We start from the raw sequence: 115078 nt of genomic DNA on the forward strand, positions 1-115078 counted from the left end.
GTCCGGCCCGCCGGCGGTCCTCCGGCCAGGCCGGCTCCGGCATCTCGGACGTGGCCGTCCAGCCCGAGCCCAGGAAGCCCGCGCGGGTGACGGTCTCGGCCTCGCCGGTCCCGGCCGTGAGGGTCACGGTCTCCGCCGACTCCTCGGGCCGGAGACGCCGGCCGACCGGCGTGTCGGGACTGCGGGTCTCCTCGGGGAGCTCCGGGTCACGTTCCCGCTGTACACGGCGGGCGTTTTCCCTATGTCCACCATGGCGGCCCATGTCGCCCCTTCCACCAGGAATTCCGACAGCACATCTTCATACCAGTTCAGTAACCCTTGGGGGCAAATTTCACTGGGGTCACATCGGTGGCACGCGTCACTCGCGGAAGTGGTCCCAGCCGCCGTGCTCCACCGAGCGTCCCTCGACCCGCACTCCCCCGCCCTCGATGATCCGGCCGACCATGGTCCACTCCGAGGGCAACGCTACGCCGTCCGGGAAGGTCGCGGCGAGCGCGTGGTCGTCTCCGCCGGAAAGGACCCATTCCAGCGGGTCGGCGCCGAGCAGGTCCGCGGCCTCGCGCAGCGCGCCGGGCACGGGAAGGCGTCCGGGGTCGAGCACGACGCCGACGCCACTGGCCCGCGCCACGTGGCCGAGGTCCTGCAGCAGGCCGTCGCTGACGTCGAGCATCGCCGTGGCGCCGAGCCCGGCCGCCTCCGGACCGCGGGCGTACGGCGGGAGAGGACGGCGGTGCGCCTCGACGAGCCCGGCCTGCTCCGCGGGGACGGTGAGGCCCGCGCGGAGCAGCGCGAGGCCGGCGGCGGCGTGCCCGAGCCGCCCCGTCACCGCGACCACGTCTCCGGGGCGCGCCCCCGAGCGGGTGACCGGCGCGCGCCCGCCCAGGTCGCCCAGGGCGGTGACCCCGATCACCACCGCGTCGCAGCGGGTGACGTCGCCGCCGACCACGCTGGCGCCGACCAGGTCGCACTCGTCGCGCAGGCCGTCGGTGAGGTCGTCCAGCCAGCCGGTGGACGCGTCGGAGGGCAGACCGAGGCCGACCACGATGCCGGTGGGGCGGGCGCCCATCGCCGCGACGTCGGAGAGGTTCTGCGCGGCGGCCTTGCGGCCGATGTCGTAGCCGCTGGACCAATCGCGGCGGAAGTGCCTACCCTCGATCAGGAGGTCCGTCGTCACGACGACCCGCCCGTCGGGGGCCCGCAACAGCGCCGCGTCGTCGCCGGGACCGAGTAATACCGCCCCTCCCTGTGGCAGGCGTCCGGAAATACGTGAGACAATCCCGAATTCGCCGAGATCTCCGACTGTGATGGCGCACCTCCTGTTCATCACAGGGTACGGTGGCCCTTCGGCACTGATCCAATCGCCCCGGAGGACGTTATGGTGCAGGCCTACATCCTTATCCAGACCGAGGTCGGCAAGGCCGCGAGCGTGGCCGGGCAGATCGCGGGAATCCCCGGTGTCACGCAGGCGGAGGACGTCACCGGGCCCTACGATGTGATCGTCCGCGCCGAGGCGCGGAACGTCGACGAGCTGGGCAAGCTCGTCGTGGCCAGGATCCAGGGAGTCGAGGGGATCACGCGCACGCTCACGTGCCCCATCGTCCACATCTGAGCGTCGCGGAAAGCCGAGCGTCACGGAAAGCCCTAACATCACCGAAGGTCCGAGCGTCGTGGGAGACCCGAACACCACGGGGAGTCCGAGAGTCACGGAAGGTCCGAGCGCCGCGGGGAGGCGCCGGACGCCGTCCCGGCCCGCCCGCTGGGCCGCCTGTGCCTGCGCCCTGCTGGCCCTGGCCGGGTGCGGCGGCCCGGTCCGGGTGGAGCCGCCCGCTCCGCAGGGGCAGGCCGCCGCCGGATGCCGGGCGCTCGGCGGGCGGCTTCCGGCCGAGCTCGACGGCGCGGAGCGGACGGAGTCGGAGCCCGCGTCGCCGTACGTCGCGGTCTGGGGCGGCGGCGAGATCGCGCTGCGCTGCGGGGTGCCCAGGCCGCCGTCCATGTCGGCCACCGCCGAGGTGCCGGAGATCGACGGGGTGGCGTGGTTCTCCGACCCGGCCCGGCCCCTGCTGTTCACCGCGATCGGCCGGGAGGCGTACGTCGAGGTGACGGTCTCCCGCAAGCACGTGTCGGAGAGCGTCCTCATCGACCTCGCGGCCCCGATCAAGGCGGCGCTGCCCCAGACGGGGTGACCCGTACCGGGACGGCGCGGGGAGGGATTCCCGCCCACGTCGGGACGCCTCCGCGGGCTGCTTAAGCCCAACCACAACGGGCATCCAGGACGAATGTGGAGAAAAGCAGTATTTGAAGGGTTGATAGCGGGGGCGGCCGGCGCGCTCGCCATGACGCTGACGGAGAAGGTGGAGCAGCGCCTGACCGGGCGGCCCGACTCCCACGTGCCGGCCCGGGTGCTGGAGCGGCTGACCGGGCTGCCCGAGATGCCGGCCGGGCAGCCCGTACCGCTCGACCTGGCGATGCATCTCGGACAGGGATGCCTGTTCGGCGTGCTGCGCGGCATGATGGCGACCGCCGGGCTGCGCGGCCCGTGGTCCTCGGCGATGTTCTGGGTGGTGCGGCTCACCAACGACCAGACGCTGGAGAACGCGACCGGCGTGGGCGCCCCGCCGTGGACCTGGCCCCGGCGCGAGCTCGTGGTGGACCTGCTGCACAAGGGCGTCTACGCCTTCACCACGGGGGTCGTCGCCGACCGGCTCGCCGAACGGCACGGCCTCGGCCCCGGGCAGGTGCACGCCAACATTGCGCCGGGCCGTGCCGCGGACGTGGGCCCGCCGCCCCGGGGACGCCGTACCCTCGCGCGGAGGTGACGGGACCGGTGCGGACGCCGTCACCCGCGCGGCACGGCCCGTAGTACGGCGCCGCCGGCCCGCACGGCGTGAGGTGAGCCGGGCACGGGCCGGGGAGCGACGCCGGGCGAGCCGGGTCAGCGCAGGCCGGTGGCGCGGTGCAGGGCGAGCTGGATCAGCCGGTCGACCAGCTCGGGGTAGGGAAGCCCGCTGGCCGCCCACAGCCGCGGCGCGACCGACGTCGCGGTGAAGCCGGGCATCGTGTTGATCTCGTTGACGATCAGCCGGCCGTCCGGGGTGTAGAAGAAGTCGACCCTGGCCAGGCCCTCGCAGTCCAGTGCCTCGAAGGCGCGCACGGCCATCGCCCGAAGGCTCTCGGCGACGTCGTCGGGGATGTCGGCGGGCACCGCCACGGAGGTGGCGTCGCTGATGTACTTCGCCTCGAAGTCGTAGAAGTCCTGGCCGCCGGCGACCACGACCTCGCCCGCCAGGCTGGCCCGCGGCGCCTCGTCCCCGGGGGACTCCAGCACCGCGCACTCGATCTCGCGCCCGTCGATCGCCGCCTCCACCAGCACCTTGGGGTCGTGCTCGCGGGCGAACTCGACGGCCCGCTCCAGCTCGCCCAGGTCGGCGGCCTTGGAGATGCCCTGGCTGGAGCCGGCGCGGGCGGGCTTGACGAAGACCGGCCAGCCGAGCTCCTCGACCTCCTTCAGGATCCGCTGGCGGTCGGTCCGCCAGTCGCGGTCGCGGATCACGACGTATGGGCCGACGGGCAGCCCGGCGGCGGCCAGCACCAGCTTCATGTAGCCCTTGTCCATGCCGACCGCGCTGGCCAGCACCCCGGAGCCGACGTAGCGGACCCCGGCCATCTCCAGCAGCCCCTGGAGGGTGCCGTCCTCGGCGAAGGGCCCGTGCATCACCGGGAAGACGACGTCCACCCGGCCGAGCTCCTCCGGGACCCGGCTCGGCTCGTAGGCGACCAGCGTGCCGCTGCCGGAGGGCAGCGCCAGAGCCGTGCCCTCCGCGTCGACGGACGGCAGCTCCCGGCCCTCGATCGCGTACCGCTGCCGGTCGGAGACGAGCACCCAGCGCCCGTCCTGGGCGATCCCCACGGGGATCACCTCGTACTTGGACCGGTCGATGACGTCGAGCACGCTCCCGGCTCCGAGGAGGGAGACGGAGTGCTCGGAGTTACGGCCGCCGAAGACGACCGCGACCCGGGGCCGGGTTTCGTGCTGCTCGCTCATGATGACCGAATGTACCGTCTCCAGCGGGTCGTCCCGGTTATCTGACGCGCTGACAGGCAGGCCGCAGGCCACCCGGGCCCGGCGGGCGGCCGTACGGGCACGGGACGCGCGCACCCGGGGCGGGCGCGGAACGCGCGGACGCCCGGCCTCAGACGCCGTACCGCTCCGGCTTGGGGGTCCGGGACATCAGCAGGACCGCCGCCTCGTCCGGCGGCATGCCGTCGTGGACGATCGCCACGACCACCTCGGTGATCGGCATCTCCACGTCGTGTTTCCTGGCCAGCGCCAGGACCGACTCGCACGACTTGACGCCCTCGGCGGTCTGCTTCGTCGCGGCGATGACCTCGGCCATCTTCATGCCCCGGCCGAGGTTCTCACCGAAGGTGCGGTTGCGGGAGAGCGGGGAGGTGCAGGTGGCCACCAGGTCGCCCATTCCGGCGAGTCCGGCGAAGGTGTGCGGGTCCGCGCCGAGCGCCGCGCCCAGGCGGGAGATCTCCGCCAGCCCGCGCGTCATCAGCATCGCGCCGACGTTGGCGCCGAGGCCCATGCCGGCCGCGACGCCGACCCCGAGGGCGATGACGTTCTTCACCGCCCCGCCGAGCTCGACGCCCACCACGTCGGGGTTGGTGTAGGGGCGGAACCACGGCAGGTGGCACGCCTCCTGGAGGCGCTCCATGGCGCGCTCGTCGGTGCAGGCCACGACGGTCGCCGCGGGCTGGCCCCGGACGATCTCACCGACCAGGTTGGGGCCGGACACCACCGCGACCCGCTCCTCGGGCACCCCGGCGACCTCGCGGATCACCTCGCTCATCCGCTTGGTGGTGCCGAGCTCGACGCCCTTCATCAGGCTCACCAGCACCGCCTCCGGCGGCAGGTGCGGCGTCCAGCGGCTGAGGTTCTCGCGCAGCGTCTGGGAGGGCACCGCGAGGACCACGAAGTCGGCGCCGTCGAGGGCCTCGGCCGGGTCGGTCGTGGCGCGCAGCGACTCCGGAAGCGTCACCCCCGGGAGGTAGTCGGGGTTCTCGTGGCGGCGATCGATCGCCTCGACGATCTCGGGCCTGCGGCCCCAGAGCGTCGTCCGGGTGCCCGCCCTCGCCATGATCATCGCGAAGGTGGTTCCCCATGAGCCCGTACCGAATACAGCCGCCTTGGTCATTTCATCACCGTACGTCGAAGTCAGTGGTGCACAGGTTTCTTGAACGGCGTCTTGGGCGGCTCCTCCTCGCGCAGTTCGGCGAGGAGTGCCGTGATAGCCGCCATGATGTCGGCGGTCACCTCTCGAAGGACGTCGGCGTGCGGTGGCCGCCCCTCGTACTTCGACAGGTCCACCGGCGGCCCGGTCAACGTGCGGAACGTCTTGCGCGGCAGCAGCCTGGGCTTCTTGGAACCGTAGGGAAGGATCTCCTGGGCACCCCAGTGTGCCACCGGGATGACCGGCACGCCGGTGGCCAGGGCCAGCCGGGCCGCGCCCGTCTTGCCCTCCATCGGCCACAGGTCCGGGTCGCGGGTGCAGGTGCCCTCGGGGTAGAACAGCACGCACGCCCCCTCGGCGAGCCTGCGCTCGGCCTCGGCGAGCGAGAGGGCGGCCTCGGCGCTGCCCCGGTGCACCGGGACGGCCATCAGCGACCGCACCGCGTGCCCGAGCAGCGGAACCGAGAAGAGGCCCGACTTGGCCAGGATCGTCGGCCAGCGGCCGTTGTTGACGAGGAAGTGCGAGATCAGGACGGGGTCCACCCACGACAGGTGGTTGGCGACCAGGATGATCCCGCCGGTCCTGGGCAACCGGTCGGCCCGGCGCCAGTCCTTCCTGACCAGGAGCCATGAGATGGGCTTGACGATCGTGACCGCCACGGCGACCCAGAACCGGGAAGGCCATCCAGGGCGTCTCATGAGCTCCTCCATATAGGTGCGGTGCAGCCCCAAGTGTCCCGGTTGGCCGTGGGAGGTGTCGAGGCGGGATGCTAAGGCTATGCCTCCTGCGGAGAATCCCGGCTGGACCCTGGTCGTGCCGGTCAAGACGCTCGTCGCGGCCAAGACCCGGCTGTCGGAGGCGGCCGGTCCGCACCGGGCGGCGCTGGCCGTGGCGATCGCCTGCGACACGGTCGAGGCCGCCCTGCGCTGCGCGGCCGTGGCCCGGGTGGTGGTGGTGACGGGTGACCCGGTGGCGGCCCCGGCGCTGGCGGAGGTGGGCGCCCACGTCACCGGCGATCCGGAGGCCGGGCTGAACGCGGCGCTGCGGCACGGCGGCCTGGAGGCGGTACGGCTGGCGCCCGGCGGTCCCGTCGGCGCGCTCCAGGCGGACCTGCCGGCGCTCCGCCCGGCGGAGCTGGCGCTCGTGCTGGCCGCCGCCGGGGAGTTCGACCAGTCCTTCCTCCCCGACGCCGCCGAGGTCGGCACGACCTTCTACGGCGTACGGCCCGGCGTGCCGTTCACCCCGGGGTTCGGCGGCCCGTCACGGGACCGGCACCTGCGGCGCGGCGCGAAGGAGCTGTGCCTGCACGGGGTCGACTCGGTCCGCCGGGACGTGGACACCCCCGACGACCTGCGGACGGCCCTGTCCCTGGGCGTCGGCCCCCGTACGGCGGAGGTCGCCGGGAGGCTGGCGGGGACGGGGAGGCCGGAGGACGCCGGGAGACCCGGAGGGGAGTCCCCGCCGGGGGACCCCCCTCGCTGAGATCCCGTCCGGGCCGGGCTCAGTGCCCGACCGGCTCCGCCTCCTCGCGGGCCCGCTTCGGCAGCAGGAAGGAGGTGACGAGGGTCGCCACGAGCATGGCCGCGACCACCCACAGCACGGTCCGCATCGCGGAGCCCATGTCGGTGCCCGAGGTCAGCAGGTCGAAGAAGACCGTGCCGAGCAGCGCGACGCCGAAGGAGCCGCCGAGCTGCTGGACGGCCGTCAGCGTGCCGGAGGCCGAACCGGTCTCGTGCTGCTCGACCCCGGCCAGCACGATGTCGAAGAACGGCGCCATCAGCAGGCCCATGCCGAACCCGGTGACCACCAGGGCGGGGACGAACTGCCAGGCGGTGACGGTCTCGCCCGCCAGCGCGATGGTGAGCAGCACGCCCAGCGTGCCGAGCGCCATGATCACGACTCCGCCCTGCAACGTCCGCCGCCCGAACCGCTGCACCGCCTGGGCGACGCCGAAGCCCGCGATCATGCCCAGCGACCACGGGATCATGACCAGGCCGGCCTTGAGCGTCGAGTAGCCGAGCCCGATCTGGGTGTAGAGGTTGAACACCAGCGTGAAGCCCGTCATGGACGAGAAGAAGACCATGCCGGTCAGCAGGCCGCCGGTGAAGGCCCGCTTGCGGAAGAGGCTGGGCACGACCAGCGGGTCGCCGCCGGCGCGGCTCCTGCGGGACTCGAACCAGCCGAAGGCGGCGAAGACGGCGAGCGAGACGGCCATCATGACGAAGGCCCAGGCGGGCCAGCCGCTCTCCCGGCCCTGGACCAGCGGGTAGACCAGCAGCAGGCTCGCGACGGAGACCAGCAGCACGCCGGGCACGTCGAGCCGGAGCGGGTGCGGCGAGCGCGACTCGGGCAGGAAACGCAGGCCGGCGAGCACGGCGGCCAGGCCGAGCGGCAGGTTGATCAGGAAGATCATGCGCCAGCCCGTCCCGAAGAAGTCGGCCTCGATCAGCCATCCCGCCAGGGTGGGGCCGCCCACCGAGGACAGGCCCATGATGGGCCCGAAGAGACCGAACGCGGTGGCCATCTCCTTCGGCGGGAACATCTCCTTGATCATGCCGAGCCCCTGCGGGAGCATGACCGCGCCGAACAGGCCCTGCACGACCCGCGCGGCGATGAGCAGCTCAGGGGACTGGGCGACGGCGCACAGCAGCGAGCCGACGGTGAACCCGGCCGCGCCGATCAGGAACATACGCCTGCGGCCGAAGATGTCGCCCAGCCGTCCCCCGGTGATCAGGCCGACGGCCATGGAGAGCGTGTAGGCGGCGCCGAGCCACTGGATCGTGGCGGCGGTGCCGCCGATCTCGGCGCGGATGGTGGGCGCGGCGATGTTGGTGACCATCGCGTCCAGAAGGTCCATCACCTCGGCGGCGAGGATCACGAACAGGGCGGCCCAGCGCCAGCGGTAGGCGGGCGCCTCCGCCTCGGGTGGAGCGGGGGTGGTCAGTTCCGCGGCCATGGGGGACTCCTCGGGGATCTGCGGGAATGGCGTCCATCATCGGTGAACAGCGTTCAGTTTATCTGATCGATGTTCTCTTGCTGAACATCGTTCAGAAGACGATACACTGTTCTTAAGATATGTCGCATCATGTCGAAGGACAAGATATGACTCGAAAGAGAGCGCCGTTCGTTACGGTGATCAGTGTTCACCCCGGCATACACTGAGGTCATGAGCGACGAGCTGCCCACCCTGCCCTGGGAACGCCCGCGCGGCCGGACGCGCCCGCCCCGGATCCCCCTCACCAGGGACCGGATCGTCGAGGCCGCGTACGTCGTCCTGGACCGGGAGGGCTACGACCGGCTGAGCATGCGCATGGTCGCGGCCGAGCTCGGCGTCGCGGTCTCGGCCCTCTACGCCCACGTGAGCAGCAAGGACGAGCTGCTGGAGCTGATGTACTCCCGCTTCTTCGCCGACATGGACCTGCCCGATCCCGACCCGGAGCGCTGGCGGGAGCAGCTCAGGGACTACGCCCGCGCCGCGCTGGCCAAGCTCCGCTCGCACCGCGATCTGGCCAGGATCTCGATGGGCTCCGTCCCGTTCAAGCCGGAGATGCTCCCCCACATGGACGCGATCCTCGGGGTGTTCCGCGCCGCCGGCCTGCCCGACCGCGTCGCCGGGGCCGCCGGCGACGTGCTCTCCACCTTCGTGGACGGCTTCGCCCTGGAGGAGAGCATGTGGCAGGACAGGTACCGCGCCACCGACGAGCCGACGTGGCAGGGGATGCGCGAGGCGCTGGAGCGCTACTTCGCCGAACTGCCGCCTGAGCGCTTCCCGCACCTGACGGCGCTGTCGCACTCCATGCTCGGCCGGTCCAACGACGAGCGCTTCGACCTCGGCGTCGAGATCATCATCCGGGGCCTGGCGTCGTTCGCCGCCGAGGCCGCGGCGACCGGCGAGACGGGGGGCGACAGGACGGGGACCGGCGAGGCGGACGCCACGGAGCGGCCGGCGGGGTGACCCCGCGTACGACCGGCGCGGACCGACGTCCGCACGGACAGGCGGAGCCGTCCCGCGTACGGCCCGGCGGGCGCCGAGTCCGTACGGCCCGGTGCGGGCGGTCGCGGGCTACGCTGGTCGGGTGCAGGCGACGGTGCGGATCTTCGACGCGGCGACCCGGTCGGGGTCGGTGTTCCTCGACGACGGGACCGAGCTCCGGTTCGGCGCGGAGGCGTTCGACGCGGGGCCGCTGCGGCTGCTCCGGCCCGGCCAGCGGGTGAACATCCTCCTCGACGAGGGCCGGGTCACCTACGTCACGCTCTCCACCTTCCCGCTGCCCGGCCGGGCCTGACGGGCGTGGCGATCCGTCCGCCGCCCGTCCGAACCCGGACGCGGCCCGCCGGACGGCCGAGCGCCCCGGCCGGCCCCCGGGCCAGGACAGCCGGACGCCCGGACCCCTCAGGGGCCCGGGCGTCCGGACGAAGGCCCTACTTTTTCTTCGCGGCCTTCTTTCCCTCCGTGTTGACGAGCTCCTTGAAGTCGGAGCCGGGACGGAACTTCGGCCCCCAGCTCTCGGCGACCTTGATCTCGGCGCCCGTGGAAGGGTTGCGGGCCGTGCGGGCGGGCTTGTTGACCATCTCGAACGCGCCGAACCCCGTGATGGAGACCTTGTCCCCACGGGCGACGGTCTTCTGGATGGTGTCGATCACCGCGTTCACGGCCTCGGTCGCCGTCTTCTTGTCACCGACCCGATCAGCGACCGCGTCGACGAGTTCCTTCTTGTTCATAGGTTTGCTCCCCCTGCTTACCGATGTCTGGGAGTGGGCCATGAGGCAGATCGCCCCGTCATCACCCGATTTGTCACGGCATGAGGTCTCAACAGAGCGAGAAACCCCTTGCCCGCTTGAAATTAGGGGACGGAGCCGTATGACTCAATCACCTTCCGCAATGTTTCCAGGACTCGGCGTGCCTGAAACCAGAACATCTAGGTCTAGAAGGAATAAATCCAGGCGTCGGGCGGCATGACCCACGTTGCGCTTGGCCATGTCGTTGATCGAAATCAGCCGCCGGGCCAGGCGCTCCCGCCGGTCGGCGGGCAGGCTGAGCCCGCGGACGCGGCGGTGCGCCTCGCGCAGCCGCCGCGCCAGCTCCTCTTCGGGGTCCGTCAGACGGTCGTCGGCAACCATGGCTGCCGACCATTCTCGTACTCGGTCACCTCGTCGGCGTGGCGGAGGGTCAGCCCGATGTCGTCCAGCCCCTCCATCAGCCGCCAGCGGGTGTAGTCGTCGATCTCGAAGGCGGCGGTCTCGCCGGCCCAGCGCACCTGGCGTTCCGCCAGGTCGACGGTGACCTCCAAGGAGGGGTCGGCCTCCGTCGCCGCCTGGATCGCCTCGACCGTGGCGGCCGGCAGGACGACCGGGAGCAGCCCCATCTTGGTGGAGTTGTTGCGGAAGATGTCGCCGAAGCGGGCGGCGATCACGACGCGGAAGCCGTACTGCTGCAGGGCCCACACGGCGTGCTCGCGCGAGGAGCCGGTGCCGAAGTCGGGGCCGGCCACCAGGATCGACGCGCCCTGACGGGCGGGGTCGTTCAGGACGAAGCCGGGGTCCTCGCGCCAGGCCGAGAACAGTCCCCTGTCGAACCCGGTACGGCTGACCTGCTTGAGCCAGACGGCCGGGATGATCTGGTCGGTGTCGACGTTGCTGCGGCGCAGCGGCACGGCCCGGCCGGTGTGGGTGGTGAAGGCTTCCATGGTGATCAGACCTCCTGGTCCAGGTCGGTGGGGGCGGTCAGCCTGCCGGTGACGGCGGTCGCCGCGGCGACCTGGGGCGAGACGAGGTGGGTGCGGCCGCCCCGGCCCTGGCGTCCCTCGAAGTTGCGGTTGGAGGTGGAGGCGCTGCGCTCACCGGGGGCCAGGGTGTCGGGGTTCATGCCCAGGCACATCGAGCACCCGGCCTCCCGCCACTCGGCTCCGGCGGCCCTGAACACCTCGTGCAGCCCCTCCTGCTCGGCCTGGAGCTTGACCAGCATCGAGCCGGGGACGACCAGCGTGCGGGTGACCACCCTGCGGCCGCGCAGCACCTCGGCCGCGGCCCGCAGGTCCTCCAGGCGGCCGTTGGTGCACGAGCCCATGAAGACCGTGTCCACCTCGATCTCGCGGAGCGGGGTGCCCGCGGTCAGGCCCATGTACTCCAGGGCGCGCCGGGCGGCGGCGGGATCGGAGGTGGCCTCCGGGTCCGGCACCGACTCCCCGAGCGGGGCCCCCTGGCCCGGGTTGGTGCCCCAGGTGACGAACGGGGTCAGCGTCGAGGCGTCGATCTCCACGACCGTGTCGAAGACGGCGTCCTCGTCGGTCGTCAGGGAGCGCCAGTGCTCGACGGCGGCGTCCCAGGCGGCGCCGGTGGGCGCGTGGGGGCGGCCCTTGAGATAGGCGAACGTGGTCTCGTCCGGGGCGATCAGGCCCGCACGGGCGCCGGCCTCGATGGACATGTTGCAGACCGTCATCCGGCCCTCCATCGACAGCCCGCGGATCGCCTCGCCGCGGTACTCGATGATGTGCCCCTGGCCGCCGCCGGTGCCGATCTTGGCGATGATGGCCAGGATGAGGTCCTTGGCGGTCACGCCGGGCGGCAGCTCGCCGGACACCTCGACGGCCATCGTCCTCGGCCGGTAGGCCGGCAGGGTCTGGGTGGCCAGGACGTGCTCCACCTCCGAGGTGCCGATGCCGAAGGCGATGGCCCCGAAGGCGCCGTGGGTCGAGGTGTGAGAATCGCCACAGACGATGGTCATGCCCGGCTGGGTCAGCCCGAACTGCGGGCCGATGATGTGCACGACGCCCTGGCCGGCGTCGCCCATCGGGTGCAGCCGGATGCCGAACTCGGCGCAGTTCTTGCGCAGCGTCTCGACCTGCGTGCGCGAGACGGGGTCCTCGATCGGGCCGAGGACGGTCGGGACGTTGTGGTCCTCGGTCGCGATGGTCAACTCGGGCCGCCGGACCGGACGGCCCGCCATGCGCAGACCGTCGAAGGCCTGCGGGCTGGTCACCTCGTGGATGAGGTGAAGGTCGATGTAGAGCAGATCGGGCTCCCCTTCGGCACGTCGTACGACGTGCTGCTCCCAGACCTTCTCCGCCAGCGTGCGGCCCATGTCGCCTCCTTGCGATCAGCCATTCCGCACCCGACTTGCTTTCTCATATGTCGAGACGGCAGTATCGGTGTATGGACAACTCTAGCGGAGTCGGCGTACTGGACAAGGCCGTGCTCGTGCTCAACGCCCTCGAAGCCGGTCCCGCCTCCCTCGCCCAGCTCGTCCAGGCCACCGGCCTGGCGCGTCCCACGGCCCACCGGCTCGCCGTCGCACTCGAGCACCACCGCATCGTCTCCCGTGACACGCAGGGCCGCTTCGTGCTCGGCCCGCGCCTCTCCGAGCTGTCCACGGCCGCGGGCGAGGACCGGCTCCTGGCCGTGGCCTCGCCGATCCTCGCCCAGCTGCGCGATCTGACCGGTGAGAGCGCCCAGCTCTACCGCCGCCAGGGCGACGAGCGCGTGTGCGTGGCCGCCGCCGAGCGCTCCAGCGGGCTGCGCGACACCGTGCCGGTCGGCTCGGCGCTGCCGATGATCGCCGGATCCGCCGCGCAGATCCTCCTGGCGTGGGAGGAGCCCGACCGGCTGCACCGGGGGCTGCGCGGCGCGAAGTTCACCGCGGCGACGCTGGCGAGCGTGCGGCGCAGGGGCTGGTCCCACAGCGTCGGTGAGCGCGAGCAGGGCGTGGCCAGCGTGTCGGCGCCGATCCGCGGCACGGCCGGAAAGGTGATCGCCGCCATCTCGGTCTCCGGGCCGATCGAGCGCCTCACCCGCACTCCGGGCCGCCTGCACGCGGCGCCGGTGGTGAGCGCCGCCGAGCGGATCACCGAGGCGATGCGACGGGCCAACTGAGGGACCGGCGGAGGGGTCGGCTGAGGGAGGCCGCCGGGGTGGGCGGGCCGGGGACGCGGCACGCCGCCGCCCCGGGCCGGCCCGCGGTACGGCGGGCCGGCCGGAGCCGCCGATCGAAGGGGCGACGGGCCGGATGACGGGTGCGATATGAGGAGGCGAGCACCCTTGCGGACCCCTAGTCTGGGTGCGTGACAGATCGCATCGAGGCGGCCGCGGCGGAACTGCGTCCCCTGCTCCAGGACTTCATCCTCTGGGTGCGCGAGAACGCGCCCGGCACCGATTCCAACCTGGTCGGTCCCGTCGCCCTGTGGCACCGGCTGACCGCCTCCGACGACGTCAGCCGATGGAAGCGTGCCGATCTGCGCAAGGTGCTCCTCGAACGGATGCCCCAGGTCGTGGAGGACCCCGACGCCGCGGCGGACGGCATGGTGCCCGCGCTGCGGGCCTACCTGACGTTCCTGTCGGAGACCGGCCGGCTGGCCAAGGGCTCCTCCTCGCTCCGCGACCTGCTGTCCGAGCTCGACCGGCTGGAGGACGACTTCGTCGACGCGATGGAGGACCTCGTCGCCGAGCAGGACGACGAGGACTACGACGAGGAGGACGAGGAGGAGATCGAGGGGCTGGGCGACTTCGAGCCGTTCGCCGACGAGCTCGCCGAGCTGCCGACGATCCGCCTGCGGCCCGACGCGGAGCTGGCCGAGGCCGTACGGAAGGCGCCGCTGATCGGCAAGGCGCGCGACCTCGCGCTCTGGGTCGGCTCCGAGCGGCGGGTGGGCGAGACGAGCCTGCTCACCGACGCCGAGATCGCCGAGGCCATGGCCGCCCTGGGCCTGCCCCTCCCCCAGGATGACGGCCGCCCGCTGTCGGACCGCGTGCCCGCGCTCTGGAACATCTGGAACCTCGCCATCGACCTGGACTTCCTCCAGCCGGAGGGCGAGGACACCGTCGGCGCCGACCCCGACGCCGCCGACTGGCCGTTCGAGGACGACGACGACGCCCTGGACGTCTGGATGGCCGGCCTGCACTCGGTCGACTACGGCGACCCCGAGCTGGACGACGAGGACGCCACGATCGCCCTTTCCGGGCTGACCCGGGCGCTGCTGGTCCGGGTGCTCCTGGCGAGCGGTTCCAGGCCGCTCCCCGAGCTGCGCGCCGAGCTGACCGAGGCCGCCGCCGAGTACGACGAGCGCGGCGCCGAGGCGTGGGCCGCGGCCACCGCCAAGTACGGCGACCCGCTCAACCCCGTCCTCGACTGGCTCGCCGGGTACGGCATGACCGAGGTCGAGCACGACCAGGTACGGCTGACCCCGCTCGGCATGGAGGGTGTGGTCCACCTGGCCGACGACGCCGACATCGAGCTGGACGCCCGGCCCGCCATCGACGCGATGACCGCCTTCGACCTGCTGTCCTTCAGCGCGGAGCTGCCCGAGGAGGAGGCGGACGCCGAGTTCGCCGCCTGGATGGAGCTGCGCGAGCCCGCCAAGGCCGCCGGTGAGCTGCTGGAGGCAGCGGCCGAGGACGACGCCGACGCCCTGATCCGGGTGCAGGCGGCCAGCATGGTCGGCTCGCTCGGCGAGGTGGCGGTGCCCGCCTGGAAGGACGCCCTGGGCGAGCCGTCCCTGCACCCCTACGCGGCCACCCACCTGGCCCAGCTCGGCGTGGACGACGCGCCCCCGCCCACCCAGGCCGACACCCACTGGCTGATCCTCGACATGCTGACCATCTCCGCCGGTCTCGGCCGGCCGGAGTTCGTCAGCAGCCTCGACGACATCGGCACGGCGTCGAGCCTGGTCGGTCTCCTGGACGTCATCTGGAAGGTGCCGCACCCGCACCTGGAGGAGCTGCTGGAGGCGATCGAGCAGGCCCACCCGGACAAGCAGGTCGGCAAGGCCGCCAAGCGGGCCCTGTTCAAGGCCCGCTCGGCGCACAACTGAGCGTCTGAGCGCCATGACCGGCCGCCGGGAGTCCCGGCGGCCGGTCGGCCGTGTCGTACGGCGATGCGGCGGGTGGTGCGGAGGGCGGCGTGACAGGCGGCGCGGAGGGCGGTGCGCCCCTCAGCCCGCGGCCGGCGACCCCGGTGGATCCGGCAGGGCCTGGACCAGCGCCTCGGCCCAGTGCCGGTAGCCGGTCGCCGACGGGTGGAAACCGTCGGAGGCGAAGAACCCGGCCGTCTCGATGGGCACCTCCGCGGTGGCGTGGACGACCCCCTCGGCACCGCGCGCCACGTCGCGCATGACGTGGTCCAGTGCCCGCGCCCGCAGGCCCAGTACGGCGCGCAGCGGCTGGGGCAGCGCGGGGAACCTCCCGACCGGCGGCATGCCGGCCACCACGATCGGCACCCCGGGCAGTCTCCGGCGCACCGCCGCCACCAGCTCCCGCAGCTCGCCCCGGAACCTGCGCGGCCGGTTGAGCTCCAGCAGCTCGTTCACCCCCAGGGCGACCACCACGACGTCGGCGGGTTCCAGCAGCGGGACCAGCTCGGCGGTGGTGGTGCGGGTGTTGACGCCGCTCCTGGCGGCCACCTGCCAGCGCACCGGGCGGCCGGTGCGCGCGGCCGTCCCCCGGGCCAGGAAGCCGGCCAGGCCCTCGTCGTGGGTGGCGACGCCCACGCCCGCCGCGGTGGACTCCCCCAGCACGGCCAGCCGGAACACCGGCCCCGCCGCCCCACCGGACGGGGCGTCCGCGGCTCCCTCGGCCCCCGGCGACTCGGAGACCCCCGCGGGCGGTACCACGCCCGCCCCGCCGGCCACGCCGGTGCGCGGCCCCGCGGCCTCGGGGAGCCGGGGTATCCCGCGCCGGATCCGCATCCCCTGCACGGCGAGCATCGGCGCCAGCGCGACGGTGGCCGGCGAGGCCAGCCATCCGACGCTCACGCGTCCTCCCCCTGCCAGTCGGGCAGCGGCCGGTAGATCGCGATGCCCCTGCTCTCCAGCTCCTCACGGAGCCGGAAGTACTCCTCTCCGAACGGGTCGACGCCGGCCAGCGGCATCAGGCCACGGCGGACGGCGAGGTCGTGAGGGGCCAGGGCGGCGGCCTCGTCGAGGTGGCGCCGGGCGGCCTCCGCGCGCCCGCGGCGCAGCAGCCACGCCGCCAGGCGCCCGTGCAGCCGGGCCAGGCGCTCCTCGTCGGTGGGGGGACGCAGCCTCCGGGTCGTCGCCCCGGCGTCGCCGTCCACCACCCAGCGGCGCAGGGCCGCGACGGCGCGCTCGGACGACAGCCCGTTCATCGACCGGAAGGTGTCGGTGGCGGTCATGGTGTCCTGCGGCCGGGCGATCCGGCCCTCCTCGTCGACCCAGACCACGGTCGGCACGTTGATCACGTTGTACAGCTCGGCGATCCGGCCGTCGGCGTCGACCACCGCCGGGTGCGCGACGTCGGCGAGCCATTCGGCGGCGTCGGCGGGATCGCGGTCGAGGGAGACGCTGAGCAGGCTGAAGCCGTACCCGCCCAGCTCGCGGTGGAGGGCGTCCCAGGCGGGCAGGTCGTAGCGGCAGCCGCACCAGGAGGCCCAGAAGACCAGCGCGACCTTGGTGCCGCGCAGCGCGGTCAGCTCCGGGAAGTCCGGCGCCCGGTCCGGGGCGGTCTCGGCGGCCTCGCCGATCGCGACCACGCCCTCCTCCTCGTCGGCGACCGCCCGGCGGCCGAGCAGCTCGGCGAACCTCACCAGGTCCACGCCGTCGCCGGTCTCGGCGGACGCGGCGCGGAAGGCGGGGATGCACGCCTCGCCCCTGCACCAGCCGTGCGGCTTGCGCTCCCAGCCGAGGATCGTCGTCCCGTGCGGCACGACGAGCCCGTCGGCCTTCTCCTCCCGGCCGTCCACCAGCAAGGTGATCATCTTCATCTCCAATTGGATAGTGGCACTCTCCAATTATTGGGGGGCCTCGGCCTCCGGGCAAGGACGCGATCGCGAGAGAGGGGGCCGGAACGCAGAAAACCCCCGGAAGCCATTGCTTCCGGGGGTTTCACCGATGTAGCCCCGACCGGATTCGAACCGGCGCTACCGCCTTGAGAGGGCGGCGTCCTAGGCCACTAGACGACGGAGCCTTGCAGGTTTGACAGTGTGGTAGTCCCGACCGGATTCGAACCGGCGTTACCGCCTTGAGAGGGCGGCGTCCTAGGCCACTAGACGACGGGACCGAGACACTGTCGTCGGATTCGGGGGGAACCAAATCCGCGGCGCCTTCGAGAGGAAGACGCAGCTGGGGTACCAGGACTCGAACCTAGAATAACTGAACCAGAATCAGTCGTGTTGCCAATTACACCATACCCCACCGCGGTTGAGCTCCTTGCGGTGCTCGCTTGCGACTCCGAAAGAATAGCCCAGGTTGGGCGCGGAGACCAAAACGATTGGCCCGTGCCTGATCGGGCGCCCGATCGTGTGACACCGGCATGGCCTCCACCGGTCGGGTGTGTAACGCTGCTGGGGCAGAACAGAACCCCACATGAGGAGCCCGCGCCGTGGCTGAGAACCCCTTCTTCGCCCCAAGCACCCTGCCCTACAAGCTCCCGCCGTTCGCCGAGATCAAGGAGGAGCACTACCTGCCCGCCTTCGAGCACGGCATGGCCGAGCAGCTCCGCGAGGTGGACGCGATCGTCGCCGACCCCGCCGCGCCGACCTTCGCCAACACCGTCGAGGCTCTGGAGCGCTCCGGCCAGGTCCTGAAGCGGACGGCGATCGTCTTCTTCAGCGTCGCCTCCTCGCACGCGACGGACGCCGTCCGGGAGATCGAGAAGGAGATCGCCCCCCGGCTGACCAAGCACGGCGACGCCATCCACCTCAACCGCGCCCTGTACGCCCGGCTCAAGCAGGTCGCCACTGACGACCCGGAGGAGGCGTGGCTGCTGGAGAAGTACCGCGTGGACTTCGTCCGGGCCGGCGCCGACCTGTCGGAGGCCGAGCAGGAGCGACTCAGCGAGCTGAACGAGGAGCTGTCCACGCTCGGCACCGCCTTCTCCCAGAACCTGCTGGCCGCCACCACCGCCTCGGCGCTGGTCGTCGAGGACGCCAAGGAGCTCGACGGCCTCTCCGAGACCGCGCTCAAGGCGATCGAGAAGGACGGGAAGTACGTCCTGCCGCTGCTCAACTTCACCAACCAGCCCGCGCTGGCCGAGCTGACCGACCGGGAGACCCGCCGCAGGCTGTACGAGCTGTCGACCGGCCGGGCCCCGGAGAACTTCGGGCTCGCGGCGAAGATGGCGGCGCTGCGCGCCGAGCGGGCCGCCCTGCTCGGCTACCCGAACCACGCCGCCTACAGCGTCGCCGACCAGACGGCCAAGACCACCGACGCCGTGGAGGAGATGCTCGGCAAGCTGGTCGGCCCGGCGGTGGCCAACGCCCGCCGCGAGGCCGAGGCGCTGAGCGAGCAGGCCGGCTTCCCGATCGAGCCGTGGGACTGGTCGTTCTACGCCGAGAAGGTGCGCAAGACCCGCTACGACTTCGACGGCTCCGAGCTGCGCCCCTACTTCGAGCTGGACCGGGTGCTGCGCGACGGCGTCTTCCACGCCGCGGGCGAGCTGTACGGCCTGCGCTTCGCCGAGCGGGACGACCTGCGGGGCTACCACCCCGACGTCCGGGTGTTCGAGGTGTCCGACGCCGACGGCTCGGAGCTGGGCCTGTTCGTGTTCGACCCCTACGCCCGGCCCACCAAGCGCGGCGGCGCCTGGATGAACAACCTCGTGGACCAGTCGCACCTGTTCGGCGAGCTGCCCGTGGTGATGAACAACCTCAACATCACCAAGCCGGCCGAGGGCCCGACGCTGCTGACCTTCGACGAGGTCGTCACCGCCTTCCACGAGTTCGGGCACGCTCTGCACGGCCTGTTCTCCGACGTGCGCTTCCCCCGCGTCTCCGGCACCGAGGTGCCGCGCGACTTCGTGGAGTACCCCTCGCAGGTGAACGAGATGTGGGCGACCTGGCCGTCGATCCTCGCCAACTTCGCCAGGCACCACGAGACCGGCGAGCCGGTGCCGGCGGAGCTGGTGGAGAAGATGCAGGCCGCGGAGAAGTTCAACCAGGGCTTCGCCACCGTCGAGTACCTCGCCGCGACCCTGCTCGACTGGGCCTGGCACAAGCTCGCCCCGGGCGAGACCGTCGAGGACGCCGAGGCGTTCGAGGCCGCGGCCCTGGAGCGCGCCGGCATCGCCTTCGGGCTGGTCCTGCCGCGCTACCGGACCAACTACTTCGCGCACATCTTCTCCAGCGGCGTGGGCGGCTACAGCGCCGGCTACTACTCCTACATCTGGAGCGAGGTGCTGGACGCCGACAGCGTCGAGTGGTTCAAGGAGAACGGCGGCCTGGTGCGCGCCAACGGCGACCACTTCCGCTCCGCGCTGCTGTCGGTCGGCGGCGCCAAGGACGCGATGGAGGCCTTCCGCGCCTTCCGCGGCCGCGACCCGCGCATCGAGCCCCTGCTGGAGCGCCGCGGTCTGGCGTAGCGGCCCGTCCGCCCCGGTACGGCTCCGCAACGCCTCCAGCCGGGCGGGCCGTACCGGGGGGCTCCGGGGCACGCTTCACGCCCGCCCGGGTCACTCCGGGCGGGCCTCGGCGGGCGCGGACTCCAGCTCCGCGACGGCCTCCCGGAGCCATTCCCTCTCCGCCGCGCTCATCGCACGGGCGACCACGAGCATGCCCCTGTGGAACGGGTCGCCGACCTCCTCGGCCCGCAGCGGCCTGCCGTCCTCGTAGAAGAAGCTGGCGGGCGTCTCCAGGAAGGCTAGGCGGCGGCGCAGTACCAGGGCCTGCGCCTCGCGGTCGCGGAGCTGGGACAGGAAGGCGAGCAGGCCGAAGAACCGCGTCTGGTCGCTGATGTCGAGGTCGGCGGGCTCGCGGAGCCGCCGCAGGAGCTCGCGGCGGCCGGCCTCGGTCAGCGTGAGGACCTGGCGGCGGGCCGCGCCCGCCCCCTCCTCCTCGTGCCGCTCGACGAACCCCTTCTTCTCCAGGCGGGCGATCGCCGGGTACAGCGCGCCGTCGCTGACCGGGCGGAGGTGGCCGCTCAGCCCGTGGATGCGGGCCTTGAGCTCGTAGCCGTGCATCGATCCCCGCCCGAGCAGGCCGAGGATCGACAGGGTCAGATCACCGCTTGCCATGGGCGCATCGTAACGCTATACCTCTAAACGAGATAGCTCGAAAAGAGGTAAAGATGAAGCTGCTCCGCCTCGCCCTGCCCGTCTACGTGGAACTGCTGACCGCGGTGGTCGCGGTCGGCCTGATCGACCTGCTCTGGGTGTCCCCCCTGGGCGGTCCGGCCGTCGCGACGGTGACGATCGCGACGGCCGCCGAGAACCTCGCCCTCGGCGTCGTGCTCACCGTCTCCACCGGGACCACCGTCGCGGTCGGCAGGCGCGACGGCCGGGAGCCGCTCGGGCCGGTCGTCCGTACGGCCTGGCTGCTGGGCGGGGCGGTGAGCCTGGCGGTGGCGGTCCCCGGCGTGCTGCTGCGCGAGCCGCTGGCCCGGCTGTTCACCGAGGACCCCGGGACGGCCCGGCTGACCGCCGGCTTCTTCCTGATCTCCCTGGGCGGCCTGCCGGTCTTCTACGCCCAGACGCTCACCGACGGGATCTTCAAGGGCCTCGGTGACACCGCCACCCCTATGCGCACCGCGCTGCTGTGCAACGCACTGGTGATCGCGCTGGACCCGCTGTTCATCTACGGCCTCGGCATGGGCGTCCAGGGGGCCGCGGCGGCGACCGTCGCCGCCCGCGCCGTGGCCCTCGGCGTCGCGCTGACCCTCCTCTCCCGGCGTCTCTCCCGCCATGCGGCCTCCGGACCGCCGGCGCGGGCGCGCCGTCCGGACGACGTGGACACCGTGCGGGTCGTGAGGACGGGCGGGGCCGGGGACGCCGGGGACGTCGGGGAGATCGTGCGGGTCGTGAGGACGGGCGGGGCCGAAAACGCCGGGGAGATCGTCCGCACCGGCCTGCCCATGTCCGGGGACTTCCTGGCGCGGTCACTGGTCGGCATGCTCATGGTGGAGCTGGTCGGCGGGTTCGGGGTCACACCTCTGGCCGCGTACGGCACCGGCACCAAGATCATGCTGGCTGGGGTGATGGCCTTCTACGCGCTCCGGCAGGCCGCGATGATCCAGACGGCCCGGTCCGGACGGGCGGGTCCGGCGTCGTCCCTCGGCCTGGCCGCGGGCGGGGTCGTGGCGGCCGTGCTCAACGCCGTCGCCGTGCCCGCGGCAGGGCTGTTCACCTCGGACGCGGCGGTGGCCGCCGGGACCGTGGACTTCCTGCGGTGGATGACGCTCCACCTCGTCCCGTTCGGCGCGCTGATCGCCGCGGGCGGGACGCTGCAGGCGAGCGGTCGCGGGGGCCGGGTGCTGGCCGCCACCCTGGCGGGCTTCGCCGTACAGCTCGGCCTGGCCCACGCGCTGGGCGCGGCGCTCGGCGTCACCGGCGTCTGGCTGGCCATGGCGGCGGGAACCACCCTCGCCGCCGTCCTCGTCGTGGTGCTCGCCGCCGCCCGATTTCCCGCCGGAAAACCGGTTGCGGCCCTCCCTAACCTGGATTCATGAACCACGCACTGTGCTTCGCCCACCTCCGGGTGGGCCTGGTCAAGCGGCCTCGCGCCACCCGGGCCCTGGCCCGCTAGGACGCGCGCTCCGCATCTCACGACGACGCGCGTCCGCACGCGTGCGCCCAGGGCTTTCCGAGACCCGATCCATCTCTCGGACCCCGAAGGGGCGGAAACGCTGTGGCGCGTTCATTCGCACACGGAAACCATTCACACACCCAGAAGAAGGTCAGGGCCGACGGCGGCGGGAGAACCGGCCGCGACCAGGCCAGGCGCGTCCTCTCGCAGAACTTCATGACCGACCCGCGCGAGATCGACCGCGTCGTCGCCGCCGCCGCGCCGGAGCCCGGGGACCTCGTCCTCGAACCCGGCGCGGGAGAGGGCCCCCTCACCCGTGCCCTGGCCGACCGTTGCAGGAAGGTCATCGCCTACGAGATCGATCCGCTGCTGGCCGGGAGGCTGGCCGCACGCACCCGCGACGACGACCGCATCGAGGTCGTCCGAGGCGACTTCACCGCCGCCGGGGCGCCCGCCGAGCCGTTCGCCGTCGTGGGCAACATCCCCTACGCGGTGACCGCGCGCATCGTCGACTGGTGCCTGCGAGCCAGGAACCTCACCTCGGCCACGCTCGTCACCCAGCTGGAGTACGCCCGCAAACGCACCGGCGACTACGGCAGGTGGAGCATGCTCACCGTGGCGAGCTGGCCCCGCCACACCTGGCACCTGCACGGCGTGATCGACCGCGCCGCGTTCCGCCCGGTCCCCGGGGTCGACTCGGCGATCCTGCGCATCCGGCGCAGGCCCGCCGGCCTGCTGCCGCCGGAGGCCATGGCCGCCTACCGCGACCTGGTCGAGCTCGGCTTCAGCGGGCTCGGCGGCACCCTGCGCGCCTCGCTGCGCCGCCGCCATCCCGCCGCCGAGGTCGACGCCGCCTTCGCCGAGGCCGGCCTCGACCCGGACAGCGTCGTCGCCCACGTCCACCCGGACCAGTGGGTCACCCTGTTCACCCGTCTCCACTGACCCGCAGGCGGCGCCGGGCCCCGCGCCCGGCGCCGCCGGAGGGCGGAACGGACGTCCCCTCCGGCACCGGGCCCGCTCCGGAGCCGGAGATCAGGCAGGCTTGACCCTGACACCATGTGAGGCCCTGGAGTGGGAGGACCATGTTCACCATCGGAGCCTTCGCCAGACACGGCCGCGTCTCGGTCCGCATGCTGCGCCACTACGACGCCGTCGGGCTGCTGCGCCCTGCCCGCATCGACCCGTCCAGCGGCTACCGCTTCTACGAGGCCGGCCAGCTCGCCCGGCTCAACCGCGTCATCGCCCTGAAGGACCTCGGATTCACCCTCCAGCAGGTGCGGGCGATCGTGGACGAGCCGGTGAGCACCGAGGAGCTGCGCGGCATGTTGCGGTTGCGGCGGGCGGAGCTGGAGGCGGCCCTGGCGGCCACCGCGGCCCGGCTGGCCCAGATCGAGGCGAGGCTCCGGACGATCGAAAGCGAGGGACGCATGAACACCGACGACGTGGTGGTCAAGCGCATTCCGGCCGTACGGGTGGCCGAGCTGAGCGGCACCGCCGCGAGTTACCGGCCCGAGGACGTCGGCACGGTGGTCGGGCCGCTCTTCGACGAGCTGTGCCGCAGGCTGGAGCGGGCGGGCGTGACCCCGGCGGGGCCGGGCATCGCCTACTACGAGGACGTCCCGGACGGCGAGGCCGTCCTCGTCCACGCCGCCGTGCCGGTCGCGGCCGACCCCGCGGACGGCCACGGCCTGACGGTCGTGAACCTGCCCGCGATCGAGCGGGCCGCCACCATCGTGCACCGCGGCCCGATGGACGACATCATGCCCACGGCCCAGACGCTGACCCACTGGATCGAGACGAGCGGTCACCGCTCAGCCGGCTACGCCCGGGAGCTCTACCTCGAATGCCCCGATGATCCGCGGGGGTGGGTGACCGAACTCCAGGAGCCGATCGCCGCGGCGTGAGCCTCCCTCGCATACGGCGGGCGCCCGGACGCGGGGTCGCGTCCGGGCGCCGGCGTGCTTCCCGGGAGCCCGGGAGAGGTCCTTTCCGGAAAGGCCCGGAAGGCGGCCCTCCCCCCGGAGCCCGGGAGGGGTTCAGCCCTCCAGGCGGGTGAGGGCGGCGCGGAGGCGGGCGACGGAGCGCTCGCGGCCCAGCGCCTCGATCGACTCGAACAGCGGCAGGCCGACGGTCCGGCCGGTGATCGCCACGCGGACCGGGGCCTGCGCCTTGCCGAGCTTGAGGCCGTGCTCGGCGCCGACCTCCTCCAGCGCGGTCTTGAGCGACTCGGAGTCGAAGTCGGCCTTCTCCAGCCGGGCGAGATAACCGGTGAGGATCTCCCGGGCGGAGGTCTTCATCCCCTTGTCCCACGACGCCTGGTCGAAGACGGGCTCGTCCAGGAAGAGGAAGTCGACGTTCGCCGTGATCTCCGACAGCACCGCGAGGCGGGTCTGGGCGAGACCGGCGATCCCGGCGAAGACCTCACGGTCCCAGCCGGGCGCGAGCCACGGCTCGCAGCGGGCGATGAAGTCGTCGAGCGGCAGCGCCCGGATGTACTCGCCGTTGAAGGCGCGCAGCTTCTTCTCGTCGAAGAACGCCGAGGAGGGGTTGACGTCCTCCAGGCGGAACAGCGGCACCATCTCCGACCAGGGCATGATCTCCCGGTCGCCGCCGGGGCCCCAGCCGAGCAGCATGAGGTAGTTGACCATCGCCTCCGGCAGGTAGCCCTCGTCGCGGTAGGACTCCAGGGCGACCTTGTCGCGGCGCTTGGAGAGCTTCTGGCGCTTCTCGTTCACGATGACCGGCAGGTGCGCCCAGACGGGCGGGGTCACGCCGAGCGCCTCCCACAGCAGCTGCTGCTTGGGCGTGTTGGACAGGTGCTCCTCGGCGCGGACCACGTGGCTGATCCGCATCTCGATGTCGTCGACCACGTTGGCCAGCGCGAACAGCGGTGAGCCGTCGGCGCGGGCGACGACGAAGTCCTCCATCGCGTCGTTGGGGAACTCGACCCTGCCGCGCACGAGGTCGTCGACGACCGTCACGCCCTCGTCGGGGGTGCGGAAGCGGACCGCGCCCTCGGTGAGGCCCCGCTCGCGGCAGAAGCCGTCGTAGCCGCGGTGCTCGGAGCCGGTGCGGGCCTTGACGTCGTCGCGGGTGCAGGTGCAGCGGTAGGCGCGGCCGGCGGCGACGAGCTTGGCCACCGCCTCGCGGTGCTGCTCCTCGTAGGACGACTGGAAGTAGGGACCCTCGAAGAACGGGCTGTCTTCGTGGATGCCGATCCAGGCCAGCGCCGAGATGATGCCCTCGGTCCACTCCGGCCGGTTGCGCGCGGCGTCGGTGTCCTCGATGCGCAGGACGAACCTGCCGCCGGACTGCTCGGCCAGCGCCCAGTTGAACAGCGCCGAGCGGGCGCCGCCGACATGGAACATGCCGGTGGGCGAGGGAGCGAAACGAACCCTAATCACGGGAGACCACCCGGTTGGTGAGAGTGCCGATTCCTTCGATGCCGACGCTGACCTCGTCGCCTACGTCCAGCGGTCCCACACCCTCGGGGGTCCCGGTGAGGATGACGTCGCCGGGGATCAGGGTCATGACCGCGCTGACGTGAGCGATCAGCGCCGGGATGTCGTGCATGAGCTTGGAGGTGCGCGAGCTCTGCCGGAGCTCGCCGTTCACCGTCGTGGTGATGGCGAGGTCGTCCGGGTCGAGCACGGTCTCGATCCACGGGCCGAGCGGGCAGAACGTGTCGAAGCCCTTGGCCCGGGTGAACTGGACGTCCTTCTTCTGCAGATCGCGAGCGGTGACGTCGTTGGCGCAGGTGTAGCCGAAGACGACCTCGCGGGCCCGCTCGGCGGGCACGTCGCGGCAGAGCCTGCCGATGACCACGGCCAGCTCGCCCTCGTAGTCGACCCGCCGGGACAGTCCGACGGGGTAGGCGATGGCCTCCCCGTGGCCGATCACCGAGGTGGACGGCTTCAGGAAGATCAGCGGTTCCTCGGGGACCTCGCCGCCCATCTCGCGGGCGTGGTCGGCGTAGTTCTTGCCGATCGCCACGACCTTGCTGGGCAGCATCGGCGAGAGCAGCCGGACCTGCGAGAGCGGGTGGCGCTCGCCGGTGAACTGGATCGGGCCGAACGGGTGCCCGGAGATCGCGGAGACGAACTCCTCGCCGGGGCCGCCCTCGACCACCCCGAATCCGACACCTTCACCTGTGGAGAACCTCGCGATACGCACAGGACAAGGCTAGTCGCGCCCGCGAGCCGCCCGGGACCGCCACCGCTCCCCGCTCCCCGGCCCCCGGACGGCCCCGGACGGTCGCCGTCCGGCCGCCGGGACCTCGGCACGATCACCGGGAATCCCGCCCGGCATTTCCCCGGAAAGCCATGGCAATCAATGAATCACAAATTCCCATTATCCCCCCAAGAATCATTATCTCCGGATTTCTATTGTTATGAGGGGTACCACCCTTTATGGGCAATAGTCGGGGAAGCGGGCGGTCTTCCCCTAGGGGGAGGGAGTCGACGTGACCGAAGCGAGCACGCCGAACAGGCCGAGAGGCGAAGGCGCCCCGCCGTCGCGGACGCGGACCGACAACCCGGGATCCGGCGGAGACCTGATAACGCCCAAGGGGACCACGAGCATCGACAGCGGTGTCGTCGCGAAGATCGCCGGCATGGCGGCCCGCGAACTGGAGGGCGTCCACGCCATGGGCGCCGGCGGCGCGCGCGCCCTCGGCGCGGTCCGGGGCATGGTCGGCGGCGGCGACCGGAACGTCACCCAGGGCGTGGCCGTGGAGGTGGGCGAGCGGCAGGCCGCCGTCGACATCGACCTCGTGGTCGAGTACGGCGTGGCCATCCCAGACCTGGCCGGCTCGGTGCGCCGCAACGTGATCTCGGCGGTCGAGCGCATGACCGGCCTGGAGGTCACCGAGGTCAACATCCGGGTCGACGACGTCCACCTGCCCGAGCCGGAACGGCAGGAGAGCGGGCAGGAGAGCGGGCAGGAGGCGCGCGTCCAGTGAGCGAGCTGGCCCACGAGGTCGCCGACGCCGTACGGCACTGCCCCGGCGTCGCGGGGCTGTCCGGCGGCCCGTTCGGCGCGGTGGCGACCTACCTGCCGGGAGAGAAGGTGCCCGGCGTCGCCGTACGAGACGACCAGGTCGAGGTCTCCATCGTCGTCCAGCCGGGACGGCCGCTGCCGGAGATCGCCGAAGACGTGCGCGCCGCCCTCGCCCCGCTGGTGGGCGGCCGCCCGGTGAACGTCCACATCGGAGGTATACGTTGAACGGGTTTCCCATCTGGTCGTTCATCGGCCTGGTCGCCGGCGTGGCCCTGGGCTTCGCGGCGGCCTTCGGCGGACTGGGCGCGTTTCTGCTGGTGCTGGTCCTGGGCGCCGTCGGGGTGATCATCGGTCGCCTCGTCGACGGCGACGCGGTGGATCTGTCCAAGCTGTCCAAGAGGCACGGATGACCGCTCCGGCCGGGTCCGCGCCGCCCGCTCCGGCGGACATCCCCCCGGAGCCGGGCGGCGTCCCCGCCCGGGAGCCGGCCCGTGCCGGGCCCGCCCCGGCGGCCGTGCCGCCCGAGCGGCGGGGTAGAACCGACATCCCCGAGCGGGTGGTGGCACGCATCGCCGCCCAGGCCGCCGGGGAGGTGCCGCACGTGCACCGGGTCCGCGAGCGCGGCGCGCTGACCCCGGGCGGCACCCAGGCCGTCGTGCACGACGAGCTCGCCGTCCTGGAACTGGACGTGTCGGTGGACTACCCCGTCCCGCTACGGCACGTCGCCGAGGAGATCCGGCGGCACGTCGCCCGCCGTGTCCACGACCTCACCGGTCTCTCCGTCGGCCACATCGACATCGGCGTGACCGACCTCGTGCCTTCCCGGGGAGATGACACGTCATGACCGCCCCCTCCGTCCCGGGGCCGCCCGACCCGGTCCCCGGGGGCACGCCCTCCGTCCCACCGGAGCCCTCCGGGGGAACGCCCACCGGGTCCCCTCCCCCGGGCACGCCGCCCGCGCCCGGCGCGGGAACCCCGGAACGGGCACCGACGACCGCACCCGGCGCGGGAGTCCCGGAACAGGCACCGACCGCCGCACCCGGCGCGGGAACTCCGGAACAGGCACCGACGGCCGGCCCGTCCGCGGTCGGCCCGGTCCCGCGGAACCGGGCCGCCGACCGGGCGGCCGTCCGGGCCTTCCGCCCGCGCCGGGTGGTCCCCGCCGTCATAACGGCCGCCCTGATGCTCGTCGTCGGCGGCCTGGTCGCGACGGAGGTGATCTCCGCGCTGCTCGGCAGCCCGGTGCGCGTCGTGCCGTACGACCGGATGTTCGCCTGGGCCGCCTCGACGCCGTGGCGGTCCCCGCAGGCGCTGGGGGCCGCGACCCTGCTCACCGCGCTGGGCCTGCTGCTCGTCCTGTTCGCGCTCATCCCCGGCCGGACCAGGACGGTCCCGGTCAGGACCGGCGACCCGGATCTGATCGTCGGCATGCGACCTCGCGGGTTCACCGGCGCCCTGGCCCACGCGGCGAACCGGGTGCCGGGCGTCGAGCACGCCCGGGTGCGGCTGGTCGGCAGGACCGCCCGGGTGACCGCCCGCACCACGCTGCGCGACACGTCCGGGCTTCCCGAGGCCGTACGGCAGGCCGTACACGCGCGGATCGAGGAGCTCTCCCCCGTGCACGACCATCCGGTGAGCGTACGGCTACGAGGGAGGTGAGCCGGAGGTGGACAGGAAGACCGCGCGGGGCAACCGGCTGGGACTGCTGATCATCGGGCTGCTGCTGACCGCCGCCGGCGTCTACGCGCTCGTCCGCGGCACCCGGCTGCTCCCGCAGAGCTGGGCGTCCGCCACGGAACCGCTGATCAGCCCCGCGACGCGCGCCGGGTTCGCCCGCACCGCCCCGTGGAGCTGGGGGGCGCTCTCCCTGGCCGCGGTGGTACTCGCCCTGTACGGCCTGCGCTGGCTGATCGTCCAGGGGCGCAGCGGCAGGCTGCGCGGCATCCGCCTGGAACACGGCCCGGGCGGCGCCACCGACGTCCGCGCGGACACGGTGACCGAGGCGATGGCGGCCGAGGTCGGCGCGCACCCGGCCATCCACGACGTCACCGCCGCCATGACGGGCACGAGCGCCCACCCCGCCGTACGGCTCCGCCTGACGGCCGACGAGACCACCCCGATGAGCGCGATCTGCGAGCAGATCGGCGGGGTGGCCGTCCCGCGCATGCGCCAGGTGCTGGAGACCGAGCACGTCCCGGCCGTGGCCAAGGTGAGCCTGGCCGAGCCGCCACGCCCCCGCCGGACCGTCGCCTGAGGGACGCCGGTCGTAGAGTGGCCGGCACAGCCAACACCTCGAACACCAGGGAGAAGATGTGTCGGTCGTGAAGATAAACGTCCTGACGGTGCCGGCCGAGATGCGCCAGGAGCTGGAACGCCGGTTCTCCTCGCGCGCCGGGATGGTCGAGTCGGCCGACGGGTTCGAGTGGTTCGAGCTGCTCCGCCCGGTCGAGGGCACCGACCGCTACATGGTCTACACCCGCTGGCGCTCCGAGGACGACTTCAGGCGCTGGACCGAGAGCCGGGCGTTCCAGGGGGGCCACGGGGAGGGCGGCGGCGCCGGTCACGGCCATGGGCAGGAGGCCGGTCAGGGCCACGGGCACGGGGAGGGCGCCGGCCACGGGCACGGGCGGTCGCCGGCCGCCACCGCGGCGGAGCTGTGGTCGTTCGATGTCGTCCAGAGCGCCGGCCCGGGCGGCCAGGAGTCCTGAGCGTCCCGGCCCTTCCGGGCCGACGGCCAGGAGTCCTGAGCGTCCCGGCCCTTCCGGGCCGGCGGCCGGGCGTCGTCAGCGGTCCAGCGGGTTCGCCGCGATCCGCCCGGCGACGCCGTTGCGGACGAAGCCCGCGGCCAGGCTGTCCGGCTTACGGGCGGCCTGGCCCTTGATGCAGGCGGTGAACTCCTCGCCGATGCCCAGCCGGGGATGGCGGCCGAGCACCTCGGCGCGCAGCTCGGCGGGGAACGCCTCCGGCCGCCGTCCGGAGATGTCCAGGCCGGTCGACAGCTCCAGCAGGTGGCCCTCGGGATCGGCCTCGACGTCCACCTCGTCCCACATGTGGCGCACGATCACCTCGGCGGCGCGCCTCCGCCGCGCCACGGGCCACCCCGCCCCGGCGCCGAATACCCAGGCGACGTGGCCCCCGGCCTCCTCGAACGGCACGGTGTGGCTGTCGAACTCCTGGACCAGGCCGATGTCGTGCAGCATCGCCGAGACGTACAGCAGCTCGGCGTCGAAGGCGATGCCGTTCATCGCCCCGTAGGCCGCCGCCCACAGGTAGGCGCGGACGGAGTGGTTCAGCAGGGCGGGCGAGCAGTACTCGGTGGCGACCTCCAGCGCGGCGCGGGCGGCGGGGGTCTCGGGGGTCACGATGTCGGCGAGTCGCATGCGCCCAGCATGAACCAGGCGGCGACGCGGTCCGCGGGCGGGGCGGCCGGTGAGCACGACGAGGCCGGACGGGCGTGACGAGGTCGGCCGGAGAGGCGGCCGGTGAGGTCGGGGAGGCCGGTGGGCGGAGCGGGCGCGCCACCGTAACCGCCGTCAAACCCGCGGCGCGCATCTAGTTGCTAACGATCTCCTGAAAGCTCTCCTTCCAACTTGACCGGTTTGGTGGGATTCGGACAGCATGATCCGCCCTCGTCGTCAGCCCCGGAAGGAACAGGCGTGCGCCGCCGCACCAGAGCACTCATCCTCTCCGCCGTCCTCCTCCTGAGCTACGGCACGGCGACCGGCCCGGCGCGGGCCGCGGTGGAACGCACCTCCGAGTGCCAGGGCGACTGGCTCCCGGCCACCCCGACCGCGCCGGACATCATGAACGGCGAGGTCGAGTTCCTGGACCTGCCGCCGGTCAAGGTCGGCAAGGACGTCAACTGGCGCACCGACCCCTACCGCAACCGCTCCTGGAGCATGGTCTTCCACTCGCTGCGCTGGATGGGGCGGCTGGTGGCCGAGTACGAGACCAGCGGGAACAGGTCCTACCTGACCCGCGCCACCGAGATCGCCAAGGACTGGGTGACCGACAACCCGCGCCGCGGCGGCCCGAAGGCCAGCCCGTACGCCTGGCAGGAGCACCCCGTCGCGCTGCGCGCCCCCGCCCTGGTCTGCCTCAGCAAGCACGTCCAGGAGTCCTGGCTGTCGAAGAGCCTGGCCGAGCACGCCGCGGTGCTGTCCGACCCCCGCCTGTACGAGAAGGGCCACAACCACGGCATCGACCAGGACATCGCGCTGCTGGGCATCGGGTGCCGCTACAAGCGCTCCGAATGGTCCGGCCTCGCCCTGCGGCGCCTGATCGAGACGGTCAAGCTGGACGTCGACTCCCAGGGCGTGCTGCGCGAGCAGGCGCCGCGCTACGCGGTCTACGTCCACGAGCGACTCAGGGTCGCGATGGACAACATCAAGGCGTGCGGCCTCAAGGTCCCCGCCGAGATCGCCAAGCGGTGGGAGGGGCTGGAGACCTTCATCGCCCACTCCACCCAGCCGAACGGGTTCATGGTCCCGATCGGCGACGGCGGCGCGGACGTCCGGCCGGTCGGCTACGACCACCCCAAGGCGAAGGTCAAGGTGTTCGGCAACGGCTACGTCTACGGGCGCACCGACTGGGACAAGCCCGAGTCGGCGTTCTACTCCATCCGCTTCGGCCCCGGCCTGAAGTACCACGGGCACGAGGACCACCTGGGCGTGACCTACTACGCCCAGGGCCGCGACGTCCTGGTGGACGTGGGCTTCCACTCCTACGAGGAGAACACCTACCGCCGCTGGACGATGTCGCCGCAGGCGCACAACACCCCGGCCGTGGTGGGACGGCCGTTCCGCGGGAGGACGGCCACCGCCCTGAGCAGGTCGTCCATCGGCGAGGACCGGCAGAGCTACCGGCTGACCGACCGGGCCTACGGCGTGCCGAGGACCCGCTCGGTGCTGGTCAACCACGGACGCGACGTGATGGCCGTGCTGGACACGGCGCCCAAGGGCTCCAGGATCTCCACCACCTGGCATCTCGCCTCGGAGCTGTCCACCGTCTCCGCCTCCGGCGGCCGCGTCGTGGTCAAGGACAAGGCGGGCTGGAAGGCCACGCTGGCGCAGGTCTCGATGCCCTCGTGCAAGCCGGTGAGCGGGCTGAAGGTGATCCGCGGGCAGCGGAACCCCTACCAGGGCTGGGTCTCCACCGCCTACCTCAACAAGCAGCCCGCCCCGGCGGTCGTCTCCCCCGCGTCGGCGGACCCGGTGCTCACCGTCGTGGTGCCGGGCGCCGACAAGCCCTCGTTCTCCTGCTCCGGTTCCAAGGTGACCGTGGGGACCTCCGAGGGCGCGGTGAGCTTCAAGGTCTCCGGGTCCGACCTGCGCTGAGCCTCCGGCCGGGGTACGGTCCGCGGGACCGTACCCCGTCGACGGTCAGCCGGCGGCGTGGCCCGCCCGGAACAGCCCGTAGGTGACGGCCTGCTCCAGGGCCTGCCAGGAGGCCTCGATGATGTTCTCGTCGACGCCCACGGTGGACCACTCGCCATCCGCGTCGCTGGTGGTGATCAGCACGCGGGTGACCGCGCCGGTGCCGTACGTGCCCTCCAGGATGCGGACCTTGAAGTCGGTGAGCTCCAGCCGGGCCAGCTCGGGGTAGAGCCGCTCCAGCCCCAGCCGGACCGCCTTGTCCAGCGCGTTGACCGGGCCGTTGCCCTCGCCGGTGGAGACGATCCGCTCCCCCTTGGCGTGCAGCTTGACCGTGGCCTCGCTGACCAGCTCGGCCCCGCGGGTCCGCTCGACGATCACCCGCCAGGACTCGACCGTGAAGTGGCGCGTCCGGCGGCCCGCCACGGTGTCACGGAGCAACAGCTCGAAGGAGGCGTCGGCCGCCTCGAAGGTGTAGCCCTTCGACTCCAGGTCCTTGACGCGGTCCACCAGCTCGCGCGAGGTCTCCGCGGGCAGCTCGTAGCCCAGCTCGCGGCCCTTGAGCTCCACGGAGGCGCGGCCGGCCATGTCGGAGACGAGCATCCGCATGTCGTTGCCCACCTGGGCCGGGTCGATGTGCTGGTAGAGGTTGGGGTCCACCTTGATCGCGCTGGCGTGCAGCCCGGCCTTGTGCGCGAAGGCCGAGACGCCCACGTAGGGGGCGTGGGAGTTGGGGGTGACGTTGGTCACCTCGGTGATCGCGTGCGCGATCCTCGTCATCTCCGACAGCGACTCCGTCGGGACGAGGTCGAAGCCCCGCTTGAGCTGCAGGTTGGCCACGACGGTGAACAGGTTGGCGTTGCCGGAGCGCTCGCCGTACCCGTTGGCGCAGCCCTGCACGTGGGTGGCGCCCGCCTTGACCGCGGCGAGGGTGTTGGCCACCGCGCAGCCGGTGTCGTCGTGGCAGTGGATGCCGATCCGGGCGGAGGTCCCCACCGCCGCCTGCACGACCTCGGCCAGTTCGTCGGGCAGCATGCCCCCGTTGGTGTCGCACAGCGCGATCACCGAGGCGCCCGCCTCGGCCGCGGTGCGCACGACCTCCAGCGCGTAGGCCGGGTTGGACCGGTAGCCGTCGAAGAAGTGCTCGGCGTCGAGGAAGACCCTCTGGCCCTCCGCACGAAGGTGGGAGACCGTGTCGCGGATCATCGCGAGGTTCTCCTCAAGGGTCGTGCGGAGGGCCAGCTCCACGTGCCGGTCGTGACTCTTGGCGACAAGGGTCACGACCGGCGCGCCGGATTCGCGCAGCGCGGCCACCAACGGGTCGTCGGCCGCCTTCACGCCCGCCCGGCGGGTCGCGCCGAACGCGGCGAGCCGCGCGTGCTTCAGGTCCAGCTCTGTTCGAGCGCGCCTGAAGAATTCGGTGTCCTTGGGGTTGGCGCCGGGCCAGCCGCCCTCGATGAAACCGACGCCCAGGTCGTCCAGGTGACGAGCGATGGCCAGCTTGTCGGCCACCGTGAGGTTCAGGCCCTCCTGCTGGGCTCCGTCACGGAGCGTCGTGTCGTACACGTGGAACCGGTCGTCGGTCATTCGAGTCTCCTTGGGCGGGTTCGGGCGATCCGTCGCGTGCCGTCCGGCTCCCGAAGGTCCACGGAGCCCGGAAAACAAAAAGACCCCTCACGGACGTGAGAGGTCTGCGCGCCGGCGTTGTCCCTTTTCAGCCGGCGCGCCTGCCGATAATGAGCAGACCGTAGAACATGGTGCCTCGGAGTCTACCCGTACTCCACCACCATCTGACACATACATCTCACGATCCGGGACACGCGCCGCGCTGACATGGCGTTTTCCCGGTGTCGGAACGCGGCGAGCGGCAAGAATGGCCCCCATGAAGGCGACTTACATCGACCCGGCGATCGGGCAGTACCTGCTGGCGCACACCACGCTCCCCGACGACGTCCTGGACGCGCTGGCCATGGAGACCCGCGAGCTGACCGGCGAGGGCGCGAACATGCTCGTCTCCCCGGACCAGGGGCGCTTCCTGACGATGATCACTCAGGTCAGCCGCGCCGCGAACGTGGTGGAGGTGGGCACCTTCACCGGCTACTCCTCCATCTGCATCGCCTGCGGGCTCGCCCCCGGCGGCAGGCTGACCTGCTTCGACGCCAGCGAGGAGTGGACGGACGTCGCCCGGCGCTACTGGGACAAGGCGGGTGTCGCCGACCGGGTGGAGCTGCGACTCGGCCCGGCCGCCGAACGACTCGCGGAGCTGCCGCCGTGGCAGGGCGTGGACCTCGCGTTCATCGACGCCGACAAGGCGGGCTATCCGGTCTACTACCAGCTGCTGATGGAGCGGCTCGTCCCCGGCGGGCTGATCCTGGCCGACAACACGCTGTGGGGCGGGCGGGTCGCCGACCCCACCGCCGACGACGCGGAGACCCGGGCGATGCGCGAGTTCAACGACCTGGTCACGGCGGACGACCGGGTCACCTCGATCATGCTGCCCATGGCCGACGGCCTCACCGTGATCAGGAAGAACTGATTCGAGAACACTGACGAGAATCCCCCCGAATCCCGGGCGGGGGCGCGCCTTCAGGGCCCGCTTCCACGTCACGAACGTCCGGCGGTCCGGGCTCTTCACGGCTTTCCGAATCGGCCCTCCCGTACCGGGTCGACTCCGGGACACGGGGCGAGCGGCACGGGAGTCGCCGCGCCGCCCACCCCGGGACGCTTTCTCAGCAGATCTTGTGGACCCAGTGGTAGGGGTCGGGGCGGGTGCCGTACTGGATGCCGACCAGTTCCTCGCGGATGCGGGTGGTGACCGGGCCCTGGGTGCCGTCGCCGATCGTCCAGGCGCGGTCGGCGCCCTTGACCGCGCCGACCGGGGTCACGACCGCGGCGGTGCCGCAGGCGAAGACCTCGGTGAGCTCGCCGGACTCCGCGCCGGCCTGCCACTCCTCGATGGACAGGCGCCCCTCCTCGGCGGTCAGGCCGAGGTCGGAGGCCATGGTGAGGATCGAGTCGCGGGTGATGCCGGGCAGGAGGGTGCCGGTGAGGGCGGGGGTGAGGAGGCGGTCACCGTAGACGAAGAACAGGTTCATCCCGCCCATCTCCTCGACGTAGCGGTGCTCGTTCGCGTCGAGCCAGACCACCTGGTCACAGCCCTGCGCGACGGCCTGGCGCTGGGCCACGAAGGCGGCGGCGTAGTTGCCGCCGCACTTGGCGAACCCGGTGCCGCCGGGGGCGGCGCGGGTGTACTCGGTGGACAGCCAGACCGAGACGGGCCGGCTTCCGCCGAAGTAGGAGGCCGCCGGGGAGGCGATCACCATGTAGGAGTAGGTCGAGGACGGGTGGTTCACCCCGAGCGCCGGCTGCGTGGCGATCATGAAGGGGCGCAGGTAGAGGCTGTGGCCGGGGGTGGTGGGCACCCAGTCGCGGTCGGTCTGGACGAGCAGTTCCAGCGACTCGACGAACGTCTCCTCCGGCAGCTCGGGCATGGCCATCCGGCCCGCCGAGAGGTTGAACCGGGCGGCGTTGGCCTGCGGCCGGAACGACACGATCGACCCGCCCTCCTGGCGGTACGCCTTCAATCCCTCGAAGAACTCCTGGGCGTAGTGGAAGACCGCGGTCGCCGGGTCGAGGGTCAGCGGGCCGTACGGCATGAGCCGCGCGTCGTGCCAGCCCCGGCCCTCGGTGTAGTCGATCCGGATCATGTGGTCGGTGAAGACCTGGCCGAATCCGGGGTTCGCCAGTACCTGCTCGCGCTCGGCCGCGGTGCGGGCGTGGTCGGATAGCTGCACGTCGAAGCTGAGCTTCTGAGCAGTGGTCATGGCGGGGATCCTTCTCTTCGAGTCGAACTGCACCTCAGTCCATTCTGCGATGGACCGGATACCGGGAAACTACTGCATGTAGGACAAAGTCGGCAGTGGGCGTGCCACTGCGGGCAAAAAGCAGCGCCCGGAGGCTCGCGGAGCCGCCGGGCGCGTGGGTGAATCGGGTAGGCGGCCTCTCAGCCGGCTACTCGGGCGGCGATGTCGTCGCCGATCTCGTGGGTGGTCCGGGCCGTCCAGCCGGTCTGCCGCTCCAGGAGGTCGTCGGCCACGGCCTGCTCGACCCGGGCGGCCTCCTCGGTCAGGCCGAGGTGGTCGAGGAGCATGGCGACCGACAGGATCGTGGCCGTCGGGTCGGCCTTGCCCTGGCCCGCGATGTCGGGCGCGCTGCCGTGGACCGGCTCGAACATGCTCGGCGCGGTGCGGTCGGGGTTGACGTTGCCGCTGGCCGCCAGGCCGATGCCGCCGGCGACGGCGGCGCCGATGTCGGTGAGGATGTCGCCGAAGAGGTTGTCGGTGACGATCACGTCGAACCGCTCCGGCTGCGTGACGAAGAACATCGAGGCCGCGTCGACGTGGCAGTAGTCGGTCTGGACCTCGGGGTACTCCTGGCCGACCCGGTCGAACGTGCGGGACCAGAGGTCTCCGGCGTAGGTGAGCACGTTGGTCTTGTGGACCAGCGTGAGCTTCCTGCGGGGGCGGTTGCGCGCCTTGTCGAAGGCGTAGCGGACGACGCGCTCGACGCCGAACGCGGTGTTCAGCGACTCCTGCGTGGCGATCTCCTGCGGGGTGTCCCGGCGCATCACGCCCCCGGCCCCGGCGTACGGGCCCTCGGTGCCCTCGCGGACGACGATCATGTCGATGTCCTCGGGCCGGGCTCCGCCGAGCGGGGTCTCCACGCCGGGGAAGAGCTTGACCGGGCGGAGGTTGACGTAGTGGTCGAGCCGGAAACGGAGCTTGAGCAGCAGGTCACGCTCCAGGACGCCCGGGGGCACGCTGGGGTCGCCGACCGCGCCGAGCAGGATCGCGTCGTATCCGCGCAGCTCGTCCAGGACCACGTCGGTGAGGACCTCGCCGGTCGCGTGGTAACGCTTGGCGCCGAGGTCGTAGGTGGTGGTCTCGGCCTTGGCGCCGACCGCTTGGAGGACCTTCAGCCCCTCGGCGACGACTTCCACTCCGATCCCGTCACCAGGGATGACTGCCAGGCGAATGTTGCGCGAATCCATGCACGCACCCTACCGGTTCGTCTCGGCTGCCGAACACCCATCTCACGGTACGGACGCAACGGCGTGTCATGCGACGCTTGATCAATTTGTCCGATTTTGCGTGGTATTGACCGATTCATGAACTTTCGTTATCGTCCTCCCGTTCGTATCGACGCCTAATCCCCGTGGGCCACCCCCATGTCCGGCCCCGGGGAGCCGGGGACCCACCTTCCGGAAAACACCCGGGGCGCCGGAGACACGGCTCCGCTTCCAGTGAGCGTGCTTCCTGCTGCCCGCATACGGGGGTCTTCCTTGGGGCGAATCAGCGCGTCATCGCGCCGTAGGGCGGCCTCCACGCCCGAGTCCGACAGCTAACCCGGCAGGCCTTATGGAAGGAATCGCCCTGTCCGGCAAGCTTTTCCCCCGTGCCCTGTCCATCGTCGCCGTCGGCGCCGCCGCACTCGCGGCCCCCGCCGCCGCCATGGCCGCCACACCGACCCCCTCCCCGGTGGTCGCCCCCTCCCCCACGCTCGCCACGGCGCTCCCGGCCGCCATTCCCACGCCGGCCCCCGCCCCCTCGGCCACCGCCGAGCCCGAGTCCACCGCCAAGCCCGGGTCCACGTCCGAGCCGGCGCAGGCCACCCCTGCCAAGGCTCCCGAGCCCGCCTGGAAGAAGGCCGTGAAGTGGGCGATGTCCAAGCGCGGCACCCCCTACGTCTGGGGCGGCACCGGCCACGGCGGCTTCGACTGCTCCGGCCTGATGCAGCGCGCCTACGGCGCCGCCGGCATCAAGCTCCCCCGGGTCACCTACGACCAGTACGCGGCCTTCGACAAGAAGATCTCCTGGAACAACCTCAAGCCCGGTGACCTCGTCTTCTTCAGCGGCCTCGGCCACGTCGGCATGATCAGCCGACCCGGCTACATGGTCCATGCCCCGCGCACCGGCGACGTCGTCCGCGAGGAGAAGCTCAGCTCCTGGCGGCGCAGCGTCTTCGCCGGGGCCGTCCGCCCCGACCGCGAGGGCGTCAAGCTCGCGATCGAGAACGGCACCATGTCGACCGGCAAGGACGCCGCGAAGGACACGAAGAAGGACGGCGCGAAGAGCGCCTGACGCGGCGGGAGACCGCCGGCCCCGATCCCCGGCCGGCGGCTCCTCCGCCTATCCGGATCAGCGGATGGGGACTCCGCCGTTGTCACGCCGGTCCAGCGCGGTCTGCAGCGCGTCGGCGGCCTCGTCCTTGTTCTCTTCCGGGCGGTTCCAGGGATACATGTCGTACATGACAAGCCTCGTCTCGTTCACGGGCGAGCGGGAAATGTGGCTGGGAACTCCGGTCACGAGTCCGACCGGGCCTGGTGCCACGGATCCGGGTCGCGGATCCGCGACGCGAAGGTGAAGCCGGCGAACGCCACCGCACCGCGGCGAGGTGCCGGCCTGCCCGTCAGGCCCCGCCGCGGCAGGTAAGGATTACGAGAACCTGGCGCATTTCCTGTCACAGTACCCGCCCACCGGAACGCCGTCTCGCCCGTTGTCCATATTTCTCACATGGCGAGACAAAGAACGGCCGCGAAGAGGGCCGGAAGGCGTCCCTTCGCGGGCCCCCGCCGTGCCGGGGACCCGCGGCGCGGCGGCCTAGTCGGCCAGGTCGACCGAGCGGCCGCTGTCGGCGCCGATCTCGCCGGCGATCTGGTCCACCACGTCGGCCGGGATCGTGGTGTCGACGGTCAGCGCGATGAGCGCCTTGCCGCCCTTGACGTCGCGGGACACCTGCATCGAGGCGATGTTGATGCCGTGGTCGCCGAGGATGCGGCCGACGATGCCGACGACGCCGGGACGGTCGCTGTAGGCGAAGAACGACAGGTGGTCGGTCGGCTCGATCTCCATCTGGTAGCCGTTGACCTCGACGATCTTCGTGATCTGCCGCGGGCCGGACAGCGTGCCGGAGACCGAGACCGTACGGCCGTCGGCGAGGACGCCGCGCACGGTCACCACGTTGCGCCAGTCGGGGCTCTCCTGGCTGGTGACCAGTTCGACGGTCACCCCGCGGTCCTTGGCCAGCAGCGGGGCGTTGACGTAGGTGACGGAGTCCTCCACCACGTCGGCGAAGACGCCCTTGAGCGCGGCCAGCTCCAGCACCCGCACGTCGTGCGCGGCGATCTCGCCGCGGACCTCGACGTCCAGGCGGGTGGCGACCTCACCGGCCAGCGCGGTGAAGACCCGGCCGAGCTTCTCGGCCAGCGGCAGGCCGGGCTTGACGTCCTCGGCGACGGCGCCGCCCTGGACGTTGACGGCGTCCGGCACGAACTCCCCGGCCAGGGCCAGCTTCACGCTGCGCGCGACCTGGGTGCCCGCCTTCTCCTGGGCCTCGTGGGTGGAGGCGCCCAGGTGCGGGGTGACGACGACCTGGTCCAGCTCGAACAGCGGGCTGTCGGTGACCGGCTCCTTGGGGAAGACGTCGATGCCGGCGCCGGCGACCCGGCCCTCCTTGATCGCGGCGTACAGGGCGCCCTCGTCGATGATGCCGCCGCGGGCGACGTTGATCAGGCGCACCGTCGGCTTGACGGCCCGCAGCTCCTTGTCGCCGATGAGCCCGATGGTCTCCTTGGACTTGGGCAGGTGCACGGTGATGAAGTCGGCCTCGGCGAGGGCCTCCTCCAGCGACACCAGGCGGACGCCCATCTGCGCGGCGCGGGCCGGCTGCAGGTAGGGGTCGTAGGCGATCAGCTCGACCCCGAACGGCTGCAGGCGCTGGGCGACGAGCTGGCCGATCTTGCCGAGGCCGAGGATGGCGACGACCTTCTCGTCGAGCTCCACGCCGGTGTACTTGGAGCGCTTCCACTCGCCGCCCTTGAGCGCGGAGTGCGCCTGGGCGACGTTGCGCGCGGAGGCGAGGATCAGCGCGACGGTGTGCTCGGCGGCGCTGGTGATGTTGGAGGTCGGGGCGTTGACGACCATGACACCGGCCTTGGTGGCGGCCTCGACGTCGACGTTGTCCAGTCCGACGCCGGCGCGGGCGACGACCCGGAGCTTCGGCGCGGCGGCGATCGCTTCGGCGTCCACCTGGGTGGCGCTGCGCACGATGAGGGCGTCGACCCCGGCGAGGGCGGGCAGGAACTGCGCGCGGTCGGCGCCGTCGACGTGGCGGACGTCGAAGTCCGCGCCCAGGACCGCGAGACCGGCCTCGGAGAGTTCCTCTGCGACCAGTACGACGGGCTTGTTCACAGGCGGGATCCTTAAGACGAGAGGCTGCTGCACGACCTCTCGAGTCTATCGGCGCTTGTGAACGTGTTCACGAGTGTCCCGGCATACGAGACAGGGTCTTGACGCTACCCATCCGAGACGATCTCATACCTACAAAATTCAACTTGGTATTGCTCACCACAAAAGTTCACGATTACCCTCATAAGCCGTGGTCCCCTACCTATCGTTCCTCATATGAGCATCGGGAACCCCGCTCTCGGCGACGTGCTCGCACAGCACGGCGGCCCGCACCGGCTACTGGCGGCGCTCGCCGAATGGGGACTCCTGGTCGCCGTGCGGCCGGACCGCTCCGTCGTGCTCGGCACGACGCAGACCGGTGAACGCGTGCTCCTCGGGTACACCTCGGCGAGCACCTACGCGCGGCACCGTGGCAGCCACTCCCTGTCGGCCTGCGACGCCGGCACCATCCTCGACATCCAACGCGTCACCGGTGTGCGGGAGATCGTGATCGACGCGGCGGGACCGGCGGCCGCCGCCGTCCCCATCGAGGACCTCAGGCGATACCTCGACTCCACCCGCAGCGGTCCCACGCCCGCGCTGACGTCCACCTCCCCGACGGCGTACGCCACCGGGGCGATGGCCACGGTGTCGCGTCCCGCGCCGGTCCGCCCCCAGCAGCGGGCCGCCGTCCCCGCCGCACCCGCGCAGCCGTGGATCCCCGCCCCCCGGCCCCACCTGTCGGGGCCGATGCAGATGGTGGACCCGGGCTACAGCCGCTGCCGCCACCCCATCCTGCCCGCGCTGCGGGTCGCGATCGCGCAGGTCCTCGCCGACTACCCGCTCGTCCACCACGTGTGGATCTCCGAGGCCAAGACCTCCTCCGGCGCGCCCGGGATCATGCTGCACGTCAAGGTCCACATGACGGCGGCCGAGGACGTGGTCCGGGACATCCACCGCGGGGTGCGCGCCCGGCTGCCGCAGCTCGCCGCGAGCGAGGCGCCCATCCTGATGGCGCGGGTCGCCGACGCGCGCACCGAGCGGCGGATGATCGAGCTCTGCGCCCACGTGGTCTGCGCCGACGTGACCGACTGAGGCCGCCTTCCGCGCGGGCGGGACGCCCCGCCCGCGCCGGAGGGGCCCCGGACCGTCACCGTCCACGCGCCGCCGTGCGTCGTTCCCCGCGCCTTCACGATGCCGGGGTTGGGCGGTACACCGGCCTTGTCGAGCGCCGCGGCCAGGCTGCTGGCCAGGACGGTCCCGTAGACGGCGCCGAACAGCGCCCGCCGGGACGGTCGGCGCCACGGACGCCGCGGGAACGCCGCCGCGCCGGAACGACCGGTGCCGGTGGACCCGGTACGGCCGGCGCCGGCCGTACCGGGTCCACCGGCACCGGCGGCGCCGAACCGGCTCGCCACCCGGCGGGCCGTCCGGCGGGTCGCCGGGAACGCTGTCGGGCATCGTCTCGCTCGCCGTCTCGCTCGCCGCCGGGATCGGGTGATCGGAACGTCATCACCACACCTACCAGCCCGGACGCCCGGCGCGGCGTACCCTCGCCGCACCGGGCGGCGAAGCACCGGCATCCCGTCGCATCGGACGGCGGGACACCGGCGGTCCGCCGCCCCCGGCGACCGGGAAGGCCAGGCGGTCAGGCGACCCGGCGGGACACGGTCAGGTGACCCGGCGGGTCAGGGTGACCCGGGTCCGGGTGAACGCCCCCGCGACCAGCGCCGCCAGCAGCGGCAGGCCGACCACCAGCGCGGCGAGGAAGAGCCAGGGGAGCTCGACCGGCGGCAGCCGGTCGAGGAACGACGACGGGTCGGGCGCCCAGGCGCGGTAGCCGTACGGCATCGACGACCCGGCCACCACGATCCCGGCGGGGATCCCCGCGAGGGCGCCGGCCAGCGCGCCGAGCCCGGCGATGAACCCCGCCTGGCCGGCGACGACCAGCCGCCGGGTGCCGGGCCTCGCGCCGACGGCGGCCATGGTGGCGAGGTCGGGACGCAGGTCGGCCGCGGCGAGGCCGGTGGCGGCGAGCGTGCCGCCCAGCGCCAGGACCGCCGCCGCCAGGAACAGCAGCGGCTTGACGAAGCCGTACGAGTCGAGGTCACGCACGAAGGTCACGCCGACCGGACCGGCCATGATCGTCAGTTCCCGCCCCAGCCTGACCTCCTGCTCCTCGGTGAGCCGGACGGAGGAGGGGGCGGCGTACAGCACGCGCGCCTCGGGCTTCAGGCCGAGGGCGGGCAGGGCCGAGACGGGGAGCACCGCGACGGCGCGCCGGGGGTCGGCGGCCCGCGCCACGACCGCGGGAACGGTGAGATCCCTCGGAGCCTCGGATGAGTCGTGGCCGGCGAAGTGCACGGTGGACAACCGCAGCCGTCCGTCGCGCACCAGGCGCGGGTCGAACACCACGGCCCTGCCCGCGGCGAACGCCGCCGCCGCGACCGGGTCCCGCCGTCCCTGGACGAACTCCAGCAACCGCCCGTCCCCCACCGGCAGGCTCACGCCGAAGGGGTTGCCGAGGTACATGCCGTCCGCAGCGTCGAGGTGTCCGACCGAGAGCTCCACGGCGGCTCCCCGGGTGTCGCGGAGCGCGACGGCCTCGATCAGCGGCGCGCCGGGCAGGGCGCGCTCGACGATCGTCCTGGCCCTGGCCCATCGGGCGTCGTCGAGGCGCGAGCCGTCGATCTCCACGGTCCCGGCCGGAAGCGTCGGGTGGAAGGCGTCGCGCCGTTCGGCGAGGTTGCTGTCGAACGCGACGGCCGCCATCGTGAAGGCGGCGGCCGCCGTCAGGACCGCCGCGACGGCGGAAGCGGTGCGGCCCCGGTTGCGGGCCGCGTCGCGGGCGGCCAGCCGCAGCGGCAGCGGCAGCGCCCTGGCGGCCGCCGCCGCGAGCCGGACCATGGAAGGCGTCAGCGCGACCAGCCCCAGCAGGGCCAGGATCTCCGCGGCGAGGACCCAGACCCGGTCGGACCCGATGGCGCGCACGGCGGCCACGGCTCCCGCGACGACCAGGACCGCACCGATGATCGGACGGCCCGCGCGGTCACGCGCCGGACTCCTGCGCCCGGCGAGCACCGCCGCGACGTCCTGCCGGGCCGCCCGTACGGCGGGCAGCACCGCCGCCGCCACCCCGCTGGCCGCCCCCAGCGCGGCGACGGCCAGCACCGGCACCCAGGGGACGTCCAGCGGACCCACTCCGCCGATCAGCCGGCCCGCCTCCAGCACGGCCGACAGCGCCCCGAGGCCGACGCCCAGCACCAGCCCGAGCAGCGCCGCACCGCCGCCCAGCACCACCCCGTCGGCCAGCAGCACCATCCTCACCTGCCCCGGTGAGCCGCCCTGCGCCGCGACCAGCGCCAGCTCCCGCCGACGCCGCCGCACCCCCACCGCGAACGCCGGACCGGCCAGCAGCACCACCTCCAGCACACCCATCACCACGATCAGGCCGACGGCCACGATGTCCCGGGTGTCGCGATAGTCGCTCGTGTCCTTGACGGTGGCGGGGGCCTCGACGTTCAGGTTCGCCGCCTGGAGCCCGCGGATGTCCCGGAGGGTGACCGGTTTCGGGGTGTCGGCCAGCCAGCCGGTGCCGCGCCCGTCGGCCCTGTCGAACAGCAGGGTGCCCGGAAGGCCGATGATCTCCGCGCTCTTCGTCTGGTGCGGGTGCTCGACGACCCCGACCACCCGCATCGGGGTCAGCTTGAAGGTCACGGCCGGTGTCGTGCCGAACCGCATCCCCCGCTCCTCCGCGCCGGGGGTCACCACGATCTCGCCGGGCGCGGCCGGGAGGCGGCCCCGCAGCAGGCGGTACATCCCCTTCGTCAGGGGGTCTCGCAGGTCCAGCTCGCGCGCGGACGCGTTGTCGTAGCCGCGCTCACCCCGGAAGTCGGCGCTTCCCTCGTTCGCCGGGATGATCCGGGCCCCGGGCCCGAGCAGCCTCATGACCTCGGCCGGCGAGGTGGGCGTCGATGCGCGGCCGTCGGTATCGGGCCGCCCGAGTGTCACGATCCGCAGGTCGGCGCTGCCGATCCGCGCGGTGAGCCCCTCCCTCCGGGTGATATCCGCCGTCGCGGCGAAGATCAGGGCGAAGACGATGACCAGGACGGGCAGGCCGACCATCACCATGATCAGCGCGCTGCGGCCCCGGGCCCGCAGCGCGTCCCGCCGGGAGATCCGCAGCGCCGCCAGGAAGGCGGCCGGCCGGGAACGCGCGGCTCCCGTCGTCCCGGTGCGCGTCATGACGGGTGCCGGGGCGCTCATCGGGCGCTCTCCAGCGGCGCGGTGGCGGTGTCGGCGACCCGGCCGTCGCGCAGGAAGACCACCCGGTCGGCCCAGGCCGCGTAGCGGGGCTCGTGGGTGACGAGCAGGACCGCCGCCCCGGCGTCGCAGCGGGCGCGCAGGAGCTGGAGGATCTCGTCGCCGGTCGGGGTGTCGAGGGCGCCGGTCGGCTCGTCGGCCAGGATCAGCCGCCGCTCCCCGGCCAGGGCGCGGGCGATCGCCACCCGCTGGCGCTGGCCGCCGGAGATCTCGTCGGGGAAGCGGTCGGCGACCTCGGCGAGGCCGACCTCGGCGAGCACCTCCAGCGCCTGGCGGCGGGCGTCCCGGAAGCGGACCCCGTCCAGCTCGCGCGGCAGCGTCACGTTCTCCAGGGCGGTGAGCGAGGGGATCAGGTTGAGGTCCTGGAAGACGTAGCCGACGTGCCGGCGACGCAGCGCGGCGAGCTCCCCGGCCGGGAGGCGCGTCAGCGAGACGCCCTCCACGACCACGTCACCCGAGGTGGGCCGGTCGAGGCCGCCCGCGACGTTGAGCAGGGTGGACTTGCCGGACCCGGACGGGCCCATCACCGCCACCAGCTCCCCGGCCTCGACCGCGAGGCTCACCTCCGAGAGGGCCGTCACGGCTCCCGGGCCGTCTCCGTGCAGGCGGCCGACGTCCGTGAGCCGGACGACCGGATCGAAACTCATGCTTGTCTCTCCTGCGTCTGGGGGGAGGCCGCGAGCACGGCCTCGCAGTGGTCGAGCCAGCGCTGCTCGGCCTCGGCCTGGAAGATCATGGAGTCGAGCACCAGCCGCTGGGCCGGGTCCTCCGCGCTCGCCCGCCTGGCGCGGGTGAGCCGCTGGAGGGTGCCCATGGTCGCGGTGCGCTGGGCCTGGATGATCGGGCGCACGTCCGCCCCGGCGGTGACCGCCATCGCGAGCTTGATGACCAGCTCGTCCCGGGGCCGGTCGGCCTGGGCGACGGGGGTGCCGAACCATCGCGCCATCTCGGCCCGACCGGCCTCGGTGATCGTGTAGACGACCCGGCCCTGGTCGTCCTGCTCGCCGGGGGCCACCAGGCCGTCGCGTTCCAGGCGGGAGAGCGTCGTGTAGACCTGGCCGATGTTGAGTGGCCAGGTCGCCCCCGTCGACGCCTCGAACTCCGCCCGCAACTGGTAGCCGTAGCGGGGCCCCTGGCTGAGCAGGGCCAGCAGCCCCTGTCGGATCGCCATGGATACTGAGTATGCATACTCGGTATGGTCACGGCAAGAGATCCGCATATTCTGGACAGGTTCCGGCATCGGGGCGGATACTCGGGGGATGAGCTCGCCGCCTCCCCCGTCCCGCGCGTCCGATGGGGACCGCGACCGCGCCATCAACGAGCTCCGTGACCGCGCCGTCGAGGGCCACCTCTCGCACGAGACGTTCCTCGGCCGGGTCGACATGGCACTGCGCGCCCGCAGCCAGGGCGAGCTGGAGAACCTGGTCGCCGACCTGCCGCCGCGCGGCCGGCTGCGGCGGATGGTGACCGACGTCGTCGCCTCGGCGTCCGACTTCACCCGCCGGGTCGAGTCGGCCTGGCGACGCCCCCGGCTGCCCCGCCTCGCGCTGCCCGGCGACGACCGCGTCCGCTACGTGGTGGGCCGGGGCTCGGCCTGTGATCTGGTGCTGGCCGACCTGACCGTCTCACGGGTGCACGCCGAGCTGCGCCGCGCCGAGGACGGCTGGATCGTCGTCGATCTCGGCTCGCTCAACGGCACCCGGCTGAACGACTGGCGGCTGGTCGGGCCGGCCCCGGTACGGCCGGGCGACGTGCTGTCCTTCGGTGACTGCGGCTTCCTCGTGATCACGCCTCAACTGGCCTGAACCGGGTCACACCTCGGCCCGCCCGAACCGGGTCACGCCCCGGCCGGCTCCGGTTCGTCACCCGCGCGCGCCGTGACCCCGGGCTCCTCCCCCGCCCCGTCCCCGGCCTCGGAAGCCTCGGAGACTCCGGCGGCACCGGCGGCGTCGGCGACACCGGCGGCGTCCACCGCCCGCATCGTCTCGGCGGTGATGGGATAGCGCAGCGTGAGCAGCACGCTGACCCCGGCCGCGAGCGCGGGGATCAGCGCTCCGCCGTACAGGGCGGCGGCGATCGCCGAGTCCGGCTGGGCCACCGCCTCCGAGGCGGAGGACTCCACGAATCCCGTCGCGCCGAGCAGCCAGCCCAGCACCAGCGCGCCGAGCGCGAAGACCACGGTCTCGCAGGCCGTCCACAGACCGGTGAACACCCCGGCGCGGCGCCTGCCGGTGACCGCCGCGTCGTGGACGACCACGTCCGAGAGCATGGAGAACTGCAGGAGCTGGAACCCGGCGTAGCCGACGCCGACGACGAGCACGCAGGCGTGCGCGTAGCCCGTGCCGAACCGGTCGGAGAGCGCCATCGCGGCCGTGCCGGCGGTGAACAGCACCGCCGACAGCACCATCGCGCCGCGCTTGTCGTAACGCCGTGACAGCCACATCCACAGCGGCATGGTGACCAGCAGCGGTCCGACCACGCACAGGAAGAGCGTGGTGGTCGCCCCGGGCGCGTCGAGGACGTAGGTGGCGAAGTACGGCGCGCCCGCCAGCAGGGTGCCCGCGGCGAACATCTGCGCGCAGCTCAGGGCGAGCAGGACCAGGAACGGCCGGCTGGAGCGGGCCGCGGCGAACTGCGCCCGCAGCGACGGCTCGGCCTCGGCCCGGCCGGCCAGCGGGGCGCGGGCCGTACCGGTGACGGAGGCGAGCATGGACACCAGCAGCACCGCGCCGATGACCAGGCCCATGAGCCGGTAGCCGGTCACCTCGGTCCCGGCGAGGGCCGGCGCTCCGGCCCCGGACAGCAGGATCGCCAGGCCCAGGAAGACCATCTTCCACTGCAGCAGCGACGACCGTTCGTGGTAGTCGTCGGTCATCTCGGTGGCCATCGCCTTGTAGGGCACCTCGTAGAAGGCGTAGGCGGTGGCGGTGAGGAAGTAGCAGACGGTGACGTACAGCGCGGCGGGCAGGCCGGTAAGGGGCGGCCCGGCGAACGTCAGCGCGAAGGTCACCGGCAGGGTGACCGCGCCCAGCAGCATCCAGGGGCGGCGCGGGCCGAGCCGGGAGACCGTGCGGTCGGAGCGCTGGCCCACCCAGGGGTTGATGACCATGTCCCAGAGCTTGGGCAGGAAGGCCACCGCGCCGGCGATCCAGGCGGGCACGGCCAGCACGTTGGTCATGTAGAACAGCAGCAGCAGGCCCGGGACCGTGGAGAACGTCGCGGTGCAGACCGATCCGACCCCGTAGCCGACGCGCACCCCGCGCGACACGGTGACGGCGGCTCCGGCTGGGCGGGGGGTGGGAGCCGGTGTGACCATTGCCACATTCAACCCTACTCACCGGTCACTTGATAGGGGCGAAAGATACGAATATTTCCGTATTGTCGGCCAGGCCGCCGGTGCCGATGATCTCCGCAGACGCCTAGCACCTGGAGACACCGTGCGGCCCTCGCGACGTACCACCCTCTCTCTTTCCGCCATCCTGCTCACCGGCCTCACCTGGGCCACGACCGGCTCGGCCGCCCCGGCCGGCGCCCTCGGACCGGCCCCCGGCGTGGCGGACCTGGTCAAGGACATCGACCAGATCCTCGGCGACGCCCGGCTCACTCCGGCGCGGGCGGGGGTGGTGGTCCGCAGTGCCGCCTCCGGCGAGGAGCTCTACGCCCTGGACTCCGGCAAGATCCTCACCCCCGCCTCCAACACCAAGCTGCTGACCTCCGCCGCCGCCGTGGAGAACCTCGGCCTGGACTTCCGCTTCACCACGAGCGTGCTGTCCACCGGCCGCCGGGCGGGCTCGGCCCTGACCGGGGACCTCTACCTCAGGGGGACCGGCGACCCGACCATGCTCGCCGCCGACTACGACGCGCTGGCCGCCGAGGTCGCCGCCTCGGGCATCAAGGTGGTCACCGGCAGGCTCGTCGCCGACGACACCTGGTTCGACGACGTACGGCTCGGCACCGACTGGGCCTGGGACGACGAGCCCTACTACTACGCGGCGCAGATCTCGGCGCTGACCGCCTCCCCCAACACCGACTACGACGCCGGCACCGTCATCGTCTCGGTGGCCCCCGGGGACGCCGCGGGCAAGCGGCCCAAGGTCACCACCACGCCCGAGACGGACCACCTGAAGATCGAGAACCGCGCGGTGACCGGCGCCGAGACGGACGTCACCATCGAGCGCCGGCACGGCACGAACACCGTGGTGATCACCGGTACCGTCGCGGACGAGCAGCAGGAGTGGGTCACCGTCGACGACCCCACGGCCTACGCCACCTCGCTGTTCCGCGCGTCGCTGGCCCGGCACGGGGTGCGGGTGCTGGGCGGCGCGGCCCGCGCGGCGGTCCCGGAGGGCGCCGCCACCGTGGCCTCGCACGAGTCGATGCCGCTCCGCGAGCTGCTGGTGCCGTTCATGAAGCTCAGCAACAACATGCACGCCGAGATCCTCACCAAGGCGATCGGGCGCAAGGTCTCGGGCGCCGGGACGTGGAGCGCCGGGCTCGCCGCGATCACCTCCTTCGCCAAGGCGAACGGCATGACGACGCTGAACCTGCGGGACGGCTCCGGCCTGTCGCGGATGGACGGCCTGACCCCCGGCGGCCTGACGCGCTACCTCGCCGCACTGCGCGCCAAGCCGTGGTTCGACGCCTGGTACGGCGCGCTGCCGATCGCGGGTCAGGCCGACCGCATGGTCGGCGGGACGCTGCGCAGCCGGATGCGCGGCACGCCCGCCGCCGGGAACGTCCACGCCAAGACCGGCTCGCTGACCGGCGTCACCTCACTGTCGGGCTACGTGACCAGCGCCGACAACGAGCCGCTGGTCTTCTCCGTCATGCTCAACCAGTACCTGTCCGCCGCTCCCCGGGACATCGAGGACAAGATCGCCGTCCGTCTCGCGCAGTTCCGCCGTGACGCGCCGGTGGACACGGTCGTGCAGCTCAAGCAGGAGGCGCAGACCGAGAACGCCTCGGAGCTGGAATGCTCCTGGCTGAAGCCCGCCCAGTGCTGACCCCCGGGTCCTGCCCGGAATCGATCCTCGATCCCATCCGGAACCGGCCCCCGATCTCACCCGGTGTGAACTGAGGGACCACCCGGCGTGACCGATCGGCCCGCCCGGCGCCGATCGACCGGGCAAGATTTTTCCGTCAGCCGGGCCTCTGCCGCCGCCGTGTCCGCACGGCGGCGGCAGACCAGTTCAGGGGGCGATTTCCGGACAGGCGGGAACGGTCCCAGACGCACCAGCGATCACTTTGGTTTACCGACAACTCAAGATTTTGTCTGAAATTTCGTGACAGAGGCGTTGTGTCGCCGCCAGAATACGGATTCGATCCGGCCTCAACCCTCTGGAGGACTCGATATGCGCAGACCGCTGGGGGCACTCGTGTGCCTTGGAACTCTGGCGGCCCTGAGCGCTCCCGTCGCCGCGAACGCGGCGGCCTCGCCGTCCGCGTGCGACGTCCACGCGGACCGGCCCCTCGTCACCGCCACCGGGAAGATCCACGCGTCCGCCACGCGGCTCGGCTGCCGCGACACCGCCCTGGTGCGGATCCAGATCAAGCGGGCCGTCGCCGGTGCCGACCCGGTCGTCAAGAGCGGCGCCTACAAGGGCCGCAACGGGCGGGTCCTCATGACCCTGCGGTGCGCGCCCGGTGTCTACTACACCGTCATCCGCGACAGCCGCGGCCACACCGCCACTTCCAAGGCGGCCAGGCTCTCGTGCGACCTCTCCTCCACGCCGACCGCCACCCCCTCGCCCACGGGTACGGCCGCCCCCACGACGTCCCCCACCACGCCGGCCACGCCGCTGCCGACCCTGACCCCCACCGCCACCGCGAAGCCCACTCCCACCGCGACCGCGAAACCCAGCCCGACCTCCACCGCGAAGCCCAGCCCCACCTCCACCGCGGGCACGGTCGGCACGGCCGACGAGAACGAGGTGCTGCGCCTGGTCAACGTGGAGCGCGCGAAGGGCGGCTGCCAGCCGCTCAAGCACGACCCGCAGCTCCGCGCCGCCGCCTACGGCCACTCCGCCGACATGGCCGCCAAGGGCTACTTCAGCCACACCTCCCAGGACGGCCGCAGCTTCATGGACCGCATCCGCGCTGCGGGCTTCACCGGCGGAACCGGCTGGGCGGAGAACATCGCCATGGGCCAGTCGACCCCGGCCGCCGTGGTCACCTCCTGGATGAACAGCTCGGGTCACCGGGCCAACATCATGAACTGCAAGTACACCCTCATCGGCGTCGGCGCGGCCAAGAACTCCAAGGGCCAGATCTACTGGACCCAGGACTTCGCCGCCCGCTGAGACACCGCGGCACGCCGAAGGCGCCGCGAGGCGCCGACCGGCACTGAAAGGCCCTTAGAACCGAAAGACACCGAAAGACGCGTCCGGCCCGCTCCTGCTCACGGCGGGGGCCGGCCCGGACGACCCCGGTGACCACCGGGGCTGCCCCCGCCGGGCCGCCCCGGCGGCCCGATCCCCGCGGCCCAGACCGCGGGGATCCCTTCCCCCCTCTCCTCCCACCTGGGCCGGGCCGGTTTCCGTACCTCCCCGCGGACGGCCCGGAAAGCGGAGGAGACGGCGACGCCCCCGCGGAATCGTCCGCGGGGGCGTCGCCGTACCGGGCGCCCCTCCCGGACAGCGGGTCCGGGAGGGGTGTGCCGCTACTTCAGCCAGCTCATCATCGGGCGGAGCTTGGCGCCGGTGGCCTCGATCGGGTGCTGGGCCAGCTCCTCGCGGTAGGCGGTGAACTTCTTCTGGCCGCTGTCGAACTCGTCGACCAGCTCGCGGGCGAACTCGCCGGACCGGATCTCCGCGAGGATGCGCCCCATCTCCTTCTTGGTCTCCTCCGTCACGATGCGCGGGCCGCGGGAGTAGCCGCCGTACTCGGCGGTGTCGGAGACCGACCAGTACATCTTGTGGATGCCGCCCTCGTACATCAGGTCGACGATCAGCTTCATCTCGTGCAGGCACTCGAAGTAGGCGACCTCGGGCTGGTAGCCCGCCTCGATGAGGGTCTCGAACCCGGCCTTGATCAGCTCGGAGACGCCGCCGCAGAGGACCGCCTGCTCGCCGAAGAGGTCGGTCTCGGTCTCCTCGGTGAAGGTCGTCTTCAGCGCGCCGGCGCGGGTGCCGCCGATGGCCTTGGCGTAGGACAGCGCGAGGTCCCAGGCGTTGCCGCTGGCGTCCTTCTCCACCGCGACGAGACACGGCACGCCGCGGCCCGCGCTGTACTGGCGGCGGACGAGGTGGCCGGGGCCCTTGGGAGCGACCATCGCGACGTCCACGCCCTCGGGCGCCTCGATGAGGCCGTAGCGGATGTTGAAGCCGTGGCCGAAGAAGAGCGCGTCGCCCTCGACGAGGTTCGGGGCCACGTGCTCGGCGTACAGGTGGCGCTGGATGTGGTCCGGCGCCAGGATCATGATCAGATCGGCTTCCTCGACGGCCTCGGCGGGCGTGAGCACGCGCAGGCCGTCGGCCTCGGCCCGCTCCCGGCTCTTGGACCCCTCCGGCAGGCCGACGCGGACGTCGACGCCGGAGTCGCGCAGGGACAGCGCGTGCGCGTGGCCCTGGCTGCCGTACCCCAGGACGGCCACGTGCCGGCCCTGGATGATCGACAGGTCGGCCTGGTCGTCGTAGAAGATCTCAGTCACTTGCTTAACCTTTCGGGTTTCTCGTACGGCTTACGCGGTCCGGTCCAGGGCCCGCAGAGAGCGGTCGGTGATGGAGCGGGCACCGCGGCCGATGGCCACCATGCCCGACTGGACGAGCTCCTTGACGCCGAACGGCTCAAGGAGCCTGACGAACGCCTGCAGCTTGTCCGGGGTGCCGGTGACCTCGATGGTCACCGCGTCCGGGGCGACGTCCACGCAACGCGCCCGGAAGAGGTTGACCAGTTCCAGCACGCTGGAGCGGGTCTCGGCGTCGGCCCGCACCTTGATCAGCGTGAGTTCGCGCTGCACGGCCTGCGCCGGGTCGAGCTCCACGATCTTCAGCACGTTGACCAGCTTGTTGAGCTGCTTGGTCACCTGTTCCAGCGGCAGTTCCTCGACGTTGACCACGATGGTCATCCGGGAGATGTCCTCGTGCTCGGTCGGGCCGACCGCCAGCGAGTCGATGTTGAACCCGCGGCGGCTGAACAGCGCGGCGACACGCGCCAGAACGCCGGGCTTGTTCTCCACCAGCACCGAGAGCGTGTGCCTGCTCATGCCTTCCTCCTCGCCGGGCGTCTCGCCGAGCCGCCGTGTCCGTCCGTCAGTCCGCCGCTCACACCTGGTCCTCGCCGTCCCAGACGGGCGCCATGTCGCGGGCGAACCTGATGTCGTCGTTGCTGGTCCCGGCGGCGACCATGGGCCAGACCATGGCGTCCTGGTGGACCACGAAGTCGATCACGACCGGGACGTCGTTGATCTCCATCGCCTTCCCGATGACCTCGTCCACGTCCTCGGGACGCTCACACCGCAGGCCGACGCAGCCGTAGGCCTCGGCGAGCTTCACGAAGTCGGGGATCCGGCGGACCGTCTGCAGGTTGGTGTTGGAGTAGCGCTCGTTGTAGAAGAGCGTCTGCCACTGCCGGACCATGCCGAGGTTGCCGTTGTTGATGACCGCCACCTTGATCGGCACGCCCTCGATCGTGCAGGTCGCCAGCTCCTGGTTGGTCATCTGGAAGCAGCCGTCGCCGTCGATCGCCCAGACGACCGCGTCCGGGCGGCCCATCTTGGCGCCCATCGCCGCCGGGACCGAGAAGCCCATCGTGCCGGCGCCGCCGGAGTTGATGAAGGTGCCGGGGTTCTCGTAGCCGATGAACTGCGCCGCCCACATCTGGTGCTGGCCGACGCCCGCGGTGTAGATCGCATCCGGGCCGACGAGCGCGCCCAGCCGCTCCATGACGTACTGCGGGGCCAGGGAGCCGTCCTCGAACGTCTCGTAACCCAGCGGGTACGTCTCCCGGTAGGCGTCGAGCTGGGTCCACCACTCGGCGTAGTCGCCCGTGCGCTCCTCCTTGCGCACCGCGGCGATCAGCTCGGCGATGACCTCCTTGCAGTCGCCCACGATCGGGACGTCCGCGTGCCGGTTCTTGGAGATCTCCGCCGGGTCGATGTCGGCGTGGACGACCCTGGCATGCGGCGCGAAGGTGGACAGCTCGCCGGTGACGCGGTCGTCGAAGCGGACGCCCAGGCCGATGATCAGGTCGGAGCGCTGCAGCGCCCCGACGGCCGGCACCGAGCCGTGCATGCCCGGCATGCCCAGGTGCTGGCGGTGGCTGTCAGGGAAGGTGCCGCGCGCCATCAGCGTGGTGACCACCGGGATGCCGGTCATCTCGGCGAACTCCCGCAGCTCCGGCGCCGCGCCGGCCTTGTGGACGCCGCCGCCGACGTACAGCACCGGCCGCCTGGCCTCCACGATCAGCTTCGCCGCCTCGCGGATCTGCTTGGAGTGCGGCCGCGTCACCGGGCGGTAGCCGGGGAGCTGCATCACCGGCGGCCACTGGAACTCCGTCGTCGCCACGAGGGCGTCCTTGGAGATGTCCACCAGGACCGGCCCGGGGCGGCCGGTCGAGGCGATGTGGAACGCCTCGGCGATCGTCCGGGCGATGTCGGCCGGGTCGGTGACCAGGAAGTTGTGCTTCGTGATCGGCATGGTGATGCCGGAGATGTCGGCTTCCTGGAACGCGTCGGTGCCGATGGAGCCGCTGGCCACCTGGCCGGTGATCGCGACGATCGGGACCGAGTCCATGTAGGCGTCGGCGATCGGGGTGACCAGGTTGGTCGCGCCCGGACCGCTGGTGGCCATGCAGACCCCCACCTTGCCGGTGGCCTGCGCGTACCCCTGGGCGGCGTGCCCGGCGCCCTGCTCATGCCGTACGAGCACGTGACGGACCTTGGCGGAGTCGTATAGGGGATCGTAGGCGGGAAGGATCGCGCCGCCCGGGATCCCGAACACGGTGTCGACCCCGACGTGCTCCAGCGCCCTCACCAGCGCCTGGGCTCCTGTCATCTGCTCGGTCATCGGCTCGTTCCTCATGTGGCTGAGCGGGATGTATGGCATAAAAAAGGCCCCATCCCACCTTGCCAGGCGGGTCTGGGGCGGCGCGCAGGTCGAAGTGCTTCGCTTATCGGCCCGCGCGCCGGCGAAGTACTACGAGAATCCCACGGTGATGCATGGCTCCCACCATGGCCGACATTGCGGCCCCGCGTCAAATTGGTGGGACGGGTGTCTCACACTCCGAGATGAAATTCCGGGCAGGAGAGTCCCATGGGACGGCCGTGCCGTACGGGACGCCTCCCCGTACGGCGCGGTCGTCAGACGGCGCTGTGCAGGCCCGCGGGCATGAGGTCGTCGATCCCCCGGGCGTCCATCGGCCGCGCCACCAGGAAACCCTGCCCCCGGGTGCAGCCCATCTCGCGCAGCAGGTCGAGTTGCTCGGGCCGCTCGATGCCCTCCGCCACCACGATCAGCCCCAGGTCGTGGCCGAGCCGTACGATCGTGCGGGTCAGCAGGGTCAGCGTCTCGTCGGCGCCCAGCCCGGACACGAACGACGGATCGACCTTGATCATGTCCACCGGGAGCTGCCGCAGCAGCGCCAGCGAGGCGTAGCCCGTCCCGAAGTCGTCGATGGCCAGCCGCACCCCCAGTTCGCGCAGCTCCGACAGCCGGGTGAGGGTCTCCTCGGCGTCCTCGACCAGCATCTCCTCGATGACCTCCAGCGTCAGCGCGCTGGGCGGCAGGCCGCTCTCGGCGAGCGCCGACTCGACGGTCTCGACGAACCTCGGGGCCATGATCTGCCGGGCCGACAGGTTGAACGAGAGCCCGATGTCCCAGGAGGACGCCCGCCACGCCGCCACCTCCCGGCAGGCCCGGCGCAGGATCCACTCGCCCAGCGGGACGATCAGCCCGGTGTCCTCGGCCGGGCCGAGGAACCGCTCCGGCGGCACGAACGCGCCGTCCCGCCACCAGCGCACCAGCGCCTCCACCGCGGTGACGCGCGAGGTCGCCAGATCCATCATCGGCTGGTACTCGATCGCGAACTGGTCCTCCAGCAGCGCCCGCTGCAGGTCGGCCGCCAGCTCCAGGCGACGCACCACGTCGGCGTGCATGTGCGCGGCGAACACCTCCACCCGCGGCCCGCCGATGTCCTTGGCCCGCGCCATCGCCACGTCCGCGTTGCGGATCAGGTCGGCCGAGGACACCTCCTCGTCGGCGAAGGCCACCCCGACGCTCGCGGTCATCGCGATGTCGCGGTCGGCCACCCGGAACGGCTCGGCGGAGACCGCCCGGACCAGCCGCTCGGCGAGGTCCACCGCCGTCTGGGCGTCGCCCGCCACCTCCAGCAGCACCGCGAACTCGTCACCGCCCCAGCGCGCCAGGGTGTCGTCGGCCCGTACGGCCGCGCGCAGTCTGCGGGCCGCCTGCCCCAGGAGGTAGTCGCCGCTGGCGTGGCCCACCGAGTCGTTGACCGCGGTGAACCCGTCCAGGTCCAGGAACACCACGGCGACGCTGTTCACCCCGGGACGGGCCAGCACCTCCCGGGTGCGCTCCTCGAAGTAGGCACGGTTGGGCAGGCCGGTGACCCCGTCGTGGAACGTCAGGTGCGCCACCTGGTTGCGCAGCGCCTCCTGGCCGCTGACGTCGCGGGTCGTGACCAGCAGGAGGTTCTCACCCCGGGAGTGCCGGGTGGCCACCGACTCGGTGGGCCGCCAGGTGCCGTCGGCCGCCCGCACCCGGCATTCGATCATGCAGGTGCCGCCGCCCTCGGCGTGCTCGTCCTCGAGGCTCATCGCGCGCAGCGCCATCTGGATGCCCGGGACGTCCTCGGGGTGGATGTAGTCGAAGATCGAACCGCCGACCATGTCCTCGGGGCGGTAGCCGTAGGTGACCTCCACCCCCTCCCCGATCTCCCGCACCACGCCCGCGTGGTCGCACAGCAGGACCACGTCACCGGTGCTCTCCGCGAGGTCCTGCAACTGCCGCTCGCCGAGGTCCATCAGGCGCCGCATCCGGCCGGCGTCGGCCAGCATCACGAACAGCCGCACCACCAGGACCGCGACGACCGACGTCGCCACCAGCGCCGGTACGGCGGGCGGCCCCGCCACGCCCCCGCCCAGCAGCCGCAGGACCAGGGCCACGGTCGCCACGAGCACCAGGATCAGCGGCACCGCCGCGATCAGCGAGGAGGCGGCCTGCCCACCCGCGCCCGCGCCCGTGTCCGCACCCGAGTCCGCGTCCGCGTCGTCACCCGGGTCCGAGGCGTCGGGCGCGCGCGCCGTACGGCGGCACCAGGGGACGGCGGCGAACAGCAGGAAGGCCACCGGCGCGAGCCAGAGCCCGAACGGCGACGGATCGTCGCCCGTCATCCGGGTCAGCGCGCCCGCCGTCTCCGTGGCGGTGAGCGCGGCCAGCAGCCCCAGCGCCGCCAGGCCGACCGGCCCCGCCGATCTGCGGGCGGGCAGAACCGCGGGCCCCACCGCGCAGGTGAAGGCCAGGCAGAGCACCGGCGAGGCCAGGGTCACCGCGAAGACGGCCGGCCCCCCGGAGTCGTGGTAGGCCGGTCCGAGCAGGGTGACCCAGCCGACCAGGAATATCGAGGCGGCGCTCACGTAGGCGTCGGAGGCGTCACGCAGCGACGCCCGCCCGTACGCCGGCCGGACCGCGCACAGCCCCGTGCCGATGGCGAGCATCGCCGTACCGGCCAGGACCATCAGGTCGGCGAAGCTCACCGCGAACGGCGTGCCGTCCGCGATCGGCCGCACGCCCGCCCCGGCCAGCCAGGTGGCCGCGCCCCCCGCCAGCCAGCGCCAGGCCCGCGCCTCGCGCCGGTCGGCGATCCGGAGCACCGCCATGATCAGCGACACGACGGCGACCGCCGCCGCGGCGACACCCGCCACCGTCCCGGCGACCGCGGCCGAGGCGCCGTCGGCGAGCGCGGCGGCCAGTCCCGCCGCGCCGAACCCGGCGACCGCGGCCGGCGGCACCCGGGGGTCACGCCAGCGGATCAATGTCGTCTGCCCATCGGTGTCGTCTCGTCCTGCCTCCGCGGCGTTCCCTTGGCCGCCGCCCCAGCGTCGCCGCTGTCACCACGTCATCCTTCGTCCTCCGCCCGAACCGGGCGGCACACGACCAGTCTGTGCTTTCCGGTCGGCGCGGATGGTGACAACGCCGTAGTCGTCACCGATCTGATAACCATGTAACGATCGAGATCGCGCCATCCACGGTAGGCGGCGGAGGTCACGAGGCAGCCACGGCCGGATTCCTTTCCCGGTCAGTACGAGCCGGTGATCACGTTCTTCAGCGGCTCCCCCGCCAGATACCGCAGCAGCTGCGAGCGGAGCAGCCGCAGCGTGCGCCGCCCGGAGGCCGGGGTGCTGCCCGCGACGTGCGGGGTGACGAACGCCCCGGGAGCCGTCCACAGCGGGTGCCCCGGGGGCAGCGGCTCGGGGTCGGTGACGTCGAGCGCTGCCCGGATCCGGCCCCGGCGCAGCTCGGCGACGAGCGCGCCGGTGTCCACCACCCCGCCCCTGGCCGCGTTCACCAGCACGGCGCCGTCCTTCATCGCCGCCAGGAACGCCGCGTCCACCAGGCCCGCCGTCTCGGGCGTGGACGGCACCAGCAGCACCACCACGTCGGCCCGGGGCAGCAGCTCCGGCAGCTCGTCCTGGCCGTGCACGCCGTCCCGCGCGGTCCTCGCCACCCGGACCACGTCCACCTCGAACCCGTCGAGCCTGCGCTCCAGCGCCTCGCCGATCGATCCGTAGCCGACGATCAGCACCGTGGAGTCGGCGAGCACGCCCGTGTGACGGTAGGCCCACTCCCCCCGCCGCTGGGCGGCGGCGAACTCCGGGAAGTCCCGCAGCACCGCGATCATCGCGCCCACCGCCCACTCGGCCGTCCCGGCGTCGTGCACCCCCCGCGCGTTGCACAGCACCACGCCCTCGGGCAGGTGCGGCCGGTACCCCTCCACCCCGGCCGTGACGGTCTGCAGCAGGCGCAGCCCCGACATCCGGCCCAGCAGCCCGCCGACGTCCGGCACCGGCAGCAGCGGGGGGATCCAGACCTCCACCTCCTCCGCCCCGGCCGGGTGGGGACCGGTGCCGTCGTAGACGACGCACTCCACCTCGGGCAGATCACACAGGACATCGGCGGCGGCTCGGGAGGGGACCCAGATTTTCATGTCCCGCATTATCCAAGGGATCACCCCGGAACCTCTTCGGGTATGCAGCGGTATTGACGGAGGAGGTAAACATGATCCGCTTCGCACGCTCGGCCCTCGTCGTGGCCGTCACCTCGGGGGCCGCCCTGGCGGTCGGCTGCTCGGCGGCCCCGGCCGAACACTCCTCCGGCCCGTCCGCCCCGGGCTCGCAGAGCGCCTCGGGATCCCCGGCGCCGCCCGCCACCGGCGCCCCGGAGTCGCCCGCCACCGCTGCCCCGGTGGGTGAGCCGCGCACTCTCGCCGAGAACCTCGCCGTTCCCTGGGGCATCGCGTTCCTGCCCGGCGGCGACGCCCTGGTGACCGAGCGCGACACCGCCCGGCTGCTGCGCGTCACCCCCGCGGGCAGGGTCACCGAGGTCGGCCGGATCGACGGCGTCAGTCCCTCCGGCGAGGGCGGCCTGCTGGGCGTCGCGGTCTCCCCGACCTTCGCCGACGACCACCGGATCTTCGTCTACTTCTCCTCCGCCCGCGACAACCGGATCGTGCGTTACCGCTACGACCGCGAGCTGGCCGACCCCACGGTGATCCTCGACGGCATCCCCCGGGGCGCCATCCACAACGGCGGCCGCCTGGCCTTCGGCCCGGACGGGTACCTGTACGCCAGCACCGGCGAGACCGGGAACCAGTCGCTGGCGCAGGCCCTCGGCTCCCTGGGCGGCAAGATCCTGCGCATGACCGAGGACGGCAGGCCCGCGCCCGGCAACCCGTTCCAGAACGTGATCTGGAGCTACGGCCACCGCAACGTCGAGGGCCTGACGTGGGACCGGTCCGGGCGGATGTACGCCAGCGAGTTCGGGTCCAGCTCGTTCGACGAGATCAACCTCATCAGGAAGGGCGCCAACTACGGCTGGCCCGAGGTCGAGGGCACCGGCGGCGGCCCCCGGTTCACGGACCCGATCGTCACCTGGCCCACCTCCGAGGCGTCCCCCTCCGGCCTGGCCTACGCCGGCGGGTCCCTCTGGGTGGGAGCCCTGCGCGGCCAGCGGCTCTGGCGGGTCCCCCTGAAGCCGGACGGCACCGTCGGCAGGCCCGTCCCGCTCTTCGAGAACCGGTACGGCAGGCTCCGGGCGGTCGCCACGGCACGGAACGGGTCGCTGTGGTTCGGCACCAGCAACAGGGACGGCCGCGGCTCTCCCCGCCGAGGCGACGACCGCCTCCTGACCCTGAAACCGTAGGGCTTTTCCTGGGCGGGCCCCTTTTCTCAGGCCGGGGATTTCCCCCTTGGGGGTTTTCTCCTGGTCTGGGTGGGTCGGTGGGTGGTGCGTGCTGCGGTGGGTGGGAGCCGATCAGGCGCACTTCCCCTTGAGCCACTTGTGGTAGGCGTCGGTGAAGGTGGTGGCCACGCGCTGCGGCCCCTGGTCGAGGACGCTCTGCCACTTGGCGGTGTTCCCGGTCCAGGCGGGCGGCGGCTCCTCCCATTCGACGCTGTCCGTCCACACCGGCCTGTTACGGAGAACGTTCGAGAGGCCCTGGGCGTTGACGCGGCTCTGAAGCTCGGCCCAGATCGCGGAGTCGTGCGAGTAGATCATGATCTCCTGGGCCCGGTAGTTCTCCTTGATCGGGTCGAGGATCTCCGACCAGGCCCGGGACTTGATCGCCGCGTTCCCGTTGAACAGGGACTGCTTGGCCGCCGCCTTGATCTCGACGAGCGCGATCATGTTCTTGGACCGCATGGTGGTCAGCCACTCCCGGAACGTGTAGACGGTCTCCCCGACGTACACGCCCCGGTTGATGCGCCGCCCCTGGAGCTTGTCGTCGCCGGTGGCCCACCAGATCTGGTTGACGGGCCTCTTCACCCCGGTCAGGCCCCAGGTCGAGTCGTTGTGCCACATGACCGCCTTGGTGCCGTCCCTGGTGAGCTGCAGGTCGGCCTCCACCCCGGCGGCGCCCCAGTTCTTCTGCTGCTGGATGCCGGTCGGGTGGTTGGGCTGACGGACCTGGTCCCGGTTCCACGTGTCGGAGCCCTTCGCCCCGCTGGGATAGCCGCCGTGGCCGAAGATCAGGGGGCAGGAGGGCAGCGCCGCCGCGGCGGCGGGAGCGGTGGGCAGGAGGGTCGCCGTGGTACCGATGACGAGGGCCGCGACCACGCCGCGAACGGGCGGGAAACGCCGCGGGACGGCGCCGGTCGGGGAGGTGCGGGGGTACGGAGATCTCAAGGGAACCTGCTTTCGGTCCAGAAGGCCGACCCCAGCCTCCCATCAGCCCCCAAGATCCACAACTGCTTCCCTTCTTCCGAAGCCTGACCGCGCGGAACCCGCCCAAGCCGGCCGCGGCGCGGAAAGCCCGGCCCGGGGAAGGGACCCGCTAGTCCGCCTGCTCCTGTTCCGGGTCGGAGGCGGGCGCGGAGTTGCAGGTCAGGTTGGTCTCGGGTTTGTAGACGACCTTCCTGGTCTCCCGCTTGACCTCCCGGCCGTCCTGCTTGAAGATCCGGGTCACGTCGATCGAGAACCCCTGCTGGCCGGTCATCGGGATGCAGTCGGGCCCGCTGCCGGTCGCGTTCTCGAAGGGCGTGAAGTCGTAGCGGTCGGAGGAGACCGACTCGACGTCGTATCGCCTGGTGCTCCAGAAGGAGACCGTGACCGAGGTGGTGGTCGTCGAGGTCTTCACCAGCACGCCGTACTTCGAGTCGTTCTTCCAGCGGAAGTCCGGCGCGGGCCAGGAGACCGTGGACTCCCGCCCCGCCGGGTAGCGCGAGATGTAGAACTCGTGCGGCACGTGCTGGACGTCCTCCAGGCCGCCGAAGAACACCGCGTTGTACATGGTGGTGACGAACTGGGAGATGCCACCGCCCACGGAGTCGATCAGCCGGCCGTTCTGGATCATGGGAGCCGGGACGAAGCCCCGGGCCGTGTCGCGCTGGCCGATGACGCCGTTGAGGGAGAAGGTCTCGCCGGGCTTGACGAGGTAGCCGTCCAGGAGCCGGGCGATCGTGCGGATGTTGGTCACCCGGGGCTGGCAGCAGGGGAAGTTCGTGGTGAACTCGCTGATCTTCTCCTTGATCCCGAGCCCCCGGGCCTCCGCCTCGGAGATCCGCGGCTGGACGGTCGTCAGCGTGACGGGGATCGTACGGCTGCCGCCCTCGGCGACCATCCGGGCGACCGACTGGGCGAGCCGGTGGTCGTCGACGCCCTTGCCCCGGCGGCCGGGGACCAGCCGGGGCTTGCCCCCGACGATCTCGAAGGTCGGCTCCCGGGGGGCCAGCGCCGGATCGACGAGCTTCTTCTCGACGGTCGCCACCGCGTTGGCGGCGTCGAACGCCGGGCGCATGCCGCCCGCGCCGTCGGGTTCGAAGGACAGGTGGGCGGCGAGGGTCTCGGCGTCGAGCCGGACCTGCCTGCCGGAGTGGGTGAGGGTGACCGGGCCGGCCACGGCCTTGTCCGCGTCGGCCGCGACCCGCTTGACGATCGCGGCCGTGACCTCGGGCCTGACCGTCGAGACGGGCAGCTCGACCTCCCGGGCGGGGCCGAGGAACGCCTTCTCGATGGCGCGGGCGGCGGCCTCCCGGTCCAGCTTCCGGCCGGATGCCGGGGTGACGGCCACGGGCTTGAGGCCCTCGAAGGTGACGGCCCCCTCCCGCACCTCGACGTCGACCTTCCTGGCCAGGGCCTCGACGGTGGAGTCCAGGAGTTCGGGCTCGACGCTGACCTTGGGCTTCAGGTCGGTGGTGGCGGTCAGCGCCCGCCAGACCTGGGTCGGGCTGGGAAAGCCGCTGGACGCCTGGTCGATGGTCGAGACGACGTCGAACTCCAGCCCGGCCTTGCCGGGGTCGATCGCGTACTTCTTGCCCGCGGCCCGGACGACCACGTCCTTGGCCTCGTCGTCGGCCAGTTCGTCCCTGAGCCGGTCGGCGGCCTCGGTGGCGGTCAGCCCGCCGATGGGGACGCCGTGGACCCGGGTGCCGGGCAGCATCTTCCCGGACATGAAGATCGCGGCGGCGGCGTAGGCGGCGCCGACCAGCACCGCGAGGGCCAGGACCGCGGCGATGATCCGGCGGAGCCGCCGCGGGGGCGGGTTCTCCTCGCCGGAGGGGGACGGCTCGGGCCTCGCCGGGCCGCCTCCGGGAGCCAGGGACGGTTCGTCCCGCAGGGTCCGCTGCTGCAGGGAGCTCTCGGGCTGGGCGGCCACCCGCCAGGGCTGGGCGGCCGGGGTCACGGGCGGCAGGCCGCCCGATCCGCCGGTCTGCCCGGCGGCGCCGGAGGGCTGTGCCGGGGCGGAAGGGCCGAAGATGTCGGGTGAGACGCCCGGAGGCAGGCGCGAGCCGTTCCCGGAAACCGGGGCGATGCCGCGGGCTCCCGGGCGGACGGGCCGGGTGGGAAGGGGCACCGCCGCGAACGGGTCGGTCGGCGGGTCCGTCGGTGATCCGGCGTTCCCCACAGCCCCGGCTCCTCCTGCGTCCCGCGTCCGGCTCTTCCTGCCGCAACCCTAAACCAGAACCATCGGCGAAGCTCCGGAAAGACGTAACAATTGGTCTCTCACGTGCCTCTCGGGCTGTTTCCCACCGGGACGCCGCAACCGGGCTCCGGGGCGCCGGGAAACACTCCCGGCACCCCGGAGGGACGCTACTCGGAGACGCCGAGCTTCTCCAGGATGAGCTCGCGGGCGCGGGCCGCGTCGGCCTTGCCGCGGCTGGCCTTCATGACACCGCCGACCAGCGCGCCGACCGCGGCGATCTTGCCGCTCCGGACCTTGTCGGCCGCGTCGGCGTTGCCCGCCAGCACCTGGTCGATGATCGCCGACAGCTCACCCTCGTCGTTGACGATCTGCAGGCCGCGCGCGGCCACGACCTCGTCCGGGGTGCCCTCGCCGTTCAGCACGCCCTCCAGCACCTGGCGGGCCAGCTTGTCGTTCAGCGCGCCGCCGGCGACCATCGCGCACACCCGGGCGATCTCGTCGGGGGTGATGCGCAGCTCCCGCAGCGGCACCCCGGCCTCGTTGGCGCGGCGGGCCAGCTCGCCCATCCACCACTTGCGGGCGTCCGCGGGCGGGGCGCCGGCCGCGACCGTCGCCTCGACCAGGTCGATGGCGTCGGCGTTGTGCATGGACTGCATGTCGAGGTCGGACACGCCCCACTCCCGCTGCAGCCGCTTGCGCCGCGCGCCGGGCAGCTCCGGCAGGGACGCCTTGAGCTCGGCGACCCAGGCGGGGTCGGGGGCGATCGGCACCAGGTCGGGCTCGGGGAAGTAGCGGTAGTCCTGCGCCTCCTCCTTGGACCGTCCGGGCGTGGTGGAGCCGGTGTCCTCGTGGAAGTGGCGGGTCTCCTGGATGATCCGGCCGCCGCCGGCCAGGACGGCCGCCTGGCGCTCGATCTCGCCGCGGACGGCGCGCTCGACGCTGCGCAGCGAGTTGACGTTCTTGGTCTCGGTACGGGTGCCCCACTCCGAGGCGCCGCGCGGCATGAGGGAGACGTTCACGTCGAACCGCATGGAGCCCTCCTCCATGCGCACGTCCGAGACGCCGAGGCCGCGGACGAGCTCGCGCAGCTCGGTGCCGTAGGCGCGGGCGACCTCGGGGGCGAGCCGGTCGGTGCCCGGGATCGGCTTGGTGACGATCTCCACCAGCGGGATGCCGGCCCGGTTGTAGTCGACGATCGAGTAGTCGGCGCCGTGGATGCGGCCGGTCGCGCCGCCCACGTGGGTGGACTTGCCGGTGTCCTCCTCCAGGTGGACCCGCTCGATCTCGACCCGCACGACCTCGCCGTTCACCTCGACGTCGAGGTAGCCGTCGAAGCACAGCGGCTCGTCGTACTGGCTGATCTGGTAGTTCTTCGGCATGTCCGGATAGAAGTAGTTCTTCCGGGCGAAGCGGCACCACTCGGCGATCGAGCAGTTGAGGGCCAGGCCGATGCGGATCGTCGCCTCGATGGCCGCGGCGTTGGCCGTCGGCAGCGCGCCGGGCAGGGCCAGGCAGACCGGGCAGACGTGCGTGTTCGGCGGGGCGCCGAACGTGGTCGGGCAACCGCAGAACATCTTCGACGCCGTGCCGAGCTCGACGTGCGTCTCCAGGCCGAGCACCGGCTCGAAGCGCTCCAGCGCCTCGTCGTACGGCATCAGCGTTTCCGTGTTCACTGGTCGCTCACCACTCCTCGTTCGTTGCGAGCGTTGTTGCTCACAGGTAACCAAGTCCTTTTAGTGCGTTCCGCGTCTCGGCCACCCAGTCCGCGTAGGCGGGCACCTGGGCCAGCACGCCGAGATCGATGTTCCGTCCGATGTACTGGAAGTAGTCGCGCAGGGGCTTGCCCCGCCGGGGGACGGTCGCGGCCAGGACCTCGCCCGGGTCCGCGATCCTGGCGACGTCACGAGGCCGGGCGGGCAGCCGGCTGAGGTCGCTTCCCTCCAGTTTCGCCCATACCGCGGGGTCGGCGAGCAGCCACGCGTCGGTGTCGCCCAGGCTGACCACCGGAACCAGGTAGTGGGAGTGGTACCGGACGCCGTCGGCCCGCCCGCCGATCTTGCCGCGCTCCCACTCGACGTTGTGCGTGAACAGCAGGTGGCAGTCGGCCGCGAGCTCCTGCATCGCGGCGACCACGCGGTCGCGGCCACAGGTCACGATCTCCGTCGCCTCGACGTCGACCACGTGGGGCGACATCCAGGTCAGCTCCCGGAGCTGCCGGGAGATCACGATGCCGAGGAAGCTCTCGGCGGCCTCCCCCTCCGCGATCAGACCGGGGACCAGCGAGCGGGGCGTCATGCCGCCGCGCCGAGGTACTCGCGGACCTGCCGGGGCGAGACGAACGTGCCCGGCTCGCCGTACGGCTGGACCGACTTGGCCACGGTCACCCGCGACACCCGGTCGTTGTCGGGGTCGACGCGGACGGCGGTGTCGAGGAAGGTCAGCGCGTCCGGGTCGGTGCGGTAGGTCTCGGCCACCACCGCCGGGGAGTGGCTGGTGACGATCACCTGCCGGAACGGCTCGGCGCCCCCGGGCATGGCGACCCGCTGCCGGACGCGCCGGAGCAACTCGCCGACGCGGGCGGGGTGCACGCCGCTCTCGATCTCCTCCACCAGGAGCGTGCAGGGGTGGTCGGGGTCGTGCAGGGCCGCCAGCAGGGCGAGGACCCGCAGGGTGCCGTCCGACAGCAGCGCGGCCGGCGCCGGCCCCTGGCCGTCGAAGACCAGGTCGAAGGAGCACTCTCCCCGCTCGACGTGGGGCACCAGACCGGCCACGCCGGGCACGACCCCGGCGAGGTCGGCCACCAGGTCGGCCATCGCCGCCGTCCCGGCCATCCGGGCGAGCACCGCGGCGAGGTTGGTGCCGTCGCCGGTGAGCGGCCCGGTGCCGGCCGGGACGCTTCTGCGGCGCATGGCCCGCGGCGAGGGCGCGTGCCTGCGCCACGCCCGCACCGTGCGGCGGGGCGTGGCCTCCGGCTCCGGGTCCTCCACCACCAGCTCCAGCAGCTCCTCCGGGATCTGCCGGACCGCGTGGCTGACGACCGGGCCGCTGGCCCGGGGGATCCGCAGCACCATCTCGGCGCCCGCGTCGATCCGGATCGGCAGCAGCGCGCCGGGTTCCGGGGCGACCAGGGCCTCGACCGAGACGACGAAGCCCGGCACCGGGGTGCCGCGCGCCACCCGGTGGAACTGCTCGGCGGGCAGCCCGCGGGCCGCGCCCGTCAGCCCGCCGGACCCGGCGACCTCGTCGGCGACGAACCCCAGGGCGTCGAACAGGTTCGACTTGCCGCTGGCGTTGGGACCGACCAGCACCAGGAAGGGCGGCACGTCGAGGTCGAAGTTCAAGAATGACTTGAACCCGTCGATCTCGATCCGAGTGATCATGCCGCCGCTCCCCCCTGTCGCGCCCGTCGCCGTTTTCCCCGAATGCCCTTACAGCGCCGGGGCCTTGGACAGCAGGGCGCCGCCCCAGCGGGACTCCAGGGCGTTCTCCACCGCGGCGGCGACCCGGTAGCAGCGGTCGTCGCCGAGCACCGGGGCCATGATCTGCAGGCCGACCGGCAGCCCGTCCTCGTCGGCCAGGCCGCACGGCACCGAGATCGCCGCGTTGCCGGCCATGTTGGCCGGGATGGTGCACAGGTCGGCGAGGTACATCGCCATCGGGTCGTCGGCGCGCTCGCCGATCGAGAAGGCCGTGGTCGGCGTGGTGGGTGAGACGAGCACGTCCACCTGGCCGAAGGCCGCCTCGAAGTCGCGGGCGATCAGCGTGCGGACCTTCTGCGCCTGGCCGTAGTAGGCGTCGTAGTAGCCGCTGGACAGCGCGTAGGTGCCGAGGATGATGCGCCGCTTGACCTCGGGGCCGAACCCGGCGGCCCGGGTCAGCGCCATGACCTCCTCGGCGCTGCGCGTGCCGTCGTCACCGACGCGCAGGCCGTACCGCATGGCGTCGAAGCGGGCGAGGTTGGACGAGCACTCCGACGGCGCGATGAGGTAGTACGCCGGCAGGGCGACGGTGAACGACGGGCAGGAGACCTCGACGACCTTGGCGCCGAGCGACTCCAGCAGCTCCACCGTCTCGTGGAAGCGGGCGAGCACGCCCGGCTGGTAGCCCTCGCCGCCGAACTCCTTGACCACGCCGATGCGCAGCCCCGCCACGTCGCCCTGGCGGGCGGCCTCGACGACGCTCGGCACCGGGGCGTCGATGGACGTCGAGTCGAGCGGGTCGTGTCCGGAGAACGCCTCCTGCAGCAGCGCGGCGTCCATGACGTTGCGGGCGAACGGGCCCGGGGTGTCCAGGGAGCTCGCGAAGGCGATCAGGCCGTAGCGGGAGGAGCCGCCGTAGGTCGGCTTCATGCCGACGATGCCGGTGACCGCGGCGGGCTGACGGATCGAGCCGCCGGTGTCGGTGCCGGTGGACAGCGGCGCCTCGTAGGCGGCGACCGCGGCCGACGAGCCGCCGGAGGAGCCGCCCGGGATGCGTGACAGGTCCCACGGGTTGCGGGTGGGACCGTAGGCGGAGTTCTCGGTGGAGGAGCCCATCGCGAACTCGTCGAGGTTGGTCTTGCCGAGGATCACCAGCCCGGCCTCGCGCAGCCGCCGCGTCACCGTCGCGTCGTACGGCGGGCGCCAGCCTTCGAGGATCTTCGAGCCGGCGGTGGTCGGCATGTCGGCGGTGGTGAAGACGTCCTTGTGCGCGATCGGCACGCCCGCGAGCGGGCCGAGGCGCTCCCCGGCGGCCCGGCGGGCGTCGACGGTGCGGGCCTGCTCCAGGGTCGTCTCGGCGTCGACGTGGAGGAAGGCGTTGACCTGCGGCTCCACCGCGGCGATCCGGTCGAGGTGGGCCTGGGCGACCTCGACGGCCGAGACCTCGCCCGAGGCGATCAGCGCGCCGAGTTCGGCGGCGGTCTTGTGAGTGAGGCTCATGCTTCCTCCCCGAGGATGCGCGGAACGCGGAAGCGGTCGTCTTCGACCGCGGGGGCGCCGGCCAGCGCCTGCTCAGGCGTGAGGCCGGGCCGTACCTCGTCGGGGCGGTAGACGTTGGTGAGCGGGAGCGCGTGCGAGGACGGCGGGATGTCGTCGGCCGCCACCTCGGCGACGCGGGCGACCGCACCGATGATCACATCGAGCTGGGCGGCGAAGTGGTCGAGTTCCTCGTCGGCCAGCGCCAGCCGGGACAGCCGGGCGAGGTGAGCGACCTCGTCGCGGGTTATGGCGGACATGAGTCGTTGAACCCGTCTCGTGGAATGGCAATTGGACACTGTCATCTTAGGGCGCGTGACCCAACGTGCCTGACCCCTCGCCCCCCACGACCCCACCCGGAGGCCGGCGCCGCGCCCGGCCCGCGGGCCGGCGCGGGAGGCGGACGGCGGGGCGGTGTCACGCCGTCCGGGCGTCGAGGACCTCTCCGGAGCGCAGCAGGGCCAGGCCGGGCAGGGCGCGACCGCGGTGCTCGTGCAGCCAGGCGGTGGCCTCGGCGGCGGGCATCGGCCCGGCGAACAGCCGGCCCTGGGCGAGGTCGCATCCCATGCCGGTGAGCCGGTCGGCCACCTCGGCCGACTCGACGCCCTCGGCGACCGAGCGCAGGCCCAGGGAGCGGACCAGGTCGACGATGGACCGGACGATCCGCTCGTCGTCGGCGGACTGGCCGATCCGGCGGACGAACGAGGAGTCGATCTTCACCTCGGAGACCGGCAGCCGTTGCAGGCGCACCAGCGAGGAGTAGCCGGTGCCGAAGTCGTCCAGCGCCAGCGGCACGCCCAGTGCGACCAGGGCGCGTACGGCGTCGGCGGTGTAGGACTGGTCGGTCATCAGGACGCGCTCGGTCACCTCCAGCTGGATCGCCTTGGGCGGCAGCCGGTGGTAGGCCAGGCCGGCCTCCAGGCGGTCGGGCAGCGCCGAGTCGAGCAGGTCGCGGGCGGAGACGTTGACGGAGATCTGCTCGTGCAGGCCGGCGTGCCACCAGTGCGCGGCCTGCTCCAGGGCCGCGTCCACGACGTACTGGGTGAGGTGCCGCATGAGGTAGGACTGCTCGGCCATGGGCACGAACTCACGGGGTGAGATCATCCCGCGCTCCGGGTGGCGCCAGCGCAGCAGCGCCTCCACGCCCCGCACCTCGCCGACGGCCAGGTCCAGCTTGGGCTGGTAGTACAGCCGCAGCTCGGAGCGGTCGATGGCCCGGCGCAGGTCGCCCAGGAGGTTGAGCCGGTCGGGGCTGTTGCGGTCCTTCTCGGCGACGTAGGTCTCGACGCCCGTCCGCCCCTCCTTGGCGAGGTACATCGCCACGTCGGAGCGCTGCATCAGCAGCTCGAAGTCGGGGGCGTGGTCGGGGTAGAGCGCGATGCCGACCGAGGCGTCGAGGTCGAAGGTCATCCCCTCCAGCCGGACCGGCTCGGTGAGGGCGACCCGCAGCCGCGCGGCGACCTCGCGGGCGGCGACGGCGTCGCGCACCGAGGGCAGCAGCACGGCGAACTCGTCGCCGCCGAGCCGGGCCACCACGTCGCCCGGCCGCACGCTGTGCGTCAGCCGGTGCGCCACGATCTGCAGCAGCCGGTCGCCCACCGGGTGGCCGAGGGTGTCGTTGACCTCCTTGAACCGGTCGAGGTCGAGCAGGAACAGGCCGACCCGCTCTCCCTGCCGGGCCTCGGCAAGCGCTTCCTCGGTGCGCAGCACGAGCAGCTTGCGGTTGGGCAGCCCGGTCAGCCCGTCGTGCATCGCCTGGTGGTCGCGGCGGAGCGACAGGGTCGCGGTGAAGTAGACGGCGGCCATCGGCGCGACGAACAGCGGGACCAGCGCCGGGGAGTGGTTCATCACCACCACGATCGGCGGCGCCAGCCCGATCAGCCCGGCGTAGACCAGGCTCTGGTGGCCGATCGCGGCCCGGACGACCCGGCGGACCGAGCGGCGCTCGTGCAGCGCCACCGCGCCGGAGACCAGCAGGCCCCGCACCGTGAAGTAGGCGAGTCCGGCCAGCGCGATCGCGAGCAGGACGGAGCCCTCGGGCGTCCGCCCGCCCGCCGTGACGGGCGGGTGGCCGAGCACCTCCAGCACCGCGCCGGCGGCGGCGCAGGCCAGCGTCGTCTGGGCGATGTTGAACATGACCCGGTGCCAGGCCCGGCGGGTGACGGCGGCGTTGACGACGATGCCGACCGCCTGGATCAGCACGGCGACCGGCATGCCGTAGTGCAGGAGCGCGGCGAAGATGAACATCGTCGAGGGGTAGGTGCCGCCCACGGACGTCGACGACGACAGCAGGACCGGCCGCAGTTCCCCGAGCACGACCAGGACCGTGAGCATCCAGAACATCGGGCTGCGGGCGAGGACGAGCATCTCGGCCGGGCCGAGCCACCACTGCGCCCCCGCGAGGATGGCGAACCCGACCGTGATCACGGCGGTGAGGTAGGTCCACAGTGGTGAGCCCACACGTGGCCCGGTGTCGCGAGTGTCGTTCGGGTCAGCCATGAATAACAAAACCCCCATTAGTTCCCTATGGGAGAGTACGGCCTTTGGGCCACTTCGCGAAACCGGTTGGGCACGTTCCGTTACGAGTGGGTTTGAGTGGTTCCCCGTATTACCCGCCGTCTCTCCCCGTCTTCCCCGTCCTCCGGCCCGTCGTCCGTTTTCCCGTCCGCGCCGCCGGCCACCCCCCCCCGTTCCCCGGCCGCCCCGCCGGCCGCTCGCTCGTTCCCCGGCCCGCGCCCCGCCGGTCGTTCGCTCGTTCCCCGGCCCGCGCCCCGCCGGTCGTTCGCTCGTTCCCCGGCCCGCCGTACGGCCCCGCGTCCCCGGCGGAGACCCGTGAGGCGGCCCCGCCCCGGCATGTCCGGGGCGGGGCCGCCCGGTCACGCCTCGGGGGTGACCGTCATGCCGGCCGCGGCCTCGGGCCCGTCCTCCAGGAGGACCTTCAGGCCCTCCTCGTCGAGGATCGGCACGCCCAGCTTGACCGCCTTGTCGAACTTGGACCCGGCGTTCTCCCCCACGATCACGAAGGAGGTCTTCTTGGAGACCGAGGACGCCACCTTGCCGCCCCGGCTCGCCAGGGCCGCGCCGGCCTCGTCGCGGGTGAAGCCGGCCAGCGTGCCGGTCACCACGAAGGTGAGCCCGACGAGGGTCTGCGGGGGCAGGTCGGCGGGCGCCTCGTCCTCCATCCGCACCCCGGCGGCCCTCCACCGGTCGACGATCTCCCGGTGCCAGTCGACCTGGAACCAGTCGTGGATCGCGGCGGCCACCCGCGGGCCGACGCCCTCGACCGCGGCCAGCTCCTCCTCGGAGGCGGCGGCGATCGCGTCGATCGAGCGGAACTCGGCGGCGATGGCCTGGGCGGTGGGCGGGCCGACGTGCCGGATGGAGAGCGCGACCAGGACCCGCGCCACGGTCGTCTCCTCCTTCGTCTTGGCCCGCTCCAGCTCCTGGAGCATCTTCTCGGCGTTCTTGCTCAGCCCGCCGTTCTGGTTGGCGAAGAAGGAGACGATCCTCGGCTCGCCGGTCTCCGGGTCGGTCTTGGGCAGTCCGGTGTCGGGGTCGCGGACCACCGAGCGGATCGGCAGCAGCTGGTCGGCGGTCAGGTCGAACAGGTCGGCCTCGGTGCGGACCAGCGGCTGCTGCGGGGGCAGCGGCTGGGTCAGCGCGGTGGCCGCGACGTAGCCCAGACCCTCGACGTCGAAGGCCCGGCGACCGGCCGCGAAGAAGATCCGCTCGCGGAGCTGGGCGGGGCAGGACCTGGTGTTGGGGCAGCGCAGGTCGGCGTCGCCCTCCTTCTCGTAGGCCAGCTCCGTGCCGCACTCCGGGCAGTGCGTCGGCATCACGAACTCCCGCTCGCTGCCGTCGCGCAGCTCCTCGACCGGCTTGACGATCTCCGGGATCACGTCGCCCGCCTTGCGCAGCACCACCGTGTCGCCGATCCGCACGCCCTTGCGCACGACCTCGGAGGCGTTGTGCAGGGTGGCGCGCTCGACCGTGGAACCGGACACGACGATCGGCTCCATGACGCCGAACGGGGTGACCCGGCCGGTGCGGCCGACGCCCACCTGGATGTCGAGGAGCCTGGTGTTGACCTCCTCCGGCGGGTACTTGTAGGCGATCGCCCAGCGCGGCGCCCGGCTGGTGGAGCCGAGCTCGCGCTGGAGCGTGAGGCCGTCGACCTTCACCACGACGCCGTCGATCTCGTAGGCGGGGTCGTGGCGGTGCTCGCGGTAGTACTCGATGTAGGCGTTGATCTCGTCGAGGTCGCCGACGACCCGGTAGAGGTCGCTCACCGGCAGCCCGAACTCCCGCAGCCGCTCGTAGATCTGCGACTGCGAGGCGGGCATCGGGGCGCCGCCCTCCCAGGGACCGACCCCGTGGACGATCATCCGCAGCGGCCGCCGCGCGGTCTCCCGCGGGTCCTTCATCCGCAGCGAGCCCGCGGCGGAGTTGCGCGGGTTGGCGAACGGCTGCCTGCCGGCCTCGACCAGCTGCTCGTTGAGCCGCTCGAACCCCTCGACGGGCATGTAGACCTCGCCGCGGACCTCCAGCAGGTCGGGGACGCCGTCGCCGGACAGGCGCTGCGGCACGTCGGCGAGGGTCCGCACGTTGGCCGTCACGTCCTCGCCGACCCGGCCGTCGCCGCGGGTGGCCCCGCGCACCAGGCGGCCCTTCTCGTACACCAGCGCGATCGCCAGGCCGTCGATCTTCAGCTCGCACAGGTAGGGGGCCGGGTCGCGCTCGGCCAGCCGCTCGGCCCGCGCCTGCCAGGCGGCGACCTCGTCGGCGTTGAACGCGTTGTCCAGGCTCTCCATCCGCCGCAGGTGGGCCACCGAGGCGAAGTCGCTGGTGATCGGCGCGCCGACCCTCTGGGTCGGGGAGTCGGGCGTGCGCAGGGCGGGGTTCTCCTCCTCCAGCCGCTGCAGCTCGCGCATCCACGCGTCGTACTGGGCGTCGCTCACGGTGGGCGCGTCGAGCACGTAGTAGCGCCAGTTGGCCTCGTCGACCAGCTCGGCCAGCTCGGCGTGCCGTTTCCTCGCCGACGCCGGCGCGACCCCGGCCTCCGTCTCAGCGCCCATCACCCAAGATCTCCCCTCGTCACCGCGAACCGGCCGGTCAGGCGCCGCAGAAGCGGCGACTCCCAAGTGAAACGCTATCGCCGGGCACCGACAATGTGAGGACCGCCTCACCCGCCGAAGGGCGGTCCCGGCGGGGTCACTCGCCGGGGTCCTCCCGCAGCACCAGGGCCGCGCCGCGCACCTTCGCCAGGGCGGCACGGGCGTAGGCGGGCGAGGCCCCGGCCAGCCCGCATGACGGGGTCAGGACGACCTGCGAGGCGAGCGTCGCGGCGGGGAAGCCGAGGCGGCGCCAGAGCTCGACGGCGGGCCGGGCGACCACCCCCACGTCGGGCAGCGTGCCGCCGGCGCCGGGCACCACGCCGAGGAACAGGGCCGTCCCGGCCTCGACCGCCTCGCCGATCGCGTCCTCGTCGCGCCGCCGGAGCAGGGCGGCGTCGAGCGAGATCCCCCGGGCGCCCGCCGTACGGAGGAGCGCGAAGGGCACGTCCGGGGCGCAGCAGTGCACGACCGGGAACGCCCCGGCGGGCAGCACCGCGCCCAGCCGTTCGGCGGCGACCTGGGGGTCCACGGCGGGCAGCCGCCCGAAGCCCGAGGCGGTCGGCACCGTGCCGGCCAGGACGCCCGGCAGCCCCGGCTCGTCGAGCTGCAGGACGATCTCCGTGGCCCCCGGCACCCTGCGCCGCACGTCGGCGAGGTGGGCGGCGAGCCCCTCGGCGAAGGAGGCGGTCAGGTCGCGCACCGCGCCGGGGTCGGCGAGCGTCTTGTCGCCGTGCCGCAGCTCGATCGTCCCGGCCAGCGTCCACGGCCCGGCCGCCTGGATCTTCAGCGGGCCCTCGTACCCCTGCGCCGCCTCCTCCAGCGCGTCGAGATCGCGCCGCAGGTGGTCGCGGGCCCGCTTCACGTCGCGTCCCGGCCGGTCGGTGAAGCGCCACCCGGACGGCTGCACCTCCACCGGCAGCTCGACCAGCAGCGAGGCGGACCTGCCGACCATGTCGGCGCCGACGCCGCGCGCGGGCAGCTCCGGGAGGTACGGCAGGGCGGGCAGTTCGCCGAAGACGATCCTGATCGCCTCCACGTGGTCCTCCCCCGGGTGGGACCCGATCCCGGTGGCGGTCGCCTCGCCCCACGGATACTCGCTCATGCCGCTCCTCGCCGCGTTCCTCCGTGAACCGGACGGCCGCCGTCGCGTCCGGCGGCCCGTCCTCGCACGACAGCAGCTTAGGGCGGTCCGGTGGCGTCCACCGACCGCCCGGCGGTGCTCCCTGGCCGCCCGGCGGCGTCCCCCGCGGGACGGTGGCCCTCCCGGGCCGCACGGCCGTGTCCCCGAGCCGTCCCCGGGCCGTCCTCGGGTGGGATTCGGGCGGGGATTCGGCCGTCGGCATGACGTCCCTTGATCGGGTTGAGTAGTGTTTCGCCCGGTATTCACCCAGCCCGGGGGGACACATGGTGATCGGCCGGACACTAGCCGCCGTGTCGCTGCTGGCGACGACCGCGGTGCCGGGACCGTCCGCCGCGCGAGCGGCCGCGGTGACCGTGGCGCCCCCGGGGCCGCCCGCCGCCGCGCGGGCGGTCCCGCTGCCCGAGGGGCCGCCCGCCGCCGCGCGGGCGGCCGAGCCGAGGCAGTGCGCGCCGAAACCCGGCACGAAGAGCATCGTCGAGCCCTGGGCACAGCGGCGGCTCAGCCTGCGGGACGTGTGGCGGCTGACCAAGGGCGCCGGGATCACCGTCGCGGTCGTCGACAGCGGGCTGGACACCACGCACCCCCAGCTCAAGGGGGCCGCCGTGTACGACGTCACCGGCACCGGGACGCGCGACTGCGACGGTCACGGCACGGCGGTGGCGGGCATCGTCGCCGGGCGGCAGCGCAAGGAGTCCCCTTTCTCCGGGGTCGCGCCCCAGGCCAGGCTGATCTCCGTCAAGCACACGGACGGCAACGAGGGCGACGTGGGGAACCTGGCACGGGCCATCGCGCGGGCCGCCGACCTCGGCGCCGACGTGATCAACGTGTCGGTCCGGGCGAGCGACCAGCCCGACCTGCGCACCGCGGTCACCTACGCCCAGGCCAAGGGGGCGGTGGTCGTGGCCGCGGCGGGCAACTCCGAGCACAACGACTCCACGCCGGCCTACCCGGCCTCCTACCCCGGTGTGCTGTCGGTCGGCGCCGCCGGTCCCGACGGGCGCCGGACCGACTTCTCCAACACCGGTTCCCCGGTCAGCGTCCTGGCTCCCGGCGAGGGGGTCACGAGCACCTGGCCGTGGGTCACCTACCGGGAGGACCTGCGTGGCACCAGCTTCGCGGCGCCGTACGTGGCGGGGGTGGCGGCGCTGGTCCGGGCGTACCACCCGGAGCTGAGCGCCGAGGCGACGGTGCGGCGCATCGCGCTGACCGCCGACGGCGGCACCGGGGCGGGCGTCGGCGCGGGGGTGGTCAACCCGCTGCTGGCCGTCACGGCGGTACTGCCCTCGGAGGCCGTCGCGCTCGCGCCGCCGCCGCCCGTCCCGCTGCCGCCCGACGCGATACGGCGGGCGCCGGCGAAGGACGTCCGGAGCATGTCGATCGCCGGGTGGGTCGCCCTCGGCTCGTTCGCCGCGGCGGGCATGGTCGTCGTGGCCGGCGTCGCGATCCCCGCGGGGCGCCGCCGGAGGTGGCGGGCGGGCGCGCTCGAGAACGGGGCGTGAAAGAGATGTGAATTATGTGAATTTCGTGACGCACGTTTGGTTCGATAGGACTAGACCGCCAATCAGCGGTTTTGATGGCAAGTTGAGCCAGAAGGAGTGAAATGGGCGATTTAAACCCATTGCTGGCTGAAGACCCAGGACGTATAGGTCCATACGTCCTCGTCGGCCGTCTCGGCCGCCTTCAGCCCCCCGTTCATCTGGGTCACCTGCCGGACGAGGACATCCTGCGCGCGATCCGGATCCTGCCCCCGCGGCCCGGGATCGACCCCGGCGCGCGAGCGCAGATCACCGACGGCCTGGAGGCCGTCAGGCGGGTCTCCGGCGCGCACACCGCGAAGCTGATCGAGGTCGGCTGGGACGGCGACACCCCGTACGTCGTACGCGAACACGTCGAGGGACGCTCGCTGCGCGAGGCCGTGACCACCGACGGCCCACTGACCGGCGACGCGCTGGAGCGGCTCGCCGTCGCCACCCTCACCGCGCTGACCGCCGTCCACCTCTCCGGCATCACCCACGGGGGCCTCAGCCCCGACACCGTGATCCTCGGCCCCGACGGGCCGCTCGTCTGCGACATCGGCCTCGGCGTCATCGGCCCCGAGCCCGACTACCGCGCCCCCGAGCACATCCAGGCCGAGCTGACCCCGGGGGCCGGCGTCGTCCCCGGCAGGCCCGCCGACATCTTCTCCTGGGCCGCCACCGTCCTGTACGCGGCCACCGGCCGCTCCCCGTTCGGCGGGCAGCTGGACAGGCTGATGGACGGCCCGGCCAACCTCGTCGGCCTGCCCGCCGACCTGGCCGGCCTCCTCGCCGTCTGCCTGAGCAAGCGCCCCCAGGAGCGGCCGGACACCAAGGCCGCCATGCTCCGCCTGCTCGGCGAGCAGCAGGTGCCGCAGATCACCGGGGACGACTGGCGGCCCGAGGCGCCGCAGGCCGCCGCGCCGGGCCACCCGGAGGCCACCCTCCCGCAGCCGGCGGTCCCCTCCGGCTGGGGCGCGCCGCCGCTCCCCACGGACACGCCGCCGCCGGACCAGCAGGGACCGGTCGTGATGCAGCTGGCCCCCGAGCCCGAGAAGCGGCGCAGGAACGGCAAGCTCTCCGTGGCGCTGGCCGCCTGCGTGGGCGGGGCCGTCCTGCTGTCCGGCGCCGGGCTGTGGGCGGCGGGGCAGTACACCTCGCTCGGCAACACGGAGCAGGCCGCCGCCCTGGGCGGGAACGGCCACTCCGGCCTGTCCCGGGTCGCCCAGGGGAACGGCCAGGGGCAGGGCCAGGGTCAAGGGCAGGGCCAGGGCCAGGGGCAGGGACAGGGGCAGGGACAGGGCGACACCGGTGACACCGGCGGGTACGGCGACCAGGGCGGGATCGGTGACCAGCCGACGGCCAGGGTGACCGTGCCGTGGAACGCCACGACCGACCCCGAGGTCCCCGACGTCTCGCCGATGAGGCTGGCCACGGAGACCCCGGTCCCCCCGCCGATCCCGTCGATCACGGCGTACCCCACCTCGCCGCCCGTGCCGGTGCCGGTGCCGACGAACCCCGCCACGGGCGCGCCGACGCCCCCGGCCCAGCCCACGGCCCAGCCGACGGCGCAGCCCACCAACGGCAATGGGAACGGCAACGGCAACGGCAAGGGCAGGGGGAGGAACCCCAACAAGCCGGAGGTCGACCCGACACCGGCCCCGACGCCGCCGCCGAGCGGGCCCGCGACGCCCCAGCCGACCGACGGCGGCTCCCCGGCACCGACGGCTCCGGCGACCCCCAGCCGAGCGGACCCGCCACCCCGGTGCCGACGGCCCCGACGACGCCCCAGCCGAGCGGAAGCCCGACGTGGGTCCCCATGCCGACGCCCACGGTGACCGCCACGCAGGCGCCCCGGCCGACGCACCCGCCGAGGCCGACGCGGACGGCCGAGCCGAAGCCCACCAGGACCTGGTCGCCGCCGCCGCCGGCGCCGACCCGAACGGTGAAGCCGACGCCGCCGCCGCCGGTGCCGACCCGGACGGTCAAGCCGACGCCGCCGCCCAGGCCGACGGTGGTCCCGACGACCCCGAAGAGCCCGACGGAGATCCCGCCGGCCCCGACGAGCCGGCCGTCGACGAGCGCCCCGGAGAAGCCGACGCAGCCGCCGGCCCGTAACCCGCACTCCCCCGAGCAGGCCTGCGGGCCGGGCTTCTACGTGCAGCGGTCGGTCCCGTTCTCCGGGGGAGCCGTCTACCAGCTCTACAACTCCTCCAGCGGCCTCAACTGCGCGGTCACGATGAAGACCGCCGACGTGGGCGTCGCCACCTCGGTCTGGGCGACCCTGGAGGTCCAGAACGGCGCGAGCAAGACCGAACGGGGAAGCTACGACTTCTACGCCGGGCCGGTGATCCTGTCCGGCAAGGGGAAGTGCGTGCGCGTCAGCGGCGGCTCCTCCACCGGTAGCACGAGCTCGGGCTGGGCCAACTGCGGCTGACACCCGCGGACGCCGTGACCGCCGGCTCCCGGCGGTCACGGCGGAGCCTGCGTCCCGGCGCATGAGGAGGCCCGCCTCCCCTCCACCGCGGTTCGGTGGAGGGGAGGCGGGCCTCGCCGGTTCCGGCGGCGGAAGGCGCCCCTCCGGCCCCCCGCGACCGTGGCCGCCCGGCGTCACGGTGGAGCCGGCGTCAACACTTCTCCGTCAGGTCACGCAGGGTGCGGGCCAGATCCGCGCCGATCTCCTCGAACTCCCGGCGGGCCCGCTCCATGTCCAGGGTGACCGGCGCGCCGCCCGTCGCCGCCCTGAGCAGCTCGTCGTTGCGACGCGCCGCCTCCTCCTGCGCCGCCCGGACCGCCTCGGTCGCCGCCTCGGCCAGCGCCGCGGTGTCCATCCGCGCCGCACGCGGGTCGAAGGCGATCCGCCGGATCCGGCCGGCGCCGTCCACCTCCGCGCGGACCATGCCGTCGGCGGCGCTCCCCTCGCCCGTCACGGCCGCGAGTTCCCGCTGGGCCTCCGCCAGCCCGGCCATCACCCGCTCGCTGTGCCGTACGACCTCGTCGAGGTCCTCCATGCTCTCCACGCGCGGGTTCTCGGGGTCGAATCTCGTCATCTGGCCGGCTCCGGAATCTCTTGCCTGGGGGAAAGCCACTGGAAGCCCGCGCTCGGCGGGAGGCCGGGCACGTTCCCGGGTACGGTCCCACCCGGCGGCGCGGGGAGACCGGGCACGCCCCCGGCCGACGGCGGGGGCTGGGGCGCGTTCCCGGAGGACGGCGGCGGCTTCTGGAAGGACGGCAGGTCGCCGATCCTGATCTCGGCCTGGGTGAAGTCGATCCGCGCCGCGCCGGTGGGTTCGAGGTTGTACATCTGGAAGATCGCCTTGCCGCCGAAGTAGACCGCGAAGCCGCCGGCCACCATCTCGATGAGCTTCCACAGCGCGCCGGTGGAGACGCTGATGATCTGGGTGGCCAGGGCGCCGAGCATCCGGAGGTTGAGCGCGGCCGACCCGGCCCAGGGCGTCAGGAGCATGGCGGCGGCGACCGTGGCGAGCAGCAGGAACGTCGCGGCCAGCCGGGCGATCGCCACCCAGTAGGCGCGGTAGGCGTCGCCGACCTCGTCGACGATGCCCGCGATCGTCTTGACGTAGCCGCGCATGCTCTCCAGGCCCTCCTGGAAGCGCCGTACGGCGTCCTCGTACGCGTCGCGGTCCTCCGCGATCCAGCCCCCGGCGCCCGCGGCGAGCAGGGCGGCCGAGTAGCTCTTGACGGCGGTGTCCAGCCGTGAATGCAGGGACTCCCAGTTGTTGTAGACGTCTGCCATCCCGGGCACGTTCGCCGCCGCGGTCGCCGCGATCCCCACGCCCGCGTACAGGGTGGGCGCCAGCCGCGCCCCCTTTTGCAGGTTGCTGAGGATCTTCGAGGCGTCGGTCAGCACGCCCTTGGCGCTCCTGGCCGCCACGCCGGGGGACGGCCGGTGGGGTGACGGGGCACGGTGCCGCCCGCCCCCGGAGGACCACCGGTGGGCGCCTCCGCCGGCCGCCCGGGACGGCTGCGGCGGCTGGGAGCCTCCGCGTGCCTGGGACGCGTTGTGAGGCGCCTGTGGCGGTGTCCAGGTCGTCTGCGCGGGCTGTGGCGGCGCCCAGGCCGGCTGCGGCGGCGGCCAGGTCGTCGGCGGCGTGGCCGGCGGCAGCGGCGGGACGCCCGTGGCACGCGTCGGCGGTGTGAAGTCGTTCATCTCGCGGGCCCCGTCACCGGTAGACGACGACGCTGCGCGACTCGGCGGTCCGCCAGTTCCGCTCGGCCCTCTCCAGCAGTTCCAGCCACGTGTCCAGCACCTCCAGGGCCTCGTCGAACTTGTGGACGACGTCCCGCTGGATCTCCCGGTAGCGGATCCCGATGATCGGCTCCCCGGCGGCGCCCCACCCGAGGGGCCGCAGGAGATCCGGGCCGGTGTCCTCCAGGTCGGTGCTGCGCACCATGTCCCGCAGTTCCCTGATCTCGGGGATCAGGTCGTCGCCGATCTCGGTGCGGACGCTTCGGATCGCCGCCGACGTGACGTGTATCTCCTGCGCCATGACCCCTCCGTGATCAACACCTTTCCGGGACATCTCTACCATCCGCTCAGCACCCCTCCCGGGGTCACGGTGGCCTGTTCAGGAGGCTTTCGACGCTCCGAAACCCCGTGGCCAAGGGCCGTTCACCGACCCTGCCGGTGATGCCGTCCCCTTGATCGCGCTTCTATGCTGTCGGCTACCGCTCACACCGCGACGCGGAGGTGGAATGCAGACCCGTCGGGATCTCTACCAGGCGTACCGGCTGATGACCCAGCGCCTGAGCATGGCGCTGCTCCAGGGCGAGCCGGACCTGCCGGAGTCGCCCACGCGCCGGCACAACGTGGCCATGTTCGGCTCCGCGCTGGTCGCGGTGGTCGTGGCGGCGATCTTCGGCATCCTGGGGCTGCTCCGCCCCGGCAGCGCGACCGCGCTCACCGCTCCCGGGACGGTGCTCATAGAGGAGGAGTCGGGCGCGGTCTTCGTCTACAGCGCCCCCAAGGAGCGGCTGATCCCGGTCGACAACGTGACCTCCGCGCGGCTGCTGCTCGGCGAACAGCAGGTGAAGGTCCGCGCGGTCAGCGCGGCCTCGCTCGCGCGGTTCCGGCGCGACGCGATGGTGGGCATCGCCGGCGCCCCGAAGTCGCTGCCCGCCCCCGACCGCCTGGTCCGCACCCCCTGGACGGCGTGCGTGGTCGACGGCGTGGACACCGGCAACGAGCGCAGGCCGTACACCACGCTGCTCGGCGGCATCGACGTCGGCGGCGCCCCGATCGAACAGGGCTCGGCCGTGGTCGTGGAGGAGGGGGGCCAGACCTGGATGCTCTGGTCGAACCGGCGGATGCGGGTCCCGGCCGAGGCGGTGCGGACGATGACCGCCGAGCGGCCCCGGCAGGTCCCGGCGGCCTGGCTCAACGCGCTGCCCGAGGGGCCCGCCTTCCGCGGCCCGGACATCCCCGGCCTCGGCCGCGCCGTGACCGGGCCCGACGGTGACCGCTACCGGGCCGGCACGGTGTTCACGGTGTCGCCGGTGGCCGGCATGCCCGCCCGCTGGTACGTCCTGCTCCCCGACGGCCTGGCGTCCCTCACCCCGGCGCAGGCCGCCCTGCTGCTGCAGAGCCCGGTCATCAAGCAGAAGGCGTACCGCGGCGCGTCCGCCCAGCCGGTCGAGCTGGACGCCGCGACGGTGAACGCGACGAAGGCGTCCGCCACCGATCTCGGCGCCCCCGACCTGCCGTCGACCATGCCGAAGGTCATCACGGTGTCCGGCGCGACCCCGCTCTGCGCCGTCTACTCCGCCACCGAACGGGGATCGGCCCGGGCGGTGCTGACGGTGGGCGCCGCCAAGCCCATCCCGCAGCCGCCGAAGGGCTGGTTCAACCAGGAGATGGCCGACCAGGTGCTGCTCACCCCGGGCTCGGCCGCCCTGGTGGGCGTCCTGCCCGGGGAGGGGCGGCTCGACGCCGTCGGGCCGCTCTACCTCATCGGCGACCAGGGGCGCCGGCACGCGATCCCGTCCGCCGAACTGCTGCCCGCCCTCGGCTACGGCGAGCAGAACGTCGCGCCGCTGCCGGCCCACCTGCTGCACCTCATCCCCGAGGGACCGGCGCTCGACCCGGAGGCGGCCAGGAACCCGATCCAGACCGCCCCGGCGGCGGTGACCCCGCCGCAGCAGTGAGCGTGGCGCCCGTCCGGGCTGTCCGGACGGGCGCCCCGGGGCTCCCCTACCTCGGCTTCGGGCTGATGCCCGTCCCCTTCTGGTACCGCAGGCCCGCCTGGGTGAAGTCCGGCGCCTGGCCGGGGAGGGTCTTCATGCCGAAGAACAGCGCCTGGTGGCCGATCTGCAGGGTGTTGACCGCGGCGAAGATGGTGGCGGCGGCGGCCACGAGCACCGTCTTCCGCTTGACGACGGCGTTGACCACGGCGTTGATCTTGCTGACGACCTGGAGGATCGCGACCTGCACGGGAACCCCCACGAGCGGCGGGAGGAGCCTGGCGGCCTGGAAGGCCGCCCCGAGCGCCAGCATCGTCGCGGCGACGTAGCTGGCGAACACGGCCGCGGCGTGGTAGGCGTCCCCGGTCTGGCCGGCGCACTCGCCCGCGGCCTGGCGGTACCTCTTGTTGTCGCTCAGCGCCGCGAGGAAGGAGTCCGCGGCGGTGTTGAAGGTCTCCGCCGCCTCGCCCTCCCAGTGCTTGTTCTCCTTGACCTGCTTCTTCAGGTTCTTGATGTCGGCCGTGATCCGGTCGAGGTTCTCCGGGGAGTTCTCCTTGCCCTGGTCGCACCACCCCTCGGCCGCCTTCTTCATGCTGGCGGGATTGGAGACCAGCAGGCCGAGCGCGACGGGGATCGCCAATGCCTGCTTGCTCCTGAGCAGCCCGGCGGCGACGACCGTCGCCGCCACGGACGCCGTGAACAACCGGACGTCGTTCTCATACGCCACGAGGCGCTCCTTCCGCCCTGCCGTCTCTCACCGTCACACCTCGTGGCTGATGACCGAGGGGGCGATTTCCACGTCGTCCTCCCAGTCCTGCTCGCTTCCGCGCAGCAACGCCGAGGGCTCCCTCTCCTCGTCCTTGCCGCCGGGGGCTCCGCCGCCGCCCATGGGAGGGACCATCGGCATGCCGCCCATACCCGGCGCGCCGGTCGCGCCGGACGCGCCGGGGCGTATCGCCGGCGAAGGGGAGCTCCCGCCGAAGCCGCCGCCGCTCTGGCCACCGCGGTTCTGGCTTCCCTGGTTGTTCTGGTTGCCCTGGTTGCCCTGGTTCTCCTGGGGGTTGCCGGGGGGCTGGACCTGCCCCGCCGGGTCGCCCGGCCAGTTCGGCGGCGCCGCGTTCTGGAGCTGCTGGGCCTGGCGGGCCTGCTGGGCGAGCAGGTCGTCGGGGTCGTAGCCCGCCAGGCGCGTGGTGTTCGGGTTGTAGCGGGAGGGGTCGGGGAGCGCGCCGTTGAGGTCCGGCGCGTTCGGGACGGGCACGTTCGGCACGGCCGTGTTCGGGTCGGGCACGTTCGGGACGGCCGTGTTCGGGTCGGGGATGTTCGGGCGGGGGACGTCGGTGCCGGGCACGTTCGGCCGGGGGACGTCGACCCCCGAGAGGCCGTTCCTGGACGGGTCCGTTCCGGGCGGCCCTCCGTTCAGGCCGGAGCCGAGGTTCGGCAGACCGCCGTTCGGGTTCGGCGCGGACGGCAGGCTGCCGCCCGGTCCCAGGCCCGCCGGCCCGAGGCCGGCGGGACCGCCCCCCGCGGACGGGCCGTTCAGCAGGGAGTCGATGTCGGGTCCGCCGGAGGGCGACCCCGGGCCGGAGACGGGGATCTTCTTGTCGTCCCCGCCGGAGCCCTTGGCCTTGTCGTCCCCGCCGGAGCCCTTGGCCTTGTCGTGGTCGTCGGAGTCCTTGACCTTGCTGTGGTCGTCGGAGTCCTTGTAGAACTTGTCCGCGTCGGCCAGGGAGTACTGCCACGACTCCAGCGTCGCCGCCGCGGCATCGAGCGCCGCCGCGCCCTCGTTGCACGCCTGCGAGTGGGCGCTGTTGATGCCCATGCCCAGCACGCCGCAGTCGGGCCAGTCGAAGGCGAAGCCCTTGGTCCTGGTGGAGAGGTCCCTGAGGTGCGGGACGTGCTGTCCCATGGAGCCGCCCAGCCCCTTCACCTTGCCCTCGGTGAAGCCCACCTCCTGGGAGGCGCCGCCGTGCGCGGGATTCCCTCCGTTATCGGACATGACCACCACACTCTTCCGTACGGCTTTCCGGATGGTCTCCCCGAAACCTCCGGGTAAGCGATCACCCTACCCGTATCGGATCTTCGGTGCCCTCCGTACGGCGCGCCGCCCGCGGGGTCGCCGGGCGGACGCCGGAGGTGTCCGCGGCCACCGCCGGAGCGGCGGTCCCCGGCGGGCGGCGGTCCCTCAGCAGAGCAGCGAGGGCCCCCCGCCTTCGGCGGAGCCCCAGACGTCGTCGACCTCGGAGACGGGGATGCCCGGGCTCCGCTCCTCCTGCTGACCTTCCGCGGCCCCGCCTCCCATGAGGGGCGGGATCATTCCGGGGCCGCCCGTCGTGCCCCGCGACAGCACGGCGGAGGTCACGCCGTTCGCGTTCGCCGAGCCCCAGCCGGAGCCGTTCCCGAAGCCGTACCCGCTCCCCGGGCCGTTCCCGGTGCCGGGGCCGCCGAGGATCGGCGGGACGTTGGTCGTGACGTTGGGGAAGGCGGTCACGTTCGGGTTCGGGGTCACGGTGGTGTTGCCGATCACCGGGTTGGGGTGCCCGAGCGAGTTGTACGGCGAGACGGTGGTCGTGGGCGTCTGCGGGTTGAAGTTCGACATCTCGGTGGCGCGGGGGTCGTACCGGGAGCCCTCGTCCCCGCCGATCACGGGCGGCACGGTGCCGTCGCCGTTCCGGCCGGTGCCGTTCGATCCGGGACCGTTCGATCCGGGACCGTTCGCACCGGGGTCGTTCGCCCCGGGCAGGCCCGTCCCCGTGTCGCCGGGCGCGTGGGAGCCCGGCCCGTTCGTGCCGGTGTCACCGGAGCCGCCGCCGGGGCCGGAGTCCGAGCCGCCCGAGCCCGGACCACCGGAACCCGAACCGGAGCCGCCGCCGGAGCCGTTCGCCCCGCCGCCGCCCGACCCCGAGCCGTGCGAGCCCGAACCACCGGAACCCGAACCGGAGCCGTGGGAGCCGGAACCCGAACCGGAGCCGCCGCCGGACCCGTCCGGCCACGGGGAGCCGCCCGGGTTGTACGCGCCTCCCGAACCGTTTCCGGAGAAGATCGAGCCGTTGGGCGAGCCGTCCGGGTAGCGGGTGTCCCGGTAGTCGCCGGGCCCGCCCGGCAGCGCCACGACCGGAAGCTCGTACGACACGTGCGGGGGGACGTACGAGGTGTAGAGCTCGACGATCTTCTCGTTGAGCTCCTTCAGCACCTCGCGCGCCGCCTGGTCGGCGGCCTCCTTCGTCTGGAGCAGGCCGGGCCGGAGCGGCGGCTGGTAGAGGGGCGTGCCCTGGGGGGTCAGGGCGGTCGTGCCGGTCGGCGGGTTGAAGAGGTTCGGCGTGGGAGACGGCGAGGGCGAGCCGGGCGGGGTCGCCGGCGGGTCGGGGATCTTCTCGATCTTCGCGATGGCCTGGGGGAGGTACTCGCCGCCGTAGAGCCGCAGGGTGGTGGACATCTGGTTCATCTTCGAGACCAGCTCGGAGCCGGTGGCGTGCAGCATCTGCAGCGCCTTCTGCACCTCCTTCGCCGTGTCGCCGCCCCACACCCGCGACAGCGCGGCCGCGTTGCGCTGCAGCGCGCCGAGGACGAGGTCGATGGTCCCGGCGGCGTTGCCGTAGGCGAACCCCGCGTCGTTGACGGCGGCCGGAGAGGTGTCGCGCAGCAGCTTCTCGATCTCGCTCTTGCCGACGGCGGGCGCGCCCGCCTCCGGAACCGCGCTATAGGACCGGATCGGCAGAACCTTGGCTTCGCTTCCCACAGCACTCTCCCCTGTCCGCGTCTGCCCTGCGCCCCGCCTCAGCCGCCGTTGGCGCGGCGGGCCCCGTCGTACTCGTCGGCGTTCGCCCTGATCGCCTTCACGGCCTCGTCCAGCCGCTGGGCGAAGAGGCCGTACACCTTCCACAGCGCCTGGGCGCCCTCGTCGCCGCTGGACCGGCCGACCGTGTGGGCGAACGCCTGCGCCGCGCTCCAGGAGCCGATCTCCTTGGCGGTCAGTCCGGCGCTCTCACCGACGCTCTCCACCGTCCCGGTGGTGTAGCCCTCGGAGTAGGCCGGGCCCTTGAGCATCCCGGCGTACTCCTCCAGTTCGGCGGCGATCGCCCGCATCTTGGAGGCGCTGAACTCGGCGCCGGGGGAGCCGTCCAGACCGGGCCAGTTGGGGTCGACCCAGAGCGCGCGGTCACCGGCGCCGTCGATGGCGTCCTTACTGGTCATGATCACCCCTTGTGGAGAGGCCGGGCCGCGGGCCATGGGCCCGCGACCTGAGACGGACTGTCCCGGTCACCGCCGCCGCGGTGACCGAGAAGTACCGGTCGTGTCAGGAGGACCAGATGGCCCTGTTCCGCGCCTCGGCCGCGCGGTAGTTCTCGGTCGCGATACCGAGGGCCTTGGCGGCCTCGTTGAGCTGGTTCCCCATCTCCCGCTCCTCCGCGTCCCACTTCTGCCGGTGCTCCTCGAAGAAGCCTCGCGCGCCGCCCTCCCAGGCGTTGTCGCCCAAGATGTTGTGAACCTTTGTGAGCAGGTCGTCGGTGGCCTTGTCCATATCGGTGACGACCTTGAGGAGCTCTTGCTCGACCCGCTCCATCTCCACGAAGTTGACCTTCGTGTAGTCGCCCTGGAAGCCACCCTGGGTGTAGTCGGTCGACTGCGACATTGCGGTCCCCTTACCTGTTGATCGAACCGTCGACGCTGCCCGTGTTGATCAGCGCGTCGACCCGGTTCATCCCGGATTGAACGTCATCGTCGGCCGCGGCGTACGTGATGGTGTTCTGGCCGACCTTCTCGGCGATCGTCTCGAGGTCCTGACGGACCCGCACCATCGCCTGATCCCACTTGGTCATCGCCTGCTGGAACCTGGCCGACGCCGAGCCGAGCCAGCCCGAGGCCGTGAGCTCGAGAGTCGTGGTGTTGACGCCTTTGCGCATGCCTTCGACGTACTGCGCGGTGTTGACGACTTCGTTCCGAACCTTCTGGAGCTTGTCTTTGTCCCACCCTGAGGTGTTGAGATCAGCTGCCACCGGTCACCTCCGTGACATGGGGTTACCTCTTCGTCACGGCGCCACGTCCTCGCGCCCGCTCAGTGGCTCATAGGTCACACAGAGCGACAAAAGGAACTACCCCCGCGAACATCATCGAACGGCATGTTAGCGATCTAGACCCACATGAATAACACGCATATATATTACGGCCTTATAACGTTTCAACGTCTGCCAAGCAAACGCCCAGGTCAACGAGGTGCGGTCTTCCTAATGAGCGCCTGACGGCAATGGTCATCGAGTGCGTGATAGTTGACACTTCATCCATTTCTGTACCGGCCAAACGCGGGTGAGCTACTGTTGGCGATCACTGCGCGATGCGACGGGGAGGGTGGAGTTGGCCGAGAGCCTCAACATCGAACGCCTGCTCAACTGGGGCGAGACTCAGACCCCACCCACCACCGGCCCGGTGGAGATCATCCGCCCCGCCCAAGACGGCGCGGAGGCGGCATCCACGGCGCAGGCGTCCGCTGCGTCCGACTTCTCCGACCTCACCGGCTACGAGGGTCCGATCGACCTGGCCACGTCACCCGCGTCGTCCGCCCTCGGCGCCGACGCCTCCGCGACGGTCGCCGGAACGGGCGGCGCCGCGCCCGGGGGGTCCCCCGACGACGGCCCCAAGCAGGAGATCATCACGGACCCGTACGGCGAGGCCGGCCCCGCCGGGGGGACGGCGAACGACGGCGGGGCGACCGCGGACGGCCCGCGCGGCTCCGCTGACGGCTCCCCCTTCGACGACTCCCGGGACCCGGAGGACGGCTCGCGCGGCTCCGGTGATGACACGGCCACCGACGTCTCCCGGGATCCGGACGACGGGTCCGGGGACCCGGACGGCGACGCGGGGGTTCCCGAGGGCGAGGCGCACGACCCGGGCGAGACCGGGGACGCCGATTCCGACGAGCCCGGGTACATCGAGCCGAGCGGACCGGACGACGACGCCGCCGGGTCCGGCGACGGCGACGGCGACGCGACCGGGCCGGATGATGAGATCTACCCCGACGACCCGAACGGCGACGTGACCGAGGACCCGAACCCGCCGGGCACCGACGGCCCGGCGGACTCCGGCGACGGAGGCGACTCCGGTGACCAGGGGAACCCCGGGGACTCCGGGAATCCGGGCGACCAGGGGAACCCCGGCGGCTCCGACGGCTCCGGGACCGGCGACACGAGCGGTCCGGGAACCGGTGACACCGGCGGCTCAGGCCCCGGTGACGCGGGCGGCCCGGGAACCGGCGACCCGACCGTCCCCGTCGAGCCCGGCACCCCGCAGTCCCCGGGTGACCCCGGCGGCTCCGGCAACCCGTCCGATCCGAACGCCCCCGGAGGGGGCACCGACCCCACGTCGCCGGGCCAGCCGGAGACCCCGGGCGCGGAGACCCCGGGCGCGGAGACCCCGGGCGCGGAGATGCCGGGCACCGAGCTGCCCGGCACGGGCACCCCGGGCACCGGGGCCCCCGGCACGGAGACCCCCGGCGCCGAGACGCCGGGCCTGGAGACTCCGACGGTGCCGAGCGGGTCGCCCGGCGGCGGCGACACGGGCGGCGGCGGGATGCCCGGCGGCCTCGGCGACACCGGAGGCGGCGGCTCCGGACCGGGTGGGCTCGGAGGCGGCGCCGGCGCCCCGGACCTGGCGGAGCAGCAGAAGAAGGCCGCCGAGGAACAGAAGAAGGCGGCCGAGGAGCAGAAGAAAGCCGCCGAGGAGCAGCAGAAGAAGCAGGCCGCCCAGCAGCGCGAGCAGTACCTCACCACGAACGGCGTGGGCGAGCACTGGCGCAAGGCCGACACCACCGCGCTGACCAAGCTCAGCGGCAAGATCAAGGCCATCGGCGACGAGGGCGGGGAGGCCGCCACCGCCCACTCCAACGCCAACGGCATCAACCTGGGCGGCTTCCCCGGCCTGGGCGTGCTCGGCCTGATGGGGCTCAACTCCGCGCACAACGGGACCCGCGACAACATGGTCAGATACCTGGAGTCGGCCAGGGCGCACCTGAACACCACGATGAGCGGGCAGCTGAAAGAGGGATCGACGGTCATCAAGGCCGCCGAGGACGCCAACACACTCAAGGGAGTCTGAGCGGGCATGGACGTCTACAGCTCGGGGACGGGCCTCTACACGACCTCGCTCGCCATGTGCGTGGCCAGCGCCGCCGTCCCCAACAGCCCGATGTTCTCCTACGCCTGCCGGATGGCCGCCGCGGCGATCGGCGTCCTGTACTCCAGCCCGAGCGACATCAAAGGGTGTGGAGACGGCTGGAAGGGCCTGAACCCCCACATCGAAAAAACGAAGACCGCCATCCAGGACGCGGCGAAGTCGGTGTCCGACGAGGAGTGGAAGAAGATGGGCCGCGAGGAGTTCGACGCGGCCTACAAGCAGTTCTGCGACGAGCTGGACAAGTGCAAGGGCATGAACGACGCCGTCGGGGGCTGCATGGACGGGGCCGCCAAGATGTCGTTCGCCGGCGCGCTCGTCTCGACGACCGGGTCCGGAATCCTGTTCGGGTTCGCCATGGCGGCGCTGGCCGGCAAGCTCGTCCCCGGCATCGGCCAGGCCGCCTCCCTGGCCATCCAGAGCGCCGGGATAACGTACGCCAACGTCTTCCAGACGGGCCTGAAGAACATGGCGACGAAGAACCTCAAGGTCCTGGCAGCCGCCGCCATGATCGCCGCGATGGCCGGCCAGTTCTTCTCCCAGTCCACCCAGCAGAAGCTGGCCACGGCGACGACCCCGGCCAACGGCGACATGCCCGCCTTCGAGCAGGTGATGATCGAGGGCCTGCCCGTGTCCACCAAGGGGCTGCCGGGTGCGTCGGGAATGCCGACGGCGCCGTCGACGCCGGGGGGCTGACCCGCCGCCCGCGCCCCGGCGCCCAATGGCGGCGCCGGGCCGGTCCTCGGCCGCCGAAGGCCCGCGTGGTCCCCGGAGCGGCTACAGGTCCAGACGGCGGCGGATGCGGTCGAGCTCGCCCATGACGTCCTCGAACGTCCGGTTGTAGGCCGCCTCGGCGCTCTTGAGCTGCTGCAGCGCCGCGTCCGGGTCCTGGACGAGCCGCATCGGGTTGTCCTCCTCGCCGAACGTCTCGGCCATGGCGGCGTTGACCTGGTCCTGGAGGTCCTGTGTGGCGGCGTGCAGGACCTCCTTGATCCGCTCGGCCAGCTCGCCGGAGCTGAGCCGCATCGCCTTGGGGTGGAGCTGGAGCTCCCGCAGCCCCTCGGCGGCGTACTCCACGATGACCAGGCCGTCGTCGTCCTGGGCGCGTCCGACCAGCGTCGCCAGGGACTTCTGGAGCTCTTCCATCTTGGCGAACTGGCCGTCGGCCCCGCTCAGGAGCTTGTCAACATCAATGTTCGCGAAATCCCCGAACTCCGCCGTCATCGGTCGCCCCCTCTTACCCAGCACTCACTCATCCCGGACCGCCACAAAGGTCGGGTTTCCGCGGAAAGCTAACCGCACCCGATCACACCTCCGCAATCCACTCGGTGACATTCCGTCGGACCCGGCCCCGGTTCAGCCGGCCAGGCCGCGCACCCAGGTGTAGACGTCCAGCACGCCGAGGGCCAGGGGGAACAGCGTGATGATCAGCAGGATCTCCAGGATGTCCCCCGCCCGGCCCCAGAACGGGGACGGCTTGCCGTGGCGCAGCCACAGCCCCATCCCCGCCGCGACCGCCGCCGCGCACATCAGCCCCATCACCGCGATGATCGCCGCCACCCCGCCCGCGCCCGCCACCCGGGCGAGCGCGAAGAGGACGAGCCCGGCGAGGCCCGCCGCGACCAGCCAGAGCCGCTGGCCGAACCCGCGGAAGACGCGCGAGCGCAGCAGCAGGGTCAGCGCCAGCGTCACCGTCGCCGCCATGGCGACCCAGTCGTCCTCCAGCGCCAGGTAGAGCTCCGTCCCCAGGGCGACCATCCCGAGCCCGGCGACCATGCCGGTGGCGTAGGCCTGCGCCCGGAGCGTGCGCTCCCGGACCGACGGCCCGTCGACCCGCTGGTTGTCGCCGCGCAGTTCCTCGGCGTTGGTGGGCATCGAGGGCATCGGCATCCCGGCGGCCCGGAACGACACCGTCGGGATCAGGGAGCTGAACGCCAGCAGGACCGTGAGCGTGACCGCGGCGACCCCGGCCGGGGAGGCGCCGGACACCATCACGACGCCGGAGCTCACCGCCCCGGCCATCGCGGCGATCGCCGTGCCGAGGAACCCCTGCACGCCGTCGGCGATGGCGATCACGGCGACCGTCGCCACGAGGCCGACGGTGGCGAACGCGGCGAGCAGGTGCGCCGCCCCCAGCCCGGTCAGCCCGCCGTTCCCGGCGGGCGCCAGCAGCCCGGCGATGAAGCCGTACGGCAGGGCCGCGTGGCCGACCAGCGCGCCCGCGAAGGAGTCGCCCACCACCCGTGACACCAGGGCCCCGGCCACGACCAGCAGCAGGGCGATCACCCCGGCGACCACGGCGGAGGCCGTCCACGGCGGCCCGGCGAACACCAGCGTCACCGCCCCGGCGGCCAGCAGGGCCATGGCCGAGCCCACGCCGACCAGGCGGGTGTGCGAGGAGGTCCAGTTGCCGGCGCTCTCCCTGACGCCGGTGGCGACCACGTCGGCCACGTCGTCGAACATGGCGGGGGGCGCGGCGGCCTCGCGCGGCCGCAGGTAGAGCACCTCGCCGTCGAGCACGCCCAGCGCCCCCAGGCTCTGGGCGATGTCCAGGGGCGGTCCGCCGGGGCGCTGGAGCACCCACCCGGGGGCAGTCGCCGCCTCTCCCCCGATCTCGCCCATCGCCCGCAGCAGGCCGGGCAGCACGTGCGGGAGCGGGATGTCGGCGGGCAGCGCCAGGTCGGCCTTCTTGCGGGGTCCGACGATCGTGACGTGGCACAGGGCGGGCAGCGGCGCGGCGAACTGGGCGAGCGCGCCCTGCGGCGCCGGGACCGGGACGGGCGGCTGGGCCAGCGACCTCACGGTTGTCCTCCTTTTCCCATATCCATCACGGACATCAGGGATATGCCGGATACCGTAGCGGTGAGAAGAGGGATCATGTGCGATAGCCGTACCCGAACGGCGCCGGACGGACGGCGCCGCGGACGGCGAGGAACGATCAGGAAGGCAACCGCAGGGTGAGCATCGTCGTCGTACGGCGCCCCGAGCGCCGGCCCCCGCCCAAGCCGCCGCGTGGCGAGATCCTGCTCGAATCCCCGCCGGAGATCCCCGAGGTGCAGTCGCAGGGCATGACGGCCGTGCTGACCTACCTGCCGATGGTGGCGGGCGCGGCCGCGATGGGCCTGATGTTCACCGCGGGCGGCAACGCCAACCCGATCATGTACGTGGCCAGCGGCCTGTTCGGCGTCTCCATGCTCGGCATGACGCTGGGCCAGCTCGGCCGCCAGTCCGGGGAGCGCCGGCAGCGGCTGAACGGCCTGCGCCGTGACTACTTCCGCTACCTGTCGCAGATCCGCAAGCGGGCGCGGCGGGCGGCGATCCAGCAGCGCGAGGCGCTGGAGTGGAGCGGCCCCGCCCCCGACTCGCTGTGGTGGGTCGCGATGAGCCAGCGGCTGTGGGAGCGCCGCCCCCGCGACGACGACTTCGGCACCGTACGGCTCGGCACCGGCGTGCAGAAACTCGCCGTCCAGCTCGTCCCGCCGGACTCCCGGCCGGTCGAGGACCTGGACGCGCTGACCTCCGGCGCGCTGCGCAGGTTCGTCCGGGCGCACTCGACGGTCGCCGGGCTGCCCGTCGCGGTGGCCCTGCACTCCTTCGCCCGGATCAACCTCACCGGCGACCCGGTGGCCGTGCGGGAGCTGGTACGGGCGATGATCGCGCAGATCACCGTGTTCCACTCCCCCGACGACATGCGGATCATGGTGTGCGCGAGCAAGGAGTGGATGGCCCAGTGGGACTGGGTCAAGTGGCTGCCGCACGCCCTGCACCCGGAGGAGACCGACGCCGCCGGCCCGGTGCGGCTCATGGCCGAGAACCTCGCCGAGCTCGACCGGCTCGTCGGCGGGGAGCTGAAGGAACGGGCGCGGTTCCGGCCCGGCGCCTCCACCGACGCCCTGCCGTACCACGTGCTGATCCTGGACGGCGGGCACGTGCCGCACGACTCCCAGCTCGGCACCGACGCCATCCAGGGCGTCACCGTGATCGACCTGTCGGGGTCGGCGGGGGCGATCGAGGAGAAGAGCACGCTGCGGCTGGAGGTCCAGCCGGACGGCTTCCACATGGTCAAGGTGGACCACGCGGGCAAGCGCAGCTCGACCCGGCTCGGCGACCCCGACCGGCTGGACTTCCTGCGGATCGAGGGCCTGGCCCGGCAGCTCGCGCCGCTGCGCGCCTCCACCGCCACGGGGGGCGGCGAGGCCCAGGACGTCCTGTCGGTCAACACCTCGCTGACCGACCTGCTCGGCGTCGGCGACCCGACGCGCCTCGACGCGGGAATGACCTGGCGCCCCAGGGCCGGGCGCAACCGGCTGCGGGTGCCGATCGGCCTCGGCGTGGACGGCCGGCTGGTCGAGCTGGACATCAAGGAGTCCGCGCAGGGCGGGATGGGGCCGCACGGCCTGGTCATCGGCGCCACCGGCTCGGGCAAGAGCGAGCTGCTGCGCACCCTGGTCCTCGGCCTGGCGATCACCCACTCCTCGGAGATCCTGAACTTCGTCCTGGTCGACTTCAAGGGCGGCGCGACCTTCCTGGGCCTGGAGACGCTCTCCCACGTCTCGGCGGTCATCACCAACCTGGAGGACGAGCTCCCCCTCGTCGACCGCATGTACGACGCCCTGCACGGCGAGATGATCCGCCGCCAGGAGCTGCTGCGCGCGGCCGGCAACTACGCCTCCCTGCGCGACTACGAGCGCGCCCGCGAGCAGGGCGCCGACCTGCGCCCGATGCCCACGCTGTTCGTCGTGATCGACGAGTTCAGCGAGCTGCTGACGGCCAAACCGGAGTTCATCGAGCTGTTCGTGATGATCGGCCGGCTCGGCCGATCACTCGGCGTGCACCTGCTGCTGGCCTCCCAGCGCCTGGAGGAGGGCCGGCTGCGCGGCCTGGACACCCACCTGTCCTACCGGGTGGGCCTGCGGACCTTCTCCGCGATGGAGAGCCGGGTCGTGCTGGGCGTCGCCGACGCCTACGAGCTGCCGCCCGCGCCGGGCAACGGCTACCTGAAGTTCGACACCACCGGGATGACCCGGTTCAAGGCCGCCTACGTGTCGGGCGCCTACCAAGCCGACCCGCACCACGCGGCCTCCGCGGACGGCAGTGCGCCGGTGCGGGAGGTCGTGGAGTACGGGCCGGAGTTCGCGCCGGTGCCGGTCGTGGCCGAACCCCCCAGGAAGGAACTGGCCCCGGCGGAGAGCACCCCCGCCAAGGGCAGCTCCCTCAGCCTGCTGGACATCGTCGTCGACCGGCTGAAGGGCCAGGGGCCGCCCGCCCACCGGATCTGGCTCCCGCCGCTGGCCGACGCGCCGACCCTCACCCACCTGCTGCCGCCGCTGTCGATCACGCCCGAGCTGGGCCTGACCACCACCGGGTGGGCGGGCCGGGGACGGCTGCACGCGGTCATCGGCATCATCGACAAGCCGTTCGAGCAGCGCAGCGACCCGTTCTGGCTGGACGTCTCCGGCGCGGCCGGGCACGTCGGCGTCGCCGGCGGCACCCAGAGCGGCAAGAGCACGATCCTGCGCACGTTCATCACCAGCATGGCGCTCACGCACACCCCCCGCGAGGTGCAGTTCTACTGCCTGGACTTCGGCGGCGGCTCGCTCGCCTCGCTGGAGGGCCTGCCCCACGTGGGCGGCGTCGCCACCCGCCTGGACACCGACCGGGTCCGCCGTACGGTGGCCGAGGTCGCCACCCTGCTGGAGCAGCGGGAACGCGACTTCGCCGAGCAGGGCATCGACTCGATCACCACCTACCGGCGGCAGGTGGCCGACGGCGCTATCGAGGGCGACCGGTTCGGCGACGTCTTCCTGGTGGTGGACGGCTGGCTGACCGTCCGGCAGGACTTCGAGTCGCTGGAGCCGGTCATCACCGACCTGGCCGCGCGCGGCCTCGGGTACGGCATCCACGTCGTGGCCGCCACCAACAAGTGGTCGGAGTTCCGGCCCGGCATCCGCGACCTGTTCGGCACCCGGGTGGAGCTGAAGCTGGGCGACGCCTACGAGTCGGAGGTCAACCGCAAGGCGTCGCTGGCCGTGCCCGAGGGCACCCCGGGACGCGGCCTCACCCGGGAGGGCCTGCACTTCCTGGGGGCGCTGCCGCGGATCGACGGCGTCCGCAAGGCCGACGACCTCACGGTGGGCGTGCGTGCCCTCGTCGACGCGGTCCGGGAGGCCTGGCAGGGCCCCCCGGCCCCCGGTGTGCGGCTCCTGCCGCCGGTGCTGCCGGCGGAGACCCTGCCCGGCATCGAGGAGACCGGCCCCGGCCGGATCCCGATCGGCATCGACGAGGCGACCCTGTCGCCCGTCATGCTCGACTTCGACACCGACCCGCACTTCATCGTGGTCGGCGACACCGAGAGCGGGAAGTCCAACCTGCTGCGCCTGATCACCGAGGGCCTGGTCGCCCGGCGCACGCCGCGCGAGGCCATGATGATCGTGATCGACTACCGGCGGACCCTGCTGGACTCGGCCGCCACCGAGCACCGCATCGGCTACGCCGCCTCCAGCGCGGCGGCGGCCGGCCTGATCGGCGACGCGCGCGCCGCCCTGCTCAAGCGGCTCCCCCCGGCCGACCTGACGCCCGAGCAGCTCCGCAGCAGGAGCTGGTGGCAGGGTTCGGACCTGTACATCGTCGTCGACGACTACGATCTCGTCGCGACCTCGTCCAACCCGTTGCAACCGCTGGCGGAGCTGCTGCCCCAGGCCCGCGACATCGGGTTGCACCTGATCGTGTCCCGCGCGATGGGCGGCATAGGGCGGGCGATGTTCGACCCGGTCGTCCAGCGGCTCAAGGACATGGCCAGCCCCGCGGTCATCCTGTCGGGCAACAAGGACGAGGGCTTCCTGTTCGGCAACGTCCGGCCGCACCCGCTGCCGCCGGGCCGCGGCTACTACGTCGACCGCAAGTACGGCGCGCGGCTGGTCCAGACGGCGTTCCTGCCGCCGCAGGAGCCGGTGGAGGAGTGACACCCGGCCGCCGGGCCGCCTTCCCGGGCCCGGGGAGGCGGCCCGGCGGGGACGGCGGTGGTCAGCGCCCGGACCGGCGGGGACGGCGGTGGCCGGCGCCCGGGCCGGCGGGGGCGGCGGTGGCCGGCGCCCGGGCCGGCGGGGGCGGCGGTGGCCGGCGCCCGGGCCGGCGGGGGCGGCGGTGGCCGGCGCCCGGGCCGGATCCGGCCGGCGTCACGCCGTCCGCCCCAGCCGGATGAGGCCCGCCCCGGCGAAGCTGGTCAGCAGGCTCAGGTCGTCGGCGGGGTCGAGCCAGATCACCGCTCCCGCGGGCGCCCTCGGCCGGAGCCGGGGGGCGTGCGGCTCGTAGTGGGAGGTGACCAGCACCAGCGGCACGGCGGCGTTCCAGGCCGGCGGGGCGGGCGGCTCGGCGCGGTCGGCGAGGATGACCTCCTGCTCCTCCGGGGTGCAGGCGTCGAGGTTCCCGTCCACGGCGAGCCGCGCCTGCAGCCGTACCTGGAAGTCCACGGCCAGGCGGAGCCGGGCGGCGGCGCGCTCCTCCTCGCCGGCCAGCGCGGCGTAGCCGGGGACCAGCTCCGCCACCAGCTCCGCCGGGTCGTCGGCGTAGATCCGCCACCAGCCGTCGATCATCTCGTAGGCGTACGGGGTGCCGTCGTCTTTCAACGGCTCGGACGGCGGGGCCTGGGCCGCCGAGGTGTTGCGGATCCGGATGCTCACGGGGTCAATCCTCCATCAGCTCCATGTACCTCTCCAACGTGGGCTGCCAGCGGTTCAGCGCGAACAGCGCGGTGAGCTGCTCCTTGTCGGCGGTGCGGGAGAAGGCCAGGTCCGCCAGGGCGCGGAAGGACGCGGTCTCCTCCTCCCGTGAGATCCGCTCGCCGCTCCGCAGCCGCTCCTCGTGATGGCCGAGCTGCTCGGGCGGGGGGATGTCGCCGAGCTCGCGGGACGCCAGCTCGGCGAGGGCCAGGGAGAGCTTGATCCGTGTCTGGATGATCCCGGGATCGACGTGGCCGTCCCACATCCGGAACTCCAGGTGGTCGCTGGGCAGCCCGCGGGCGTCCGTCATGCTCACCGCCGAGGCGCCCAGGTTGTACAGGCGGATGTTGTCGAGACTCGCCCGGTAGTGGCCGGGGTCCGCGTTGGGCAGGCAGTTGTCGTAGCCGCGGTGCATGCCCAGCTCGTCGACGGGGTTCTGGGCGACCCGGAACAGCACGTCCTCGAAGGCGTGGTAGATCTTCAGCAGCCGGACGTGCTTGGCGACGGACGTGCCGTAGTCGGGGATCCCGACGTGGACGTGACCGCCGGTCAGCGCCGTGGCCTCGCCCCCGTGCGACCGGATGATCTCAGCGACCCGCTCCAGGTCGCGCCAGGTGGCGGGGTCGTCGTGCAGGATCGGGGAGATGACCTCGCCGGCGATGCCGCCGTCGGCCTCCAGCTCCAGCCGCCACCCGCGGTCGTACCCCTTGCCGGAGTCGTGGTAGTCGTACACGACCGAGTCCTCGGCCAGGCCCGCCTCGTGCAGTTCCCGGGCGATCGACTCGACCACCGGCGGCCAGTCCTTCCAGGGGATGCGGGGCAGGGCGAACTCCAGCTCGACGCCGAAGCCGCGCCCGCTCCCGGGCGCTCCGACACCGTCGGTGGCGTTCTCGGTCATGTAGGGGACGATGGCGTCCGCCGGCTCTCCCTCGGCGAAACGGGTGGCGGCGTCGTCGTAGACCCGGTCGAACGCCTCCATGTCCCGGGTGTAGGAGACAGGCTCGCCGTGCTCGCCGACGTGGTGCGCCGCGGGCCCGTCGGGGACCCGGGGCCCGGTCTCGGGCCCCGGGGCCGGCGCCCCGTGCTCCGGGCCGGTGGCGTCACGCCCGAAGTAGGTGATGTCATTCCCGGGGACGTCACGCCCGGAGCCGGGAACGTCACGCCCGGAGCCGGGGGCCTCGCGCGGCAGGCCGCGGGGCGCGGCCCCCGGCTCGTGTCCGTCGGGGAGCGCGGCGGGGACGCGGTCGTGACCGGGGGGACCGGGGTGCTCCGGCCGTCCCGACCCGACCCACGCCCGGACCTTCTCCCACGTGGTGAGGGGCACCGGGCCCTCGGGCAGGAAGATGCGGAGCCGGCCCCTCCCGAGGAGGGAGTGCGGGGCCTCCTGGATGGAGCCGACGAACCCGTCGCCGTACTTGGTGACGCCGTAGAACGCGTCCGGGGCGAGCACCACCCGGCCGGTGCGGTCGGCCACCTCCTGGGCGTAGGACGACGTCGCGTGCCCCACCTCGCAGTCGGCCAGCAGCAGCACGTCATCGGCGCGAAGGCCGGGCTCGTTCAGCAGCAGCGCCGCGAACTCCTCCGCCGGCAGCAACCTGCCCCCGATGTACACGCCCTCCGGGCCGCCGTGGGCGAACACGGGGAAGGCCCCGTCGACCGGGAGCGCGCCGCGGGACGCCGCCGCGTTCGCCATGTCGTGCGGGCTGTCCGGGTCGCGGTACCACACCCCCGCCCGGGTCGCCTCACGATGCTCGGTGAAGTGCCGCAGCGCCTCCCCGGTCAGCTCCGGCCGCGGAACGCCGCCGGCCTGCGCCGCGGGCGCGTCCGCCGCCTCCCCGACCTGCGCCAGGAAGTAGTTCTTCGCCCCCGAGGAGGACTCCTGGACCGCGAGCACCCTGAACCGCGCGTTCGCGTCGAACATCGCGTGATGCGGCTTTCCGGAGATGTCGTCCACGTTCGCGTAGCGGCCCCGGATGGTCAGCCGTACGCTCCCGGGCGCGTCCGCCAGGAACCGCGGGTCGTCGACCCCCTCCAGGAGGCCGCGGAACGCGACCTCACGGCCGGGGGCGAGGTCCCCGGGGAGCCGGTCGGCCGGGACGCGCACCTCGACCTGCCCCGTGCGGTGCGGCAGCCCGGCCAGCTCCGCGTTCGCCAGTTCGAGGTACGCGCCGGCCCGTGCGGCGTCGCCGGGGTCCCCGGTCCGGCCGGCCAGCGCGTCGTGCACCTCCGGCAGGTCGCCGTGCGTCAGCAGCTCGGAGAGCGCCGCGCGGGGGTCGCGCGAGCGCCAGTCCCCGGCCTCCGGGGCGTGCCCGCCGGTCCCCGCGTGGCCGTTCAGGCCGTCCAGGCCGTTCAGGCCGTCCAGCACGGGACGCTCGCCGTCCGCGTGCCGGGCGAGGTGCCCGAGCCGGTCCATGAGCCCGTCGTGCCAGTCGAGCCGGCCCCGGCGCGCGAACTCCGGCCGCAGCGCCTCCAGCCGCGCCGAGACGGCCGCGGCGTCCTCCGGGCTCAGCCTGTTCTGCCGGAACGTGACCCGGGGGGACTCCGCCTCCGGGGACCGGTGCGCGACGAGGAACTCCCGGGTGGCCGGACCGCCCCACCGCGCGGGCAGTTCCTCACCGACCCGCAGGTGGTGCACGCCGTGCGCGTCCACGGTCACCTCATGCCGGGCGAAGCCGTCCCCCATGGTCAGCACGGTGTACATGCCGCGCCTCGTCCGCTCGGCGGGGGACTCGTGCCAGGCGGCCCCCTCCGGCCTCGGGTCCCCCGTGGAGACGCGGCGCTCGGAGTAGACGACCGTCTCGCCCGCCCGGAGGATCCCGCTGTCGGCGGCGCCGGTGAACCGGGGAGGCAGGCCGGTCAGCTCGTGGCCGTCCGCGTCGGCGGCGCGGATGTACTCGGTGCGGACGGCCTGCCGGCCGTCGTTGAAGGTGACCAGCTCCTCCATCCGGCCCTGGGCGTTCTCGAACAGCTCCGAGCGGCGGATCCCGGTCGCGAGGCTCCTTCGCAGGGCCTCGTTGCCGTAGTCCCGGTACACGACGTCACCGGCGCGGTGCGTCGCGGGGCCGTCCATCCCCATGGCCCCGCGGACCAGGGCCGCCATCTCCGCCGCGTCCGCGTCCCGGCCGGTGAGGCGGATCGCCTGCCTGCCGTCCTCGAAGGCGACGATCTCCACGCGGGTGCCGCCGCGCTCGACGACGCGGGTCTCGCGGACGCCGCCCGCCACACTCGCGGCCAGCCCGTCGTCCCGGACCGGTACGGCGGGCGCGTCCGGCGAGTGGGACGGATCGGGCGTGCCCGATGAATCCGTGCCCGGCGTTTCCCGCGCTTCGTCCGGCCCGTGCCGCAGGGCGCCGTGCTCGTCGGCGGACCGGATCAGCGGGCCGCCATGCTCGCCGCCGGGCCCTCCTGAACCGCCGAGGCCGTCGGGACCGCCGGGGGAGAACGGCGGCGGGGCCTCGCCCATGGACCGGACCCGCTCCCACGCCGCCGGGGGAACCGGGCCTTCGGGCAGGAAGATCAGCAGCCGCCCGCGGCCCGTCATGGTGCCGGGCTTGTGATCTCTGCGAAGGGGGTCCATGTCACCCGACAGGCGATCGACGGTCATCAGCGTGTCGGCGGCGACCACCACGTGGCCGGTCCTGTCAGCCACCTCCTGGGCGTACCGCTCCGCTCCGACCTCGCAGTTGCCGAGATAGATGACGTCGTCCGGACGTAGACCGGGCTCGTTGAGCAGCATGGCCGCGAGATCCCCGGCGGAGATGAGCTCACCGCCGATGGAAAGCCCCCTGGGGCCCCCGTGGCCGTCCACGTAGAACACGCCGTCCATCTTGCGCACGGCGCGCACGCTGGCGGCGAAGTCCGTCTTCAGGACCTCCTCGGGTGTGCGATACCACACTCCGGCATCGGTCACCTCACGGTTCGTCGTGATGTGCCGCTGGAGTCTGTCCGGCAACTCGGGGCGCTCCTTGGGCCGGACGTCCCGGTTCGGGACGGTAGCGCCGCCCTCCGTGCCCTCCGTGACCCGCGTCACGAAGTATTCCTTGACGCCGTAGGAGGTCTCGTGGACCCCCAGCACCTTGAACCGGGCGTCCCCCTCGATCATCACGTGGCCGGGCCTGCCGGACAGGTCCGCCACCCGCGTGTGGTCACCGTGAATGATCAGCCGCGCGCTGTGCGGCATGTCCGGCAGGAACCGGGGGTCGTCCACCCCCTCCAGGATCCCCCTGGCGGTGAACTCCCGACCGGCGGCCAGTCCCTCGGGAAGCCGGTCGGCGGGCACCCGCACCTGTACGGTCCCCTGGCTGCGTGGCAGCTCCACCAGCCCCGCACCGACCAGTTCCGCGTACGCCCGTGCCCGGGCCACGTCGTCGGGATGAGCCGCCGGGTCGGCCAGCACCTCGTTCAGCCGCCGAAGATCACCCTCCCACAGCAGCTCGACCAGTGCCTGACGGGGCCGCATATCGGCCGGATCACGCGGCCACCCCGCGTCGGCCGGACGAACGACAGCGGCCGGGGCGGTGACCCCGTCATGCGCGGCCGGGGCACCGGCCCCGTCGTGCGGCACCGTGTCGGGCAGGACCGGGCCGTGCGGAACCGCGTCCGGACCGGTCAGCAGCGCCTTCTCTCCCCCGGCGTGCCGCCCGAGAAGCTCCAGCCGCTCCACCATGTCGTCGTGCCAGCGCTGCCACCCGCGCCGCTTGAACTCCGGCCGCAGCTCCTCCAGCCGGGCGTGGACGGCCACGACGTCCGTCCAGTACAGGCCGTTGTGACGGAACACGAAGTCTCCGGGCCCCGCGGAAGTGGGCCGGCGGAGGAGGTCGTCGAGGGCCGACTTGCCCCACCTGCCGGCGAAGCCCCGATCGACGCCGATCAGGTGCTCCCCCGAAGCGTTCGTTCCCGTCCGGTGCGGGTTGAAGGTCTCGCCCAGCGTCAGGACGTCGTACAGGCCCCGCTTGGCCGCGTGGCCGTGCGACTCGTCCCGCACCAACGGCCGCAGCTCCGCGACGTCGGTCCGCGAAAGGTGGCTCCGGTAGATGACGGTCTCGCTCGCGCGGTGGACCCCCCCGTTCGGGTCGGCCACCGTCCGAGGCGGCAGGACACTCGCCTCCACCCGATCCGCCTTGGCGATGCTGCCGCAGTCCACCCGTCTCGCCTGCACCCCGTCGTTGAAGGTGACGAGTTCCAGGGACCGGCCGGGGCCGGTACGTATCACCTCGGTTCTGCGGACGCCGGTCTCGATGCTCCTGCGCAGCGCGTCGTCACCGTACTCCCGATAGACGACGTCACCGGAACGGTGCACCGCCGGACCGTCCAGCCCCAGCGCGACCCGGGTCAACGCCGCGGCCTCCGCCGCCGCCGCCTCCCGCCCGGTCAGCCGCATCGCCGTACGCCCGTCCCCGAACGTGACGATCTCCGCCCGTACACCACCGACGTCCAGCAACCGGGAATGACGCACCCCGCCCGCCGCACTCCTGCCCAGCTCCCCACCGGGGTCCATCGGCCGGGCCGCGACCTCGCCCGGCGTCCGCGGCCCGCCCGGCGGCACCGCGTCCCGCGTTTCATCGGGGAGTGCCGCGTCTCGCCTTCCGCTAAGGGGCGTCGCGTTCTCCCCGGCGGGTACGGTGTCCCGGGCCCGCGGCGCCTCGCCCACCTGATCCCCGGGACCGGAAAGCGGCTCAGTACGGGCCGGCGGCGCTCCGTCCGCAGGCGTCGAACGCGTCAGGTCCGCACGACCGGCAACCTCCGTACGGATAGCGGACTCCGCCGCCCCGGTCCCGGGGTGCGGGCCCCCATGCTCTCCGGTGCCGTCGGACAAGGACGACGGGCCGGTGGTCCAGGACCGGACCCGTTCCCACGCCGCGGCGGGGACCGGTCCTTCGGGCATGAAGATCAGCAGCCGTCCGCGGCCCGCCAGGGTGGAGAGCTCGTGATCCCGGCGGAGGGCGCTCACGTCGCCTGTTCTGGCGCGGACGTGTACCAGCGTGTCGGCGGCGACCACCACGTGGCCGGTCCTGTTCGCCACCTCCTGGGCGTACCGCTCCGCCCCGATTTCGCAGTTGCCGAGGTAGATGACGTCGTCCGGGCGCAGGCCGGGCTCGTTGAGCAGCATGATCGCAAGGTCCCTGGCGGGGATGTGCTCACGGCCGATGAAGAGCCCGCGGGAGCTCCCGTGTCCGTCCACGTAGAACACGCCGTCCATCTTGCGCACGGCGCGCGCACCCTCGGCGAACACACTGTTCTGAGTCTCCGCGGGCTCGCGGTACCACACGCCGGCATCGGTAACCTCGCGGTTCACCTCAACGTGCCGTCGGAGCCGCTCCGGCAGCTCGGGACGCTCCTTGGGCCGGGCGCCCTGGTGCGCGACGGCCGTGCCGTCCTCCGCACCGTCCGTGACCCGCGCCACGAAGTAGTCTCTGGTGCCGTAGGAGGTCTCGTAGACCCCGAGCACCTTGAACCGGGCGTTCTCCCCGATCACCACGTGACCGGGCTTGCCGGACAGGTCCGCCACCCGCGTGTGGTCACCGTGGATGATCAACCGTGCGCCGCGCTCCATGTCCGGCAGGAACCGGGGGTCGTCGACCCCCTCCAGGATCCCCCTGGCGGTGAACGTCTGACCGGCCGCCAGCCCCTCGGGAAGCCGGTCGGCGGGCACCCGCACCTGCACGGTCCCCCGCTCGCGCGGCAACTCCGCCAGGCCCTCGCCGGCCAGCTCCGCGTACGCCCGTGCCCGGGCCACGTCGTCGGGACGCGCCGCCGGATCGGCCAGCACCTCGTTCAACCGCCGAATACCTTCATCCCGCAGCACCCGGGCCAGCGCCTCATCCGGCCGCACGCCGGCCGCATCGTGCGGCCACGCCGCATCCGCCGGCTGCACGGCGGCTGCCGAGGACCCGTCATGCGGCGGCGCGTCCGGCAGGACCGGGCCGTGCGGCACCGCGTCCGGACCGGTCAGCAGCGCCTTCTCTCCCCCGGCGTGCCGCCCGAGACCGTACAGCCGTTCCACCATGCCGTCGTGCCAGTTCCGCCACCCGCGGCGCTCGAACTCCGGCCGCAGCTCCTCCAGCCGCGCCGCCGTGTCCGCGATGTCCATTACGCTCAGTTCGTTGCGGCGGAACACGAAGTCGGCGGCGTACCCACGGGAGGGGCGGCGGCCGAAGAAGTCTTCGAGAAGCGGCTTGTGCCACATGTCGCCGAAGCCCCGCTCGACGGTGATCTGCCGCTCACCGTGCGCGTTCGTCGTCAGCTTGTGCGCGGTGAAGGTCTCACCCAGCGTCAGGATGTCGTACAGGCCCCGCTTGGCCGCGTGGCCGTGTGATTCGTCCCGTACCAAAGACTGCAGCTCCGCGACATCGATCCGCGGAATGTGGCGCTGGTAGAGGACGGTCTCGCTTCCGCGATGAAGGTTCCCGTTCGGGTCGGCCACCGTCCGGGGCGGCAGGACACCCGCCTCCACCTGGTCCGCCTCGGCGATGTTCTCGCAGTCCAACCGGTTCGCCTGCACCCCGTCGTTGAAGGTGACGATCTCCATGAACTCGTCGGAGCCGACGAGTACCATCCGGGAGTCGCGGATGCCGGTCTCGATGCTCCTGCGCAGCGCGTCGTCGCCGTACTCCCGGTAGACGACGTCACCGGAACGGTGCACCGCCGGACCGTCCAGCCCCAGCGCGACCCGGGTCAGCGCCGCGGCCTCCGCCGCCTCCGCGTCCCGGCCGGTCAGCCGCATCGCCGTACGCCCATCACCGAACGTGACGATCTCCGCCCGAACACCACCGACGTCCAGCAACCGGGAATGACGCACCCCGCCCGCCGCACTCCTGCCCAGCTCCCCACCGGGGTCCATCAACCGCGCCGCGACCTCGCCCGACGACGCCGGCCAGCCCGGCGGCACCGCGTCCTGCGGCGCCGCGCCCTCCCCGGTGGGCGTCCTGTCCCGCAGCTCGCCCGCGGGCACCGCGTCCCGCGCTTCGGATCCCCTGTCCCGCGCCTCGCCCTCAGAAGACGTCCTGTCCCGCGGCTCACCCGCGAACGCCCTGTCGCGCGCCCCGCTCTCGGACGCCCTGTCCCGCGCCCCGCCGGATGGTGCGGCGTCCTCCCCCGCGGCTACGGCGTCCCGGGCCCGCGGCGCCGCGCTCGCCGAATCCGGACGACCGGAAGACGGCTCCGTCCGGACCGACGGCGTCGTGTCCGAAGGCGCCGAACGAGCCGGGTTCACCCGGCCGGCGGGCTCCGCCGTCCTGGCCCCGGGCTGCGGGCCCCCATGCTCTCCGGAGTCGCGGGGCAGGAACGGCAGGCCGGTGACCCAGGACCGGATCCGCTGCCATGTCGAGAGGGGGACGGGAGCGGAAGCGTCGGGCAGGAAGATCAGCAGCCGCCCGCGGCCGATCATGGAGTCGAAAGGCTGGCCACTGATCACGGGGTCCATGTCGCCACGATGGCTGACGGTCATCGTCGAGTCGGTGGCGATCACCACGTGACCGGTCAGCCTGGCCACCTCCTGGGCGTAGGACTTCTGACCGATCCTGCAGTTGCCGAGGTAGATGACGTCGTCCGGACGCAGGCCGGGCTCATTGAGCAGCAACGCCGCGAGTTCCCAAGGGCTCAACTTGTCGGAGCCGATGTAGAACCCGTCCGAGCTCCCGTGCGCGTCCACGTAGAACAGGCCGTCCATCTCCCGTACGGCGCGCGCGCTCTCCGCCAGGGCCTGGTCATGGGGGTCGCTCAGGTCGCGATACCACACCCCGCCGGGGGTTGTCTCGCGGTTCTCGTCGAAGTACCGCTGGAGCCTTTCGGTCAGCTTGGGCGGGGCCTTCGGAAGTCCGCCCGCCCGGGTGTCGGGAAGGACCCCCTCCACGTCGGAGACGCGGGCCACGAAGTACTCCTTGACGCCGTAGGAGGTCTCGTGGACCCCCAGCACCTTGAACCGGGCGCCCTCCTCGAACACCACCTGGTGCGGCCGGCCCGACAGGTCCCCCACCCGCGTGTGCTCGCCGTAGACGACCAGCCGCGCGCTGTGGTCCATGTCCGGCAGGAACCGGGGATCGTCCACCCCCTCCAGGAACCCCCGCGCGGTGAACTCCCGACCGGCCGCCAACCCCTCCGGCAACCGGTCGAGAGGCACCCGCGCCTGCACCGTCCCCCGCTCACGCGGCAACTCCGCCAGGCCCTCGCCGACCAACTCCGCGTACGCCCGCGCCCGGGCCACGTCGTCGGGGTGAGCCGCCGGGTCGGCCAGCACCTCGTTCAACCGCCCCAGGTCGCCGTCCCGCAACACCCGCGCCAGCGCCTCATCCGGCCGCACACCGGCCGCATCATGCGGCCATGCCGCCTCCGCCGAGCGGGCGACCGGAACCGCGGCCCCATCGTGCGGCACCGCGTCCAGCGGGATCGGGCCGTGCGGAACCGCGTCCGGGCCGGTCAGCATCGGCTCCTCACCAAAGGCGTTCAGCCCGAGATGCTCCAGCCGCTCCGTCATGTCGTCGTGCCAGCGCTGCCACCCGCGCCGCTCGAACTCCGGCCGCAACGCCTCCAACCGCGCCGCCACGGCCGCGACGTCCTCACCGGTGAGAACGTTGATGAGGAGCTCGAAGTCGACGATGTCCGACTGGGAGTAGATGTCCCGGGCGAGGAAGTCATCGAGGAGCGCCTTGTCCCACAAGTCGGCGAAGCCTCGCTCGACGCCGAGAACGGTCTCGCCGTGCGCGTTCGTGTCCATCACGTGCGCGGTGAAGCTCTCGCCCAGCGTCAGGACGTCGTACAGGCCCCGCTTGGCCGCGTGACCCGGCGACTCGCTCCACACCAGCGGCTTCACGTCCGGATCCTGCGTCACGGCCGGAACATCTTTCGGACTGACCCGGGTCTCGTAGACGACCGTCTCGCTCGCGCGGTGGAGCCCCCCGCTCACCTCCGCAGGGGACCGGGGCGGCAGCGCCTTCACCTCCGCGGCGTCCGCGCCGGCGATCGTCTCGTATTGGGCCCGGAACGCCTGTTTCCCGTCGTTGAAGGTGACGAGCTCCCGGAACTTGTACCCGTCGGAGATGAGCCGGGTTTCGCGGATCCCGGTCTCGATGCTCCTGCGCAGCGCGTCGTCGCCGTACTCCCGGTAGACGACGTCACCGGAACGGTGCACCGCCGGACCGTCCAGCCCCAGTGCGACCCGGGTCAGCGCCGCAGCCTCCGCCGCCGCCGCCTCCCGCCCGGTCAACCGCATCGCCGTACGCCCATCACCGAACGTGACGATCTCCGCCCGCGTCCCGTCGGCGTCCAGGAGCCGAACATGGCGGACCCCGCCCGCCACGCTCTCACCGAGCTTTCCACCGGGATCCAGCAGCCGCGCCGCGGCCTCGTCCGGTGACGGCGTCCCGTCCCGGGACGTCACGCTCCGCGCCTCGTCCGCGGACGCCGCGTCCCGCGCCTCGCCCTCAGACGCCCTGTCCCGCGCCTCGCCTTCGGACGCCCTGTCCCGCGCCCCGCCGGAGGCCGTCGCGTCCTCTTCCACGTCCCGAACCGGCCGCGTCGTGTCCACGGGGTCCGGGCGGCCGGAAGACGGCTCCACCCGGACCGGCGGCGTCGCGTCCGAAGGCACCGGACGCGACGGCTCCGCACGGGTCACGGACTCCGCCCAGCCGGTGGGCTCCGCACGGGTCCCGGACTCCGCCCCGCTCACGGACTCCACTCGGGTCGAGGACTCCGCCGCCCTGATTCCGGGTTGCGGGTATCCAAGCGCTCCGGGACCGTCGGAGAAGAACGGCGGGCCGGCGAAACCGGACCGGACCCGCTCCCATGCCACCGGGGGGACCGGAACGTCGGGCAGGAAGACCAGCAGCCGCCCGCGACCGGCCATGGTCATGCGGGCCTTCCCATCGGTCACGGGGTTCATGTCCCCGAACCGGTTGACGAACATCGTCGAGTCGGCGGCGATCACCACATGGCCGGTCTCCCTGGCCAGTTCCTGGGCGAAGGCCCTCTGGCCGACCTCGCAGTTGCCGAGGTAGATGACGTCGTCCGGACGCAGGCTGGGCTCGTTGAGCAGCAGCGCCGCGAGCTCCTGGGCATTCAGCCCGTCCTCGCCGATGTAGATCCCATCCGAGTCGCCGTGGGCGTCCACGTAGAACAGGCCGTCCATCTTCCGTACGGCGCGCGCGCTCTCCGCCAGGCGCTTATCCCCGGGGTCGTTCAGATCGCGGTACCACACCCCGGCGTCGGTCACCTCGCGGTGCTCGTCGAAATGCCGCTGGAGCAATGGGGACAGCTCGGGCGGGGTCTTCGGAAGTCCGCCCGCCCGGGTGTCGGGAAGGACCGCCTCCACGTCGGAGACGCGGGCCACGAAGTACTCCTTGACGCCGTAGGAGGTCTCGTGGACCCCCAGCACCTTGAACCGGGCGCCCTCCTCGAACACCACCTGGTGCGGCCGGCCCGACAGGTCCCCCACCCGCGTGTGCTCGCCGTAGACGACCAGCCGCGCGCTGTGGTCCATGTCCGGCAGGAACCGGGGATCGTCCACCCCCTCCAGGAACCCCCGCGCGGTGAACTCATGACCGGCCGCCAACCCCTCCGGCAACCGGTCGACGGGAAGCCGTGCCTGCACCGTCCCTCGGCTGCGCGGCAGCTCCGCCAGGCCCTCGTCGACCAACTCCGCGTACGCCCGCGCCCGGGCCACGTCGTCGGGGTGAGCCGCCGGGTCGGCCAGCACCTCGTTCAACCGCCCCAGGTCGCCGTCCCACAGCACCCGCGCGAGCGCCTCGTCGGGCCGTGTGGTCGCGGGATCGTGCGGCCACGTCACGTCCGCCGAATGCGCCACCGGAACCGCGGCGCCGTCATGCGGTGCCGCCTCCGGCGGGATCGGGCCATGCGGAACCGCGTCCGGGCCGCTCAGCAACGGCTGATCTCCCTGGGCCTGTCGCCCGAGATACTCGAACCGCTCCATCATGTCGTCGTGCCAGCGCTGCCACCCGCGCCGCTCGAACTCCGGCCGCAACGCCTCCAGCCGCGCCGCCACGACCGCCGCATCCTCACCGGTGAGACCGTTGCGGCGGAACCTGAAATCGACGGCGCCGAGCTGGGAGACGACGCCCTCGTCGAGGAAGCCTTCGAGGAGCGCCTTGTCCCACATGTCGGCGAAGCCCCGCTCGATGCGCAGCGAGGACTCGCCGTGCGCGTTCGTCTCTATCGTGTGCATGTTGAAGGTCTCGCCCAGCGTCAGGACGTCGTACAGGCCCCGCTTGGCCGCGTGACCCGGCGGCTCGCTCCACACCAGCGGCTTCACGTCCGGATCATCGGACCTCCTGACACGGGTCTCGTAGACGACCGTCTCGCTCGCGCGGTGGACCCCCTCGCTCGCGTCCGCCGCGGATCGGGGCGGCAGCGCCTTCATCTCGATGGCGTCCGCGTCGGCGATCGTCCTGTGCTCTATACGGAACGCCTGTTTCCCGTCGTTGAAGGTGACGAGCTCCCGGAACTTGTACCCGTCGGGGATGAGCCGGGTTTCGCGGATCCCCGTCTCGATGCTCCTGCGCAGCGCGTCGTCACCGTACTCCCGATAGACGACGTCACCGGAACGGTGCACAGCAGGACCGTCCAGCCCCAGCGCGACCCGGGTCAACGCCGCGGCCTCCGCCGCCGCCGCCTCCCGCCCGGTCAGCCGCATCGCCGTACGCCCGTCCCCGAACGTGACGATCTCCGCCCGTACACCACCGACGTCCAGCAACCGGGAATGACGCACCCCGCCCGCCGCACTCCTGCCCAGCTCCCCACCGGGGTCCATCGGCCGGGCCGCGACCTCGCCCGGCGTCCGCGGCCCGCCCGGCGGCACCGCGTCCCGCGCCTCACCCTCAGGCGCCCTGTCCCGCGCCTCGCCTTCGGACGCCCTGTCCCGCGCCCCGCCGGAGGGCGCCGCGTCCTCCCCGGCGGGCACAGCGTCCCGGGCCGGCCGCGCCGTGCCCACCGGATCAGGGCGGCCCGAAGACGGCTCCATCCGGGCCGGCGGTGCCGTGCGGGCCGCCGGTTCCGGCCTCCCGGGCCCCGGTTCCACGCTCCTCGGTGCCTCGCCCACGCTTCTCGGTACGCCGCCGGCGTTCCTCGGCACGTCGCCGTCCAGGCCGCCCGCGTGGTCGGGTGTCCGGCCGGAACGTGGGCCCGCGGGCTCCGGGGCGGCGTCGAGGAGTGACGTCGTGCCCTCGGCGTGCTCGGCGATCCGATCGAAGGCGAATTTGGCGTTGGCGTACCAGTCGTCCCGGCCCAGCGCCCGGAACTCGCCCTCCAGCGCGTCGATCCGCGTGCGGAGGACCTCGATGTCGCTCCGGCTGAGCGGGTTCCCCGCCCACTCGACACTCATCGGGGACGTCTCCCGGAAGAAGTGCTGGACGAAGGGGTTGCGGGTGTCGGGGAGGATGCCCTGGAACGCTTTCTCGTGGTCGAACGCCCTCAGCGCGCCGTTCTCCCCCACCCGCAGGTCGATGTCCGCCGCCCGCAGGTCGAGGTCGGCGTCGGGGAACCGGAAGCGGTCGTAGTGGCTGGTGAGCGTGTCGAGGAGGCCCAGCAGGACGCCGTCCGCCGTGCCGTGGTGACCCGGTGCTTCCCAGCTCCCGTCGGGGTTCAGGCGGACCTTCACCCGCTCCCCGTCGACCCAGTCGACGAGGACGCGCCGTTCTCCCGCGATGTGCACGGCGGCCACGTCGGCCCCGACGGCCTGCCCCAGGCGTGAGGTGAGGTACTCACGGTCCCGGGCGTCCCGGCCGGCCAGCTCCTTGGCCACCGCCCGCGTCCCGTCGCCCAGGGTGACCCGGTCGGCCCGCAGGCTCTCCGCGCCGGTCCTGAGCGGCTCCCGGGGGCCGGTGATCCCCGTGGCCACGCTCTGGGCGAAGCTCTCGTGGTCGCGCAGGGTGATGGGGCGCGGCGGCCGCACCGTATCCGGGTCGGCGGCCGGGAACGGCTGCGGCGCGGGCGGGCCCTGCTGCTCGGCGAGGACGGTGACGGTCCCCTGCCCGTCTCCGTGGTTGATCAGCGAGTCGATGCTCTCCGCCTTCGGCCGCGCGGCGGGGGTGCCCTCCCCGGGACCGGACGGGCCTCCCGGATCGTGCGGGACCTTACCCCCGGCGGGAGATCCGCCCGCCGGGACGACGGCGGGCCCGCCGTCGTCACCGCCGTGGGCGGGCCCTCCTCCGTCGCCGCCCGCGCCGCGCACCGTCGGCTGGCCCGCCCAGTGGGCGTCCGCGCCGCCGATCACGCCGGCCGTGGTGCCCTTGAGCACCATCTCCCAGTCGAACTGGCCGCTCATCGCCAGGCTGATCGCGGTGGCCGCGCCGTTGGCCAGCCCGGACTGGGCCATCATGCCCCACATGGAGCCGGTGGAGGCCGCCAGGAACTTCTCGAAGGCCGTCATCTCGGCCCGGCTCAGCCCCGCCCGCAGCCCCGCGGTCGACAGTCCGGACAGCCCGGCCGGCAGGGCGGTGAGGAACAGGCCGCTCAGCGCGCCCATCATTCCCGACGCCTTGACCGACTCCCAGTCGATGCCGTCGCGCCGCGACTGGGACAGCTGCACCCCCGCGTCCATGACGACGCCCAGCCCGCCGAACAGGGCGAGGTTGATCAACAGCCGGTGGGCGATCTGCTGGATCGTCATCCGGGCGAGCTGCACGCGCGGGCCGATCAGCGCCAGTGACAGCGCGCCCCACGGGCCTGCCGAGGCCGCCAGCAGCCAGCCGATCTGGAAGATCAGGAACCAGACCGACACCTCGATCATCTTCTTGGTGTACTCGACCTGCACCCCGGCCTGGTTGAGCTCCAGCGCCGCCGACACCAGGCGGTCGACCAGCTCGGCCTGCCTACCTCCGGAAACCTTCTTGACGTGCTCGGCGAAGAGTTTCAGCGCCTCGCCGTCCCATTTCACGCCGCCCGCGGCCCCCATCGAGCCCTGGGAGGACAGCGGCCCCTCCCCGGCGACGCTGCGGGCGGTGGCCGCGCAGGCGTCGGCGAGCCGGAAGCACCGTGACTCGTCCCCCTCCGGCCAGTCCATCCCGACGGCCCAGCCGACGTACGGCTTGGCCCAGTCGGGCACGAGGAAACCGTCGAACCCCACGGAGGATCACACGCTGCGCGAGGAGGGGATGGCTCCCGCTCCCTCGGCCCCCTCGTACGTCACGGCGCTCACCCTCAGCCGCTCCTGGACGCCTCCGACCTCGTCGATGTACGCGTCGAACGTCGCGAAGAGCGCGTCCCTGATGCCGGGCAGCCGCTTCTCCAGCTCCGCGCCGTACTGGTCGTTCCCCAGCGGGGGGCTCTCCCGCAGGAACGTCTGCCACAGGTCGTCGCGCCGCTCGCGCAGGAAGTCGCGCTCCTCGCCGTACTGCAGGGCTCTGCGGCGCAGGTCCGCCCACTCGGCGTAGTAGCCGTCGCCGGGCGCCGTCATCCACGGCCCTCCGGCTCCATCGGCGGCAGCGCCACCGGCTGGGGCAGGAACGACTCGAAGCTCGCGCCCTCGCCGAAGACCTCCTCGTACGGCAGGCCCTCCGGCAGGAACGGAGCCATCAGCTCCTTCGTCTGATCGGCCACCTCACCCGTCGCCGCGCCGATCTGCTCCATGATCGCCCGAGCCAGCTCGGAGGGGGACAGCTTGCGGTAGACGCGGGGGTCGAGCGTGAGGTCCCGCACCTGGCCCCGCGGTCCGACCGTCACCGACACCATCCCGTCGTCGGACCGCGCGGTCACGTTCAGCTCGTTGAGCCTGCCGTACGTCTCGCGGAGCTGCGTCGCCTGCCGGTTGTACTCCTCGGCCAGCTCTTCCATGGTCCTGCGGAACTCGTCGCTCATCGTCTTCACCTCCCGGGGTCAGGGAAACCATACGTCACAAGAAGCCCAACAGAACCAGACATACTATTCACAGTCTGGCAAGATCCAATGAATCTGGCATACCTCTGGCCCGACCTCCCGTGTGGACGGCGGAGACGCCGAGCGGGACCGGAGGCAGGACCTGGGGGCAGGACCGGGGCGGGTCCGGACGGGCCGTGGAGCGGTCAGGCGTCCCTGTCCCGCTCGGCGACGGCCCGCCGCATCTCGTCGAGGATGGCGAACTCCTCGGGGGTGAGGTCGGGCGAGACGCTCAGGCTCCCCGCGGACGTCTCCAGCACGACGGGCTCGGGCGCGCCGGCCCCGGCGTCGCCCGGGACGATCGTGAGCAGGGGCACCGAGGAGGGCCCCAGGGCGCGCAGCGCGCGGTCCGCATCGGCGTCGCCGACCTCGGGGCAGCGGTACCCGTGGGCGGCGGCGTGCCCGCACAGCCCGGGGTCGGGCAGCAGGCCGTGTTCCCGCAGGTAGTAGGTGACCGCGTCCGTCCAGACCCAGCGCCCGTCCGTACGGACGTCGCGCGGCACCGCCTCCCCGCGTGAGGAGTCGACCCGGTCGGGGTCGCGGCCCGGCTCGTGTGCGATCACCCGGCCCCCGTCGAGGTAGGCCGCCAGGCGCTCCCGCTCGGCGGGATCCTCCGCCCGGGGGTGACCGGGGTCGAAGAACGGCCGCCCGCTGCCGGGCTCGACGCCGTCGAACACTCGCGCGATCGAGATCGCTTTCTCACTCATACGGGGTCCTCATCGACGAACCGGGAACGAAACCGTGACGGGATCCATCCTGCCGGAACACGGGCGGCGGCGTCCGGCCGGGCAAGGCTTCCCGGGACACCGCCCCACGAAGATCCATGTCCTTTATGATCGGCCTTCGGTGGCTTTGCGCCTACACGGGAGGAGGCCGGGCTCGGTGGCGGATGTCGACATCCATTTCCAAGTACTCGATCAGTGCCGTACGACCGCGAAAACGCTGGCCGGGAAGTTCGAGGAGCTCGGCGGCCAGTATCCGGCCAAGGCGGCCGACTCCTCCGTCTTCGGCAGGCTGACCGACTCCTCCGGGCTCGCCACGGCCCTCGACACGGTCGAGAAGACGCTCGACGACCAGCTCGGCCGCGTCGCCAAGAAGCTCCGGCTCGTGGAGCGGGCCCTCGACCAGGTGCAGGACAACGTGCGCGGCGCGAACCGGGCCGGAGGCGGCGACTGATGGGCTCCGAGCAGATCCGCCAGCTCCCCGGCGGCGGCCCGCTGGCCGACTACCTGGACAAGGTCAGCGGCAACCCCGAGGCGATCCGCGCCGTGGCCAAGCGCTGGCGCGGCACCGCCGGAAAGGTGAACGAGCACCTCGGCGGCCTCGGCTCCGCCGTACAGAACGTGGACGACGCCTGGCAGGGCGGCTCCGCCGACGACTTCGCCACCTACATGAGCAAGTACGGCAGGGCGGGAGAGGACCTGGAGCTCGCCGTCTCGAACTGCGCGAACTCCCTGGACAACGCCGCCACGGCGCTGGAGGACGCGAAGGCGAAGATCGGCAGGATCGCCGACACGCTCCTGAACGACGTGGCCACCTACCGCAGGACCAACCGCGGGGACACCCCCCAGGACACCTCGGCGGGCATCTCGCGGCTGGCCTCCTCGGCCGCCACCGCCGCGAAGCCCCACCTCGACGCGGCCGACGACGCCGTGACCAAGGCCATGAAGGATATCGGCAAGTATCTCGGCGAACGGGATCTCACCTTCACCGGGATCGGCGACCCCGGTGACCAGCCGTTCGTGCCCGGGGCCGGCCACACCGTGAACTGGGAGCGGACCATCGGCTACCAGCCCGCGGGAGGGCCGAACGGGGGCGGCGGCCCCGGAGGCGGCGCACCCGGCGGCAACGGATCCGGGGGCAACGGATCGGGGGGCGGTTTCGGCGGTTACGGGCCCAGCGGCCCGCCCCCGCCCGGCGGCGGCCCCGCCCCCAGCGGCAAGGTCAAGGACTGGATCGAGCAGGCGATCGAGATCCTCAAGGAGCGGGGTGTCCCGGTCGAGAAGATGAACCCCAACGACATCTGGATGATCATCCAGCACGAGTCGGGCGGGAACCCGCACGCGATCAACAACTGGGACTCCAACGCGGCCGCGGGGCATCCCTCCAAGGGCCTGATGCAGACCATCGACCCGACCTTCAACGCCTACAAGCTGCCGGGCCACGGCGACATCTACAACCCGGTGGACAACATCATCGCCGGGG

General features: G+C 72.7%; 92 protein-coding genes, 3 tRNA genes and 1 riboswitch (2 of these 96 running past the window's edge). Of the genes, 37 read left to right on the forward strand and 58 right to left on the reverse strand.

Annotated features, from left to right (window positions below; all coding sequences use genetic code 11):
* Nucleotides 1-127, reverse strand: partial view of a hypothetical protein gene (locus ACQP10_RS31250; protein WP_433540218.1) — the 5' portion only. 260 nt of this gene lie to the left of the window's left edge; the window shows 127 of its 387 coding nt (coding positions 1-127); it begins with the start codon at nucleotides 125-127; the stop codon falls past the left edge of the window.
* Nucleotides 128-358: 231 nt separating this feature from the next.
* Nucleotides 359-1324 (reverse strand): thiamine-phosphate kinase, encoded by a 966-nt coding sequence (locus ACQP10_RS31255; protein ID WP_346019257.1) that lies wholly within the window; start codon nucleotides 1322-1324, stop codon nucleotides 359-361.
* A 51-nt stretch (nucleotides 1325-1375) separates the two neighbouring features.
* On the opposite strand from ACQP10_RS31255, the gene ACQP10_RS31260 reads away from it, so the two are divergent.
* The 3 genes from ACQP10_RS31260 (at nucleotide 1376) to ACQP10_RS31270 (ending at nucleotide 2816) form a co-directional block, all read left to right on the forward strand.
* Nucleotides 1376-1609 (forward strand): Lrp/AsnC family transcriptional regulator, encoded by a 234-nt coding sequence (locus ACQP10_RS31260; protein WP_179824812.1) that lies wholly within the window; start codon nucleotides 1376-1378, stop codon nucleotides 1607-1609.
* A 58-nt stretch (nucleotides 1610-1667) separates the two neighbouring features.
* A complete protein-coding gene (locus ACQP10_RS31265; RefSeq protein WP_346019256.1) occupies nucleotides 1668-2183 on the forward strand; it encodes a DUF3515 domain-containing protein in 516 nt (171 codons plus the stop codon).
* A 120-nt stretch (nucleotides 2184-2303) separates the two neighbouring features.
* Nucleotides 2304-2816, forward strand: coding sequence for a hypothetical protein (locus ACQP10_RS31270; RefSeq protein WP_386148499.1), 513 nt, complete (start codon nucleotides 2304-2306; stop codon nucleotides 2814-2816).
* Between the two features lie 116 nt (nucleotides 2817-2932).
* Here the strand turns inward: ACQP10_RS31270 and ACQP10_RS31275 are convergent, their stop codons facing one another.
* The 3 genes from ACQP10_RS31275 to ACQP10_RS31285 all read right to left on the reverse strand — a co-directional run bounded on the left by ACQP10_RS31275 (nucleotide 2933) and on the right by ACQP10_RS31285 (nucleotide 5932).
* Nucleotides 2933-4042: a D-alanine--D-alanine ligase family protein gene (locus ACQP10_RS31275; protein ID WP_346019254.1), complete on the reverse strand. Its 1110-nt coding sequence runs from the start codon at nucleotides 4040-4042 to the stop codon at nucleotides 2933-2935.
* 148 nt (nucleotides 4043-4190) lie between these two features.
* Nucleotides 4191-5198, reverse strand: coding sequence for an NAD(P)H-dependent glycerol-3-phosphate dehydrogenase (locus ACQP10_RS31280; RefSeq protein WP_346019253.1), 1008 nt, complete (start codon nucleotides 5196-5198; stop codon nucleotides 4191-4193).
* A gap of 20 nt (nucleotides 5199-5218) precedes the next feature.
* Nucleotides 5219-5932 (reverse strand): lysophospholipid acyltransferase family protein, encoded by a 714-nt coding sequence (locus ACQP10_RS31285; RefSeq protein WP_179824820.1) that lies wholly within the window; start codon nucleotides 5930-5932, stop codon nucleotides 5219-5221.
* Between the two features lie 79 nt (nucleotides 5933-6011).
* On the opposite strand from ACQP10_RS31285, the gene cofC reads away from it, so the two are divergent.
* Nucleotides 6012-6716, forward strand: coding sequence for a 2-phospho-L-lactate guanylyltransferase (gene cofC, locus ACQP10_RS31290; protein ID WP_346019252.1), 705 nt, complete (start codon nucleotides 6012-6014; stop codon nucleotides 6714-6716).
* Between the two features lie 19 nt (nucleotides 6717-6735).
* Here cofC and ACQP10_RS31295 read toward each other — a convergent pair whose 3' ends face one another.
* Nucleotides 6736-8190, reverse strand: coding sequence for an MFS transporter (locus ACQP10_RS31295; RefSeq protein WP_433540219.1), 1455 nt, complete (start codon nucleotides 8188-8190; stop codon nucleotides 6736-6738).
* A 210-nt stretch (nucleotides 8191-8400) separates the two neighbouring features.
* On the opposite strand from ACQP10_RS31295, the gene ACQP10_RS31300 reads away from it, so the two are divergent.
* Together ACQP10_RS31300 and ACQP10_RS31305 are read left to right on the forward strand one after the other, a co-directional pair.
* On the forward strand, nucleotides 8401-9189 hold the full coding sequence (locus ACQP10_RS31300) for a TetR/AcrR family transcriptional regulator (RefSeq protein ID WP_346019250.1): 789 nt from the start codon (nucleotides 8401-8403) through the stop codon (nucleotides 9187-9189).
* A 121-nt stretch (nucleotides 9190-9310) separates the two neighbouring features.
* On the forward strand, nucleotides 9311-9520 hold the full coding sequence (locus ACQP10_RS31305; protein WP_179824828.1) for a hypothetical protein: 210 nt from the start codon (nucleotides 9311-9313) through the stop codon (nucleotides 9518-9520).
* 136 nt (nucleotides 9521-9656) lie between these two features.
* Here ACQP10_RS31305 and ACQP10_RS31310 read toward each other — a convergent pair whose 3' ends face one another.
* From ACQP10_RS31310 to leuC, 4 genes are all read right to left on the reverse strand, one after another.
* Nucleotides 9657-9956 (reverse strand): HU family DNA-binding protein, encoded by a 300-nt coding sequence (locus ACQP10_RS31310; protein ID WP_179824830.1) that lies wholly within the window; start codon nucleotides 9954-9956, stop codon nucleotides 9657-9659.
* 144 nt (nucleotides 9957-10100) lie between these two features.
* Nucleotides 10101-10355, reverse strand: coding sequence for a hypothetical protein (locus tag ACQP10_RS31315; RefSeq protein WP_179824832.1), 255 nt, complete (start codon nucleotides 10353-10355; stop codon nucleotides 10101-10103).
* Nucleotides 10334-10921 carry a 3-isopropylmalate dehydratase small subunit gene (leuD, locus tag ACQP10_RS31320; RefSeq protein ID WP_346019249.1) on the reverse strand — a complete coding sequence of 196 codons (588 nt, stop codon included), beginning with the start codon at nucleotides 10919-10921 and terminating at the stop codon, nucleotides 10334-10336. Before leuD ends, ACQP10_RS31315 begins: the two co-directional genes overlap by 22 nt.
* Before the next feature lie 5 nt (nucleotides 10922-10926).
* Entirely contained in the window at nucleotides 10927-12315 is a 1389-nt protein-coding gene (gene leuC, locus ACQP10_RS31325) for a 3-isopropylmalate dehydratase large subunit (protein ID WP_433540220.1), read from the reverse strand.
* A gap of 71 nt (nucleotides 12316-12386) precedes the next feature.
* On the opposite strand from leuC, the gene ACQP10_RS31330 reads away from it, so the two are divergent.
* On the forward strand, nucleotides 12387-13103 hold the full coding sequence (locus ACQP10_RS31330; protein ID WP_179824839.1) for an IclR family transcriptional regulator: 717 nt from the start codon (nucleotides 12387-12389) through the stop codon (nucleotides 13101-13103).
* Nucleotides 13104-13291: 188 nt separating this feature from the next.
* A complete protein-coding gene (locus ACQP10_RS31335; RefSeq protein ID WP_346019247.1) occupies nucleotides 13292-15037 on the forward strand; it encodes a hypothetical protein in 1746 nt (581 codons plus the stop codon).
* Nucleotides 15038-15157: 120 nt separating this feature from the next.
* On the opposite strand, the gene ACQP10_RS31340 is transcribed toward ACQP10_RS31335, so the two are convergent.
* From ACQP10_RS31340 to ACQP10_RS31360, 5 genes are all read right to left on the reverse strand, one after another.
* Complete coding sequence (locus tag ACQP10_RS31340) at nucleotides 15158-15976, reverse strand: SGNH/GDSL hydrolase family protein (RefSeq protein WP_390001396.1); 819 nt, start codon at nucleotides 15974-15976, stop codon at nucleotides 15158-15160.
* Nucleotides 15973-16944: a TlpA disulfide reductase family protein gene (locus ACQP10_RS31345; protein ID WP_346019245.1), complete on the reverse strand. Its 972-nt coding sequence runs from the start codon at nucleotides 16942-16944 to the stop codon at nucleotides 15973-15975. The genes ACQP10_RS31340 and ACQP10_RS31345 overlap by 4 nt, the downstream gene beginning before the upstream one ends.
* Nucleotides 16945-17074: 130 nt before the next feature.
* Nucleotides 17075-17147: transfer RNA gene (locus ACQP10_RS31350), tRNA-Glu, on the reverse strand.
* Nucleotides 17148-17164: 17 nt separating this feature from the next.
* Nucleotides 17165-17240 (reverse strand) — tRNA-Glu (locus ACQP10_RS31355).
* A 62-nt stretch (nucleotides 17241-17302) separates the two neighbouring features.
* A tRNA-Gln gene (locus tag ACQP10_RS31360) sits at nucleotides 17303-17374 on the reverse strand.
* A gap of 187 nt (nucleotides 17375-17561) precedes the next feature.
* On the opposite strand from ACQP10_RS31360, the gene ACQP10_RS31365 reads away from it, so the two are divergent.
* Nucleotides 17562-19538 carry a M3 family metallopeptidase gene (locus tag ACQP10_RS31365; protein ID WP_346019244.1) on the forward strand — a complete coding sequence of 659 codons (1977 nt, stop codon included), beginning with the start codon at nucleotides 17562-17564 and terminating at the stop codon, nucleotides 19536-19538.
* A gap of 90 nt (nucleotides 19539-19628) precedes the next feature.
* Here ACQP10_RS31365 and ACQP10_RS31370 read toward each other — a convergent pair whose 3' ends face one another.
* Nucleotides 19629-20189, reverse strand: a complete 561-nt coding sequence (locus ACQP10_RS31370; RefSeq protein ID WP_433540221.1) for a PadR family transcriptional regulator — start codon at nucleotides 20187-20189, stop codon at nucleotides 19629-19631.
* Nucleotides 20190-20242: 53 nt separating this feature from the next.
* Between ACQP10_RS31370 and ACQP10_RS31375 the strand changes: the two genes are divergently transcribed.
* The 3 genes from ACQP10_RS31375 to ACQP10_RS31385 all read left to right on the forward strand — a co-directional run bounded on the left by ACQP10_RS31375 (nucleotide 20243) and on the right by ACQP10_RS31385 (nucleotide 23600).
* Nucleotides 20243-21619: an MATE family efflux transporter gene (locus ACQP10_RS31375; RefSeq protein ID WP_433540222.1), complete on the forward strand. Its 1377-nt coding sequence runs from the start codon at nucleotides 20243-20245 to the stop codon at nucleotides 21617-21619.
* A 179-nt stretch (nucleotides 21620-21798) separates the two neighbouring features.
* Nucleotides 21799-22638, forward strand: coding sequence for an ErmE/ErmH/ErmO/ErmR family 23S rRNA (adenine(2058)-N(6))-methyltransferase (gene erm / locus ACQP10_RS31380; RefSeq protein ID WP_346019241.1), 840 nt, complete (start codon nucleotides 21799-21801; stop codon nucleotides 22636-22638).
* Nucleotides 22639-22778: 140 nt separating this feature from the next.
* On the forward strand, nucleotides 22779-23600 hold the full coding sequence (locus ACQP10_RS31385) for a MerR family transcriptional regulator (protein WP_433540223.1): 822 nt from the start codon (nucleotides 22779-22781) through the stop codon (nucleotides 23598-23600).
* Nucleotides 23601-23732: 132 nt separating this feature from the next.
* On the opposite strand, the gene gltX is transcribed toward ACQP10_RS31385, so the two are convergent.
* Nucleotides 23733-25064, reverse strand: a complete 1332-nt coding sequence (gene gltX, locus ACQP10_RS31390) for a glutamate--tRNA ligase (RefSeq protein WP_433541956.1) — start codon at nucleotides 25062-25064, stop codon at nucleotides 23733-23735.
* Between the two features lie 28 nt (nucleotides 25065-25092).
* Nucleotides 25093-25869: a fumarylacetoacetate hydrolase family protein gene (locus ACQP10_RS31395; protein ID WP_346019238.1), complete on the reverse strand. Its 777-nt coding sequence runs from the start codon at nucleotides 25867-25869 to the stop codon at nucleotides 25093-25095.
* Nucleotides 25870-26158: 289 nt separating this feature from the next.
* Between ACQP10_RS31395 and ACQP10_RS31400 the strand changes: the two genes are divergently transcribed.
* From ACQP10_RS31400 to ACQP10_RS31430, 7 genes are all read left to right on the forward strand, one after another.
* On the forward strand, nucleotides 26159-26656 hold the full coding sequence (locus tag ACQP10_RS31400) for an Asp23/Gls24 family envelope stress response protein (RefSeq protein WP_179824857.1): 498 nt from the start codon (nucleotides 26159-26161) through the stop codon (nucleotides 26654-26656).
* Entirely contained in the window at nucleotides 26653-26919 is a 267-nt protein-coding gene (locus ACQP10_RS31405; RefSeq protein ID WP_179824859.1) for an Asp23/Gls24 family envelope stress response protein, read from the forward strand. The genes ACQP10_RS31400 and ACQP10_RS31405 overlap by 4 nt, the downstream gene beginning before the upstream one ends.
* Nucleotides 26916-27104, forward strand: coding sequence for a hypothetical protein (locus ACQP10_RS31410; RefSeq protein ID WP_346019237.1), 189 nt, complete (start codon nucleotides 26916-26918; stop codon nucleotides 27102-27104). The genes ACQP10_RS31405 and ACQP10_RS31410 overlap by 4 nt, the downstream gene beginning before the upstream one ends.
* Complete coding sequence (locus tag ACQP10_RS31415; RefSeq protein WP_399500221.1) at nucleotides 27101-27538, forward strand: Asp23/Gls24 family envelope stress response protein; 438 nt, start codon at nucleotides 27101-27103, stop codon at nucleotides 27536-27538. The genes ACQP10_RS31410 and ACQP10_RS31415 overlap by 4 nt, the downstream gene beginning before the upstream one ends.
* A 338-nt stretch (nucleotides 27539-27876) precedes the next feature.
* Nucleotides 27877-28353, forward strand: coding sequence for a DUF6286 domain-containing protein (locus ACQP10_RS31420; protein ID WP_346019235.1), 477 nt, complete (start codon nucleotides 27877-27879; stop codon nucleotides 28351-28353).
* Between the two features lie 7 nt (nucleotides 28354-28360).
* A complete protein-coding gene (locus ACQP10_RS31425; RefSeq protein ID WP_346019234.1) occupies nucleotides 28361-28948 on the forward strand; it encodes a hypothetical protein in 588 nt (195 codons plus the stop codon).
* 58 nt (nucleotides 28949-29006) lie between these two features.
* Complete coding sequence (locus ACQP10_RS31430; protein ID WP_346019233.1) at nucleotides 29007-29402, forward strand: antibiotic biosynthesis monooxygenase family protein; 396 nt, start codon at nucleotides 29007-29009, stop codon at nucleotides 29400-29402.
* Nucleotides 29403-29477: 75 nt separating this feature from the next.
* On the opposite strand, the gene ACQP10_RS31435 is transcribed toward ACQP10_RS31430, so the two are convergent.
* Complete coding sequence (locus tag ACQP10_RS31435) at nucleotides 29478-30074, reverse strand: HD domain-containing protein (protein ID WP_346019232.1); 597 nt, start codon at nucleotides 30072-30074, stop codon at nucleotides 29478-29480.
* 276 nt (nucleotides 30075-30350) lie between these two features.
* Between ACQP10_RS31435 and ACQP10_RS31440 the strand changes: the two genes are divergently transcribed.
* Nucleotides 30351-32030: a heparinase II/III domain-containing protein gene (locus tag ACQP10_RS31440; RefSeq protein WP_346019231.1), complete on the forward strand. Its 1680-nt coding sequence runs from the start codon at nucleotides 30351-30353 to the stop codon at nucleotides 32028-32030.
* A 45-nt stretch (nucleotides 32031-32075) separates the two neighbouring features.
* On the opposite strand, the gene cimA is transcribed toward ACQP10_RS31440, so the two are convergent.
* Nucleotides 32076-33653 carry a citramalate synthase gene (gene cimA, locus ACQP10_RS31445; protein ID WP_179824874.1) on the reverse strand — a complete coding sequence of 526 codons (1578 nt, stop codon included), beginning with the start codon at nucleotides 33651-33653 and terminating at the stop codon, nucleotides 32076-32078.
* Between the two features lie 295 nt (nucleotides 33654-33948).
* On the opposite strand from cimA, the gene ACQP10_RS31450 reads away from it, so the two are divergent.
* Entirely contained in the window at nucleotides 33949-34602 is a 654-nt protein-coding gene (locus ACQP10_RS31450; protein WP_346019230.1) for an O-methyltransferase, read from the forward strand.
* Between the two features lie 193 nt (nucleotides 34603-34795).
* Here ACQP10_RS31450 and ACQP10_RS31455 read toward each other — a convergent pair whose 3' ends face one another.
* Both ACQP10_RS31455 and ACQP10_RS31460 read right to left on the reverse strand, forming a co-directional pair.
* Nucleotides 34796-35890 carry a branched-chain amino acid aminotransferase gene (locus ACQP10_RS31455; protein WP_355645999.1) on the reverse strand — a complete coding sequence of 365 codons (1095 nt, stop codon included), beginning with the start codon at nucleotides 35888-35890 and terminating at the stop codon, nucleotides 34796-34798.
* Between the two features lie 179 nt (nucleotides 35891-36069).
* Nucleotides 36070-37116, reverse strand: coding sequence for a 3-isopropylmalate dehydrogenase (locus ACQP10_RS31460; protein ID WP_346019228.1), 1047 nt, complete (start codon nucleotides 37114-37116; stop codon nucleotides 36070-36072).
* A 142-nt stretch (nucleotides 37117-37258) separates the two neighbouring features.
* Nucleotides 37259-37496, forward strand: a riboswitch (cyclic di-AMP (ydaO/yuaA leader).
* Between ACQP10_RS31460 and ACQP10_RS31465 the strand changes: the two genes are divergently transcribed.
* The gene (locus ACQP10_RS31465) at nucleotides 37484-38206 is read left to right on the forward strand and encodes a C40 family peptidase (RefSeq protein ID WP_433540224.1); all 723 of its coding nucleotides are present in this window, start codon (nucleotides 37484-37486) and stop codon (nucleotides 38204-38206) included. Its footprint overlaps the riboswitch before it by 13 nt.
* A 519-nt stretch (nucleotides 38207-38725) precedes the next feature.
* On the opposite strand, the gene serA is transcribed toward ACQP10_RS31465, so the two are convergent.
* Nucleotides 38726-40315, reverse strand: a complete 1590-nt coding sequence (gene serA / locus ACQP10_RS31470) for a phosphoglycerate dehydrogenase (RefSeq protein WP_346019226.1) — start codon at nucleotides 40313-40315, stop codon at nucleotides 38726-38728.
* 213 nt (nucleotides 40316-40528) lie between these two features.
* Here serA and ACQP10_RS31475 point away from each other — a divergent pair, with 213 nt between their 5' ends.
* A complete protein-coding gene (locus ACQP10_RS31475) occupies nucleotides 40529-41386 on the forward strand; it encodes a hypothetical protein (protein WP_346019225.1) in 858 nt (285 codons plus the stop codon).
* Between the two features lie 576 nt (nucleotides 41387-41962).
* On the opposite strand, the gene ACQP10_RS31480 is transcribed toward ACQP10_RS31475, so the two are convergent.
* The 3 genes from ACQP10_RS31480 to ACQP10_RS31490 are packed head-to-tail and all read right to left on the reverse strand — an operon-like array spanning nucleotide 41963 to nucleotide 45785.
* Complete coding sequence (locus ACQP10_RS31480) at nucleotides 41963-44557, reverse strand: FtsX-like permease family protein (protein ID WP_433540225.1); 2595 nt, start codon at nucleotides 44555-44557, stop codon at nucleotides 41963-41965.
* Nucleotides 44554-45261 (reverse strand): ABC transporter ATP-binding protein, encoded by a 708-nt coding sequence (locus ACQP10_RS31485; protein ID WP_346019223.1) that lies wholly within the window; start codon nucleotides 45259-45261, stop codon nucleotides 44554-44556. The genes ACQP10_RS31480 and ACQP10_RS31485 overlap by 4 nt, the downstream gene beginning before the upstream one ends.
* The gene (locus tag ACQP10_RS31490) at nucleotides 45258-45785 is read right to left on the reverse strand and encodes a PadR family transcriptional regulator (protein WP_346019222.1); all 528 of its coding nucleotides are present in this window, start codon (nucleotides 45783-45785) and stop codon (nucleotides 45258-45260) included. Before ACQP10_RS31490 ends, ACQP10_RS31485 begins: the two co-directional genes overlap by 4 nt.
* Before the next feature lie 88 nt (nucleotides 45786-45873).
* On the opposite strand from ACQP10_RS31490, the gene ACQP10_RS31495 reads away from it, so the two are divergent.
* Entirely contained in the window at nucleotides 45874-46419 is a 546-nt protein-coding gene (locus ACQP10_RS31495; protein WP_346019221.1) for a DUF1707 and FHA domain-containing protein, read from the forward strand.
* A gap of 32 nt (nucleotides 46420-46451) precedes the next feature.
* Here the strand turns inward: ACQP10_RS31495 and ACQP10_RS31500 are convergent, their stop codons facing one another.
* Entirely contained in the window at nucleotides 46452-47930 is a 1479-nt protein-coding gene (locus ACQP10_RS31500) for an MFS transporter (protein ID WP_433540226.1), read from the reverse strand.
* Between the two features lie 121 nt (nucleotides 47931-48051).
* Here ACQP10_RS31500 and dacB point away from each other — a divergent pair, with 121 nt between their 5' ends.
* Together dacB and ACQP10_RS31510 are read left to right on the forward strand one after the other, a co-directional pair.
* Nucleotides 48052-49617 (forward strand): D-alanyl-D-alanine carboxypeptidase/D-alanyl-D-alanine endopeptidase, encoded by a 1566-nt coding sequence (gene dacB / locus ACQP10_RS31505; protein WP_390001362.1) that lies wholly within the window; start codon nucleotides 48052-48054, stop codon nucleotides 49615-49617.
* Nucleotides 49618-49965: 348 nt separating this feature from the next.
* Nucleotides 49966-50913, forward strand: coding sequence for a CAP domain-containing protein (locus ACQP10_RS31510; RefSeq protein WP_433540227.1), 948 nt, complete (start codon nucleotides 49966-49968; stop codon nucleotides 50911-50913).
* Nucleotides 50914-51272: 359 nt separating this feature from the next.
* Here ACQP10_RS31510 and ilvC read toward each other — a convergent pair whose 3' ends face one another.
* The 5 genes from ilvC to ACQP10_RS31535 form a co-directional block, all read right to left on the reverse strand.
* Nucleotides 51273-52253, reverse strand: a complete 981-nt coding sequence (ilvC, locus tag ACQP10_RS31515) for a ketol-acid reductoisomerase (protein ID WP_179826349.1) — start codon at nucleotides 52251-52253, stop codon at nucleotides 51273-51275.
* A 39-nt stretch (nucleotides 52254-52292) separates the two neighbouring features.
* On the reverse strand, nucleotides 52293-52817 hold the full coding sequence (gene ilvN / locus ACQP10_RS31520; protein ID WP_179824903.1) for an acetolactate synthase small subunit: 525 nt from the start codon (nucleotides 52815-52817) through the stop codon (nucleotides 52293-52295).
* A gap of 58 nt (nucleotides 52818-52875) precedes the next feature.
* The gene (locus ACQP10_RS31525; protein ID WP_346019217.1) at nucleotides 52876-54633 is read right to left on the reverse strand and encodes an acetolactate synthase large subunit; all 1758 of its coding nucleotides are present in this window, start codon (nucleotides 54631-54633) and stop codon (nucleotides 52876-52878) included.
* A 278-nt stretch (nucleotides 54634-54911) separates the two neighbouring features.
* Nucleotides 54912-57602 (reverse strand): putative bifunctional diguanylate cyclase/phosphodiesterase, encoded by a 2691-nt coding sequence (locus ACQP10_RS31530; RefSeq protein ID WP_433541957.1) that lies wholly within the window; start codon nucleotides 57600-57602, stop codon nucleotides 54912-54914.
* A gap of 266 nt (nucleotides 57603-57868) precedes the next feature.
* Complete coding sequence (locus tag ACQP10_RS31535) at nucleotides 57869-58777, reverse strand: 2-hydroxyacid dehydrogenase (protein ID WP_179824907.1); 909 nt, start codon at nucleotides 58775-58777, stop codon at nucleotides 57869-57871.
* A gap of 71 nt (nucleotides 58778-58848) precedes the next feature.
* On the opposite strand from ACQP10_RS31535, the gene ACQP10_RS31540 reads away from it, so the two are divergent.
* On the forward strand, nucleotides 58849-59991 hold the full coding sequence (locus ACQP10_RS31540) for a PQQ-dependent sugar dehydrogenase (RefSeq protein WP_433540228.1): 1143 nt from the start codon (nucleotides 58849-58851) through the stop codon (nucleotides 59989-59991).
* A gap of 111 nt (nucleotides 59992-60102) precedes the next feature.
* Here ACQP10_RS31540 and ACQP10_RS31545 read toward each other — a convergent pair whose 3' ends face one another.
* The 10 genes from ACQP10_RS31545 to ACQP10_RS31590 all read right to left on the reverse strand — a co-directional run bounded on the left by ACQP10_RS31545 (nucleotide 60103) and on the right by ACQP10_RS31590 (nucleotide 74379).
* Nucleotides 60103-60972 (reverse strand): glycerophosphodiester phosphodiesterase family protein, encoded by an 870-nt coding sequence (locus tag ACQP10_RS31545; protein WP_390001357.1) that lies wholly within the window; start codon nucleotides 60970-60972, stop codon nucleotides 60103-60105.
* 148 nt (nucleotides 60973-61120) lie between these two features.
* Nucleotides 61121-63190 (reverse strand): VanW family protein, encoded by a 2070-nt coding sequence (locus ACQP10_RS31550; protein WP_390001355.1) that lies wholly within the window; start codon nucleotides 63188-63190, stop codon nucleotides 61121-61123.
* Nucleotides 63191-63375: 185 nt separating this feature from the next.
* The gene (gene gatB, locus ACQP10_RS31555; protein ID WP_390001462.1) at nucleotides 63376-64863 is read right to left on the reverse strand and encodes an Asp-tRNA(Asn)/Glu-tRNA(Gln) amidotransferase subunit GatB; all 1488 of its coding nucleotides are present in this window, start codon (nucleotides 64861-64863) and stop codon (nucleotides 63376-63378) included.
* A gap of 58 nt (nucleotides 64864-64921) precedes the next feature.
* Nucleotides 64922-65503, reverse strand: a complete 582-nt coding sequence (locus ACQP10_RS31560) for a hypothetical protein (protein WP_386148483.1) — start codon at nucleotides 65501-65503, stop codon at nucleotides 64922-64924.
* Nucleotides 65500-66588 (reverse strand): AAA family ATPase, encoded by a 1089-nt coding sequence (locus ACQP10_RS31565; protein ID WP_346019211.1) that lies wholly within the window; start codon nucleotides 66586-66588, stop codon nucleotides 65500-65502. The genes ACQP10_RS31560 and ACQP10_RS31565 overlap by 4 nt, the downstream gene beginning before the upstream one ends.
* A 48-nt stretch (nucleotides 66589-66636) precedes the next feature.
* Entirely contained in the window at nucleotides 66637-68127 is a 1491-nt protein-coding gene (gatA, locus tag ACQP10_RS31570; protein ID WP_399500233.1) for an Asp-tRNA(Asn)/Glu-tRNA(Gln) amidotransferase subunit GatA, read from the reverse strand.
* Nucleotides 68124-68423, reverse strand: coding sequence for an Asp-tRNA(Asn)/Glu-tRNA(Gln) amidotransferase subunit GatC (gene gatC, locus ACQP10_RS31575; RefSeq protein ID WP_179824916.1), 300 nt, complete (start codon nucleotides 68421-68423; stop codon nucleotides 68124-68126). Before gatC ends, gatA begins: the two co-directional genes overlap by 4 nt.
* 157 nt (nucleotides 68424-68580) lie before the next feature.
* The gene (locus ACQP10_RS31580) at nucleotides 68581-70662 is read right to left on the reverse strand and encodes a putative bifunctional diguanylate cyclase/phosphodiesterase (protein ID WP_433540229.1); all 2082 of its coding nucleotides are present in this window, start codon (nucleotides 70660-70662) and stop codon (nucleotides 68581-68583) included.
* Between the two features lie 377 nt (nucleotides 70663-71039).
* Nucleotides 71040-73238 carry an NAD-dependent DNA ligase LigA gene (ligA, locus tag ACQP10_RS31585; protein ID WP_390001352.1) on the reverse strand — a complete coding sequence of 733 codons (2199 nt, stop codon included), beginning with the start codon at nucleotides 73236-73238 and terminating at the stop codon, nucleotides 71040-71042.
* A 136-nt stretch (nucleotides 73239-73374) separates the two neighbouring features.
* Nucleotides 73375-74379, reverse strand: a complete 1005-nt coding sequence (locus ACQP10_RS31590) for a methionine synthase (protein ID WP_346019207.1) — start codon at nucleotides 74377-74379, stop codon at nucleotides 73375-73377.
* 329 nt (nucleotides 74380-74708) lie between these two features.
* Here ACQP10_RS31590 and mycP point away from each other — a divergent pair, with 329 nt between their 5' ends.
* The 4 genes from mycP (at nucleotide 74709) to ACQP10_RS31610 (ending at nucleotide 78369) form a co-directional block, all read left to right on the forward strand.
* Complete coding sequence (gene mycP / locus ACQP10_RS31595) at nucleotides 74709-75917, forward strand: type VII secretion-associated serine protease mycosin (protein ID WP_399500235.1); 1209 nt, start codon at nucleotides 74709-74711, stop codon at nucleotides 75915-75917.
* A 101-nt stretch (nucleotides 75918-76018) separates the two neighbouring features.
* Entirely contained in the window at nucleotides 76019-77770 is a 1752-nt protein-coding gene (locus ACQP10_RS31600) for a protein kinase domain-containing protein (RefSeq protein WP_433540230.1), read from the forward strand.
* The gene (locus ACQP10_RS31605) at nucleotides 77742-78050 is read left to right on the forward strand and encodes a hypothetical protein (RefSeq protein ID WP_433540231.1); all 309 of its coding nucleotides are present in this window, start codon (nucleotides 77742-77744) and stop codon (nucleotides 78048-78050) included. The genes ACQP10_RS31600 and ACQP10_RS31605 overlap by 29 nt, the downstream gene beginning before the upstream one ends.
* Nucleotides 78051-78090: 40 nt before the next feature.
* Entirely contained in the window at nucleotides 78091-78369 is a 279-nt protein-coding gene (locus ACQP10_RS31610) for a hypothetical protein (protein ID WP_433540232.1), read from the forward strand.
* A gap of 190 nt (nucleotides 78370-78559) precedes the next feature.
* Here the strand turns inward: ACQP10_RS31610 and ACQP10_RS31615 are convergent, their stop codons facing one another.
* The 3 genes from ACQP10_RS31615 to ACQP10_RS31625 all read right to left on the reverse strand — a co-directional run bounded on the left by ACQP10_RS31615 (nucleotide 78560) and on the right by ACQP10_RS31625 (nucleotide 80443).
* Complete coding sequence (locus ACQP10_RS31615; RefSeq protein WP_346019204.1) at nucleotides 78560-78982, reverse strand: YbaB/EbfC family nucleoid-associated protein; 423 nt, start codon at nucleotides 78980-78982, stop codon at nucleotides 78560-78562.
* Nucleotides 78979-79827 carry a proline-rich domain-containing protein gene (locus tag ACQP10_RS31620; RefSeq protein ID WP_433540233.1) on the reverse strand — a complete coding sequence of 283 codons (849 nt, stop codon included), beginning with the start codon at nucleotides 79825-79827 and terminating at the stop codon, nucleotides 78979-78981. The genes ACQP10_RS31615 and ACQP10_RS31620 overlap by 4 nt, the downstream gene beginning before the upstream one ends.
* A gap of 289 nt (nucleotides 79828-80116) precedes the next feature.
* Nucleotides 80117-80443, reverse strand: coding sequence for a hypothetical protein (locus ACQP10_RS31625; RefSeq protein ID WP_346019202.1), 327 nt, complete (start codon nucleotides 80441-80443; stop codon nucleotides 80117-80119).
* Nucleotides 80444-80648: 205 nt separating this feature from the next.
* Here ACQP10_RS31625 and eccB point away from each other — a divergent pair, with 205 nt between their 5' ends.
* Nucleotides 80649-82097, forward strand: coding sequence for a type VII secretion protein EccB (gene eccB, locus ACQP10_RS31630; protein WP_433540234.1), 1449 nt, complete (start codon nucleotides 80649-80651; stop codon nucleotides 82095-82097).
* Nucleotides 82098-82143: 46 nt separating this feature from the next.
* Here eccB and ACQP10_RS31635 read toward each other — a convergent pair whose 3' ends face one another.
* The 6 genes from ACQP10_RS31635 to ACQP10_RS31660 all read right to left on the reverse strand — a co-directional run bounded on the left by ACQP10_RS31635 (nucleotide 82144) and on the right by ACQP10_RS31660 (nucleotide 87127).
* Entirely contained in the window at nucleotides 82144-82860 is a 717-nt protein-coding gene (locus ACQP10_RS31635; RefSeq protein WP_346019200.1) for a hypothetical protein, read from the reverse strand.
* A gap of 33 nt (nucleotides 82861-82893) precedes the next feature.
* Nucleotides 82894-84129 carry a hypothetical protein gene (locus tag ACQP10_RS31640; protein WP_433540235.1) on the reverse strand — a complete coding sequence of 412 codons (1236 nt, stop codon included), beginning with the start codon at nucleotides 84127-84129 and terminating at the stop codon, nucleotides 82894-82896.
* 186 nt (nucleotides 84130-84315) lie between these two features.
* Nucleotides 84316-85869, reverse strand: a complete 1554-nt coding sequence (locus ACQP10_RS31645) for a WXG100 family type VII secretion target (protein ID WP_433540236.1) — start codon at nucleotides 85867-85869, stop codon at nucleotides 84316-84318.
* A gap of 38 nt (nucleotides 85870-85907) precedes the next feature.
* A complete protein-coding gene (locus ACQP10_RS31650; RefSeq protein WP_346019197.1) occupies nucleotides 85908-86324 on the reverse strand; it encodes a hypothetical protein in 417 nt (138 codons plus the stop codon).
* Between the two features lie 103 nt (nucleotides 86325-86427).
* Nucleotides 86428-86763, reverse strand: a complete 336-nt coding sequence (locus ACQP10_RS31655) for a WXG100 family type VII secretion target (RefSeq protein WP_346019196.1) — start codon at nucleotides 86761-86763, stop codon at nucleotides 86428-86430.
* A 10-nt stretch (nucleotides 86764-86773) separates the two neighbouring features.
* Complete coding sequence (locus ACQP10_RS31660; protein WP_433540237.1) at nucleotides 86774-87127, reverse strand: WXG100 family type VII secretion target; 354 nt, start codon at nucleotides 87125-87127, stop codon at nucleotides 86774-86776.
* Nucleotides 87128-87482: 355 nt separating this feature from the next.
* Here ACQP10_RS31660 and ACQP10_RS31665 point away from each other — a divergent pair, with 355 nt between their 5' ends.
* Nucleotides 87483-89219: a hypothetical protein gene (locus ACQP10_RS31665; protein ID WP_433540238.1), complete on the forward strand. Its 1737-nt coding sequence runs from the start codon at nucleotides 87483-87485 to the stop codon at nucleotides 89217-89219.
* A gap of 6 nt (nucleotides 89220-89225) precedes the next feature.
* Nucleotides 89226-89990: a hypothetical protein gene (locus ACQP10_RS31670; RefSeq protein WP_346019194.1), complete on the forward strand. Its 765-nt coding sequence runs from the start codon at nucleotides 89226-89228 to the stop codon at nucleotides 89988-89990.
* 81 nt (nucleotides 89991-90071) lie between these two features.
* On the opposite strand, the gene ACQP10_RS31675 is transcribed toward ACQP10_RS31670, so the two are convergent.
* Both ACQP10_RS31675 and eccD read right to left on the reverse strand, forming a co-directional pair.
* Nucleotides 90072-90518, reverse strand: coding sequence for a YbaB/EbfC family nucleoid-associated protein (locus tag ACQP10_RS31675; protein ID WP_433540239.1), 447 nt, complete (start codon nucleotides 90516-90518; stop codon nucleotides 90072-90074).
* 132 nt (nucleotides 90519-90650) lie between these two features.
* Nucleotides 90651-92096 carry a type VII secretion integral membrane protein EccD gene (gene eccD / locus ACQP10_RS31680; protein WP_346019192.1) on the reverse strand — a complete coding sequence of 482 codons (1446 nt, stop codon included), beginning with the start codon at nucleotides 92094-92096 and terminating at the stop codon, nucleotides 90651-90653.
* Between the two features lie 155 nt (nucleotides 92097-92251).
* On the opposite strand from eccD, the gene eccCa reads away from it, so the two are divergent.
* On the forward strand, nucleotides 92252-96256 hold the full coding sequence (gene eccCa / locus ACQP10_RS31685) for a type VII secretion protein EccCa (protein WP_433540240.1): 4005 nt from the start codon (nucleotides 92252-92254) through the stop codon (nucleotides 96254-96256).
* Nucleotides 96257-96469: 213 nt separating this feature from the next.
* Here eccCa and ACQP10_RS31690 read toward each other — a convergent pair whose 3' ends face one another.
* From ACQP10_RS31690 to ACQP10_RS31710, 5 genes are all read right to left on the reverse strand, one after another.
* On the reverse strand, nucleotides 96470-96973 hold the full coding sequence (locus tag ACQP10_RS31690; RefSeq protein ID WP_390001329.1) for a hypothetical protein: 504 nt from the start codon (nucleotides 96971-96973) through the stop codon (nucleotides 96470-96472).
* 4 nt (nucleotides 96974-96977) lie between these two features.
* The gene (locus ACQP10_RS31695; protein ID WP_433540241.1) at nucleotides 96978-112085 is read right to left on the reverse strand and encodes a hypothetical protein; all 15108 of its coding nucleotides are present in this window, start codon (nucleotides 112083-112085) and stop codon (nucleotides 96978-96980) included.
* A gap of 6 nt (nucleotides 112086-112091) precedes the next feature.
* The gene (locus ACQP10_RS31700; RefSeq protein ID WP_346019188.1) at nucleotides 112092-112415 is read right to left on the reverse strand and encodes a hypothetical protein; all 324 of its coding nucleotides are present in this window, start codon (nucleotides 112413-112415) and stop codon (nucleotides 112092-112094) included.
* A complete protein-coding gene (locus ACQP10_RS31705; protein WP_346019187.1) occupies nucleotides 112412-112816 on the reverse strand; it encodes a YbaB/EbfC family nucleoid-associated protein in 405 nt (134 codons plus the stop codon). Before ACQP10_RS31705 ends, ACQP10_RS31700 begins: the two co-directional genes overlap by 4 nt.
* A gap of 203 nt (nucleotides 112817-113019) precedes the next feature.
* Nucleotides 113020-113580, reverse strand: coding sequence for a hypothetical protein (locus ACQP10_RS31710; protein WP_433540242.1), 561 nt, complete (start codon nucleotides 113578-113580; stop codon nucleotides 113020-113022).
* Between the two features lie 175 nt (nucleotides 113581-113755).
* Here ACQP10_RS31710 and ACQP10_RS31715 point away from each other — a divergent pair, with 175 nt between their 5' ends.
* Both ACQP10_RS31715 and ACQP10_RS31720 read left to right on the forward strand, forming a co-directional pair.
* Nucleotides 113756-114049 (forward strand): hypothetical protein, encoded by a 294-nt coding sequence (locus ACQP10_RS31715; RefSeq protein ID WP_346019185.1) that lies wholly within the window; start codon nucleotides 113756-113758, stop codon nucleotides 114047-114049.
* A protein-coding gene (locus ACQP10_RS31720) for a transglycosylase SLT domain-containing protein (protein WP_390001318.1) crosses the window boundary here: on the forward strand, nucleotides 114049-115078 show its 5' portion. Its footprint extends 89 nt past the window's final position; 1030 of the gene's 1119 nt are visible here — the first part of the coding sequence; its start codon is at nucleotides 114049-114051; its stop codon lies beyond the right edge, outside the window. The genes ACQP10_RS31715 and ACQP10_RS31720 overlap by 1 nt, the downstream gene beginning before the upstream one ends.

The organism is Streptosporangium sandarakinum (assembly GCF_050942225.1).
Classification (GTDB): Bacteria; Actinomycetota; Actinomycetes; order Streptosporangiales; family Streptosporangiaceae; genus Streptosporangium; species Streptosporangium nondiastaticum.

Excerpts from the sequence above, each read along its gene's own strand:
- ACQP10_RS31295 (WP_433540219.1), bottom strand. The coding sequence starts at position 8,190 with ATGGCCGCGGAACTGACCACCCCCGCTCCACCCGAGGCGGAGGCGCCC.
- eccB (WP_433540234.1), top strand. The coding sequence starts at position 80,649 with ATGCAGACCCGTCGGGATCTCTACCAGGCGTACCGGCTGATGACCCAG.
- ACQP10_RS31485 (WP_346019223.1), bottom strand. The coding sequence starts at position 45,261 with ATGAGTTTCGATCCGGTCGTCCGGCTCACGGACGTCGGCCGCCTGCAC.
- gltX (WP_433541956.1), bottom strand. The coding sequence starts at position 25,064 with ATGTTCCATGTCGGCGGCGCCCGCTCGGCGCTGTTCAACTGGGCGCTG.
- ACQP10_RS31315 (WP_179824832.1), bottom strand. The coding sequence starts at position 10,355 with ATGGTTGCCGACGACCGTCTGACGGACCCCGAAGAGGAGCTGGCGCGG.
- ilvN (WP_179824903.1), bottom strand. The coding sequence starts at position 52,817 with ATGAGCAGGCACACGCTCTCGGTGCTGGTGGAGAACAAGCCCGGCGTT.
- ACQP10_RS31590 (WP_346019207.1), bottom strand. The coding sequence starts at position 74,379 with ATGAGCGAGTATCCGTGGGGCGAGGCGACCGCCACCGGGATCGGGTCC.
- ACQP10_RS31460 (WP_346019228.1), bottom strand. The coding sequence starts at position 37,116 with ATGGATTCGCGCAACATTCGCCTGGCAGTCATCCCTGGTGACGGGATC.
- ACQP10_RS31280 (WP_346019253.1), bottom strand. The coding sequence starts at position 5,198 with ATGACCAAGGCGGCTGTATTCGGTACGGGCTCATGGGGAACCACCTTC.
- ACQP10_RS31710 (WP_433540242.1), bottom strand. The coding sequence starts at position 113,580 with ATGAGTGAGAAAGCGATCTCGATCGCGCGAGTGTTCGACGGCGTCGAG.
- ACQP10_RS31435 (WP_346019232.1), bottom strand. The coding sequence starts at position 30,074 with ATGCGACTCGCCGACATCGTGACCCCCGAGACCCCCGCCGCCCGCGCC.
- leuD (WP_346019249.1), bottom strand. The coding sequence starts at position 10,921 with ATGGAAGCCTTCACCACCCACACCGGCCGGGCCGTGCCGCTGCGCCGC.
- ACQP10_RS31615 (WP_346019204.1), bottom strand. The coding sequence starts at position 78,982 with ATGACGAGATTCGACCCCGAGAACCCGCGCGTGGAGAGCATGGAGGAC.
- ACQP10_RS31540 (WP_433540228.1), top strand. The coding sequence starts at position 58,849 with ATGATCCGCTTCGCACGCTCGGCCCTCGTCGTGGCCGTCACCTCGGGG.
- ACQP10_RS31495 (WP_346019221.1), top strand. The coding sequence starts at position 45,874 with ATGAGCTCGCCGCCTCCCCCGTCCCGCGCGTCCGATGGGGACCGCGAC.
- ACQP10_RS31640 (WP_433540235.1), bottom strand. The coding sequence starts at position 84,129 with ATGTCCGATAACGGAGGGAATCCCGCGCACGGCGGCGCCTCCCAGGAG.
- ACQP10_RS31370 (WP_433540221.1), bottom strand. The coding sequence starts at position 20,189 with ATGGCAAGCGGTGATCTGACCCTGTCGATCCTCGGCCTGCTCGGGCGG.
- ACQP10_RS31670 (WP_346019194.1), top strand. The coding sequence starts at position 89,226 with ATGGACGTCTACAGCTCGGGGACGGGCCTCTACACGACCTCGCTCGCC.
- ACQP10_RS31415 (WP_399500221.1), top strand. The coding sequence starts at position 27,101 with ATGACCGCTCCGGCCGGGTCCGCGCCGCCCGCTCCGGCGGACATCCCC.
- ACQP10_RS31535 (WP_179824907.1), bottom strand. The coding sequence starts at position 58,777 with ATGAAAATCTGGGTCCCCTCCCGAGCCGCCGCCGATGTCCTGTGTGAT.
- ACQP10_RS31525 (WP_346019217.1), bottom strand. The coding sequence starts at position 54,633 with ATGAGGAACGAGCCGATGACCGAGCAGATGACAGGAGCCCAGGCGCTG.
- gatC (WP_179824916.1), bottom strand. The coding sequence starts at position 68,423 with ATGTCCGCCATAACCCGCGACGAGGTCGCTCACCTCGCCCGGCTGTCC.
- ACQP10_RS31465 (WP_433540224.1), top strand. The coding sequence starts at position 37,484 with ATGGAAGGAATCGCCCTGTCCGGCAAGCTTTTCCCCCGTGCCCTGTCC.
- ACQP10_RS31565 (WP_346019211.1), bottom strand. The coding sequence starts at position 66,588 with ATGATCACTCGGATCGAGATCGACGGGTTCAAGTCATTCTTGAACTTC.
- ACQP10_RS31475 (WP_346019225.1), top strand. The coding sequence starts at position 40,529 with ATGAGCATCGGGAACCCCGCTCTCGGCGACGTGCTCGCACAGCACGGC.
- ACQP10_RS31260 (WP_179824812.1), top strand. The coding sequence starts at position 1,376 with ATGGTGCAGGCCTACATCCTTATCCAGACCGAGGTCGGCAAGGCCGCG.
- ACQP10_RS31500 (WP_433540226.1), bottom strand. The coding sequence starts at position 47,930 with ATGGTCACACCGGCTCCCACCCCCCGCCCAGCCGGAGCCGCCGTCACC.
- ACQP10_RS31480 (WP_433540225.1), bottom strand. The coding sequence starts at position 44,557 with ATGAGCGCCCCGGCACCCGTCATGACGCGCACCGGGACGACGGGAGCC.
- ACQP10_RS31330 (WP_179824839.1), top strand. The coding sequence starts at position 12,387 with ATGGACAACTCTAGCGGAGTCGGCGTACTGGACAAGGCCGTGCTCGTG.
- ACQP10_RS31450 (WP_346019230.1), top strand. The coding sequence starts at position 33,949 with ATGAAGGCGACTTACATCGACCCGGCGATCGGGCAGTACCTGCTGGCG.
- gatB (WP_390001462.1), bottom strand. The coding sequence starts at position 64,863 with ATGCCGTACGACGAGGCGCTGGAGCGCTTCGAGCCGGTGCTCGGCCTG.
- cimA (WP_179824874.1), bottom strand. The coding sequence starts at position 33,653 with ATGACCGACGACCGGTTCCACGTGTACGACACGACGCTCCGTGACGGA.
- ACQP10_RS31275 (WP_346019254.1), bottom strand. The coding sequence starts at position 4,042 with ATGAGCGAGCAGCACGAAACCCGGCCCCGGGTCGCGGTCGTCTTCGGC.
- ACQP10_RS31655 (WP_346019196.1), bottom strand. The coding sequence starts at position 86,763 with ATGTCGCAGTCGACCGACTACACCCAGGGTGGCTTCCAGGGCGACTAC.
- ACQP10_RS31420 (WP_346019235.1), top strand. The coding sequence starts at position 27,877 with ATGCTCGTCGTCGGCGGCCTGGTCGCGACGGAGGTGATCTCCGCGCTG.
- ACQP10_RS31625 (WP_346019202.1), bottom strand. The coding sequence starts at position 80,443 with ATGGCGCAGGAGATACACGTCACGTCGGCGGCGATCCGAAGCGTCCGC.
- ACQP10_RS31700 (WP_346019188.1), bottom strand. The coding sequence starts at position 112,415 with ATGACGGCGCCCGGCGACGGCTACTACGCCGAGTGGGCGGACCTGCGC.
- ACQP10_RS31285 (WP_179824820.1), bottom strand. The coding sequence starts at position 5,932 with ATGAGACGCCCTGGATGGCCTTCCCGGTTCTGGGTCGCCGTGGCGGTC.
- gatA (WP_399500233.1), bottom strand. The coding sequence starts at position 68,127 with ATGAGCCTCACTCACAAGACCGCCGCCGAACTCGGCGCGCTGATCGCC.
- ACQP10_RS31705 (WP_346019187.1), bottom strand. The coding sequence starts at position 112,816 with ATGAGCGACGAGTTCCGCAGGACCATGGAAGAGCTGGCCGAGGAGTAC.
- ACQP10_RS31510 (WP_433540227.1), top strand. The coding sequence starts at position 49,966 with ATGCGCAGACCGCTGGGGGCACTCGTGTGCCTTGGAACTCTGGCGGCC.
- ligA (WP_390001352.1), bottom strand. The coding sequence starts at position 73,238 with ATGGGCGCTGAGACGGAGGCCGGGGTCGCGCCGGCGTCGGCGAGGAAA.
- ACQP10_RS31560 (WP_386148483.1), bottom strand. The coding sequence starts at position 65,503 with ATGACGCCCCGCTCGCTGGTCCCCGGTCTGATCGCGGAGGGGGAGGCC.
- ACQP10_RS31490 (WP_346019222.1), bottom strand. The coding sequence starts at position 45,785 with ATGGCGATCCGACAGGGGCTGCTGGCCCTGCTCAGCCAGGGGCCCCGC.
- ACQP10_RS31580 (WP_433540229.1), bottom strand. The coding sequence starts at position 70,662 with ATGGCTGACCCGAACGACACTCGCGACACCGGGCCACGTGTGGGCTCA.
- ACQP10_RS31300 (WP_346019250.1), top strand. The coding sequence starts at position 8,401 with ATGAGCGACGAGCTGCCCACCCTGCCCTGGGAACGCCCGCGCGGCCGG.
- ACQP10_RS31675 (WP_433540239.1), bottom strand. The coding sequence starts at position 90,518 with ATGACGGCGGAGTTCGGGGATTTCGCGAACATTGATGTTGACAAGCTC.
- ACQP10_RS31310 (WP_179824830.1), bottom strand. The coding sequence starts at position 9,956 with ATGAACAAGAAGGAACTCGTCGACGCGGTCGCTGATCGGGTCGGTGAC.
- leuC (WP_433540220.1), bottom strand. The coding sequence starts at position 12,315 with ATGGGCCGCACGCTGGCGGAGAAGGTCTGGGAGCAGCACGTCGTACGA.
- ACQP10_RS31255 (WP_346019257.1), bottom strand. The coding sequence starts at position 1,324 with ATGAACAGGAGGTGCGCCATCACAGTCGGAGATCTCGGCGAATTCGGG.
- ACQP10_RS31650 (WP_346019197.1), bottom strand. The coding sequence starts at position 86,324 with ATGACCAGTAAGGACGCCATCGACGGCGCCGGTGACCGCGCGCTCTGG.
- ACQP10_RS31345 (WP_346019245.1), bottom strand. The coding sequence starts at position 16,944 with ATGAAGATGATCACCTTGCTGGTGGACGGCCGGGAGGAGAAGGCCGAC.
- ACQP10_RS31375 (WP_433540222.1), top strand. The coding sequence starts at position 20,243 with ATGAAGCTGCTCCGCCTCGCCCTGCCCGTCTACGTGGAACTGCTGACC.
- ACQP10_RS31455 (WP_355645999.1), bottom strand. The coding sequence starts at position 35,890 with ATGACCACTGCTCAGAAGCTCAGCTTCGACGTGCAGCTATCCGACCAC.
- cofC (WP_346019252.1), top strand. The coding sequence starts at position 6,012 with ATGCCTCCTGCGGAGAATCCCGGCTGGACCCTGGTCGTGCCGGTCAAG.
- ACQP10_RS31600 (WP_433540230.1), top strand. The coding sequence starts at position 76,019 with ATGGGCGATTTAAACCCATTGCTGGCTGAAGACCCAGGACGTATAGGT.
- ACQP10_RS31385 (WP_433540223.1), top strand. The coding sequence starts at position 22,779 with ATGTTCACCATCGGAGCCTTCGCCAGACACGGCCGCGTCTCGGTCCGC.